Raw genomic sequence first — 115,343 nt, 5'->3', positions numbered from 1 at the left:
CGGAAGTATTGCAAACTCGCGGTTGCGACATCGTAACTGGTGGTACAGACACGCACCTAATGCTGGTTGACCTTCGTCCGAAAGGGTTGAAAGGCAATAAAGCAGAAGAAGCTCTAGAGCGTGCTGGGATCACATGTAACAAAAATGGCATCCCATTCGATACAGAGAAGCCTATGATTACATCGGGCATCCGTTTAGGAACGCCTGCGGGTACAAGCCGCGGCTTTGGCGCTGAAGAATTCAAACTCATCGGTAATTGGATTGGTGACGTACTGGACGGTTTAGTGAACAACCCTGAAGGTGACGCAGAAGTTGAAAAACGCGTTCGCAAAGAAGTAAAAGAACTTTGCAGTCGCTTTCCTCTATACCAGTAAACGATTTTTTTGAAATCATAATAATTCCTGACAAGTTATTCGGAGATTAAGCAATGGACAAAACACTGAAGTTTGCAGATAGCCACGAGTGGGTACGTGATAACGGTGACGGCACAGTAACAATTGGTATTTCTGAGCATGCACAAGAAATGCTAGGTGACGTGGTATTCGTTGACCTACCAGACGTAGAAGACGAAGTTGAAGCAGGTGAAAGCTTCTCTCTCGTTGAATCTGTAAAAGCAGCGTCAGACATCTACGCACCAATCACTGGTGAAATCGTAGAAATCAATGAAGAACTAGAAGACAGCCCAGAGCTAATTAACGAAGAGCCGTACGAAGGTGGCTGGATCGTAAAAGTGAAGATGTCTGATGTATCTGAACTAGATAACCTGAAAGACGCAGACGAATACCTAAACTCTATCGAAGAAGAGTAATTAGGATGTGACGAAAGCTGTTCCCTAGCCTGTTTAGAGAACAGCTTTTTTTCTAGGTTCGGACGTATAATTTAATTTATCAGTAACGCAAATCCGTTACCCGAACCAAGGAGTAGGTAAAGGACAATGACTGAATTACTTCAAAGCCTCAGCACACAAAACGAGTTCGTTGCTCGCCACAATGGACCAAACAAATCTGACCAACAGAAAATGTTGGAAGCGATCAACGCAGTTAGCCTAGATTCGCTTATCGACGAAACCGTACCAGCACAAATTCGCCTAGAGCAACCAATGAGCTTGGCAGAAGCGAAAAGCGAAGCAGACATGCTGGCAGCCATGCGTAAGTTCGCCGATCAGAACCAAGTTAAACGTACATTCATTGGTCAGGGTTACTACAACACCTTCACGCCGAACGTGATTCTACGCAACGTGATGGAAAACCCGGGCTGGTACACTGCTTACACCCCTTACCAACCAGAGATCTCACAAGGTCGTTTAGAAGCACTTCTAAACTACCAACAAATGGTGATGGATCTTACTGGTATGGAAATCGCGAACGCGTCATTGCTTGATGAAGCAACGGCAGCAGCAGAAGCGATGACACTTTGTAAGCGTGCGGGTAAAAGCAAGAGCAACGTATTCTTCGTTGCTGACGACGTTCACCCACAAACCATCGAAGTGGTAAAAACTCGTGCGAAATTCATCGGCTTTGAAGTCTTGGTTGGTTCTTTAGAATCACTACCAGAGCAAGACGTGTTCGGCGCACTAGTTCAATACCCAAGTACAACAGGTGAAGTTCGTGACCTAACGGACATCATCGCTAAAGCGCAAGCAAACAAAACACTAGTGACTGTAGCAACGGACCTTCTTGCTTCTACCCTGCTTAAACCTGCAGGTGAAATGGGCGCAGACGTAGCAATCGGTTCAGCACAACGTTTTGGCGTGCCGATGGGTTACGGCGGTCCACACGCTGCTTTCATGGCAACTCGTGATAAGCACAAGCGTACAATGCCTGGGCGTGTTATCGGTGTTTCTATCGATACCAACGGTAACCAAGCACTGCGTATGGCAATGCAAACGCGTGAACAGCACATCCGTCGTGAAAAAGCGACTTCAAACATCTGTACTGCTCAAGCACTGCTAGCGAACATGGCGTCTTTCTACGCGGTTTACCACGGCGCAGAAGGTCTACGCACGATTGCTCGTCGTACGCACCACATGACAGCCATCCTAGCCGCTGGCCTAACTAAAGGCGGCTTCGAGCTTGCTCACAACAGCTTCTTCGACACCATCACTATCAACACAGGCGCACAAACTGAAGACCTATACGCGAAAGCACTAACCGCAGACATCAACCTACGTAAGTTGGATACTCAGCTAGGTGTAAGCTTCGACGAAACCACAACCGTGGCAGATGTAGAAGCCCTATTCGCAGTATTCGGTGTGAAAGAAGAAGTCGCAGCACTATCAACTGAAATCGCAGGCAACGAGTTTGCAGCCATTCCAGAAGCATTGCGCCGCACAACAGAATATCTAACACACCCTGTGTTTAACACGCACCACAGCGAAACACAGATGATGCGTTACCTAAAACAGCTAGAGAACAAAGACTTCTCACTCACGCACGGCATGATCCCACTGGGCAGCTGTACGATGAAGCTGAACGCAGCAGCAGAGATGATTCCAGTAACTTGGCCTGAGTTTGGTTCGATCCACCCGTTCGCACCAGCAGAACAAGCAGCTGGTTACGCAGCACTCGCAAAAGACCTTAAAGAAAAGCTATGTGAAATCACTGGCTATGACGCATTCTCACTACAACCAAACTCTGGTGCATCGGGTGAGTACGCAGGCCTTATCGCGATTCAACGCTACCACGAAAGCCGTGGCGAAGGTCACCGCAACGTATGTTTGATCCCAAGCTCTGCGCACGGTACTAACCCTGCGACAGCATCTATGGTGTCAATGAAAGTGGTTGTGGTTAAGTGTGATGAAGAAGGCAACATCGACATCGACGACCTAGCAGCGAAAATCGAGAAACACAAAGACAACCTATCAAGCATTATGATCACTTACCCTTCGACGCACGGCGTTTACGAAGAGAAAGTGAAAGAAGTGTGTGAAATGGTTCATGCCGCCGGTGGTCAGGTTTACCTAGACGGCGCTAACATGAACGCGCAGGTTGGTCTAACATCACCAGGCTTCATCGGTTCAGACGTTTCTCACCTAAACCTACACAAAACCTTCTGCATCCCGCACGGTGGTGGCGGTCCGGGTATGGGTCCTATCGGTGTGAAATCTCACCTAGCTCCTTTCTTGCCAGGGCATATTGAAGACGGTGTAGAAGGCGCAGATTTCGCAGTATCAGCAGCAGATATGGGTAGCGCTTCTATCCTGCCTATCTCTTGGGCTTACATCGCAATGATGGGCGAAGCTGGCCTAACAGATGCTACAAAAGTAGCAATTCTGAACGCAAACTACGTGATGGAAACACTTCGCCAACACTACCCTGTTCTTTACCGTGGCAAAAATGGCCGCGTAGCGCACGAATGTATTATCGACATTCGTCCGCTGAAAGAAGAAACAGGTATCAGCGAAGAAGACATCGCGAAGCGTCTAATGGACTACGGTTTCCACGCACCAACTATGTCGTTCCCTGTAGCGGGCACGCTAATGGTTGAGCCAACGGAATCGGAAGATCTAGAAGAGCTGGACCGCTTCTGTGATGCGATGATCGCTATCCGCGAAGAAATGGAGAAAGTGAAAAACGGTGAATGGCCACTGGATAACAACCCACTTGTTAACGCGCCACACACTCAAGTTGATCTTTCAGCTGAAGATTGGGACCGCCCTTACTCTCGCGAGATTGGCTGCTTCCCGTCTAAAGCGACCAAATCTTGGAAGTACTGGCCAACGGTAAGCCGCGTAGATAACGTATACGGCGACCGTAACCTAATCTGTTCATGCCCAAGCATCGATAACTACGAAGATTAATTTTTGTAGTCTCTAAATCGACAAAGGCGAACCGTTTGGTTCGCCTTTGTTTTTGGTGTGCCGCCCTAACATTTGTTGATACATCGAGAAGGAATGATGGCTAGTTATTGTTTGCACAAAAGTGATTTAGAAATACAGTGACTTCTGAGAACCTTTGAATTAGCACTAATATCTCAGAGCCTTAAAAGCTTGTTGGAAACTCCTCATGAACACTATGTTATGCAGGTGCTATGTAGTTTCTAGTTCAGTTGCAGTAAGTCCCATTTATTACCATAGAGATCTTGGAACACCACCACTGTCCCGTATTCTTCCACACGAGGCTCTTCATTAAATACAACACCATTTTTCTTCATCAACTCGTAGTCACGCCAAAAATCATTAGTTTGCAGAAACAGGAAAACACGACCACCTGTTTGATTTCCTACTGCATGCGTTTGCTCCGGTGTACTCGCTTGAGCTAAAAGTAGGTTTGTACCATTGGAGTTTGGAGGAGAAACTTGAACCCAGCGTTTACCACCACCTAGGTTGGTATCTTCAACCAGAGTGAATTGAAGTTTTTGAGTATAGAATTCGATAGCATCGTCGTAATTTTCAACGACTAGAGCAATGTTTCCGATTTGCTGCTGAACAGTTTTGGCCATGATGATTTCCGCTGTGTCAAAACGCTAATTGTACGCTATTTTGAGACTTTTCTAGAAAGCACGTAACGCCTTGCAAATGTTTAAGGCACACAATACGAATGTTTACGCACAGCGCCTTTGCCACTAGAACCTACAAACAATATAGCTACCACAAGTGTCGAATCTTGATTGAGCAACTCATCAAAGCCTTAGCTATAACTCAAGAGCAAATCTCTAACCTAATAACGAAGGCTGCTCGTATACCACGGTATTATAGTTCTTCTAGTTTTCCCTTAGCTAAATCTTCTTGTTGCTTAAGGAACATGAAGAAGTTTGCCTCACTGATAAACGGGTTACCGCTTGTACCGAGCTTCTTCCTATTTTCAAAAAGGAAATTTTTATGTGGATGGTTCGAAAGGTTAACGTTCACAATAGGTGCCTGTAGTGAAATTTTTCTAATTTTCTCCATGCTAGTCAGGAACTGGCCAATAACTTCTGGATCATTGCTACTTACGCTATGCCCACCAACGATAAAAGCACGATATTGTTCGCCATTATCTTCAACAGTGAAGTCTAAGGAATAATCACCTTCCGTGTGGCCAGGTGTGAGATAGAACTTAAACTCATGTCCACCAATAGCCATAGAGCTATCGCTTTTTATCTCTATGTCTAAATTTGGAGGAAGGAACTTGTTCTCACCTTCGCTTTTGTTTGATTGCTGTATAGATAGTTCATGAGCGCTTTTGGTCATCACGACTTTGGAACCATACTTCTCTTGAAGTAACTGGGCGCCCCCAACGTGGTCAGAATGCCCATGAGTTACCAATATGTGCGTTATTGGCTTATCTTTTAGCCCTAGCTTCTCTAGGTTGATAGGTATCCACTCAGAGTAAGGGAAGTCAAGCGTATCAATGATAACAAGTCCGTCGTCTGTAGCAATGGCATATGATGAGACCCACTTGTCTCCTACATAATAGACATTATCAAACATCTGAAATGGTTCTACATAACCGTTCTTATCATTCATTGCTGGAACATATTGACTTAAGGAAGCAAAAGACGAAGCACTGAAAAGTAAACCTACAATAATTTTTTTCACGAAATCACACACAAATATATCCTTAATAATTTCTTATAGAACCTCGCGGATGAGAAAGCTCTAAACGATTTTCAGAGGCAAATACAACTGCAAATACTTTCTACTTAGCTTGAGTTTTAGCTGACCGAATCACTTGTAAACTCGAATCCCATTAACTGCCTATGTATTCATGATTCTTTTAGAGGTTAAATAAATGAACTCAATTGAAGCAGAGTCATGAAGCTTCACTTGAGGTTACCGGCACAGCACAATGTGATAAACCTCTTTCAAGCAAACATTTGAATGCGATTTTTCCAATTTAAGACATGTTCAATAAATGCATCAACTCTTGCAGGCCTTTTATCGCGGTCTCGATACATAATGAATACTTCTTTACCCGAGCATTGCCATTCTGGCAACAAAGGCAGCAGGTTATGTTGATCATGATTTAGCTCATGAAAGTAATAGGTTGGAATCCACGCAATTCCTAAACCATGGATGACGGCGTCTCTAACTAGCAGTACATCATTTGAAGTGAATTGAAACTTTAGCGGATGATCAAATGTTTCATTGGTGATTTGATTAACTAATTTCCATTGGCTGTCGTTGTTTACCGTAATTAGGCGATGATGAACAAGTTGTTCTGGATGGGTAATCGGTTGGTGTTGTTCTAAATAGCTTCGTGATGCACAAAGCGCAAATGGAATCGACCATAATTTCTGAGCAATCCAGTCTTGTTCAATAAGATCACCAAGACGAAAACTAACATCGACACGGTTAGATACAAGATTGATTTTTTCATTCTGTACATCTAAATCGATACATATCTTCGGATGTTGCTCTGCAAATTCATAAACGCACCGCTTTAACCACATCTGTGTCATGTTAATTGGCGCTGATATTTTGATCGTTCCGCTTAAAGACTGACGCTCAGTCGCAATTCTCGATGTCACATTATTTAAGCTAAGAAGTAACGGCTCACAGAGTTGATAATATTTTTCGCCATCAGTTGTTAACGCAAAGTGGTGTGCACTGCGGTTAAATAGTCTGCAATTTAAGTTTATTTCCAGCCTTTTTAACTTCCGGCTTAGCGTGGCTAACGGGACATTAAGACGCTCAGATGCTTGTGTTAGGCTTTGATAGCGAGCAACAGAAACGAATAACAAAAGGTCATCCAAAGAGTGACGTTCCATATTTGGGATTAACCCTCTTAAATTTGGCTATTAAAAATCAAATATGAAATATATAGCATTATCGCGTCAAGTTAATTTTTATCAGGAAGATCTATGTCTAAGCATTTATCAATTTGGTGCGGTGTTGTTGTCGCTATCTTTTTCTTTTTTTGGTCTAGTAACTTTAACGTAATAAAGGCTATTAATAGCGATGTCTCTCCTTTGGATTCAGCGACGTTACGATTTTCCGTTGCAGCTTTAATACTCTTACTGATAAGAGGAACTAAACGCTCTCCATATGGAGCCAAACTCACACGAGAAAGTATGTTGTCGTTGTTTGTTATAGCAACCGTGGGTGTAACTATCCAAAACTTCTCTATTTTCTCTGCAATGAGCTTTACTACCCCAGTTAACGCAGCGGTTGTTCAGGCAAATCTACCACTTGTCACTATCTTGTTGTCGGGCTTTATTCTCAAAACTTCCATTTCGGTTAAAACTATTTTAGGTGCACTAATCAGTTTTTGTGGAGTGGTAATCGTCATTACAGGGGGAAATATTCATTCTATTAGCAGCAATAGTAATATTGGTGATCTATACATGTTATTTGCTTTAATTAGTGGGTGTTTATACACAATTCTAGCGAAGCGTTTAACATCTCATATCCCAGTAACTCAGCAGTTACGTTGGGTGTTAAGTATTGGTGCCATTCAAATGGTCGCTATAGCGATGTACCACGGCGACTTTAGCCGTAGCTTAAATGCCATAACATTTAAAGACTTATCACTAATAGCGTACATGAGCCTGTTTGGCACTTTGATCGCTTATTACTTTTGGATGAAAGGTGCTATCGTTCTTGGTCCAGATAAAATGTCTCCATTATTTAATATTATGCCGGTATTCACTCTACTGATTTCGTTCATTTCTGGTGAGCAGGCTCAATGGGAAAATGTTTTAGGCGTCTTTATCGTTGCGGCTGGCGTGTATATAGGTAACTCAGCACCTTTTGCTCGTTTACGGAAGGTGGTGGAGTAAAAATAGACGCCAACCTTAAGTCGCATTATTTAGAGCAATACTTTGTTAATTGGCATAAGTTTTCTTGGTTTCCAATAGGTACACTTTTCGCTTTCGTCGTTCACTCTTTTATCTAACTTTATTGAGTGCATGTCGAAAATCTTCAATCTTTTGCTAAGAGCGTTTTTTACTATGTAAAAAACAGAGGAGAATGACCATGAAAAAACGACTCAACTATATTGAAGTAGCGCCAAAAGCAATAGAAATCCTATACGCTCAGGAAGCTTACTTCCATGAACAATTTAGCCAATCAGAAACTATGAACATGATCATATGGGAACTGGTTAAGTTACGCATATCGCAAATCAATCAATGTGCATTTTGTATCGACATGCATAGTAAAGATGCGCTTAAGTTAGGTGAAAAGCCGGAACGCATATGGGGGCTTAGTGCATGGAAAGATATGCCATTCTACAGCGATGCAGAACACGTTGCACTAGGTTGGGCTGAATTACTAACTGCTGGCCTACCAGTAGATGATGATAGCTATCAGCTGACCTTGAATACCTTTGGAGAAGAAGCTATGGTCAACCTAACAATTGCGATCAACGCGATCAATAGTTGGAACCGAATAGTTAAGGCATTTAAGCCAAAGGTTGGAGTCTATAAACCTCGATAATTCTATTTGACGGTTCTTACTTGTAAGCCACTGCTTATACCTCAACTTAATAGGATGAAAAGTACATGTGTATCACTTTCTCATTTAAGTTGAGGTTAAATAGGATGATTCATTTGAACTTAGAATTTGATATTTTAAAACCTCAAAAGGCTTTAGCTGGCTATGTTCAAGCCATTTGGTCAGCATCCGTCAAACCTGATACGACGCAAACCGTACGTAAACAATTACTCAGTGATGCTGGTACAGGTGTGGTATTCATTTTACAGAATGAAGTACAAATAGATGGTGAGTGGCAGACGCCGGGGGTTGTCCTACTGCCTATAAGCATTCTGGCACATCAGGTCTGCCTACCGCCAGGCGCGGTGATGACTGGCGTACGCTTTCATCCTGCTGTTGGTTATCAACTATTTGGTAAACGTCTAGAACAGCTATTGCGGATTCAAGACGACCACCCTTTGGCTTCTTCTGCACTAGCAACATTTGAGTCTCTGCAAACAGCTCGTTCGCCATATGCAAGGATTTCTACGTTATATCGCTGGGTTCAAACACTGATTGAGGAATATGAACCGCAGTATGTCGGCCACATTATTGAACAACCTACAGGGACCATCAGTCAGCGCCAGAGAGAGCGCAATTTTCAGAAATGGTTGGGGATTACTCCTAAACATTACCAACGCATTAAACGAGTGAAGCACACTTTAGAGCAACTCCGAGCGCAACCCGATCTTACTTTATCGGAATTGGCGCTGGAGCAAGGCTTTTCCGATCAAGCACACATGACTAGAGAGTGTAAGCAGATTGCGCGCATGACACCGAAGCAGTATGTCCGAAAGAGAAACCTCTAAGCCTTATTAGCTTTCTACATCAAACCCAATTGATTCAGAATCGACGATATACTTGCTACAATGTTCGATCATATATCACCTACTTTTTAGAACGCTCATTCCAGCTTGATATGAGCTGGTTAGCTCGCTTTTGATGCCGCGTGCTGCTCTACCATAAACGCGATCACTTCTTCGTTTAAGCAAGATTTGCTGATGTATTGGCGTTGTTTACCAAGGTGAAGGATAAAGCCCAAATCAGTTTGTTCGAGTTGGTCGATTTCATTCCAAGCGAGGCTGCGGTCAACTTTACCGCTTTTGTAGCGCACGCCATCTGCATTCACTTCAAACACCACTTTACTGCCGCGGCTTGAGCTGATGGTTTGACGCCACAGCCACCAAGTTCTTTTGAAGTAAACGCTGCACGCTTCAATCACACTCAATACGATCAAGAACCAACCGACGTAACCGTTAGGTAGCAGTTCAAACTCCAATAAAACCACACCAAAAATTAGAAAGAGGATCCCTTTCAAATACGCTTGCGGGAACTTAACTGGCTGGCTAGTTTGATCATAACACTCAGCAAAAAATGGCTTGTCGAGTGTGTATTCTGTAGTGAATTCGAAATCTTTAGACATGTATGGTTACTTCAAGGCTTCTGTAAATGAGTATTCTTGGTTGCACTCTTGCAACGCGAGCATTGTAGCGCTTCTCTGGCTTTATCTTTAGCCCTTTTGATGCTGTTTTGTAAATCAATGATAACGAAACATTAGAAGACCTCGGTGCACTCGCCAAGATCAAACAAGGCGAACCATTTGGCTCGCCTTGTTAATTAATGACCTATATGACTTATGAGGTTTTCTACTTTAGAGGGTCGTTGTCTGGCAATGCACTGTGTATCCAGACTGCCAGTCGGTGTTTGATGCTTGCGCCGTCTAGCTTGCTTTCCGGTAATGGGGTGATCTGTTTGGCATCAACCAAGAATAGGTAAATCGCTTTTACTCTTAGAGGTTGTGGTGACTGAGGAAGGTCAAAGCCTTGTAGCTTCGCCATCTTCCCACCAATCTCTAGTGCCTTCTTAACCAGTTTGTCTTCATTGTGAAGTTTGGAGCTTTTTGACATTGATAAATCCTCTTCTTCGCTTCAATTAAGAATACATGAAGTGTCGCGTATGGCGTGTTAGTAAGCTCGCATATTGATAAGTTTATGCCTTCTTACCGAGTAACTGATTGAAAAACGACCTTAATTCGTCATCACCAAGATTGAGCAGGTAGTCACCAATATACCATTCAACAATCGATTGATTTGGATGTGCCGTGACTTGCGGGTTACCAAACCAAATGCCCTTTTCCGTGGCAAACGTGTGTTGGAGTTCTTTCAACTCTTCGCAGCTAAATGGCAGGATAAGGTGCAACATGTTTGCTCGAGGTGCTGCCGAACGGCATTGCTGCAGACACTACATAAGGTGTTCTATTAATGATTTATTTAGAACAAAGATCCTGTTCACCGTAAACGAGCCATTTCGGCAAATATGCGGTTTCTGGAATTGTCCAGCCATACTTATCGTATGCCAATGCAGCAAGACCAATCAGTTTCAAAGAAACATTCCCTTTTGGCGAATAACGAACATCTTCATTCATGTAGAACTGGTAATGCGCCTCTAACGCATCTCTCAGTGCTTCTTGATAATGCGCCTCATCGCCATCGATAATGGCAACAAACACATTCACAAATGGAATAAACAAAGAATGTACATAGGGCACTCTGGTTGATTCTAAGTATTGCGGAGAAGATTTCTCCATCACAGTTTGCAATAACTCAGGTAACGCTGATGAATTGCTAAATACACCGTTAACGAACTCGACTAGCGCAACATCGAATGGATCTTTTAAACGCACTAACGACTCATCCATGATGGTCATCAGCTCTACGCCGCGCCAATCTCTCGCGGCCATCGTTAAACAGATTTCATCCAACCAAGCATCCATCGTTCCCCCTGCAACAGAACGGTTACCTACTTCCGAAAAATGTCGGTGCCCAACGGAGAATTCAACAACTTGCTCTGAATGATTGGCCAGTAAGTACACGTTATTCAGTAACTCAAGCGCTCTTTTTATATAAGCTGGCGAGGCATGATGTTGTCCATATTTTGAAGCAGTGAAGAATGAGTGGAGCGAATGCCAAGCATCGCCTTTCATTCTTTTGAGAGGTTGCTGATAAAAAGATTGTTTTTCATCAAGCATTTTTTCCCAAAAACTATAGAAACGTTCGTCTTCTTCACGAAAAATACGCAATTTTCTTTCTTCAGGTATCTCTAAATAGTGATTTTTCATTGGTTCCATCGTTCCCTAGCCTCGCATTATAAGTTGTTCTAATTTTTGCCGTGATGATAATCATCCTCAAAATCAAGCATTGAATGATGCCGAAGTTGTTTTATGAAATCAATTTATAATCAGTATCTTATATCGAAAAGCAATACTTAATTGAAATGAATCGAAAAGCCGCCTGTGTCCAGTTAGTTGTTTTGTAACAAGGTTTCGGCATAAGGCTACGATGATTAACTGATGTAGCCGATCAGATCGTAACTTCCTGATTTAGTTCCATCGAATTACGCAACAAAGCCCAATGATCTTGTAGATTTGTTTTGTTCGCTCAAACAGAGCCCGCAGCTGAGCCAACCTTTCATCGAACGGCATTGCTTCAGACACTGCATAAGGTGTTCTATTAATGATTTATTTAGAACAAAGATCATGCTCACCGTAAACAAGCCATTTAGGTAAATATGCGGCTTCTGGAATCGTCCAGCCATACTTATCGTATGCTAATGCAGCAAGACCAGTCAGTTTCAGAGAAACATTTCCTTTTGGCGAATAGCGAACATCTTCATTTATGTAGAACTGGTAATGCGCCTCTAACGCATCCCTCAGTGCCTCTTGATAATGTGCCTCATCGCCATCGATAATGGCAACAAACACATTCACAAATGGAATAAACAAAGAGTGTACATATGGCACTCTGGTTGATTCTAAGTATTGCGGAGAAGATTTCTCCATCACCGTTTGCAATAACTCAGGTAATGCTGATGAATTGCTAAATACACCGTTAACAAACTCGACCAGCGCAACATCGAAAGGATCTTTTAAACGCACTAACGACTCATCCATGATGGTCATCAGCTCTACGCAGCGCCAATCTCTCGCGGCCATCGCTAAACAGATTTCATCCAACCAAGCATCCATCGTTCCCCCTGCAATAGAACGGTTACCTACTTCCGAAAAATGTCGGTGCCCAACGGAGAATTCAACAACTTGCTCTGAATGATTGGCCAGTAAGTACACGTTATTCAATAACTCAAGCGCTCTTTTTATATAAGCTGGCGAGGCCTGATGTTGTCCATATTTTGAAGCAGTAAAAAATGCCTGAAGCGAATCCCAAGCATCGCCTTTCATTCTTTTAAGAGGTTGCTTATAAAAAGATTGTTTTTCATCAAGCATTCTTTCCCAGAAGCTGTAGAAATCTTCATCTTCTTCACGAAAAATACGCAATTTTCTTTCTTCAGGTATCTCTAAATAATGATTCTTCATTGGTTCCATCGTTCCCTAGCCTCGCATTATAAGTTGTTCTAATTTTTTGCTGTGATGATATTCATCCTCAAAATCAAGCCGTGAATGATGCCGAAGTTGATTTATAAAATCAATTTATAATCAGTATGTTGTATCGAAAGTTAATGCTTAATTGAAATGAATCGAAAAGCCGAAAAACATTTGAAATATAAGGCTACCGCACAAGCCGCGATGGGTAAGCCAGAACGTACCTGTCCATAAACAGTGGACGACGAACACTGACTTTGTGGAGTAAAGATAGACAGATATTCACCATTGTGTTCGCCTTTCTTTTTCTGTCGCTTTCGATAATACTCTTGCGCAATATTACTCAGCTGGAAAATTTTATGCCTCAAGCAAACTCTGTGGTCGTACTCGACTTTGAAACCACAGGTCTCTCTCCTACTTTAGGTGATCGCGCAATAGAAATTGGTGCAGTAAAGTTAGTCAATGGCGAGGTTGTCGATAGTTTTCAGCAACTCATGAATCCCAGTTTCAGAGTGAGTTCTTTCATTGAGAACTACACCGGCATTACCAACAATATGTTGCGATCGGCACCAAGCTGCGAAGAGGTAATGGCGTCATTTAGTGAGTTCATTGCTGGCGAGAACCTTATCGCTCACAACGCGTCCTTCGATAAACGATTTTTAGATGCAGAGCTTGAACGAATCAACTGTGGTTATTCGGGTGAGTTTGCTTGCTCCTTACTGGTGGCAAGACGGCTCATTCAAGATGCCCCATCACATAAGCTAAGTGAACTTGTTCGCTATAAAAATATCGACAACGACGGCGTTTTCCACCGTGCACTAGCCGATGCGCAAATGACAGCCAAGCTTTGGCTCTTAATGGTCGAAGGGATAGAAAACTCAGGCGTCGAAAAACCAAGTTTTCAGTTGATGCAAACGGTCAGTAAAACAGCCAAAGGAAAAGTCGACCTGCTACTCGCCAAAAGCCGTGCGTAACACCCTCCGAACTAAAAGCTGATTCTAGTCTCTTCGACGTTTAAGTGATTTTCGATATACATGCGATATTGGCTATATCTGTCAATATCGCAGTGCTTCTTATTCAAAACAAAGATCGCCTGGGTCACTCTATCCTCCAAAACTTCTAAAAAATCGTGAATTATGTCTCACCGATTTAGATACTCGCTATAGTCACTCGAGACAATACGCAACAATTCGAGGTGTATTCACTGACTACTGATTTGTAAGCGATGATCAACAATGTTTTTCTGTTCTTAGAACAGTTTGCAGCTTTACTCATACTCGTACTGATTTCTGTTTTTGCTGTTGGCTTTTTATTTTTTGGTAAGGAAGCTCAAGTGTTTACACCAAGCATAAAAGGACGTATTACGAAGAACGATACTCCCATAAAGAATGCAAATGTAGTACTTAACATTCGGTCAGCAAATAGTTCTTTCGAACGTAGCTTCACCACGAATACAAATGGGGAATTCAAGTTTGATCCTGTTTTCAGAAAAAGGAACAAAGTTCTAAGTATTTTCGATGGCCTATTTCAAACAATATGCAGTGTAGAAGTGACCACAACCGTTGCCAATCAAAAGGTTGTTATTTGGAAAGGAATTTTCAGGCATCATGTCATCGGTATGAAGGAAAGAGTAAATATGTCTAATTTAAACTGCGAAGCCACCACCCCCATCAGAAAGTTTGAATTTCAATCCCATGGGGATTCCGTAAGTAGTCAATGTGACTTAAGTGATTACTTAAAAGTAAACAGATAGAGTAATGTTTACTCTATCAAACTCCTCAACTTCCTGATCCGAACGCGGTAGTTCGCTGGTCTCACCAACCAAACTGGCTTACTATGCCAGGTACCTAAAACGCTTTGTGAGTCACTCATGAGCAGAAAAAATAACAAAAATCTCAGCATTCTTCTTAAACTCACCACCTTTATTGCACCTTATAAATGGCGGGTTGCGGCGGCCTTAGTTGCCCTTGTCGCGACAGCAAGTTTGACGTTATCCGTTGGCTATGGAGTACGCATACTTATCGACCAAGGCTTTGCTCAGCAATCATTGCAAGAGCTTACCAATGCGATTCAGTTTATTGTCGGTGTCACATTGTGTATTGCCATTGGGACTTTCTTTCGCTTTTACCTTGTCTCTTCCGTAGGTGAGCGCGTTAGTGCGGATATTCGCCTTGCGGTGTTTAACCATGTGATTACGCTGCATCCGAGCTATTTTGAGACCAACAGTAGTGGCGACATTATGTCGCGCCTGACTACCGATACCACATTGCTGCAAAGCATTATTGGTTCATCGTTCTCGATGGCGATGCGTAGCGCTTTGATGTGCTTTGGGGCCATCATAATGTTGTTTGCCACCAACGTTAAGCTCACGCTGATTGTGCTTGCTTCTGTGCCTTTGGTTTTGGTTCCGATTTTGTTTTATGGACGACGCGTGCGTGCGCTCTCTCGCCAAAGTCAAGACTCAATGGCCGATGTCGGCAGCTACGCAGGTGAAGCGATAGAACATATTAAAACCGTGCAAAGTTTTAGCTCAGAGTCGCATGAACGAGCGGCTTTCGCTGTCGAGGTGGAAAAAGCTTATGAAATAGGTAGACAGAGAGTAAAGCAGCGAGCGATCCTGATATCAGGCGTTATTGTGATTGTGTTCAGCGCGATTGCAGGCATGCTTTGGGTAGGCGGCAGCGATGTGATTCACGGAAAAATGTCTGCGGGTGACCTAGCCGCATTTGTGTTTTATGCCATTATGGTTGCCTCATCGACTGCAACCATTTCCGAAGTCATGGGTGAATTGCAAAGAGCCGCAGGTGCTACCGAACGGCTGATTGAGATCCTTCAAGTAGACAGTGATATTAAAGCGCCAAGCAACCATTTGCCTGTCCGTTCCGACATGCGTGCTGAGGTTAACTTTAAATCGGTGAGTTTCAACTACCCTTCTCGCCCAAATCAACCAGCTATCAAAGAGTTAAACCTAACCGCTGATCAAGGAAAAGTGTTGGCGTTGGTCGGCCCTTCTGGTGCAGGTAAAACAACACTATTCGAACTGCTGCAACGATTTTATGACCCACAGCAAGGGCAAGTGTTGTTTGGTGGTGAAGATATTCGACAGTTCGACCCAAACGAGCTTCGACGTCAAATGGCGCTCGTACCACAACAACCAGCGCTGTTTAGCCATGATGTTTTTCATAATATTCGCTACGGTAATCCTGAAGCGACGGATGAACAAGTTATCGAAGCCGCGAAAAAAGCCCATGCCCATGAGTTTATTGAGAAGCTTCCCGAAGGCTATCACAGCTTTTTAGGCGAGCGCGGCGTTAGGCTATCGGGCGGACAAAAGCAGCGCATTGCGATTGCTCGCGCGATTCTAAAAGATCCAAAAGTCTTACTGCTAGACGAAGCTACCAGCGCCCTTGATAGTGAAAGTGAACATCACGTTCAGCAAGCACTTGAAGCTCTAATGAAAGGACGCACAACGCTGATTATTGCTCATCGTCTTTCGACTATCCAACATGCGGATAAAATTGCGGTGCTCGACAATGGCGAATTAGTCGATGTTGGTAACCACCAATCATTAATGCAAAGCTGTGAGTTGTATCAGCGACTTGTGGCATTGCAATTTAAGCACTTGGAGTAACGTCTAGTTAAGCGTTCAAAAGTAAGTAAAGGCGAACAAAGTAATTTAATAACAATAGCTTAACGATGTTTTTGTATCAGTCCCGTGAGCCCTGGCGAGACTAGGGATCTGATAGCAGTGCGCTGAGTGGTTAATGAGATAATTTAGACCATGAAGAGCTAGGATAGAAGATCCCACATCATGTCCCATCGTCGCTGTACAAGGTGACGAAATACAAAAGATGCCACTCGCAGTTAAACGAGCGGCATTAAACCAAGCAGCTCGCCTTTTAACAAAGGAATTCCAGTAAGAATCCAGTAACCAGCGTATTCTCCCTTCAACTAGAAACACTCGTTCACAACTACCATATAAAACCCAATCAACTTCATTTGTAACAATTAAGGTTTCAAAAATAGGAAATCATTACTGAAAAAGTTTACCGCGTTTTGTGTTGCTATCTATGGTTACAATGTTTGAGACATCAATGCCTTCAAACCAAGCAACACAAAAGCGGCACCGATATGAACAGCGAAGCGAAACAACTATTTTCTTATCTATGTCAGCGATACGATGCGCTTTCTCAAGAGCTTGAGTCTCGCCCTTTTCCTGAATTTTCTGAGACTATTACTCATCCTCTTGGGCACTGTTTAGTCCGTTGCCCAGCAGGTAGCCAACGCTTTTCTATTGTAGCAGTCAACTTTGCACCCTCCGTTCGCGGGCAAGGCGTGCTTACTGCATTTATCGACTACATCAAAAGCAATCCTTACCACTACCAAGGTGTTGAGGTTGCAATCATTGAAAACAAGAACTTAGCTAAACGGCTTTTGTCTCTTGGCTGGAAGTACAAGTCCCTGTTTGGCAAGATTTTCTTCGCTAGCAAGCCGACCCTAGTAAAGGACTTTCAGTCTGCGTAATAGTTATTACGAAACCGCATCGACATCCAAAGTAAAACCATCACTCAAAATCCGTAAGCATGTTGAAAAAAACTTGGCGATCTTCTGCAGTACTTCCTCGATGAGCAGTGTATTCAACGTGCGCGTCTGCGCTGGCTTTTGGGGATAGATTGATGCCCCATAACGCATTAATTTGGTTTGGTACGATGGAATAACGCATATCAACAATTCGCATTTCATTATTCGGATCCGTCGCTACAAAACCGTTTGAAAACCAACGGAAACGTTCGATGTCTCTTGCTTGTTGCGATTGCGGGTTTAGCCACGGAAATTGCTCTTTTATATTTAACTTTGGAGTTGATTCGCCAGGGTAAATTTTTATTGAACGCCCCACCCTTACGGCATCTACATAGTAGCTCTCTTCCGTTTCATAAATTAGTTTCCAAACCAAAAGATTGCTGAAACTTGGTTTGGCTTTTAATTGTATAGCGTTGTGTTGTCGCTCTTTGACGATTTCCCAACCAGCTACTTCTGCTCTATCTCGTTGTATCGTTCCAAGACTTAGGTAAGCCAGGCACCATAAAAATGCAATGCGGGCATAGTTTGGGCTTCGCTTCAGTGCAACAAACAAAAGCAATATTAAAATAGGGAGTGTGAACGCGGGGTCGATTACCGAAATAGTGTTCCAAGCATAACGCGTGTTGCTTATCGGCCATAGAAGCTGTGTTCCATAACTGGTGCATGCGTCTAATAACGCATGGGTACTATAACCAAGCGCGCAGTAAAACCAACTCTGCCGGAAGCTTAGTCCTCGCTTTTTTGCGAACAATGGATACAACAACAAAGCACAAATGAAACTACCAAACGGGATAAACAAGAGCGAGTGAGTAAATTGGCGATGGTATTCCAAATACAGCAAAGGATCAGTTGAAGAACGGATTAGCACATCTAAATCCGGAGCCATCCCAGAGACCACGCCCAACACGCCAACAACTGCAAGGTTTCGCTTGTTGCTCACCGCCAGTGGCAAAGCTGCACCCAATAAACCTTGCGTTAACGGATCCATCGTTCACTTCCTTTAGATAGATGAAGCTCAGCTGGAAAGCGTACACGCTCAATAGTCGGTTCCAATTTAAAAACCAGAAGGTTCTTCGACATAAATTATCCGCATTTAAGTGGAAAATAATACACGACTTAGTCATGCATTTGCTTGTTTAGCAACAAACACCTTGATTTAGTGTAAGAAGGAATCACGCCGTTCGCTAGTGAACGAACAAATCTGAGTCTAGGCTTGTTTGGTATTTCAAACCCGAAGGTTTATCTGACGCGAAAAAACAAGGCGATCCAAATGGCTCGCCTTGTTTCTAATTTACTGAACGATAAACGACAGGTGTTTAGTCTTGAGGATTCTCTTTCGCGTTGATTTCAGCGTAAGTGTGCAGCAGCTCCGTCAATGTTTTTACCCACGCAAAAACATCCGAAGGTGCATTTTCGATTAGTTTTTCCACTAGCGCACAGTGTGTTTCTAGCGTGATGGCCTCTTCCAAACGGAATGAGATCGCGTAGAAATGCCAAAGCACCAATCGCGTCATTCGCTCGCTATTTTGCTTTGCGTTGTCTGAGTCATCAAACGCTTGTTGAATTTCACTCAGTGCGATTGCTGTCATGCGTAGCATTGCATCAAGACGTGCAGACAACATGCGGTCTTCACTATCCACTTCTTCTTGATCAAAAGTGAACAGCTCATTCATCACGTCTTCTGGCACCATTTTACTGATCATACGAGCACTAAACTCTTCCAGCTCATGGCGAGACATAGTTACAAGACAATCGAAGGTGTAATCACGAAGCATAAAATCACTCTAGGTTAGAAATCAATTTCAGCCTCGCATTCTAAATATTGAAATTTCAATTGCCAGTGTTAATTTCTATCCATCTACGAAAAACTACAAAACACCGTTGATTGCAATACCAACACCAATCCGCTGCTGATTATGATCATAGTCGATCAAGCTCTTACCATAACCCGCTGAGTATTGTGCGTACCCCTGAACTTTGCCCCAAATCGGAAATGACACACCCAGTTCTGCAAAACCCTTATGTGTTTGAAAGTTCTGGCGACCTAAAAAGGTAAACTCGTAACCATTCCACTTGTAAGCACTCGATAGCTCAAAGTGTCCCATATAGTCTTCGATATCCGGGTTATCATCACCTTTGGGATCATTAGGCGATGTCTTTTCATCTTCAGGTATACGCCACCAAGGCTGGATAGAAACCGCAAAATTGTCTTTTGCAAAGGTTAAGTTGGCATAGACACGGTTCCAACTGCGCGATAGCTCCTGTCTCTGACCGTTAGACTCATGTTCAATACCAAAACCTAACCAAGTCGAACCATCAAGTGGTTTCCAGTCTGTTGGGGTGTAGTAAAAAAGCTCTGGACGATAATTGGTTTCACGGAATGGACGAGATGCTGCACCCGTGTATACCTGCCAAAATGATTTAAGAGTCATTCCAAAAAACAGACCATCTCCATCAAACAACAAGTCATCATAGTTCATTGGTACTTTAAAACTGATTTGGAACTCCGCCTCTTCCTTACGCAGTTCATCGCCGTATTTGGTGTCGGCATACGCGCGTTTATTTACACGATCACTGTATGTAAACGGAAGAATATAGTTAACGCGATGCGCGACTAGGCTAAACGGTTCGAACGCGTTTTCTCGTTCTGATTCCAAACGCTTGTCGACCAAACTTTCCTGAAGTTCTTCAGGCTCTTCAATTTCTGGATCTGCGGGCACTGTGCTGGTTACTGTGTCAAGCTCACACTGCGCGCGAATGCTCTTTATGGTTTCTTCACCTTTGCTTTGCTTTATTTTGTCTAGCAAACATAAATCATAAGCACTGGCTGTTTCTCCCATCGCAACTGGCGCTGCCAATAAACTCAGTATTGATATCCCTGCCACTTTTGAAGCCATCTGAAACCCTTAATATTCTTTATGTCAAACCAGATAATTTTAGTTTTTCTTGGTAAACCGCTTGCCATTCTGACGTTAAGGCAATGTTAAATGTCCGCCGACTTTACGTCTTGGATAAATGCAACAGACTTTAGACATATCGGTCAACTATGATCAAAGCGCAAAAAACAACCAAGAGTTGAGCATCATAGATAAAAACCACTCGTTTGCATGATGCTCATTTTATCTATGCAAAATACTGGCTCGTAACTTTGATTGCAAACCCGGCTATGAATAAACCCAAACCATAACCCAAATGCGCCAATGTGCTAAGAAAACGGGCTTTCCAAGGTGTTGGGGTTTTACTCGCAGCAAAACCAAATCCTAGACAAGGTTGAATGACCAAAAATGGGAAGATCAACGTTACCACGCCTGTAATTAAGCTGGGCATTAGACTGGGCTCTACCAACCAATGATGACCAAAAACAGTAACGTGAGCCAAAGCGAAAGTAACGCCGATGGCATAATGCAAAAACCAGCCAAGTGACTTTTCTCCCGGCATCGCCTCTGACGCCATAATTGGCGCATGCATAAGCTTTCCTTGGGGCATGTACAAAACCCAGCGCGCAACCAACGCATAGTTTAATGAAGGAATACCAAACACTCTCCTTTGTAACCATGCCCATAAATCCATTATCAAAGTGGCACCAATCCCTATTAGCACCGCTTGCAATCCCATTAAAAGCAGCATTTTTCTCTCCTCAAGTTTTTGATTTGTTAAGGTCTTAGTTGCATGCTACAACTTAAAGCCAACTTGAAGTCAATGGGGAATAATATGGATATTGCAGAAGTGGTTAGAAAATCAGGATTGCCGACTTCAACGCTCAGGTACTACGAACAGCTGGGGTTAATTCGCTCGATAGGAAGGAATGGATTGAGACGCCAATATTCACCAGAGGTACTCAATACACTCAATTTAATTAGTTTGGGGCGTATCGCTGGAATATCGCTTAACGAAATGGCAGAAATGTTGAATCAATCAGAAGTTTCAAAGCCATATATCGATCGTGACTTACTAACGAAAAAGGCACTTGAGATTGATGAGCAAATAAAACGTTTGAAAGCGGTGCGAGACAGCCTAAACCATGTTGCCACCTGCCCTCATGAGTCACATATGGACTGTTCTTCATTTCAAAGGCTTATGAAGGTCGTAAAGCGTTATGTCCCCCAAAAGCAGAGATAAACCGCTCTCCCTACCGTCCTATTCTTGATTTACAAGGAAGTAACTCGCGGTTGTGAGTTACTTCCTTTCATATTACTTAGCTTGCGATTTTACGTACTTCTTCACTTTTTTCATCGCCATTTTTTGCTTTAACGGTGAAAGGTAATCAATGAACAAGTTACCAGATAGGTGATCAATTTCGTGCTGCATCACAATCGCCAAGAACTCATCGCTCTCGATTGTAATCGGGTTGCCATCACGGTCTAGTGCAGAAACAACAACTGACGTGTAACGCTCTACATCTGCGTAGTACTCAGGAACAGATAGGCACCCTTCTTGACCAAGTGCTTTGTTTTCTCCGCTCACCACTTCTGGGTTAACCAAGATTAAAGGATCATTGCGTTCGTCAGAGATATCGATGACAACAACCGCCTCTTTTCTGCCTACTTGGGTTGAAGCTAAACCGATACCATTGCCCGTTGCGTAAAGTGTTTCTAGCATATCGTCTATCAGCGTTTGTACTGTCGATACATCAGTGACTTTTTCTGCTTTTACTTTAAGCCTTGGGTCTGGAATGGAGAGAATTTCGAGGACTGCCATACTTACCTTTCATATCTATAAATCGTAATTCGTGGCGAATTATACACACGTTTCTCGATACATAAACCTGCTAAGCTATCTTGCGCACAAGGCATAAACCATTAACTCAAACTACAACACAATAAATGGGTTTGCCTTTTAGATAAAAATCCTACAAACAGGAAACTAAAACGCCAGCACATTATGGCTGACGTCTTGTCATGATCCTAATTGAATCGTTTGTTGTATTTTATCTACTGACTTTCCTTGGCTTTGAGTAATACTCTAATCGCCATTTTCTCACCACTTTTTAAAATTAAGTAGGCGATGCCAATCGTTATTAGCATTATGATAGCAATAAAAATACTTACCCCACCGAGCTCAGATAATAAATAAAACGGAGAAATATCTAACGACATTAAGATAAGAGAGAACACTACCAAACTTGCTAAAGTCCACAGTAAAACAGCATACCATCTTGTTTTTGATGGCATTACATCTCCAGTCTTGTAGCCGAAGTAATAACCAACACTCATGGCTGGGATTAACGTGCTAAGAAAGCCTGTACCACTCATTTCTATCCCAACAATATATTCAATGGCCAACAGCAATGCAGCCCAACAAACGGACGCCAGACACAACAGAGACGTAACAAGAAGTACCGATGGTGGCTGGTTTATTTCTGATTCTGAATAGTTATTTTTTAATTCCACTTTCATTTCCTTCCATTTATTTGAATAAAATAAGCGTTTTAGATCATGCTTCCGCTTGGACAACCTAGAGAAACAACACCACAAGAAATACAACTTGTAGCTTTTTAAATAGTTTTATTTTCATTTAACCTAGATTCCAACTAACTGTTATTTTTTAAAACTAAACCCTCTCTCTCAAATTGTATATTCAATAAGTTTACTCATATGGGCCCAGTGCAACCATGTTAATACGTTCTATGTATCAGAAACAATTCATTTATTTCCAATGACACTAGTGAGACTATGCGACGTGATTGGAATCTCACTTAAGTTTTCATGGACCTATCGCGCTGAAAATTGAATCCTCTACCTGTCATAAAATAAAAAGCCGTCAAAACCAGTGGTTCTGACGGCTTTTTATAAGCGCCCAGGGGTCATTACCTACACAATTACTGCTTGAAGCTTATCTAGTGACAGACCTAGATAGCTAATAGTCATCCTTGCTATCGGAGGACTTTATTGGCTTTTACGCGGACTTTAACTAACACATCACCATCGACCAACCTAAGGTCGAATATTGGTGAATGTCGCGGTGGCGACTCCATCACTTTGTGACGACAACGATTTTACGTCTGCGCTAAAGTAATACGGATTAAGTGGCATTTTATTCTCTGCTGGTCGCGCGTAGTAAAGCTTGGCGGGCTGTTTTGCCATTTGTTGCGCGTACAAATACCCGACCAACGCATGTTCAAACTGGTGGTAACCATTTCCCCAATGGAACGCTTTGGTTGATTTAGGACTCAGACCGACTCCTCCATATTGATGATCCACCCATACGTCCATAAAAGTGGGTAACGTGTATTGAAGCGTTTCTTTCATCGAACCATCGACAAGAGAAACTGTCATCGCCGCTTGATCGAGTTCTGCCCATTCCCAAGACGAGCTATAGTGCTTGTATGGTCTTGATTGCCAAGCAGGAATGCTCTCTTGTGCCCATTTACTCTGCCATTCTGGTGAGAAAAGTGCTTTGACTTGCTCAAAGTTTTGCTGATATTGCGCTTGCTTAAGCGTGTGTTTCATTCCTTTGAAACCAAACTCTGTCCAATTGGAATTTTCCAACAACTGACCAGTGAGATACGTCATCCAATACGCTTTGATGGTGTGTCCAAAATCATTGTGTTTCGCATCTGGCATCATTACTGCTTTGTGGTGTATCGCGCCATAAAAGCGCTGCTCTTTGTCGGAGTGGTAGTTATCCAGCATCACTTGCGTCAGCCATTGTAGATCTTGCTTCCACTTGGCTTGCGCTGGCTCTGGTAAAAGTGGCGCCGTTAACAACAAGTAGCCATTAATTTGGTCAAGTTGAGCGACTAACTCTTGCTGCTTCTCACTTTCTCCATCACCATCTTTCAAAACCCACGCCAAACCGCGATCATCGCTTCGTCGGTATTGTTTAAATATAAACGCTTGCTGGTCGATAAGTGCTTGTTCAACCTTTGGATCTTGCGTCAAGTAGTAGTACATCGCCAAGCCCACCAAGGCGTAAGCTTGGTCTTGAGAAGTTCGCTGTTGCCACTCCATCCCCGGTTTTCCACTACGCGTAAAGCTCACGAAACCGCCGTTTTTCTCATCTTGTAGATGATCAATCAGGTAATAAGTCCCTTTCTTTGCCAGCTCTAATGCTTGTTTGTCACCCGTAAGATGAAAAAGCACGCCATAAGCGTAAGTTTGACGCGATTTCATGCGTGTGTATTCGCGATCGAAGTGCGGGCTAATCCACCCTTTGTTTAATTCTTCACACGGCTTTTGTGGGTCGAGAATGACACCGTTATCACAACGAAATGTCGGAAAATTCCCCACAGGTTGCCCATGCGCACTTTCCATCATCCAATATGGAGCTAGGCCATTTGTCACATGGTTTAACCAATCATCCCCCGAAGGCAGGTCCACATCAGCAAAGCTGTTCATGCTCGTCGTTGCGAGCAATAAGGTAAGATATTTAAAAGACATAATACTCAATTAAGTTATTGAATTTTATCCAGTATAAATAACTCCCTTTACACATATTGTCGTCGTGGTCACAATCGCCTTACGCATTTGTTTGCATTATTCATCTGTCTGCCTTATTCGATGACTGAGTCGAGAATAAACGCCACTCTGTCTTCGACTGACATTTTGGGCACTTCGATCAATTGATAACCAAACTTGTGGTATGCATCGACCATCTGTTGATATGTGGCGACCGCTTCAGAAAAATCTTGCTTTCGCTCTTCATCGTTGCTGAATATCGATGCCCATGGTGGAAAAATGAATACTTGAGGATGATAACGAAGCGTCTGGCAATGCGTGATGAGCTCATGCGAAATTGGCAGTTGTTCCAACTTGCTGTAGCCATATACATCCACAATACTGCGATCAAAAAACACCTCTGCTTGGTGCACATTGAAAGCTCGGTAATTGCCCACTTCTTCTTTTGTCATTTCGTCTCGAAAGGCTTGTTTGTCATTCCAAGGTAATGCTGAACCGTGATTCGCAACCTGCGTTTGTATCACGTGACGACCTGTTTCTGGCGCGCAGATAAAGCCTTGTATTTTTAGTTGTTCGATAACCGAGGTTTTTCCTGCACCGGGACCACCAGTGAATACGATGAGTTTGTTCAAAATCTTTTCCTTATTTTTTTGTTTGAGCGAAGTAATGCGTGTACAGCCAAGAAAATTGGCATCATTTGGCGTTTGAAATTGGCATGGCATTTGGCACACCAGCGTTAAGCGAGATCGGCAATGGAAAGTTTTGGGATAGAAATGAGCAGTGAAAAATATTGATGAAATGAAAGCTTAAACGGCGTGTTCAGCGTTTATGAAAAACGGAGGAATTTTGAGCGAAGCAAACTTGCCCAAAATATTGGGTTGGGAAATGGAGAGATTGGATCAGCGGGTTAGCGCGTCAATTAGCTTTCTATATCAAGAAAATGGCACCTAAGCCTAAGAACGCAAAGAAACCGACGACATCGGTAACGGTCGTCAATACTACCGAGCCAGCCACGGCGGGGTCAATGTTAAACTTTTTCAACGTGAATGGTATCAACGTACCCGATGCCGCGGCCGCCAAACTATTGAGGAAAATGGCACAGCAAATAATAAGCGCCAATGGCAAAGAGTCAAACACCATGTAAACGACACCCGCGATCACCAATCCCATAATTAAACCATTAATGGTGGCGATTTTTAATTCCTTATTCACCAATAGCTTCAAGTTACTTTGGTGCAAGTGGTTTAGTGCGATACCTCGAATGGCCACCGCTAAGGTTTGGCTACCCGCGATACCGCCCATGCTCGCCACGACAGGCATTAAGATCGCAAGCGCAACGACTTGCTCGACCACATTATCAAAAAGCCCAATGATGGCGGAGGCTACGAAAGCGGTCAGCAAGTTAATCACCAACCAAAGTGCTCTTAGCCTTGTCGCCACGCTTAATGGTGTGAACAAATCTTCTTCGCTTCGTACGTTTTCTGCCACTACAGCTTGTAGGCTGAGTTCGCGCAACGTAATCGCGATGGTCGCCATCGACAAGACGCCCATAATTTTGCCACCAGCCATGATAGGAAACCAATGTGCTCCACCATCAATCGAGACTTGTTTGCTGACGCTTTGAATCGTTTGAATATCTTCTAGAATTGGCGTAACTACGGTCAAGTCGGTAAGTTTGATATGATTTTCGTGCAGCAACAGGGTTTGCGGCTCTATCGTACCAATCACACCACTTGCATCACGCACAATAATCAACCGCACTGGACTTTGCCCACGTTTTAGCAGCTCGGTTTTGATGCCTCCTACGCTGTTTTTAGGGTTTGCGACCAGAAAGTGAGGCTCGGCATAACGTCCAACTTTGTTGTCTTCATACGACAATGCTTGTTGGATATGCGCGACAGACTCTTCACTTTGATCAATAAGGTATTCATCTACAAATTCGGTCGGTAGAAAGTCCGCAAAGATGATCAGTTCAGAATCCGTTATGTACGCCAAGCGTTCATGTTGTAAGTCTTTATTGAGTGATTGATGAATGTGCTTGGCGGTGTCGTATCGGAGCAAATTTAGTACCGTCCAATACTTCTCAGGCGGCACTGCTTCTATGACACGCTTACGGTAAGCAATGTTGACCGATTCCAAAATGTTCGCAATCTGTGCTTCTTGATAGTCTTTCAAAAAGCTCAAGTCTTCGGTCGATTCTATCGCTTTAATGATCTCAGCAAGCAAATGTGGCACTTTGCGGTTAATTTGCAATTGGTTGGAATCTATCATTACTTTTACCTATAGCTTTCACTACCACATTCGCCGTATTGACGATATGTGCTATCCGAAGGCATGAATTCTTGATGTTAAAATTCTAGGCGATAGTTGACTTAATTGCGGAATTTATATTTCGCTCGCAGAAACAAAACGCCTCTGCATCAGTTCATGGTATAGACTTGAATGTGTGTCAGGCTCATTCGCCTTGTTTGATAATGGAGTAATCAATGGCACCTGTATTTTTTCTGACTCAGCAGGCCGCCTTACCAAGTCGTAAGGTGCTTCGTAAAGTGATTCAATTTTCGACAGCGCTGGCTCAGCCTATTGTAATTTTAGTGGAAGACCATCGCCGAAGTGAAGATCACGCATTCGCTCATTTTCTCAGTTTCAACTCTGACCATATAGAAAAAAGACAAGCTGAGTTTGAAGCTTGGACCTTAAAGTTCAACGCATTAATTGTCGAACTTTGTGAAGAAGAAGAGCTTGAAACACCAACGCTCTCTTACGAGCATTTCAAAGGGAGCCATTGGGTTGAGCAAGTTGCGAAACGACTTGTTGACCACACTGACTTACTGCTCGTGGGACACTTTAACAAACACGAGATTCAAACGATGCTCACAGAACTAGCACAACAAGATTGCGACTTGTTGCTACTGAGTGAGCGTTCATGGCCTTCTCACGCCAACATGCTTTGTGCAATCGACCCACTTCATCGAGGGGATGAAAAGTCGATAGTAGATAAAGCCATCGTCTCGCGAGGCTCAAAATTAGAACAAACCTTAAGCGGGAAAATGACGCTCGTTTACTGCCGATACGTCGCGCCATACCTCTCTCGCTATCGTGCAGAGATATTAAGCAATCAAAAAGCAGGCATTACAGATTTTATTAGTGCGCAAAAGTTAACGCGAGTTCCATTACTATTACCGGAAGGAAACCCTGAAACGGCGTTACCAAAAGCAGTTAAGCAATCACAAGCAGCGATTTTGATTATGGGGGCATGTAAACGAAGCATGTCATCTCAATTTTGGTCTGGCAGCACTGTAGACACGTTACTTGATCAACCACCTTGTGACCTACTGTTGGTCAACAGTTCCAAGGGCTGACTAGGTATTCCCTATTAACCAACCCTTTCAATACCAAGCGCAGTTATTGGCTCTTTACATCTTCTAACTGCGCGGCTTCATGCTCTGCGTTCAAGGCTTGTTTCTGCTGCTGTTTTATCTCATCCCAACTGCGTCCCGACTCAATCGCAGATACACGCTGATCGTATTTGTTGCAGGCTCTTTCGAGTACTTTCTCAGGATCTATGCCCTTTTCTCTTTCCAGCGCTTTTAATACGTTAAGATAGTTCCACAACACATCGCCTAACTCGTCTTCCAAATGACAAAGGCGATCCTCACGAATCTCTTCGCGGACTTCATCAACTTCTTTGCCAATGGCCTCCAGATAAGTCTCTACGCCTTTAAACCAAGTGTTGGTTTGGTCATATTGAGATTTTCTCGTCGCAATTGCATACAGCTCATCAAATTTCTTCATTGCCTCTCCGTAGAACACGTTTTTATTTATGCCTTTTTAGGACGAATAAACTTCCCTTTAGCCGTCACTCTAACTTCGCTATTGACCCGCAATTGAGCCACCAGTTGATATATACCGCGTCGTTCACCTTCACAGTGTGCAGTAATCGTGACTCGATCATCTAACTGAATAGGTGCATGGTAGCGCACATCCAACTGCGCCGTAAGGGCTTGAATGTCTCTAGATAACAAACAATGCGTCATTGCACCATCGAGAAGCGAACTGGCAATACCACCATGCAACAGGTCTGTGTAACCTTGATGACGCGGTAAAACGTGAAACTCTCCGACAACAGAACCATCGGCTAGGTATTGGTAGTTCACGGCCAAAGAGTTCGGATTCACATTAATTGAAGAACAAACCGCACATTGATGATGAGACTCGTGAGTGTAATGACAGTAGCTGTTTGTGGACATGATAGTTACTCGGTTTCTCAAAAGAGTAACTAGCATATGCCAATAATTAAAAAGAAACGGCGAGTAATCTTTGTTTGCATGTTGCAGGGCCAGCAACCTCGCTTTTCATAACAATAAATAATCATTTTAATAATTAACGATAATTTCCAGTTTATTTAGAGTGGCGATATGGTTTGCATAGTGATTACGCAACGTTATGAAAAGGCGACTTATGAAGTTTCTCCACACGATGATCCGTGTAGCTGACCTAGACAAATCTATCGAATTTTATACAAAAGTTCTGGGAATGAGCGTTTTGGATCGTTTTGAAAACCAAGAATACCGTTACTCACTGGTGTTTGTTGGTAACCCTGATCAACCAGATGGCGCGACCATCGAGCTAACTTATAACTGGGATACCGACAGTTACGACTTGGGTAACGCATTCGGACACATGGCACTGGGGTCTGAAGATATTTACGCCGCTTGCGAAAAAATCAAAGCGCTTGGTGGCAACGTTACTCGCGAGCCAGGTCCAATGAAAGGCGGAGAAACTCACATCGCGTTCATTAAAGATCCCGATGGTTACCAAATCGAACTCATCCAAACTCACAAATAACGAGGTTTCCTATGACAGACGCATTATTTCAACCCATTCAACTTGGCTCTCTCTCATTAAAAAACCGTATCGTTATGCCTCCGATGACGCGCTCTCGTGCTTCTCAACCAGGTAATATCGCTAACGATATGATGGCGACCTACTATGCTCAACGTGCTGAAGCGGGCCTAATCGTTGCTGAAGGCACACAAATTTCGCCAATGGGTCAAGGCTATGCATGGACACCAGGCATTTACAGCCCAGAGCAAATTGCTGGCTGGAAAAAGGTAACTAATGCGGTGCACGAGAATGGCGGCACTATCTTCGCGCAATTGTGGCACGTTGGTCGCGTGACTCACCCTGATAACATTGGCGGTGAGCAACCTATTTCTTCTTCTGCGCTAAAAGCAGAAAACGTGAAAGTATTTGTCGATAACGGCACAGACGAACCGGGTTTTGTCGATGTGGTTGAGCCACGTGAAATGACCAAACAAGACATCAAGAACGTTATTGAAGAGTACCGCCAAGCCGCACTAAACGCGATAGAAGCCGGATTCGATGGTATCGAGCTTCATGCAGCGAATGGCTACTTGGTTAACCAGTTTATCGATTCTGAAGCGAATAACCGCACCGATGAATACGGTGGTTCCATTGAAAACCGTCTGCGTTTTCTTGGTGAAGTGGTAGAGGCGATGACGCAAGCTATTGGCGCAGAGCGTGTTGGTGTTCGTCTTGCACCATTCACTTCGTTAAATGGCACCGTTGATAGTACGCCAGTAGAAACCTACACCGCCGCTGCAGCGCTGCTTGATAAACTCAATGTGGTTTACATTCACATTGCAGAAGTGGATTGGGACGACGCGCCAGACACTCCGCACGACTTTAAAACCGCAGTTCGTGAGGCGTATAAAGGCACACTGATCTATGCCGGTCGTTACAACGCAGAAAAGGCGCAACACGCGATTGAAAGTGGTTTAGCCGACATGATTGGCTTTGGCCGTCCGTTTGTTGCAAACCCAGACTTACCAAGCCGCATCAAGCATGGCTATCCACTGGCAGAACATGACCCTGCCACATTGTTCGGCGGCGGTGAAAAAGGCTTAGTGGACTACCCTGCGTACCACGCGGGTTAATTCATCTACGTAAAGCTGATTCGCAACTCGCGACAAACCAATAGCGAAACCAAAAGAACCTTGCTCTTCCCCCTGTAACGCCAAGATGCAGGGTTCTTTTTAGGCAAGCCACCAGAATTAACGTCTTTGACAAGATGTACAACCTCGACACGCAGAGCGCGTCGTTTTACTGAGCAAACTGCGTTGTACTTTACAGTAAGCATTCTTTAAAGCACGACGACCTGAAAACCAATCATCCGGTTTAGTGAGGATTAAGTAGCCGTTAAACCTCTTAACCAACTCGGTTCGATTGTTTTCGATAAATCGGCTATCAAACTCGATGTCGAAGTAATTCAAAGCCTCTTCGATACAAGTAAAGCTGGCAATTTTTTCCTGAATCGTATTCTCTGTCATCGTTTCTTTAGCGTAATCATTTTCAATGAAGTCTAAGTGCCTCGCGCTTTACGTTCTTTGATTTAGCGCTTCTTAAGATCATTCTTTATGGGGTTTCCATATTGAAATTCAATTTAGGAATTCGTTAACCCACCTAGCATTTTCATTTTGAAAATCACTTTAAGACACTGATTTAAATAAACATTATTTCTGGTTCATATTTTGCTCTACTTCATTAAACGGAATGTTGGAGCAACACGATATGACTTACAGAGCAGAAGTAGACGGATTAAGGGCGATTGCTGTCACGTTGGTGATTTTGTTTCATGCAGGAGTTGAGCAATTCGCTGGTGGCTTTATTGGCGTCGACGTGTTTTTTGTGATCAGCGGCTATTTGATCACCACCATCGTGATTAACGACTTAGAAAACCAGAAGTTCAGCCTTGGTGATTTTTATGAGCGACGCATTCGTCGCATACTCCCCCTCTTACTGGTGGTGATCGCCGTCAGCTATTTGATGTCTTGGTGGCTATTTTTGCCGCAAGCACACAAAGACGTTGGTCAGTTTGCAGTATCTTCCATTCTTTCCTCATCCAACATTCTTCTGTATTTAAAAGGCCACAATTACTTCGGTTTAGAAGATCAAGCCAACCCGCTGTTCCACACATGGAGCTTGGGCGTTGAAGAACAATACTACATTGTCATTCCTTTGCTACTCATGCTACTCGCTCGTAGTAAAAACGCGTTTTACCTGACTTTTTTTATCACGGTATTTGTGCTGAGTTTGATGACTATTGTCTACGCGAGCAACGATCCTGATTTCGCTTTTTACATGATCTTCTCTCGCGCTTGGGAGCTGGCAACCGGTTCATTACTCGCATTAGTGATGAGAAAAGTCCAAATTCAATCTAACGATACTCTAGCAACCATTGGCATCGTTTTGATATTGGCTTCCGCGCTTTTGTTTGAAAAATCGCAAGATGGCGCGGGCATTACGCTGCTGGTGCCGGTCATCGGTAGCGCGTTGGTGATTTTGTTTGCCTCTAAAGGCAATGTCTGCGGTAGATTACTGAGCCTAAAGTGGGTCGTGTTCGTCGGCTTAATCAGCTACAGCTTATACTTGTGGCACATTCCATTATTTGTCTTTTACCGCTACGTGTTGGACACAACACAAGACGTCAATATCCCGCTTTACGTTATCGCTCTTTTTGTACTGTCTTACTTCACTTGGCGCTTTATTGAAAAGCCGTTCCGTAGCCGAAAAGCCATGAGCATGCGCACTGTGTCCGCGGTTATTGTGTTGTTGACGTTGCCCTTGCTAACGCTCGGCGTTATTGGTCATCAAAACGGTGGTTTTCCAGAAAGAAGCGCATTTTTCGAGGCCATGCGCGTTAACAACGGTTATGGTTTAGATTGCAACGGCAACACCAACGTTAACGATGTGTGCTCGTCTGCGCCGCAGCCCACCATCGCTGTGTTAGGCAATAGTCACAGCATGGTTTACGTGAAGCGTCTATCTGAAGTAACACCAACTGGCGTGGTGCAACTTACTCAAGATTCCTGTGCAGTCGGTTATGTCGACATCCTAGAAGCTGCTGGCTCAATTTCTTGCCGACAGTTCTTCAATGAGGCTGTCGATACCATTCTAAGTACCCCTTCCATTCGTCGCGTTGTTATCTCTTCTAATTTCAATAAAGAGCTTTCACAAGCCGATTATGAAGCATCATTAACCAAATTATTGAATGAACTGAAAGGAAAGGAAGTGGTCGTTTTCGGTCCAACCCCTTCTGCACCGTTTGCGGTAGGAGAATGCCTTTGGAAAGCGCGTTTGTTTGGCGAGACAGAAGAGTCTACCTGCGACTTTTCTCCCAAACAACATCACCCTCAAAACGTGGCGAAGTTAGTGAACTACTTTGAGCAATTTGAGCACGTTGAGTTTGTCGACTTGACCGATGCCATTTGCAGAAATGGCGTATGTCGAATGAGAGTTGGAGCAAACAATGCGATGTATACGGATGACAGCCATTTATCTTACAAAGGTGCTGAGTTGGTGCTTGGGCATTACCACAACAGTACAAATGAAGCGCAACAGTTCACTTACGACCGACAATAACCAAGGGAATAAACTTTTATGCTTCAGCGCTTATCTCAGGTAAGCGCTGAATGCTTTAAAGCAAGACAAAGCTAGGCGTCTATTTGAAAATGCGCGGATCAAACGCGAAATCGAGCTTTTCGGCTTTCTTGATGATCTCTTTCATTTTGGGATGATTTGGATTCACCACGTAGTTTTTATCACGAGGTGAAATCGTTGAAGGCACTTGCAGCGCGGCAAACTCTGGATGAGGATCATTGAGAAACTGATCACCAATGTACTGCGTAGACTCGCTCGCCGGTATTGCTCGCCACGTCACAGGGAGATCTTCTTCATCTAAGGTGGCGATGAGGTATTCTGGCATTTCAATACGATATAAATCGTAAAGTTTGGTGATAGCAGGATCGTTGTTTACGTGAACAAATACTTCCAACGAGCAAAGGGATTCCGATTCAGAGAAGTAGAGGGCTTCGGTTCCTTTTGAATTCCATCGCCCTCCAAACAACTTTGCGCCAACGGGGCTGAATGGCGTGTCAGCGAATTTCTTTTGTGTGAGACGATAGAGCTTCATATTACGAGAATACCCCGTGCTCTAAACGGCCGATCAAATCTTTTACGATTTCAAAATCCACCGTGGTCGAGACCATATCAAGTGGACGTTTTCCACCTAAGCCATACACATTCTCTCTCATCCATTTTAACGCGCGCTCTTCGTCGTCAAACAGTTCTGTCGCGAGTTTCAATAACATCGCTAATCGATAGATTGCATCACTTTCTTGCGTATTGAAGCGTTCATCGTTTTTTAGACGACGCTTGACCGTGCTGACAGGTATCAATGTGACGTTTTGAAACTCACTCTGAGAAAGCTTCACACGCTCAACAATATTGCGATACACCTTTGGCTCAAAGCCTTTGTGAACCGCATCAGTGCGACCTGTTTCAGCGTCTTCAATACCCAACATAAACCAGAAATTGGCTTTATGAGGTTGTTTCGGTTTGAAGCTTTTTAATGCTGCAGTTGCCATATCAAGCTCCTATGGTTCATATGGTCCAGTTATTATGGTTCAAATGAGCTTAACTTTCAATCAAAGTAACAATCAAAGTAAAAAGATAGGTAAAGAAAAAGGCGAGCTTTTCGCCCGCCTCTCTTACTTATTCATCAACCCATCTACCGACGGGCATCGTTTCACTTATTGCAAGTCAAAACGATCCGCGTTCATGACTTTCGTCCATGCGGCGATGAAGTCATGGATGAATTTTTCCTGATTATCATCTTGCGCATACACTTCCGCATACGAACGCAGGATCGAGTTTGAACCAAAGACAAGATCCACTCGAGTAGCCGTCCACTTCACAGCGTCGGTTTTACGATCACGGATTTCATATTGATTAGCACTCACTGGTTTCCACGTATATGCCATGTCAGTAAGGTTCACGAAGAAATCATTCGACAAAGTGCCTACTCGGTCAGTAAATACGCCCTCTTTTCCACCGCCGTAGTTACTGCCTAGAACGCGCATACCACCGATAAGTACCGTCATTTCTGGCGCCGTTAGCCCCATAAGCTGAGCACGATCTAATAAAAGCTCTTCTGGCTTAACCGCGTAGTCTTTCTTCAACCAATTTCGGAAACCGTCAGCAACAGGCTCAAGTACTTCGAACGATTCCACATCCGTCATCTCTTGGGTGGCATCACCTCGGCCTGGCGCGAATGGTACGGAAACATTATGACCTGCGGCACGCGCAGCCAGTTCAATACCTACGTTCCCAGCAAGCACGATAGCGTCTGCAACACTACAGCCCTCTTCTGCTGCTATTTTTTCTAGCACCGCAAGAACACGGCTTAGACGTTCAGGTTCGTTCCCTTGCCAATCTTTTTGCGGAGCCAAGCGAATTCTCGCGCCATTTGCACCGCCTCGGCGGTCAGAGCCACGGTAAGTACGCGCACTATCCCACGCCGTACTTACTAACTCACTAATGGATAGGCCACTTGCTTCAATTTTTGTTTTCACTAAATCGACATCGTAGTCTGTCTTACCTGCGGGCGTTGGGTCTTGCCAAATAAGATCTTCGCTTGGCACATCAGGGCCGAAATAACATGATTTTGGTCCTAGATCGCGGTGTGTCAACTTAAACCAGGCACGAGCAAAAACGTCATCAAAGTACGCAGGGTCATTTTGGAACTTTTCTGCAATCTTACGATATTCAGGGTCCATTTTGAGCGCCATATCGGCGTCGGTCATGATTGGATTGTAGCGCTTAGAACCGTCTTCAACATCGACAGGCTTGTCTTCTTCTTCAATGTCGATTGGCTCCCATTGCCATGCACCTGCTGGGCTCTTTTTCAGTTCCCAGTCATACTTAAATAGTAGGTGGAAGTATCCGTAGTCCCATTGTGTAGGGTGTGTTGTCCAAGCACCTTCAATGCCACTCGTTACCGCGTCACGGCCAATGCCACGTGTTTTGTGGTTAATCCAGCCAAGACCTTGCTCATGAACGTCTGCTGCTTCGGGCTCTGGGCCAAGGTTTGCGGCATCACCATTACCATGACACTTACCCACCGTGTGACCACCAGCTGTGAGCGCGACGGTTTCTTCATCGTTCATTGCCATTCGCGCAAAGGTCACTCGCATGTCATGTGCTGTTTTGAGAGGATCTGGGTTACCGTCTACCCCTTCAGGGTTCACATAGATAAGACCCATCATTACCGCAGCAAGCGGGTTTTCTAAATCTCGCTCACCAGAGTAGCGGCTGTTATCAGCGTCACTTGTGGCTAACCATTCTTGCTCAGCCCCCCAGTAAGTGTCTTTTTCTGGGTGCCAAATGTCCTCTCGTCCAAACGCAAAGCCAAAGGTCTTAAAGCCCATGGATTCGTACGCCATGTTACCGGCAAGGACAATCAGGTCTGCCCAACTTAGTTTGTTGCCATATTTTTTCTTGATTGGCCATAAAAGGCGTCGAGCCTTATCGAGGTTGGCGTTATCTGGCCAAGAGTTGAGAGGAGCAAAGCGTTGGTTGCCTGTAGCAGCACCGCCACGGCCATCCGCAATACGATAACTGCCCGCTGCATGCCATGCCATTCGGATCATTAAACCACCGTAGTGTCCCCAGTCGGCAGGCCACCAGTCTTGGCTATCAGTCATTAAATCTTTTAAATCTTTTTTAAGTGCTTCGACATCTAGCTTTTTCAGTTCTTCTTTGTAATTAAAGTCCTGACCAAATGGGTTGGTTTTGGAGTCGTGTTGATGCAGGATGTCTAAGTTCAAGGCATTCGGCCACCAATCCATCACCGACTTATCTGTAGATGTTTGCCCACCATGCATAACTGGACATTTACCTACCGAACCGCCGTTTGCTTTGCTCATATAATGCTCCTTCGTGTCGTGGTTGTGGTAACCACTCTTTGTTATTCAATAAATCGAATATCCACCTCAAACAGCGTAGTTCATACACTGTTTTTTTAGTTAACGCCAAGTCAAAATTTCAAACATTTCAGCGAATAAATAATTGTTATCAAACATGTACCTATATGCAGAAAATATGGATAGAGATCAGTTTAAGTCCATACCTGAATACTTAATCCCAGACAGCCTCGCCATGTTGTGATCCCAGGTCGCTAAATCATGATGACTAAATTCACTCAGAGCGTGATGACCACAAGCCCTCGCCATGACTTTCATGAGCTCGACCGAGGATTCGAAGAAATTTTTCAGTTGCTGGGATGACTTTTCAACGTCGAGACGCTGCCTCAAATCGGCATTTTGTGTCGCAATGCCTGCAGGGCAATTATTGGTGTTGCAGATGCGAGCCGCGACACAACCGATCGATTGCATTGCACTGTTTGCTATCGCTACTCCGTCTGCTCCAAGTGCCAACGCTTTGACAAAATCCGTAGGAACTCGCAACCCACCAGTGATGATTAATGTGACGCTGTCACTTACACCTTTTTCATCTAAGTACTTACGTGCACGAGCTAATGCAGGGATGGTGGGCACACTAATATGATCACGGAACATAGTTGGCGCCGCACCCGTGCCACCACCGCGACCGTCTAAGATGATGTAATCAGCCCCAGCATCAAGCGCAAACTGAATGTCTTGCTCAATATGGTTGGCACTGAGTTTAAATCCAATTGGAATTCCGCCTGTGATGCCACGAACTCTGTCAGCAAACTTTCTGAAATCGTGAGTAGTGTGAAGATCTTTGAACGTTGGTGGTGATATCGCTGGTTGTCCCTCGGGGATGCCTCTCACCTGAGAGATCTTACCTACATTTTTATTTGCAGGCAGATGACCACCCGTGCCCGTTTTTGCTCCTTGCCCGCCTTTGAAGTGAAACGCCTGAACATTAAGAAGCTTAGATTCGTCGTAGCCAAATTGAGCACTAGCAAGCTCATAGAAATACCGTGAATTGGCGGCTTGCTCTTCCGGTAACATGCCACCCTCACCAGAGCAAATCCCAGTCCCTGCCAACTCTGCACCTTTTGCTAGTGCAATTTTCGCCTCTTCAGAAAGTGCGCCAAAACTCATGTCCGACACCAACAAAGGAATGGCGAGTCTGAGCGGCTTACGCGCGTTTGGTCCCACAATCAACTCGGTAGACACAGGAACGTCTTCCAACAACGGTTGTGTCGCCATTTGCGCCACCATGATTTGTATAGCATCCCAATGTGGTAGCAAATGCCTAGGAACCCCCATTGCAGCCATCGGACCATGATGACCGAGTTTAGAGAGTCCCTCTCTCGCTAATTGGTGGATAAACTCGAGGGTTGGTTCTTCTTGAGTAGCAGACGCCGTTGGTTTGTCTCTTTTCTCTCGCTTTTGTTCCGGTCCCTCTTTACCGACTTGCTCTGCGGTAAATCGCTTGTGTGTACCATCACAAAAAGGAGCATTGGCGGTATGCTTACATTGGCAGAGATAGGCATCTTCGTCTTTTTCCGCACTAAAGCTCATTGGCTTTAAGCCGGTTCCCGAATGAGACCCATCGCAGTAAGGTTGATTTTTAGAACGCCCACATCGGCAGAAGTAATATTCTTGCCCAGCTTTCAACTCTACTTTGATCGGCTTGTTATCAGCGATGATTGGCTTGCTCATGTTGCCCCCTATTTATTATTGTTAACCATGCTTTCTCGCTGGCTTGCAATAAGCGTAGAACAGGAGCGTAAAGAGCGTCAGTGTCGTCGAGTAAAATGCGCGATTGTCGCCCGACTAACCTATACTTTTTATGGGTCTCATACACGTGGAGGCTATATGACGATTGCAACCCGATTAGATGAATATTTGACTGAGCATAACATTCACTTTCAAACCGTGAATCACAGCCACAGTCATAGCTCGCTACAAAGTGGTGTTGCAGCAGGTGTGCCTTTAATGAATATCGCAAAAGGTGTGATTCTAGAGGATCATGAAGGGCGTCATATGATGGCGGTCTTACCTGCCAACAACAAAATCAGTTTGTCGAGATTAAACGACGAATTTAATGCCACCTTCCACTTGGTGAAAGAGCGTATGGTTTACCGACTCTTCACCGATTGTGAACACGGCGCTATTCCACCGATTGGTAGTCCTTACCACATGTCGACAGTTTGCGATGAAAGACTAGCAAACTTGGAACATGTCTACCTTGAAGCTGGCGATCATGAAACTCTGATTAAGCTGGACCGAAAGGCGTTTAAAGAACTGATGAACGACTGTAGATATCTAAGATTCAGCAGTGAAGTTCTGCATTAAACTTGCCAAGATCTCTCGACATTTCCTGAACAAGGCTCTTTCAACAAGAGCCTTTCTTTGTTTTGTTGGTAGCACGCGATGGAAGTTTCTCGGACTTTGGTGCTCAGCGTTTCAGAGCACATAGAAACAAAAAACCGCCTATTCGGGCGGTTTTTTATCAATCAAATCATAATTATTATCGAACAAAGATCTTTTGGATCGCTTTTATCGCCATAGCCCTACGGCGCATTAATACGCTCGTTCTTGGCAACCATTTCGGTGTGTGAAGAATGGTTTTCGCATGACTAAAAGTTCTGAATCCTTCCTCTCCGTGATAATGCCCAATACCCGATTCACCAACGCCACCAAAAGGCGCATCTTCAGCGCCAACATGTAAAACCGTATCATTAACGCCGACGCCACCACTGTGGGTGTTGCGTACAATATGTTTGATGGTCGATTTGTCGTCCGACATAACATACAGCGCAAGTGGTCTTTGGCGCTGATTAATGTAATCAATCGCTTCATCAACCGCATTGTAGGGCTTAACAGGTAGAAATGGCCCGAAGATCTCCTCTTGCATGATTCGCATATTCGGCGACACATCCGTGACCAAATGAGGATACAGAAGTCGTTCCTCTTGGGGCGACGCTTCAACAGTGTGAAGGTTAGCACCTTGCGCTTTTGCATCCTCAAGTAGTGCAGTCAAACGATCATATTGTCGTTGGTTGACAATATGGGTCAGCTTTTGATTCTTGTTGGATTTTAAATAGAGCTTTTCAAAACGTTTTAAGAATAGCGAAATGAACTCTTCGACACGTTCTTGCGCTACAAATGCGTAGTCAGGCGCGACACAAATCTGACCTGCATTAATGCATTTACCAAACAAGATAGCATCAACGGCTTTCTTCATGTCTGCATCTTTTGCAATGATCACCGGGGACTTTCCACCCAACTCTAACGTCACCGGGGTAAGGTTTTCCGCTGCCGCTTTTGCCACTGCGCGACCAACACTCGTAGAACCCGTGAACAAAAGGTGATCGAATGGCAGTTGGCTGAATGCTTGTGCGACGTCTGCTTCACCCTCAAAAACTTCGACATACTCAGACAACCCACGGCAAATATCGACGATGACTTTATTGGTTTTTGGCGTAAATTCGCTGAGCTTCATCATCACGCGGTTGCCAGCAGCCAATGCTGTCACTAAAGGCGCAAGGCTCAAAATCACAGGAAAGTTCCACGGTGAAATGATCCCGACGACACCTAACGGTTGATACTGAACGGTGACTTTAGAAGGTGCGAGCAATAAGCCGGATTCGCGCTTGCTGGGTTTGCACCATTTTTTTAGTCGTTTGAGGGTATAATTAATATGCGAGACCGTTGGCAAAACGTCGGTCATGGCGGTATCAAATTCTGAACGATAGCCAAAATCGTCACTTAACGCTTCAACCAAAGCTTGTTTGTTCTCAAGCAGCGATTTTTTTAACAAAACGAGGCGCTGTTTACGTTCATCCAAACTAGGATAAGGCTCGGCTGCATATGCCGCTTTTAAGCGTTCGAGGCTTTGCTGTAACAAGTTATCTACTTCAACCTCTGTGATTGCGTTCATGATGCTTCTCCTAGCCTAGTTTCTGCCAATGACGCCCCAAGTTAACACGAGCGCAACAATGTTACTATTGTAGCGCTCGTGAAGTTAGAGTTCGAACTCTGATTAAAATATTTCTGGGGTGGATACTACATCAAATGTAGTTCATAAATGCCTAGTCGTTGAGAGCGGTCAAGCATATCGAACTCATGATCAACGTATTCTTTTAATGTGGCGCCTGCACGCTCAGCAATATTGATGCTAGCGATGTTATCTTCCATACAATGGAACTGAATGAATTGTGCGTGCCCTTTCTGCTTCAAAAAAGGGATCAATACTGCGAGTACTTGATCAATCACACGATGGCCTCGCCCATTGTTGGCAAGCCAGTAGCCAATTTCAGTAACACGTGTATGTAAATCCACACCTTTAATGCCAATAACACCCGTCAGCTGCTCATCAAAATAAATCGCACACCAATGGGAATCCAGCGCGTTACTGTTCACTCGCTGGGAAATGTAGTTCACGGCCTCTCTGTGATTCGTGACAGAGTCCGTCCAAGGTAGATAACCCTCAAGGCTCTCTCGGTGAGTGTTCACAACCTCTAGTAAAGCGGACGCGTGTTTCGTGTTGAGGGGCTCAATTGAGACCCTTTGCGAGACGGAAAAACGCTTCTGTAAGTGATTTCCTTGATACGTCTCTTGGCATGTGACTTCATCCATAGATGTTATTCCTTTTTATTGTGAACGCTCAGCGCAACTCCTAACGCTTCATTTTATGAGAACAAACCTCTCTATAAAAACTAATCAAAGCCGTTGCCGTTCATTTAGCCCTTTTGATCGATCAGCGTAAATGGCGTTAGTGATGCCACATCTACATAATGTTTCCATACATGTTCATAGAGGTGATGCTGATTGGCAAACGGAGCCAGCTGCTTAGCTTCTTCAAGCGTACACCAGCGATACTCTGTATGCTCTTCGTTAAGAGCAACTGATTGGTTAGGCGGACAAAATAGCACAAAACATGGGATAACCATGATACGGTTATTTTTTGCTTCGTAGAACTGCTCTAGAAAGTCTGCTGTATGTAACTCAACTTGGTCAATTAGTGTCTCTTCTTTTAACTCTCTTAAAATGGTTTGCCACCCGGCTTCACCCGCTTCGATACCACCTGCAACATGGCACCAATAGCCACCTTTTACGCGTTTGAGTAACAGCATTTTTTCTATGCCATCAATTTTTGAAATGACAACGCCTGAAACATGCGTTGCTTTTATCGGGATCATGTAAGCTCCTTAAATATCGAGTTTTTTATTGTTACGCTGAAGAGAGGCAGATTAATTGCTACGTATTCTACTGTTTATTCATCTTGTCGACAGAAGTGTTTGAGTTGAGAGGATTTAATCGCTAACTAAGTATGCTAAAGTGAGATCTGTCGCAACAAATGAGCAGTAAAATGTCCAATTCATTCAACACTATGATTCCCATCGGTGTGCGCTTTATGGTGCTTTCCGCGTTCGGCTTTGCTCTGATGTCGGCTACAGTAAAGCACGTCGGCAACTACGGTATCCCCGTTTTTGAAATCGTTGCAGCAAGAGCGCTCGTTTCACTTATCATTAGTTATTTCGATGTAAAGCGAAAACGAATTTCTGTATGGGGCAATAATAAGCCATTACTATTTGCACGCGGTGCTGTGGGTACGATGGCTCTGATGTGTGTATATTATTCAGTGACCACCTTACCTTTGGCAGAAGCGACGATATTCCAATATATTCATCCGGTATTTACTGCACTACTCGCCGTATTTTTCTTGAAAGAGCGCATCCAGCCGTCAACTTTCCTTTGTATTGCGTTGTGCTTACTCGGCATCTATATCATGGTAAGCCCAGAAACTGGGCAAGGCTCAGATAGCGCTTTACCAATGTTTAGCGTCATGATTGCGATCTTAGGCGCATTTGGTAGCTCAATTGCCTACGTCATTGTCAGAAAACTGAGTCAGACAGAAGACAGCTCAGTGATCATTTTCTATTTCCCGTTGGTTGCTCTCCCCGCTTCACTCTTACTGATTGGCGACGATTTTGTAATGCCCGATCTATATCTGACTTTCATGTTGGTTCTAGTTGGTGTCTTTACCCAAATTGGACAATTGGGGTTAACCAAAGCGATGCAAACTCAACAAGCGGGTAAAGCCTCCGCTTATTCGTATATCCAGATCGTATTTTCTGTGTTGTTGGGCATCATTTTCTTTGGCGAGGTTCCGATCATTTGGACGTACGTCGGTGGCGGTCTGATTGTTACAGGCGCATTAATTAATGCGTTTGGTCATCACTTACGGTTACCTTTTATTAAGCGCAACGCTTGATATACCTACCCAGAACCGTAAACACGACATTTAGAAAAACAGCCAGAGTGACTCTGGCTGTTTTGTGTTTAGCCTAACGTTAAGCTGATATTTTTAACCCTGCGATACCAGCGACAATCATTAGCAAGCTTAAGGCTTTGATAAGTGTTGCTGGCTCATTGAACAGATAAATACTCACGACTGCCGTGCCTATTGCGCCAATCCCTACCCATACGCCATAAGCAATGCCTAAAGGCAAGGTTCTTAACGCAATGCCAAGCAACCAAAAGCTCAATAACATAAAGACAATAGTGAATGCCGAAGCACCGAATTTGGTAAACCCTTGTGAATATTTAAGACCGACAGCCCATGCGATTTCACACAAGCCCGCAATGAAGAGAATTCCCCAAGCCATGTCACATTTCCCAACGAGATGGGGTCGTCCCCGAGAAAAGATAGAGCGGTGAGGTCGTCCTCACTTCTGATTGACTGCTTATTATATACAGAAATTTAAACATAAAAAATAAAACACGGCGATAAACATACAACTCAAACATCTCATGTACGCTTAAATTCTACGCTTTTCTTTTTAACGGTGGCGGACTCTCTATTTCGCATCAATAACGACACCGTTTTTTAACAATTTACATATAACCTTCTGGTGTTGAAAGTGTTGCATTTATTGCACAAATCACACAAAAACTAATTGAACATGTAAATATGAAAACGTTTGTGTGACTAATATCGCTTAAAACAATGACTGATGACTTTAATATTCAGCCGAATTAATTATAAGGTATGACGTACCCATGAAAGCAATCAAAACCTCTATCGCTATCCTTGTTGGCGCCGCTCTACTATCTGGATGTAATGACGATACTGAATACGTCAATGTTCAGCCTAAAGAAGTAAAAATAGCGACTTACAACCTCTCTTTTGACCGCGCTACCTTCGAAACTTTGGTAGATGAAATGCAAATTGAACCAACGCAGCAAACTGCGTTGGTCACCTCTTATTTAGACGGTTCAATCGCAGCCGAAGACAAAACCACTGCGGAAAAAGTCATTCAAATTCGTAACGTTGCAGCAATCATTCAAAAGAATCGTCCTGATGTTCTTATGATGGCGGAATACAACAACGAGGGAACAGGCGAAAACAAAGCAGCCATTGAAGGATTCCAGAAGAACTACTTGTCTGTCGCGCAAAGCATCAATGGCGCGGGCGGTGAAGCAAACCTTGAGCCTATTGAATACCCTTATGCTGAATCTTACTCAACTAATACAGGGTTGTTGAGTGAGTTTGATCTCGACAACAACGGAACCGCAGGTCAAATGCCAGGTGATGCATGGGGCTTTGGCATGTACCATGGTCAATATGCATTTGCCCTTATGTCTAAGTATAAAATTGACACAGCAAACACACGTACATTCCAAGCATTTAAATGGAAAGATATGGAAGGTGCGAAAATTCCAACCATTACTATCTGCGATGGTTCGCAAAAGATTCCAGACGGCATGAAGTGTGGTGATGAATGGTACTCAGCGGAAGAATGGGATCAAGTGCGTCTATCTTCGAAAAACCACGTTGACGCACCAATCATCATTCCAACTCGCAACGGCGAAGAAGTTGTACACTTGTTGATGTCTCATCCTACTCCACCAGTATTCGACACCGGTAAAAACAAAGCGCAAAACGCAGCAGAAGTGGAGTTTTGGCATCATTACATTCAAGGCAAAGACTATTTTTACGACGATGCGGGTAAAACAGGTGGCTTAACGAACGGCGCTAAATTCGTAATGATGGGTGATCAAAACCTTGATCCAGTGTCTGGTGACGGTATTAGCTCTGTAATGCAAGAGCTGCACAACGATCCATTGGTTAATCAAACCGTGATGAATGGTGAGCTTTACCCAACAAGCTTTGGTGCAGCCGAACACGCTGTTGACCGCAGCTCAACTCACCCATATCCGAATCGCATCACTTCAACGTTTGGCTTAGGGGTAGACTATGCCTTGCCTTCAGCAAATTTGAATGTAATAGACTCTGGTGTGTACTGGTCAGCGTCTTATGAAGAAGGGCGTAAACTATTTAACGATGCACGTATCGGTAAGTATGGTGATGGTAAAGATGTATCTTCTGACCATCGCATGATCTGGATTAAAGCACAGTTCTAGATTGCATAAAAAAAAGCCAACCACAAGGAGTCGTGATTGGCTGTATATATTTGTGAACAAGATGGTTCACTAACAACGTCAGTTGGCTAGGTGACCCTCGGCTTAGAAAGGGTCACTCATACTAAAGCATGAGGCGTGCCAACTTTTCAGCGCACAAAAACAGGTTGTTATTTAATCACTTTCATTAAAACTTAACCAATAGCTACTGTTTGCTCACAGAATAAATTGCAATTTGCAAACTACCATTGGCATTTCGCAATAAACCTGATCTTTAGCTCTTGCTTTTATTGCTTCCTAGCTAAGTCGCGTGCAAGGATTAACGCAAGTCCGAATACTTGCAAGAAGAGTCCGATATTCTTGTACCAAGCGATCTTTTCATCCTGCTTTGCCATTACCTCATTGAGCCCTACATTCTCAATGTAGTAATTATCGATGCGGTCTCTATACGAAGCTTGTGCCTGATTTATCTTTGACATTAGTTGAGGAAGTTGATCAATTTTTATTTCATCCGACTCGTTATGAACCCAAGAAGATAAATGCCCTGCTAATACCTCTTCTAGCTCTAAAGGTATCGCTACGCTCTGACTTATGTGCACATGCAGCAGTAAAGCTTCTCTTTTCCTTTCTAGGGTTTCCACACTGTTCCATGCGAGTTGGATGGAATACAAGTTTTCTGCTGTTTGCTCTGCGAGCTGCGAGTGCTGTTTACCCAACTTATCAAGGACTAAGCTAGTAACGATGATCGCGCCAATATTCAGTACTAATCCAATCAGAACGAGTACCCAAGGTGGTGGAATGTAACGTCGCAGACTTACCATAACTTATCGTATGGCAGGTAAATCATATTTAACACAACCAATGAAAGTATCACCAGAAATGTCACCTGCATCCCTCTAATGCGTTTTTTCAAGTCTTTTTTCAATATGCCTTTAGCATGAATAACTCGACCAATTACAAAAATAATACCGGTGAGATGTATCCATGTTGGGTAAGCACTGTTAAATTCTAAAAGTGCCATTAAAATCAGGGTAATGGGGATATATTCTGTCGCATTACTCTGGGCACTACGAGCAATTTGTAGAGCCTCTACCCCACCATCGGCATAAGCAATTTGATTTAAGCGACGTTGCTTAATTACTTGAACAGCCAACCAAATAATGAGTATTGCGAGAATGTTGGCATACAGAGCAGTGATCATATGTCGTCCTTCTTGATCTGGTTTTCACTTATATAAGCGTGTCACTTGGCTATAACTATAGCGGTATCATTATGATAATGCGTCAAATAATCTCAAGTTATGATTTCTATTCGGGCAAAAAACGAAAGCCAATGCTTCATGACATTAAAAATGCCCTCGAATGGAGGGCATAAGAATAAAGAAGCTAATATGTGAGAATATTGAAACCACTATAAGGGGTGTTTGACCAGCTTTTTGCGCCGATGCCCTTTGATAATACTTTCAAAAATTGTGAACAACAGCCCTACCCAAATAAATGCAAAGGTCACCGCTTTCACTTCGTCAAACAACTCGCCAAAAAACATAACTGCCAACACAAACTGCAAGCTTGGCTCGATGTATTGCATTAGACCGACGGTTGATAAATTAGTTATACGTATTGCGATAGAATAAAATACGAGTGGCAAAAGTGTGATAGGCGCACTGCCAAAATACAAAAACAATGTTGTGGTATCTGTGCCCGAAGCCAGTTCACCAGTTGCCCATTGTTTATAGAGCAAATATGCGAGTGCAACTGGAGTCAGTAACAACGCCTCAACAAACAAGGTTGTACTCCAGTCATAATTTATCTTCTTCTTGTACAGCCCATACAAAGCAAAGAACAACCCCATCGTTAGTGCGATAACGGGCAGCTGACCATAGTGAATCACTTGATACATAACACCAATTGTTGCCAGCACGATTGCAATAAGTTTGCCTTTTGAGAGCCTATCCCCAAGAATAAATACGCCCAGCGCAACAGATACTAATGGCCCAATAAAGAAGCCTAAGCTGGCATCGATGACCCGATGATGGGTCAAAGCCCAAGTGAACGCACTCCAAGAAATACACATCAAACTGCTCGCCACAAACGTGTACCACAAGGATTTTTTATCAAGCCAGATTTCTTTCCAATTCAGCCCTCGACGGGTTATCCCAAGTACAATTAGAAACCCGACAGGTACAGACCCAATGATTCGCCATGCTAGCAACTCATCCATAGAAGCATTTGGTAAATAACGATAATAAATTGGTAGCAATCCCCAGATCACAAAGGAGAATGCTGCCATAAAAGTGCCATAACGAGTGTTATTCATAAAACTATCGCCCATCTAAACGACCAATTTGGCGTAAGTAAACAAGTCCGCCATACATAAAAAGGAATGCAATCCCGCAGTGACTTTATGATGCAGATGGCATTATTGGCTCAACGCTTGTACGACGGCGGTAAAGCCACTCACAAAACACAACATAAGTGCCCCAAACCGAATCTTTTCTTTTGGTAACGACTGGGTAGTTTTCATTGCTAGCCAGTAACCAAGCGACGCAGCAGGTAATAGAGGAATAGTAATGACCAAATGATGCAATGTGAAGAAGCCCACTGGGATTTGTACTATTAGTGAAATAATCGAACTGAAAACAAAAAAAGCCGATAAGTTGCCGCGTAACTGATTTGCTTCTTGATGCTGCAACAATAACGCCATCGGAGGACCTCCAATCGCAGAACTGGTACCAAACAACCCAGAAAAGAAACCAGCACATGTCATACGCGAAGGCGTAGGCTCAACCCGAAACGGTAAAACACTCACCACGACTGCAAACAGCACCAACAAACCAATCCAAAGCGTGAGAGTTTGTGTAGATACAAAAAAGAGTAGCAAGCCACCAGCAATTGATCCCGGCACTCGCCCAATCAACGCCATCTTTAAGCCGCCGATTTCAACACTACTGCGGTGCTTCATCGCATTCATCAACGAAATAAATAACGCGACTAAACAGATTGGCGCAGGAACATATTCTGGCGCCCAAAGAATCAGTAAAGGTGCGGCAACAATAGCCAAGCCAAAACCGATTGCGGTCTGGACATAAGAGCCAAGAAATATCAAACCTATTGCAAGGAAGTTTATCGAATCGAATTCCATTTAGATTATTCTTATATTTGAAAAATAAACACAAAACCAAAGCACATTCGCATGATGAATACCTCAGGCATACTGCGATATGAATTCCGCGTAGCATTCATCAAAGTGAATAAAAAGACAATCCATTTGTGCGGTTCGCCCTCATTTGCATTTTGTATTTCATTCCGCTGATGTACATGTTTGCTTACATCGAAGAGGATTCATGCTCGCCTGTTCACGCAGCCTTTCTTCAGCGGAATTAATGACCTCTTAAAATCTAGCCGAATTAGACCCGTGAATTCTCCATTGCATTTAATGGATTCAGTCAATTAGTGCGGCGTCGGTATAGCACTTTACAACTCACCTCTTTATACTACTGATCGATTTATCATTACCGTACTTATTTACACAATAAACAAGTGTACGGTCAGTGTTTTTCTACCTTTAACTTGCTGTGAAAATAATATGAAAAAACAAACGGGATTTACTCTAATAGAGTTAGTCGTAGTTATTGTCGTGCTCGGTATTCTTGCTGTCACTGCCGCGCCACGCTTTTTAAACCTTCAAAGCGATGCACGTGAAGCACGTTTGGAAGGAATGAAAGGCGCTATTGCGTCAGCATTAGGCGTGGGTTATGGGAAAATGGCGATTGCGGGATTGGAAAGCAAGCCTTACGTTTCAAACTTCGTAGACAGTGCTTTAATGGCAGATTTACCATTTGACGGCTGTAATATTGGTGGTTCAAAGCGCTGTGTTTTTTTATATGGATATCCTGATTCTGATAGCGAATCGATGAAGTTACTCGTGCAAGGACTGAACGAAGAAGACTCGGATTGGAAAATATTTCATCACCCGGCTGGTTCAACAACTCGCGAAATGGTCATTGCTGCAGCCGACGAAAAAAGAGCTAGCCTTACACAATGCGGAATTTTATATGGGCCACCGCAGACTCCAAACGAGAGTTACACCTTAGATATTCTTCCCTGCCCTCAATAAAAATAAGGCTGCCAATCGGCAGCCTTATTTGTTTCATCTGATCGGTTTTTTACGCAAAGTTAAACACGTATTTATCCATCATATTCACCATGCGGCCAATCTCTGGCTTGGTAATCGTATCATTTGCGCCAAGAGATAGTGCTTTCGCTCGGTTATCCTCACTCATCAATGACGAGAACATAATGATCGGCATTTCATGAAACGCTTCGGTATCGCGTAGTCTCTTCACTAAGTGCATACCATCCATTCGAGGCATTTCTACGTCCGTAACCACCGCATCTAATAGCTCTTTAACTGGCAAGTTTTCTTCTTTCGCAACCTCGATCAAGCTCATCAACTTCTCATGCGCCTCACCACCGTCTTTACATGTGATCACATTGTAGCCTGAAGAAGCTAATGTATCTTGGATCAAAGAGCGAATAAATGCTGAGTCATCCACCACCATGATCGTTTTAGCATTACGCTTACCGACCATTCTCTGGTTGAGATCCACCGACTTGTCCCCTTTCACATCGTACTTTTCCATACTCAGTTCTGGGTTGATGTCTGCGATGATTTTTTCAAAGTCGAGAATCATGATCAGGTTGCCTTCTTTACGGACAACGGCCACTACACAGTCTTGTTCGCCCGCTTCCAAAAACTGACTTGGTGATTCCACATCATTCCAAGAGATACGATGAATACGCGAAATGCTGTCAATTAAGAAGCCATTGGTCATTTTGTTGAAATCCGTAACGATTACAAACTTGCGCTCCAGATCTTGTCGTGTTGGCACACCTAACCAACCAGCTAAATCCACTAAAGGCGTCAGTACATCTCTGGATGAGAACACACCAATCATATGAGGTTGTGCGTTTGGATAATCGGTTGTTTCTGGCACGCGAATCACTTCTCGTACTTTCGCAACGTTAATGCCGTAATAACAAGTTTTTGTGCTGCCATCTGGCAATGTTTTTTCTAAATGAAACTCGATGATTTCAAGCTCATTGGTACCACTTTCTGTCAAAATGGTGCTGGTTACGTTACTCATAAAGCCAATTATCCAACCAAAAATACGCATCAGAAAAAGTTTGATGCAAACGCCATGAGAAGCCATTCTCTGGCTAAAAATCCAAAAGTCCTTTTTAGTCGTTACAACAAAATTTGTAAACCATCAAAAGGACGGCTAACGCACATTTCCATACCAAACCATGTAAAATTGTCTCATTTTTGAACACGACATTATGAGTGGCCAAAGTGCGAATTAACACCTCCACTTTTAGCGGCCGAGTCAATGAAAAGTTTAGAAATAATTTGAAGTGATGTTCAGCGTCAATAGCCAAACCTATCCAACAGATATCAGTGCAAAGTTGGCTACCGTGCTCATGCCTGGTGTAGAACAAGCTCTCTTCAAGTGGCTTGGTATAAAACTGCGCTTGCTAACACACGGGTTTAAATCGAAGCGCTAGAAACATCACAAGAAAATCTGAAGGCATAGAACACTGAAAGAATACTTTCAGTTTGTTAGTTTTCTGTCAGCGTAAGTTTTAAGTAATCATCCTATCACTAGGTATTTCAATACCTGACATCGCTATTCCCATAATCAAGACACTGATTTTCACTTTTGGAAAGAGTCATTTTCCTTCCTCTTAGCAAGGTTTTTCCTACAATCCTATTCATCCAATTGCGCTGTCGCCTGACAGCACACTAGTTGATGTATTAGGTGAGGTTAACTTTGAATAATGTTCTTATTATCGACGCTCAACCATTGTATAGCGAAGCACTTGCTTCTCTAGTTGAATCCGTAATCAACGCAGCTGAAGTGATTCAAACCACTGACAGTGCGGAAGTGATGGATCTTGTTCGAGGCCAAAAGATTGATTTGATTATTCTAGACGTAGTGCTTGGCGACCGCGATGGTATGCGTTTAGCCAAAAACATTTTAGCGACGGGATATCGTGGCCGACTGTTATTTGTTTCTTCACGCGACTACTCGAGTCTTTCTAAAGCAGCGTACGAAATGGGCGCAAACGGCTTCTTAAGCAAACATGAAACAAGAGAGACCATTATCGACGCAATTGTGAGTGTTTCACGCGGTTACTCAATGTTTAAGTCGACTCACACACCATCGTCGGGTAACGTAACACTTTCAAATCGCGAAGCCATGGTGTTCCATTATCTTGTACAAGGCTACTCAAATAAGAAGATTTCTGAACAACTTTCACTCAGCGCTAAAACAATCAGCACCTACAAAACGCGTATTCTGAAAAAGTACCATGCGGACACGTTGATTGAACTTCTGCATACTATTCCTCAGTCAGAAAACATTGAGTTTTGCCGCTAAGCGCTCATGTATTTTGCAATAGCACCGATTAACAACTGGTGCATTGCATCATGTCTTAAGCTTTGCTTCACCTGTACAACCACTTTTGGCCAGCCATCTGGGTAAAAATGCTCTGGCACTCTTATAAATTTATATCCATCAATTGGCGCCTGATATTCAAGTAGCACGGTTGCGGCGCTTTTTTGCTTAATTAGCTTCAATACGCTGCTTACGTTGTCTAGAGCCGCAATACGGTTGATGACCATACCGTGGCTTTCCATTGCACGCTTAACGAGCTGCTCTTTCTCTTTCCAACCGATAATCTCTAACATGATAAAGGGAAGTTTGGCCGCTTCTTCCAGAGTGGTAATTCCCAGCTCTTCAGGGACAACTACCACAGCAGGCGCATAGCCGATGAACTTCTGATAAACAGATTTCGGAACATCCTCGTTGAAGTAATGTAATTGCGCATCCACTTTGCCTAGGATTATCTCTTCTATCGTATACTCTGTAATCGTTGCTATCGAAATGTGCGCCTTGGGAAACAGCGCCATTAAATCCATTGCAAGTAAATGCCCAAATGAGTATTGAGCGGTTTGCGGTAAACAAATGGTGATGTCTTTTTCGTAATTTTCCGGTTCAAACTCATCTCTAATTAGACAAGTTTCAAGCTTCTCGAGTGCATCGGAAATTTTAGGTAATTGACGTTTTAAATAGTCCGTCGGTTCCATGTGGTGAGGATGCCGAATAAACAATTCATCGTTTAGCTGGAGTCGCAATCGGGCAAGGTATTTGCTAATTGACGCTTCGCTCTTCCCCATCGCTTTCGCAACGGGCTTGAGCTGACGGTGCTTATCCAGTAAGACAAGTATTTTAAGTAAGTTTAAGTCGAGATCTTTGTTCACGTGCGACACCAGATGTAAGGTCGAGAATAAATAGAGCAATCACTATTTGTTGACTGCTCTAATATAAAAGACCACTCATTCTGTTTGGTCAAATTAATCAAACAGTTATGTCATGGTTATGTTCCGTAACTTAACATTGAGTCAATACCAGACCTGCTTAATGGGACTTTTGTCTGTGTTTTTTCATCTCATAGAGATCTTCATCTGCACGTACAATAACGTCCTGAAGCGTTTCGTGTAATTCATTCGCCGCGATACCAGTACTCACACTAACCTCGATATCCAAGGTCTTTAGTCGGTTATCTTTAACGACACTACGAAGCTTCTTCGCCAATATTGAAGATTGACTGATACTGCAACCCGGCAGAATCGCAACAAACTCATCACCACCAGTTCGAACTAGATAATCACTATTTCGAAACACTTTAGACATAGCATCAGCAATAATTCCAATAACTTCGTCCCCTACATGGTGACCGTAATGGTCATTGATTCGCTTGATCCTATCGCCATCTATTGCAATGACGGAATATGGCGCGGTTTCCAAACGACGTTTGAACTCGCTATCTTGAAAAACTCTGCGGTTAAACAATCCCGTTAAATCATCTTTCGTCACGTTCGTCAGTGCTTTCGCGAGGCGAAGTTTGCTCTCTTTAGATTCATAAGCTTTGTTGTAATACGCTAAGGTTACGAAAAAGAAGATGATAAACAAGAACACGTAATCCAATACAATTTTACTGAATGGGTACATGTAAACGATAAGATTGTTGTTGTCTGCGACATATGATTGGGTGTACGCGAATGATGGAAAGGGGTAGCCAGCGAAATAAATCACCATTTGCTTGTTCCCATTCGCTATTTGAACATCTACCGCTTTCCCATCATTGTAAAGCGGCGAGAGGTACAATTGTTCCGAGAACTCCCCCACTAACTCACCTTGAAAGTAAACCGGACTCATGATGCTTATCGCCATGTCATCGGAGTATGTCGTTTTAAATGGTAGGGAAAACAATACCCGGTCCGTCAGTTGCTCTTTCCACGCAGCTAACACACAAGAATAATTACTTTTACACCAATCAACATCAAATGTGGCTTTCACTCCCTCTAACGCTTCAATCGGTCTCTCTAAGATGAGTTTGTTTCCAGTATAAGAACGAAAATACATAACGGCATTTTGTCGATTGAACGCATTTGATAAATACGCTTCAGCCTGATGAAGCGATTTCCGTGCAACAGCTTCAACGTAATTAAGTTTTTCATAACGTGACAGGGAGTAAATCGCATCTTGAAAGCTCAGCTCTGTTTGCGCTTCTACTTCACTCACGCTCATACCTTTGTATTGCTCGAGCTGCGCTTCCGTCAATAGCCCCATGAGAATTACTTTTTGTTTTATTTTGGCTAAATTATTCGCGTAAGTGTTGAACTGCTTTACTTCATAAGAAATTAACACCGCACCAATCATTGTGACAGAAGTGACGAATAGTAATGTTGCGATGAAAAGAGACAACGCGATACTTTTAAGTGTCATGATGCGGTCTTACGCCCCCGCCACTCTTGTTAGCTCAACAATGTTCTTTACGTTAAATTTATCCAATAGACGACGTTTATATGTGCTGACTGTTTTGTCACTTATTGATAGCACTGAAGCGATTTCTCGATTGGACTTTCCTTGTAATAAATACTTCATTACTGCGCTTTCTCTGCTTGAAAGTTGTGGCATTTCTCGAACGCTGTTAACAACTTGCTTAAATTTGAAGAAGGTATACCCCTTCTCTACCGCTTCTATCGCGTCTTTAAGAATGTCGTGATTTTCCGATTTACACACATAGCCATCAGCGCCAGAACGAAAAGCCATTTGGCTGTACATTTGGCTAGTTTCAGCGGAGAAGAAAATGACTTTGCCTTCATAACCATGGGATTTGATACGTTTGTAGAAATCAAACCCATCGCAATCTGCCAAGTTCACATCTAAGATCAACAGTTGAATTTCTTCCTTTTTCAATATTTGTAATGCCATCTTCGCTGATGTTGCAGTAAATGCCCCATTTGTTTTACCTAACTCTTCCAACAACGACTTGATTGCAACACAAACGAGAGGATGATCGTCAAAGATCAAGTAATTCAATTTATTCATATCTTTCATTTAGTATGGTTATGGCTTCTAGTGGCATGGGTTTATCAATGTAGAAGCCTTGGCAAAGATCAATGCCATACTCACGTATCGCTTGCAATGTGACTTCGTCTTCAATACCTTCCGCGACCAGTCGTATATTCAAACTTTTCGCTAACGCGCAAATAGCAACAACGATGTTGCGTTTTTTGATGTCGCATTCGACACCTTGTACAAACGAACGATCGATTTTTAACTCGTTGAATGGCAGTTGAGCCAGTTTTTCAAACGTCGATGACCCCGTGCCAAAATCATCTATTGAGACAGTGACACCGTTCATCCTCAACTTGAGTAAATTCTTGTACAGGGACGCGCTAGTCTGAAATGTATCTCGCTCTGTAATTTCAATGGTGATTTGTGATGGGTCAATCTCGCTCTCTAAACATTGCTGTAAAAAGTAATGAGAGAACGCCGTATCTTCTAAATTTTCATGGTCTACATTGATGGATACGTTTTGCGTCAATCCGCGGTGTTTCATGTCATAGATAACATTACTCAATACAGCTTGAAACAACTCTCCAGAAAGGCGGCAACGCTCTACAATTGGCAAAAAATAATGAGGGGGTAACACACCATAAATAGGATGATTCCAACGCGCGAGCGCTTCATACCCAAGCACTTCCCCACTTTGCACATCGACTAAAGGCTGGTAATAATTTTTCACTCGCCCTTCAGCCAGAGCAAACAGGAATTCTTGATCTTCCACTTCAATAGGTTGAGCAAAGCTGACTTGTTTCGCTTTTTCATCTTTTATTTTACCCAACAAATCAACGACTTCATTTTCATCGTATGGCTTAGGCAGCTTCCCTAATACTTCAAAGCTAAATCCCTCGCACATGGCTCTTACCGCAGAAATAATGGTCAACTCCATTGCACTGACCAGTACAACTTGCCCCTGGTACTGGACTTTATCGAGCATTTCCATCATATCGATGCCGTCTTTTCCGGGCATTTGGATATCACAAAAAATTACGTCAAAATGTTGTTCCTGCACACTCTGAATAGCGGCATCCACACAGTTAAAAGGGATGACTTGCGCGCAATAGCGATCCAATATTTGCGTAAGTATTGTGGTTTGTAGCGGATGGTCATCAATCACCATCACATTAAATTGTGTATTCATTTGTCTCTACCCAATAGTTTATGTTTTCGATCTCCTGCTCGATTCGTAAAATTAGCTCCGCTGTTCGCCTGTCAAACTCCGCAGCAGTAACTCGTTCTGCCTCAATGCAAAGCTCAGTCAGCATGCTTACCCCTATCGCCCCAACCGCTCCTTTGATGCCATGAATGACCCGTTTTTTGTCTCGCTCAGTCGATGCGGCGTTTAAGTTTTTTATATCTGTAGACATTGATTGACTAAACACGCGCGCAATCTCTTTTGCGTCCTGTGCTTTGAACCGTTTAATCCAGCCGGGCAGCCTACCCCTCTCTTTTTCGCCAATAAATGGAATCAAAACGGTTTTTAATTGATTAAGGTCATAGGGCTTGTAGAGCACATCATCAATGCCGATATCCTGTGTGCGCTCAATGGCAAGACGAGCATCTTCTGCTGTCACACCGATGATTGGAATTGCTTTAAATTCGGAGTTTTTCACGTGCCTAACAAGCTCATAGCCATCCATTTCTGGCATATGAAAATCGGTCAGCAGCAACACAACGTTTTCATCTTGGCTGATGTATTCCCATGCTTCGCGGCCGTTATTCACAATGACAGGTTCGATTCCAAGTTCATGAAGCTGCATTGCTATCACACTTTGGTTAATGGGATTATCTTCTGCGACCAGTACCGTGCCGAGAACCCAAGAAACCACTTCTTGATTTGCGTCACTAAGCTTGGTTTCTTGCTGCGTTTGGCTGAGCAAATTGAACAATGTATCTGGATATTGAATCTCTCTTAGCGTAAGACTGCCAAGTACCCTTTGTTCGTCACGCAGCATTAGGCCATTAAAACTGGCATCGCTGTCGTGTATAGGGTGAAGGTTCGCCACCATTGTTTTTAACGTCGCTGGACGCATTTTCCACGCGTCACACCACTGGCGAATATTAAGTGGTAAGCTCTCGCTATACGTCCAGTTCAAACAAACGTCTGGCTCAGAGTCGCAATGCTCAATTGGCAGTTTGACGGTAATCGTCGTGCCTAAGCCAAATTGTGAATCGATGCAGAGCACGCCGCCCATGCAGTCGATCAATCGGTCAACAATGCTCAGCCCCAATCCAGTGCCGCCATATTTACGCGTAATAGTGTCATCCGCTTGAACAAAAGGATTGAGAATACCTTCGAGTTGGTCATCCGTCATGCCGATACCTGAATCCGCCACTTTCAAAATAAGCTGCTTTTCATGAAGAATGACACTGATTCCAACCTCGCCTTCCGCAGTGAATTTCACCGCATTGGAGAGTAGATTGGTGGTAATTTGCACCAATCGCAGCGCGTCGATTTCAATGAAAGCATTCGAAAATGGTTTGATTGTCACTTTGTAATCCAAACCTTTCGCGAGCGCTCGTGGTTCAAAGCTTCGAAACACATCGCACAAGGTTTTAAGCAAGTCGGTCTTAACTGGGGCGACGGTTAAGTGCCCTGCCTCTAACTTTGAATAATCCAGTACTTCGTCTACTAGCGTATTCAAATGATTGAGCGAGCGTATGGCTTGGGCAATTAACTCGCGATTTGAATCTGCCGTCACTTGGCGATTTAGCAAATCGAGGATGCCGTGTGCTGCCGACAATGGCGTTCTTAATTCGTGACTCATGGTTGCCAAAAAGTTTTCGCGCGCACGTACCGCGGTTTGCGCTTCTTTTTGCGCATCGATTAACGCCTGTTCACGTTCTTTTTGCTGGGTAATATCTTGAATCACAGTCAGTACAAACTTGTTCTTACCGCTAGGAGAAGCGATGACTTTGCGTTCTCGATATACATGTTTAATATCAAGTTCACAGCCCGACGAGGCAACCTCTTCTGAAATACGCTTTCCAGCAATAACAGTGGTCAGTTCATCAAAATTATTCACCAGAGGAACGTGCGCAGAATCACTTTTCAAACTACATTGTTGGCACTGTTTACTGTTGTAGTTCGCACAATTGCTCATCTCCATATGGTTATTTTCACTATGGATAAAAACCAAGCTATTGATCTCTTTGATGATGTCCATCAGCCATTGCTTTTCCGCTTCCTCATTGTCAGCATTAAATTCGGCTAACCTCACTTTAAGTCGCATGTGAGATAAGATGAAATACGCCGCAATCAACATGAGACAGAATATGAATGAACCAGCAACAACAAATGTAGCGATCTGCTCCGCGTCATAGCCATAAGTCAGTTTGAAGCTTCGGTGAGAACGCAGCAGTTTTTCGATCTCGTTAGAATCAATGGTTTCGATGATGCTGTTCAACATGTGTTGCAGTTGTGTATTGTGGTTTGCAACCGCAAATGCATTAGAGAACGTCAAAACGTCCTCCGCATTGATCACCAAGCCATCGACTTGATCTTGTGCAATCATGTTGTGAACGATGTCGTCAGGAATATAAGCCACATCCAAAACGCCCGATTTCAAATCGGTAAGCAGCTTCTTCAAATCATTATAATGATCAACTTGGCCTTGCTGCAAAGTGCCCAAATGAACTAACCCTTGCTTTTTCAAAGTGAGCAGAATACCCGCTTCTTTCAGTGCAGATTTATCGCGCTTGCTCTGCTCCGCTTGGATAGCCACGTAATTACTGTGCATGAATGGTTTAGTGAACAACCAATCTGACTTAGGTAGCTCACCCACATAAGAAACGGGGACTATATCGGCATCAAATGCCGTTAATCCATTAGAAAGGCTCGACGTCGGCTTCACATACTTAAAGCTCAAGCCAGTACGAGACTGCAATAAGTCGACAAAATCTGGAAAGAAACCGTCTAACTCGCCCGTTTGCGAATCTCGGTAGAGAAACGGATAAGCTTCGTCACTGCTGCTGTAAGTTATCACTAGTTTGTTTTGATGATTACGTCGGTAATCTACCAATAACTTATCACTGATATGGTAAGGATTTTTCGAGGCGACGGAGCGAATGTTTTTTCCATTTTGCTCCCAGTGAAGGATTTTGTTGATGTCATCGATCAGACTCTGTTTGTCCAACGAAGCGATAAAACTCACCTCTTCGTCTTTCAACCAACTGGGAATATCGACAACCCCTTTTACAATGTCATTTAAATCCAAATATTGGGTAATACCAACATAAGTGTAAATCAGCGCGTTCGCTTTACCTCGCTTAACTTCATTAAACGCCTCTAAACGTGTTTTAACATAATGTATCTTATCGATACCACGTTCAGTGAGGTTGTCACAATACACACTGCCCTCAACACACACCCATTTAAGATCACGCGCATCACTATCTCGGTAAGTGGCATTCCGATACCAAACAGCGATAGTGCTCGAAAAGAAAGGCATCGAAAACAAGAAACGCTTTTCTCTTGCTGCTGTTTTACTAAATCCAACCGCACCATCAATCTTCTTGCTTTCGACATCCGCAAGTAAAGACGGAATATGCTTGTAAGTCCGAAGTTCTAACTCATAATCCAAAGCTTTAGTAATGTTAGACAAATACTCAAGACTAATTCCGTACGAAGGACCAACGCTACCGTCAAACGAGTCTTTAGCTTCGTCTTGCGCAATAACACCAACGATGACCTTCGGTTTAGGACTCTGTTTGGCAGTTGAGCAAAAAGAACTCGCTAAAAAAATTAAGGCGACGGACGATACCGTAATACTTCTAAGAATACTGAGCATGACTGCTTCCTCTGAATGGAAGCTCAGACTAGTTTTTGTCAGATAAAAGTCAAACTTCGCTCAATAGCGAAATAAAAATAAAGCTTTGATATAAAATCAAAAAACCAAAATCCGTCAGAACAATCTGACAACACAATCCACCTTTGACTACACAGCGTTTGCGTTCGGTCTCTCACCCAGACGGATATTCACTGCGAGTCGGTATATATAAGAGATGTGTGCTTTTAGGTTTGCACGCCATAGCTTTTTACTTTCATCTTGAATGATTCATCATCATTCCATGATAAACTGACGTATTAACATGAAAGAAAGCTCAACTCCGCGGTTTCGAGCAGCTTGAAGTAAACACAGTTTTAGAAAATGCATTCTAGTATTGTATTACTCAAGACTCACATTGCTACTTTTACAACCGCTGGAGCATTAGAAAAATTAAGGTATTAAATTCAAATGGTTAATAACTCAATCCAGTGGTTTCCTGGCCACATGCACAAAGCACGTAAAGAGATCGAAGAAGCAATCCCTCAAGTGGATGTGATCATCGAAGTACTGGATGCTCGTATTCCTTTCAGTAGTGAAAACCCTTTGATTTCTCAAATCCGTGGTGACAAACCTGTCGTTAAAGTTTTGAACAAACGTGATTTGGCCGATCCAGAGTTAACTCAACTGTGGATTGAGCACTTGGAGCAAGAGCAACATGTAAAAGCAATGGCGATCACGACTTCTGAACCACAAGAAGTGCATCGAATCATGGAGCTTTGCCGCAAACTTGCCCCACACCGAGAAGAGATTGGTAAAAACATTCGCACCATGATCATGGGCATCCCAAACGTTGGAAAGTCGACGATCATTAACACCCTCGCAGGTCGAACAATCGCTGTAACAGGTAACCAACCCGCGGTTACACGTCGTCAACAACGTATCAACCTGCAAAATGGCATCGTATTATCTGATACTCCAGGGATTTTATGGCCAAAAGTGGAAAATCCACACAGTGGCTTCCGCCTTGCGGCTACTGGCGCGGTAAAAGATACAGCGATGGAATATGACGAAGTCGCATTCTATACCATTGAATACCTAGCAGCTCATTATGCAGACAAGCTTAAAGAGCGTTATCAAATTGAAGAGCTTCCAGAATCAGATATCGAGATCATGGAAGAAATTGGTCGTCGCCGCGGTGCACTACGTGCAGGTGGACGTGTTGACTTGCACAAAGTATCAGAGATCTTATTGCACGAACTTCGTCAAGGCACTTTGGGCCAAATTACATTAGAACGCCCAGAAATGATCACTCAAGAGCTGATTGAAGTCGAGATTGAGACCGCCCGTAAAGAAGAAGAAAAAGCGAAGCGTAAAGAAGAGCGTCGTAAGCGCTATTTACGTAATAAGCGATAAGCTTGTCTCTTATCTACTCATGTTTCAAGGCGCGATTTTCGCGCCTTTTTTGTTATCTAATGCGCCCATTTTTTTCACTTTTCAAACTTTATATTCCTCATCCAAAGCCCCAGATATGAAGCACGAAAAAACACCGCAAAATCGCCGTATAAACTTTAATCACAAACTAGTTTAGACCCCGGGCCCCTATAGAGTTACAGCCACCATCCAACCCTCAAATGTCGAGTTTGCAAGGGTCTGCAAACTTATGCAACCTGGTTAGTGACACTCTCCCCAAAATCCGCAATATGAATAAGTGTCAGCGCTGGCGTTTTTCCATATGAAGAAGAGATTTATTATGAGTGAAACTATACAAAGCAAACCACTTCCCTCCTTTATCGAGGAACGCCTAGATTTTTATATTCAAGATCTAATCGAACCGAATGAGAACAAAAAACACCTTGTTCTTGGTAAACGCCCACCGTGTAATGCCGTTGTCCTGCAAAGCAATGATTACCTTGCACTGTCTCATAACAAGGAGATTCAAAACGCGCATCGTGATGCGATTTCCCAGCACGATGACAACGTCGTGATGTCCGCGATTTTCTTACAAGATGATGAATCGAAACCTGCATTTGAAACGCAACTAGCCAGTTTCGTTGGTATGCCTAGTTGTCTACTTTCTCAATCTGGTTGGGCTGCGAATGTCGGTTTATTGCAGACTATTTGTGCACCGAACATACCTGTGTACATTGATTTCTTTGCACATATGTCTTTGTGGGAAGGCGCACGTATTGCCGGAGCACAAATTCATCCGTTCATGCATAACAACACCAGTCACCTAAGAAAACAAATTTCACGTCACGGTTCAGGGATCATTGTTGTGGATTCGGTTTACAGCACTATCGGGACCATCGCTCCTCTACGTGATATCTACGAAATAGCACAGGAGTTTGACTGCGGCCTGGTTGTAGATGAATCACACTCTTTAGGTACACACGGTCCACAAGGTGCGGGGATACTGCAGGGTCTTGGCTTAACTCATAATGTAGATTTTATTACCGTTAGTCTTGCCAAGACATTTGCTTATCGTGCTGGCGCGATTTTAGGCCCAGAAAAACTGGCGAAGACGCTTCCGTTTGTGGCGTACCCTGCAATATTTAGTTCTACCGTATTACCGCAAGAGATCATTCGGCTAGAGAAAACACTGGACGTCATAAGAAAATCAGATGATAAGCGAGATATTCTGTTTGAAAGAGCCAAGTCTTTAGCCGTTGGTTTAAAACGCATTGGATTTACTATTCGCAGTGAATCACAAATTATCGCATTAGAATGCGGCAACGAGAGAAACACTGAGCGAGTCCGCGATTTTCTCGAAGAGCGAAATGTTTACGGCGCAGTGTTTTGCCGCCCTGCAACTGGAAGGAACAAAAACATCATCCGTTTTTCAGTCAATGCCGACATGACAGCTGCTGAAGTTGATCATGTACTCACTGTCTGCCAACAAGCATTTGCACACCCTGACTTAGAGTTTGTGTAAGTTAGTGTGTAGATAAAACTAAAGAGCTCAACAGTTTTGCTGAGCTCTTTATTCGTGTTATTCGTTGTGAGCAACTCGCCTCAAGAAAACAAGCCGCGAATGATTAGATCCAGTTTGCGATTTTATCGAACAAGCGATTTTTATCCGCCGGTTTTACGATGAAGTCAGACATACCCGAAGACCCAATTTTGTCCAACGTGACAGGTGAACTATCCCCTGTATGTGCAATAATAGGTACCGACGCATAGTTTTTATCCGAGCTTCTAATTCGCCTAGACGCTTCTACACCATCCATAATTGGCATTTCGATATCCATCAGAATGAGATCAACATCTTCTTGCTCTAGTGTATCCAGAGCCTGCTGCCCGTCTTCTTTCTGAATCACTTCAAAGCCTTGCTTTTCAAGTAACATTGCCGTGAATTTACGCAAAGATTCATTATCATCCACGACCATAATTGTACGCTTATTTGAATTATCTAACGTCACCGAGGCCGTTGGTGTCGATACATAGCTTGAATCATATAAGAGACGCTCAATAGTTGGTTTAGTATTCAATAACCAGGCTTGCGTTTCGATCCAAATAGGTTCATATGCAGCCTTACGTGCTCTCTGAGTCGGATGATGCTCAAAAAGATAAACGATGCGTGCTTCAGTGAAAGACAAGAGAGATTCTAATCTATCCAATTGGTTTGCTCTTGGATCTAAGCTCTCAAGATCGATAAAAATCAGATCGAATTCGAACTCGTACTCTTTCTTTTTGAGTACTTGGTTGGCATCTAAAATCGTCGAGTCAAAGCCCATAAAACGGCTAATATCTGTTACTTTAGACACCAAGATATCTTGGCTAGTCACCGTTAGAATGGTTTTGAGTTTAGTCAGATCGTTTTTGATTTCATTAACGGTATCAGATGTCGTTAGTGGGAAAGTTAATGTAAATTGAGACCACTCCCCTAACTGAGATTGACACTCAATGTTCCCCCCAAATGAACGCATGACTTTTTTACAAAACGGTAGACCCAAACCATAACTTCCTGATTTGCCAGTGGTGTAAAAGTCTTGAAAGATATTGCGTAGAACATCAGGAGCAATGCCAGCACCATTATCGGTTACAACAATTTGATTAAAGCGTTCTGAACTTATCATGGATACATGTATGTGAAAATCTTCAGATTTACGGTGATGGAAGGCATTCTTGAAGAGGTTATACATAACGTATTTAAGTAACGTATCACTACCTAGAAACTCAAACTCACTTCTCGCATCCAGCGATATGGCAAATCGATCAGTGGCACGTTTATAACTGAAGCTTTCAATTGCCTGTTCAACGACCGAGTGAACTGAATATTTTTTGAAGCTAGAACGAGAAACTCGATTTTCATCAATCGAAGTTAGCAATAAATCGATGGTTTCATTACCCGATTGGATAATGTTCATTGCATCCTGACTCACTTCACGTAATAAGGTGACATCCTCTACACTCATGACGTACTGCTCTTTTCCTGCCTCTTTCATGTTGGGCAAGATCGACTGGATAACATCTATTGAAGTGCAAAGCCCACTCAACGGGTTACGCATTTCATGTGCAATCCCTGCCCCGAATGATTTTGCCAGCGAGACTTTCGCTTCATGTTCAACTTGGTTACGAAAATAGAACAAATTACCGAAGACATAAATAAACAGAAAGATTGGCACATGAGTCCAATCCATGGTCAAGTCAAGATGGAACCCTTTTGCAACCCAAGCGAAGAATGTTGCTAAACCTATCCCAGCAAAGGTTTGAGCAAACATGACCCTAGTAACATGAACCAGTAAAATGTGTAAGAAAATTGCAGACATAAACGACATAACCCATACATTGGACCAGTCATTCATCAGTAACATATAAAAAAAGAAAAACGGTAAGCACAGCGTTATCGTCACTTGGTAGTAAATAGGAACATAATCTCTCCAAGTCGATGATAAGCGGTTTCTAAAAATGATGCCGAAAAACAATAACGAGCAAAACAATCTAAGAGGTAAATTTTCATAAGCCTGTGGAAAGGCAAACTCCCAGACAAAGTAGTACAGCGGAAAGCCAAGAAACCCCATCCAGCCAACGAGAGTTAGGTTTGGTTCTGCATATTGATAAACCTTACGTATCGAGTCCATATAATCTGTTTTGCTTACTCCGCCTGACGCACAACAATGTGATTTTGATTCACTTTTATCATTTTATTATTAACTAATTATATATTAATCATCATTTATAAGCAGCGCGAAATGACGTAAATAGCTCGCAATACTTATCTTTAGTTTCAATCTTTTAAGACAGCTGCACTTGATTTACAACCAAATAAACAAAGTTGCATATAGTTTAGTGTAATTTTGCGATAATCGCTCTGTATCCAATTGGATGTTAATCTCATTTTGTTCTAGAAACTTAAGTCGCGCCTTTGGCACGGCTTTCCAACGATTTAAAAACAGCACTCACCGCATATACCGCGGTGACAAACAATTGGCTTGGGGTGTGTCATGAATTCTTTCCAGATAAAAAATGTCATTTTTGATGTAGGTAATGTATTGGTACGCTGGTCTCCAGTAGAAATCGTTCGCTTAACATTTGGTGGTTCCGTAGAGTCAGAGAAAATGGCTCAGATGCTATTTTCATCACAAATCTGGAAAGATTTAAATAAAGGGACGATCTCCGAAAGGGAAGCAAAACAGCGTTATCAACGTGAACACCAAGTAACGACGGAAGAAATGGACCGCTTCTTTTATTATGTAAAACACACTCAAATACTACTTTACGGCAGTATAGAGCTGTTAAAACGAGTAAAAAGTGCCGGATATGGCGTATATGCGCTCACAGACAACATCAACGAAATTGTGGAACATCTTCGTACTACCTATGAGTTTTGGCCACTGTTTGATGGAGCAATCATCTCTTCTGAAGTTCAATTACTAAAACCACAAGCGGAGATCTACCAAACTCTACTTTCAAAGTATCAGCTTAACCCCGAAGAGACAGTATTTATTGATGACATGCCTTACAATGTTGAAGGTGCCCGAGCAGTTGGCATGGCTGCTATTCAGTTTGAAAATGCTCAGCAATGTGAGCTCGAACTAAAAGCCATGGGGGTTAACTTCTAGAAAGCTTGTAATAAAACATAACGTTAGGGTGCATAAACAAAAAAGAGCAGTGTTGAGACTGCTCTTATCTAATGTTTTAGAACGCTAGGTTAGGAGTAAATCACGTTTTCCTCAATACCACTAACTAATGACTGGGCGTTCTTCCAACGGAATACTTTTTCTAACACCTCTTTGCCATCAGGTGCGCGCCAAGTTCGCTCTTGATCCTCTTGTCCACCAATGTGGCGATAGAATTCAATCGCAGAAATGTTTTGCGACACAACTTCTAAATAAAGACCTGTGTCTTTAAAGTACTGCTGTTGCCATTCTGCGACAGCAAGTAATAGCTGCTTACCAATCCCACGACCACGGTAACTGTCATCAACATGCAATGCGTCAATAAAGGTTCCACGCTCGAAATCATGGTTGCCGAACACACAAACAAAGCCAAGTAGCAAACCTCCCTCCTCCGCCAAGACAATGTGCTGATTGAATGGTGGGTTGGTCAAACGGGTTTGCCAAATCAGTAGTTTGTCGTCAATCGCTTCTTTCTCAAGATAGTTATCACTAAGAATGCCACGGTAATGACGCTTCCAGCTATCCGCATGAAGATGCGCAATGCGCTCGTAGTCCTTATATTCCGCTAATCGTAAATCCATTACGTATTCCTATTTTCTTACATTTTTGCTTCTTTATAGAGTCTCGGTATATTCCACCTTTATAACACTTGTTTCTTGGCAGATTTTATACACCTTAAGCCAGAGCTCATTTTTTAATACTACTCATTATTCAATTAAAAGCAAAATATCCCATCAAGTTCCTTAATCTACACCCAAAGGAATCATCACATTTGTCTAACTTTAATTTGACTTACATGTGTACGCTGATATTCTGGCGAACACTTGTTAGCTCAAAGTTAGGGATACACCTGTGACTCAAAACAAACCACCTGTTATCTGGTTGAATACATTAATATTTTCTGCCAGTTTTGTTCTAACTTTTATTGTAATGCCTTGGTATGCATATCATTTTGGACTGGGTTGGGAACATCTAATTTGGGGAGTGATTGCATTTAGTTTTACTAACCTTTCTATTACAGCAGGCTATCATCGTCTCTGGAGCCACAAAACATACGAAGCTCATCCTATTTTGCGCGCCATTTTTGCGATTGGAGGAGCATTTTCTTTGCAAAATAGTGCATTACATTGGTCTTCTGATCATCGTGTGCATCACAAACATGTCGACAATAACGATAAAGATCCGTACTCAGCCAAGCGGGGTTTTTGGTATTCTCACATTGGGTGGATGTTACGTGATTACAATAAATCAAAGGAAAACGAATATACAAACTGCCGTGACCTAAAGCGCGACAAAATCGTCATGTGGCAGCATAAGTATTATGTTCCACTTGCCCTACTGACTAATATTGGTTTCCCAGTCATGCTCGGACTGATCTACGGTGATATCTGGGGGATGTTATTGGTCGTTGGTGCGGCTCGACTCTTTATGAGTCACCATACGACTTTTTTCATTAACTCCCTCGCACATATTTGGGGTAAGCAAACTTTCACAGACAAAAACACTGCTCGCGATAATGGTGTACTCGCCTTTTTCACATTTGGAGAGGGTTACCATAATTTCCATCATATTTTCGAGAATGACTATCGCAATGGCGTGTATTGGTGGCATTACGACCCAACGAAGTGGTTGATAAAGTCATGTTCTTGGCTAGGACTCACATCTAAGTTGCGCACAACGCCTACATTTAGAATTGAAAAGGCCCGTGCGAGTCAACTTTTGAAGAAAGCAAGAGAAAAGCTAGAATCGAAACCGAACACGCAAACGATCCTCGATCAGCTACAGCACGAGTTTGATACTCTAGTTCATCACATGCAGGAATACTACGAGATGCGCAAAGAAGTACTCGGTGCCAAAACTGCCAGTGTGGTAAAGAAATACGAATGTTCTGTAACGAAAATGAAGTACCAGCAAATTAAAGCAGAGTTCGAACGGCAGCAACGTAGTTGGAACCTTATGGTTCGTCGATACGCATAGTTTATCCTCATTCTTACGATTACTTAGCTTCGCTTCGGCGAAGCTTTTTTGTTGTGAAGAGTGTTTTCCAATAATTGCTTATTGAGTAAAGTCTTTTTCCTATTGTGAATCAATTCACTCATTATTCATTCACTTTCCTAGTCATATTTTCCTTCCTATAAATAGCTTCAAACCAGCACATAACACTTAGAAAACCAAATTCCAACAATACAATCTAACGAAATTATTTATTAAATTATTATTTGTCTCAGATCATGCAAGCCCCATATTTGTCTCGTGCCACAGCTAAGAATTCTGTAAATTCCTTGTCATAAACTGAAACAGTTTCTTTCTTTTTTACATAACATTCGGAGATCCCTATGTTAGAGCTCTTAATTGGCTTAGTGGTTACCATTGCGGTGGGTTACTTTATTGTCAAAGGCTATAAAGCTGCGGGCGTGTTACTGACCGCTGGTATTGCTTTACTTCTTATGACTGGCGTTTTGGGGCACGACGTGCTGCCGTCAAAAATCACCTCAACTGGTAACATGGTGACAGATGCGCTTGAATACGTGAAATACATGCTTCAATACCGCGGTGGCGGTCTTGGTATGCAAATCATGCTGCTTTGTGGTTTTGCGTCATACATGACTCATATCGGCGCGAACAACGTGGTAGTGAAACAGTTCTCTAAACCGCTTTCTGTCATCAAGTCTCCTTACGTCCTTTTGGTAGCGGCTTACATTGTGGCGTGTTTAATGTCTCTTGCGGTAAGTTCTGCAACAGGCCTTGGCGTACTATTAATGGCGACATTATTCCCAATGATGGTCGCGATGGGCATTTCTCGTCCAGCAGCCGTTGCAGTGTGTGCCTCTCCAGCGGCAATCATCCTTTCTCCTACTTCTGGTGATGTTGTTATCGCAGCAGAAAAGTCTGGTTTAGAGCTTGATGTGTTTGCGGTACAAACTGTGTTGCCTGTTTCTATTTGCGCAATCATCGTCATGGCAGCGGCAGCGTTCTTCTGGAACAAATACTTAGATAAGAAAGAAAATACACCAATGGAAAAAATTGATGTATCAGAGATCAAAGCTGACGCACCAGCGTTTTATGCAGCTCTTCCATTTCTACCTATCATCGGCGTTTTCCTATTCAACGGTCGTACCATTCCAGGACTTAGTCTAGACATCTACACTATTGTGGTTGGTTCGATTTTCCTTGGAGCTCTGATCCATTATGTTGTAAATAAGTTCGATGGTAAAAAATCACTAGAAGATTTAGATTCTTGCTACGCAGGCATGGCTGACGCGTTCAAAGGCGTTGTGATGCTTTTGGTTGCCGCAGGGGTTTTTGCACAAGGTCTGATGTCTATCGGTGCTATCGATAACCTACTTCATCTAGCAGATAATGCTGGTGCAGGCGGCGTTGCTTTAATGCTTATTCTAACTGCATTGACAGTTGCAGCAGCAATTGCAACGGGTTCGGGTAACGCGCCTTTCTATGCGTTCGTGGAGTTAGCACCATCTTTGGCTGCTAAAATGGGATTAAACCCTGCTTTCCTAATTATCCCGATGCTTCAAGCATCAAACCTAGGCCGTACTATCTCACCAGTATCTGGCGTAATCGTTGCGACATCAGGTATGGCAAACATCAGCCCGTTTGAGGTTGTAAAACGCACATCCGTTCCAGTTCTAGCAGGCCTTATCACGGTGATTATTGGTACTATGGTGCTTGTTCCAATGAGTGCCTAACGGTATTGCCACGATCAAACTAAAAGCAATATCCGAACAAAATTACGTTTAATTAAAAACGCCAGCAAATGTGCTGGCGTTTTTTTTATTCTAATGTGTTGATTTACGCTGACTTAAATCGGTCAGGAATCTTAGTGATGCTCTCTCTGTAGCTAAACCATAAGTAGGTAACGGCAAGCGAAAAGAATAAATATGAAAGTGCGAATACGATTGGAGACGTGATTAATTCCGCGGACATTCCCCACATCACACCGACTACGGTTATCGTCAACTTAGAAAGCATACCGCAAATGAGTAGGAATAAAGCAAGCTGTGGAAAGCGCGAGCTGCGAAATGCGAAGAAATAACAGCTACCTACCGCTAAAGAAGCAATAGATAAGCCCAACATAAATGAATGGATGTGGTCTGCTGATGCGATACCAGCGGATACCGAAGCCATGAGTAATAGGAACAGTTTCATAAGTCACCTCACAACAAATCTAAAAAGCATCCCTTCATAAATGAAAACTCATTTTTCACTATATTCTGCGCCTAAAATCAGCAATTACAAGTTACTTTTTTGCTCACTTAATGAACATAAAAGCTAATCAGCTTCAATTATTACAAAAGGTTAACAATGAAAAATTAAGAAACCCTTTGCATCTGATACTTACGACAGTTAGATGATAAATTCGCCATTTTTGTTACAGATGGTTAACATGGAAACATTTTGAAATTTTTTATTTGAAATGTGAACTGTGCACTCAACAGCGTAAAACCTCTCTGTCTTGACTCATCATTCGTTATTAGCGAACAAAAAATATCACTTTTTTACAACGTTCTTACTACATACAAAACCATGAATTCACATCCACTTTTAATGTTGCAAATTATTTTATCAGTAACCGTAAAAAGAGATTCCAATCACATATTTATTGGTTATAATCCGCGCTCATTGCGTTAAACGTTGAAAAACGCAAACTAATTTTGAGAAAAAACATCTTTAAACCAACCTTCTTTGCGGCATTGCCAATAAGAGGAAAAACTGAGAATAAAAATGAGCAAGATTGATAAAGCTATGCGCATCCTGTTAGCAGGGTTCTGTATCAACCTTTGTCTTGGCATCCTGTATGCTTGGAGTGTATTCAACAAGGCACTGGTAACTGAATCAGGCTGGAGTGCTGCAGAAGCTTCTGCACCTTACGCAACTGCAACCATCACTTTCTCTATCTGTCTTCTTATTGCAGGTATTCTTCAAGACCGCATGGGCCCTCGAATGATCCTTATCCTAGGTACTGTTCTTACAGGTCTGGGCATGATCGCGTCTGGCTTTGTTGACACTCCACTCATGCTGAACATTACCTTCGGTGTGATCACAGGTGCAGGTATCGGTTTTGGTTACGCATGCCTATCACCTTCTGCGATGAAGTGGTTCCACGCTTCGAAGAAAGGTATGGTTAACGGCATTATTGCGGCAGGTTTTGGTCTAGCGGCTATTTACCTTGCGCCAGTAACTTCTGCGCTAATAGACAGCATGGGCATTCAAACTAGCTTTATGGTTCTTGGTGTTGGTATCCTAGCGATTGCGGTTCCTCTTGCAGCAACCATCAACAACCCACCAGCAGACTACACACCTGCGGAGCCTAAAGTAAAAGAAGGCCAAGCACCTAAAGCGGTGAAAAAGTCAGATGACTTAACTTGGAAAGCAATGTTGAAAACGCCACAGTTCTACTCTCTATGGATCATGTACGCGTTTGCAGCTTCTGTTGGTCTAATGATCATTGGTAACATCACGACAATCGCAAGCGTTCAAGCAAACTTGCCAAACGCGGTTTACCTAGCGTCTATTCTTGCTGTATTTAACTCTGGCGGTCGTGTTGCCGCGGGTATGCTTGCAGATAAAATCGGCGGTGTTCGTACGCTTCTACTCGCGTTCGTTCTACAAGGCGTAAACATGGTGCTGTTCGCGACGTTCGACTCTGAGTTTACACTGATCATCGGTACAGCAATCGCAGCGGTAGGTTACGGCACACTTCTAGCGGTATTCCCTACTCTAACGGCTGAGTTCTACGGTCTGAAAAACTACGGCACTAACTACGGTGTGCTTTACACAGCATGGGGTATCGGTGGTGCAATCGGCGCAGCGGTTGTTGGTTTCTCGATGACAAATGGCGACGGCTACACCTTGGCTTACACAATTTCTTCGGCAATGATGGCAGTATGTATCGTACTTGCGTTCATCACTAAGCCATTGTCTGATGCGAAAGTAGCACAGCTAAAAAACGCATAATTGCGAATTGATTTGATAGCAAAAAGGCTTAACCTATGGGTTAAGCCTTTTTTGTTATCGGTCGTTTATGGAAAGCCCTATCGAACTTGCACCAGACTACTATCTAGAGAACTTCTTTAAGCTGACTCATCACGCAGTAACTTGGTACAGCGATTTACTGACCAAGGAAGAACACGCATGGCTTTGCTCGTTTGATTCTTTGAGCAAACACGCCCAGTGCCTTTTGGTACGTTTATACAGCCGAAAGGGATGTTGGTTTCGAAGTGATAAACTGAGTTATCAAGAAATACCTTCTATCAATGAAGCGCTGGCGGAATTGAGTCAACATGAGTTTGTAGCCCTTTCCCCACCCCTTTCTCATCAAGAGTTAGCGGCCAATTTACTGACCAAACCAGAAATCTCTGCGCTTTATCCCGAACTGCCGAAATCACTCAAGAAAGACGCCCTTGTCGAACGTTTGAGTAATGCGGAATTTGATCGTATAGAGAAGCTTGAGTTTACGATCGTCAAACTCAATTCAGCTCATATGATCGACGTGTTGCTCACTCTGTTTTTTGCCAACACCCATCAAGACTTAAGTCAGTTTGTGCTTGATGACTTAGGTTTGCATCAGTTCGAGCAATATCAATTGAGTAAAGTGCGCCGTTTCTTTGATTCACGTGAGCAAATAGACCGTTTAATTGAACTGAGCCAGTTGGCCAACCTGTACTGGCAATTTGACCGAAAAGACAAAGCCAATCTCGACTTATTAATTGAGGCAATGCCTCAGCCCGTTAAACACCGTTACGTAGATCGTAAACGCGAGCACATGTTGAATGACATAGCACGTGATTACGAACGGCTTAATGATCTAGAGACCGCCCTGTCTCTATTTGGCCAAACTCAACTCACACCGAGCCGAGAACGACGCGCACGTATCTATGACAAATTAAACCATGATGATTTATTTGGTGACATTGTCACAGATATGCTTAACTCACCGATCGATGTGTCTGAGCTCGAAGTTGCACAAAAACTTGAGCAACGGTTAAAACGAAAACAAGGCGAGAAAGTGCCAAGAGTGACGAAGCCAACCTGTACGGAATACCGCCTTGAACTGGATTTATCTCAACAGAGAGTCGAACTCGCCAGCAAAGCGTATTTTGAGTCCTTAGGCTGGACTGTATTTTACGCCGAAAATGCACTGCTTAATGCATTACTTGGTCTCACTTTTTGGGATGCGATTTTCGCTCCCATCGAAGGCGCATTCATCAATGCCTATCAACATCGTCCTCTGGATTTGTACCATTCTGATTTTGTTACCAAACGCCAAGCTTTGATAGATGCGACGTTTGATATGTTGGAAACGGGCAATACTTATACGTTGTTAACTAGATACGATGAGAAGTTTGGTATCAGCAATCCATTTGTGCATTGGAGCTTAATAAGTAAAGAGCTACTCGAAATGGCACTCGATACAATCCCAACTAACATGTTGATGGCGCTATTTAAAATACAATTGAGTGACCTAAAGCTTTACCGCAATGGGATGCCTGATCTGATTGCTTTTAAAGGAAACGAGTTCGAATGGATTGAAGTAAAAGGGCCAGGCGATAAACTCCAGGATAACCAATGGCGTTGGATCAAAGAGTTTACTCGCCTTAATGTCCCGTTTGCGGTGTGTTACGTCGCAGCAACTTAACTTACTCTATATAAAGAGCTTGGTGTTTGTTCACTCAAACCGCCCCTCGGTTATCGCCCCTTGCTCTTTTTTCTAAACATTTTTTCGTTTCTTCACGATCGCTTCACGCTTCTTCACACAAAATGCGCTTCTACTCACTAAGTTGATTTGAAGAGGCAAAATAAAATGAACAAAACACTTCTTGCGTTACTTGTTACCTGCTCAGTTTCGGTATCTGCGGCTCCTTATGTAGGTCTGGAATATGGACTAGGCACCACTGACCATGATTTGGAACCTCACTTTTCAACTGACAACGTAACACTCAACCCTGAGCTTGAAGACGGTATTTTCTCAGGCTTTGTCGGTTACGCATTTAATGACAACTGGGCATTGGAACTGGGTTACAGCCAGTTTGACCTTGATGATAGTCGTTCAAAAAACCTAGGTATCAAGTCAATCGATGGCAAAGATTACCATCATGAAATGGATTGGGATGCGTCAATCAAAGCCAAGCAAGTGTCGTTGGCTCCTGTGTTTAACTATGCATTAAATGATAAATGGACAACAAAATTCAAAGCGGGTCTAACGTACACGGAATACAACGCCAAGGTTTCTAAACATCAAGAATACGAACTTGTCACGAACGACGATGTGGAAATGACCAACACGCTTTTCCATAGCGCGGAGAAAAACAACGAGCTAGGCGCAATGTTCTCAGTGGGTGCGGAATACAGAATTTTCCCGCAGCTCACCATAGGTGTAAACGCAAAATATCAACTAGACCGATACGCGAACACTGCATCCTTTAACGTAGGCACAACTTATTACTTCTAATATAAGGAGATGATAATGAAAAGAGTATTGTTAACATCCATGCTTGCCCTACTTTCAAGCTCGGTTTTCGCCGCGTTTAATGGTCCAGAAGTCAGTGCAATCAATACGGTGAAAGAGGCGCGCAACGCAACCGACGACAGCGCTGTAGTGCTAACCGGGCATATTGTTCAATCATTTGGTAACGAGACTTACTTGTTCAAAGACAACACTGGTGAGATCGAAGTAGAGATCGACAACGAAGATTGGATGGGTCAAGAAGTGACACCAAAAGATACCGTAATGATTCGAGGAGAGGTTGATTCAGATTGGACAACTACGCAAATAGACGTTGAGACCATTCAAAAACGTTAAGAAGTTGACTAATACCTCAACACAAATAACACAGCCACATTTTAGTGGCTGTGTTACGCAATAATCATGGAAAACGCTCGTTTAGCTAGTCAAGCAAGGGCAATCTTGCGGTACGACTAATCGTATACTCTTAGGCTGAACATCAAATCTAATGGTTCTCGAATGATAAGGTTCTCCATCTAAATTAAGAGGCAATGGATTCGGAAAATCTATCTCCAACCAGCTTGCTTTAGTGTACTTCACAAACTCTCCTTTCTCACTCGGGTTATTGATCTCGTCGATTACTTTAGGCAGCTCATGAGGTAAAAATGGGCGCACCAATGTTAGATCCATCATCCCATCATTAATCATCGCTTTTGGAGCTAACTCTTGCCCACCTCCAGCAAGGCGCCCATTACAAAACGCACCGAGCAACATTTCTCCCTGATACGCGCCACCTTCAATCTTTATTGTTCCGTCATATGGTTTAAAGCCAAGTGCTTTTATAACACCAGTTAACGTGTAAGCTCCGCCGCCAAGAAAGTTTTTGAGTTCAACAGGCGTTTCTGCTGTAACTTCTGCACCAAACCCTGCTGTTGCCACGTTAATAAAGCAGCGATCGTTCGCTTTGACGCAATCGACCAAAGCGGACTGCCCCTCAACAGCAAGAGATAAAGACGCCTTAATGGAATTAGGTACTTGAATAGCGGTAGCAAAGTCATTGGCGGTACCAAGGGGAATAATGGCTAACTCAGGGCGTTTTTCTTTGTCAATTTGAATAATCGCAGAAGCCGCCTCATTGACGGTCCCATCGCCACCAGCGACAACAATACGTTCAATGCCTTCATCAACCGCTTCTTTAACTAGCCGCGGCATGTCTTGAGATTCCCACGTCACACGCACCTGTACGTCGATGCCTTTTTCTCTCATTTTCATGATTGCATCTCTTAACTCTGGATTCCCAGCTTTTTTTCCGTTAAGGATGGCACGTATTGTCTTTTTCATTGCACTTCCTATTGGTTGATGACTTTTCCTGCTTGCTTAATCTGTGAACGTAACCACTGATGGGCGCTGTCGTTTGTGCGACTAGGATGCCAGATTGTACAAAGCTCATACATTTGTTCATCAAATGGCATTGATAAAGATTTAACATGATAGGTGTTATTGAACAAGTTGATCATCGACTCTGGCATTAAACCAATGTATTCACTACCACAAATAATTGGGAGCATTTCTAGTACGCCTGAGGCTCGATACTTAATCTTTCTCTTATCCAAGTCGACAATGTCATCGGCGTTTAACAAGCTCTTACGACTCTGCCACTGCGAAACCACTACGTGTTCTTCTTCAAAAAATTGTTCAGCCGTAATCTCGTCATTCAGGCGTGGATGCGCTTCGCTACATACCACCACCAAACGCTCCGTAAGTACAGTTTCCAGTTTTAACACCGTTCTTGCTCTTGGTGTGATATCAATGATCAAATCGTATCGTTGTAACCGCAGATCACTTTCAAAATCTTCCGTAAAAAGCGGATGTACTTCTAATGCAACATTTGGCGCCGACACACGGATTTGTTTCATGACTTGAGGTAGCAACTCAAAGCTTGCAACGGACACACAGGCAATAGAAAACACTCTATTCGACACTTTAGGGTCAAACTCACTAGAGGCCGATAATGTCGAAGTGAAATTTTGTACTGAAGCTAGAAGAGCAGGATAAATATCCATCGCAAACGAGGTAGGCTCGACACCTTTAACGCAACGATGAAACAATGGGTCATCGTAGATATCACGTAGCCTTGCTAGCGCTTTACTCACCGCAGGCTGGGTGATGTTTAAACGCGCCGCCGCCCGAGACAAGTTACGCTCTTCATAGATGGCAGTGAAAATGGGAATAAGATTAAGGTCGGTCGGTTTCATGCTATTAAATTTTTCAAAAGTCACTTTCTCTATTTTAATCTAACAGCATGATCCTTCACGTAGCCAAGTGCAATAAATGGGCGGTATCGCTTGTTTTAATGAGTTTTAACTCAATTTTGACGCACTTCATTCACCACATAAACTGGCACCATAGTGCAACGTAAAGCTTGACTTAGGCTTTGCCTAGGTAAGGGGTAAGAAACTCGCTGACTTCCTCGCCGCACAAACCCGTTTCTACCTCTATACCTGCTTGTTTTAGAATCTCGATACCTCGACCACTGTTGCGCGGGTCGGGGTCCAATATGGCTACGACGACTTTGCTTATGCCGGATTTGACTAATGTCACCGCGCAAGCTGGCGTGCGACCAACAAACGAACACGGTTCCAGCGTAACGTATGCCGTCACCGATTCTAACGAGCCTTGATACGCATTCAGCGCTTCCACTTCCGCGTGATTGCCACCAATCGCTTGAGTATGACCTTCAGAAACGATTTGATTGTCTTTCACTAACACGCAGCCAACCGGCGGGTTGGGTTGACATTCAGGAAGCGCATTTTTGGACACTTCCAATGCGCGGCGCATAAACTCTTGGCTCATTTGAACTCTATTCTCTAATAAAAACGAGGCGCTATATTAGCGCCCCGTTTTATTCATTGCCATCTCTTCCAATGACTTTGTCCAGTTCTGGTAACGCTCGCGGAATACGGAATTTAAAGCGTTTTTGTTTGGTCTGGACTTTGCGCCACATCGACTTCAGTAAATGAGCGCTATTTTCACCATTTTGCATTCGCGACGCACTTTTTTGCCACGATTCACTCGTATCGGCTTTGGTCATTTCTAGCTCGGCCGTATTTAAACGCAATTGTTTGTACAATATGGTCCTTGCTTCAGACCAACGTTTAGCCTTTAACAAACGGTGGAACGTCAGCCATGCTGGTGTCGGTCTGTTGCGGTAGTAACGTTTAATGGCTACCAATGAAATAATCACAAAACCCAGAAATACAAGCGTGGATACAATCCATGCAAAGTACGTTTTGATGAAGGATTTCAACGTGTGCTTCGCAGCAAATGTTTTGCCCTCTAACACCACCGTTTCCACTTGTTGAGTCTTACTATTCCACCAACGGAACTCATAATCTGGCAGGGTTAATTCACCACCTTGTTGAATCACGTACACACTCTCTTCTGTGCGTGTTGACTGGTAGTCACCACGTGTTTGCGTATCTGTCAAACGGTGCGGTTGAGGATACGCTTGGTAACGGGTTGTTGATTCTCCTTTCAACAAGTCTGGTAGCAACACAGATAGCGAATCATGAGCCAAAATGGTGATTTTACGCGTGATTGCATCCCCAACTTTGAGTGACTCAGTGGAGGTTTCCCACTCTTGTTTTACGTCTACGTGCGTTGCAGAAAACCAAGGCGTATCACCGCTCAACAATCCCGATGGCAAGACAGTTTTGAACTTAATCGGCTGCGTATAAAGTGTGCCTGACACCTTCTCGCCATCCGGCGCCGACACCTGAACGCCCACAGCGACAGGTGGAATCACAAAATCACCAGATGCTTGTGGATACAAAGTCACTTCCCAGCGTTGACGCGACCAAGTTTGTCCCTCTTTTTGCTCAGTAAAGTTGGTTGCTAGTTGATTACGCTGTTTGGCGATAACATTGGGTATTTCAATATTGCCAATTCTCGTACCACCCGTAAACCAACGCGGCGTTGCCACTTCGATGGTTAAAATAACTTGCTCATTGACGCTAAAACTTGGTGTTTTACGCTTCTCTCCAGCCGTTGGTTGTTTACCAACCCACGCTTGTAACTCAACACCATGCTCTCGTTGAACGTCACGAATATCTTGAGCCAACACACTACTGCTCAGGAGGAAACCGAAACAGATAACTAACCACAAGGGTAAAGCAAAGGGCGTAAAACGGTGGCTTTTCATCATTGCACCGCCTCCTCTGTATTTTCGTTCGCAGTAGAAGTTGATTCTCCGGTTTCTATTGAACGCAATTGAATCTGAAACTTCGCATTTAAGAAGTATTTAGGATCCGCTTCGACTCGCTTTAACCATTTGTCGGCTAATTCTTGGCTACCTAAGATGTCGTCTGCACTTAACGTCTCTTTAATCATCAACTCCGCTGACGTTTTTTCATCCGCCCCTTCTGCGGTTTGAGGGTTATCGCCTAGCTCGGTTGATGCTTCTTGCTCCGTTCCTGCCTGACTCTCACTCATCCGGTTGATGTCCTCTACAATACCACCAATCACTTTCAAGTTATGCTCAACATCCGGTCTTAGCCTCTCGCTTAATGTTGGCTTGTTGGCTAGGGATTTTAACAAGTCACGTGCAGCCAAATATTCACGCTGACGCGCCAATGCACTCGCCGCATTATAAAGACCGTAATCTCGAACCTCTTCGGACGGGTCGTTTTGCATTTCCAAAAACGCACTGTGGGCGAGTTCAAACTCGCTAGCGTAGTAGTACGCCGTCCCTTTGCGTAATGGATCGACAAAGTGTTTCGCGGCTTCTAAATACGCTTGTTGGTTGAACAAACGCTGTCCTTGTTGATCTGGCGTTAGCCACAAATCCCACCACCATTGCGTCACCTTGTCGAAAGCCGTCACTTTTTGCACAACTTGTGGCTGCTCGGCTTTAACTGAAATGTTCTCGGCCAATGCACTTGTTGGCATCAATAACGTGCCGCTCACCATTACAATCACGCACCACTGCACTAACCACCCTTTTCTAAACCACAGCATCATGATCAGCGCGATTGGGAACAGAAGTTGATACCCCATGTCTTTCCAAGGCATTGAAGATTCGCCATTAAGCTGCATATTGCGCTCAACGTATCGATTCAGTTGCTCGATATCACTATTATCGACGGTCACTTCCACCAATCGACCGTTAGTCTGACTAGCCAGTTTTTGTAGAGAATCCAAATCCATTGGGTTGTTACTCACAATGTCAGCATTCCCTGCCGCAAGAATTAACAGTTGATAAGGTTTGCCCGAGAAATACGCTTGGTATTGCTCAATCGTGGCTGGATTAACGCCATCACTCACCAACAGAACAGTGGAGCCTGGTTGACCTTGCAATTGTTGGTCAATTAACGGCAATGCTTTTTCGGCAAGCTTACCTTGCACGGGCATAATTTCTGGCGTAATGGCCGCCAAAAACGGGTCAAATACTTTGCTGTCTTGAGTTATAGGCATCGCGACATGAGCACTGCCCGCGAACACGACTAAACCCGTTTTTCCGCCTTTTCGCGCGGCTAGCAAATCGCGTATTTTCTGTTTGGAACGCTCAAGGCGGCTTGGTGGGAGATCTTTTTGCAGCATCGATTCGCTGTTATCAAGCACCACCAGCAGAGAGGCTTTATCTTCGCCAAAGGGGGAAGATTCACGTTGCCACGTTGGGCCTGCACAAATCACAATGGCGATGAACACAATCAGCATCAAGAGCTTAAGCGGCAGTTGCTTACGCCAACCTCGCTCACCTATCGTCAAAGCATTGCGTAAATGTTCGGGCAGAATATCCTTCCAGCTTGGCTTGCTTTCTTCTCGCCAGCGTAACCACACCAAGAAAAACATGGGGACCAAAGCCAGTAACCACAGTGGTCGAATAAAATGAAACTGCGTAAAGAATTGCGTCCAACTAAGAGAATCAAACATCGCTCTCTCCTAATGATGATCGTGTAACAGCCCTTCTTTTGAGTGTTGCGACGCTGAACGCGAGCAAATGCATGATGACCACTAACGCCATCAAGTAATGATGAAGGCTTTGTTTTGGGCGGTATGTAGTGCTTTCGTAAAGTTGAGGTTCCAGTTTGCCAATTTCGTCGTAGGCAGCCGATAGTTCATCACGGTTGAGTGCTTCAAACGCTTCACCGCCGGATTCTTTCGCAATGCGATGAATTGTGTCCATATCCAACGCGGTTTCACCTATCGTTTCCGGATCACCCATCGCAATCACGTGCACTCTCACGCCTTTGGCTTTCGCAACTTTCGCCGCATCAATCGGTTCAACAAAACTGCCCGTGTCGTTACCATCGGTTAATACAATCGCGACTTTTTCACGGTTTTGGTCTTGTTCTAAAGCACCACGCGACTTATCGCTTTGCTCAAAAACTTTAATCGCTAAGCCAATCGCATCACCAAGATGGGTACTCTGCCCTGCCATTGCCACATCGGTTTGGTTAAGCAGTTCGAGCCACACTTTTTGGTCTGCGGTAAATGGCGTTTGCACGAAAGCAGCATCACCAAAAAGCACCAAGCCTAATCGGTCACCTTTACGAGACTGAACAAACTCCGACAGCACTTCTTTTGCCGCATCAAGACGAGAAATTTTTTCGCCTGTACGTGAGGTGAAATCTGGCTCGGCCATGGAGCCCGAAAGATCCACCACCACCATCACATCGCGACCTAAACTCTCGCGAACTTGAGGCTCGCCTAACACGGTGGGTTTTGCCATCGCACACACCACCAAAAGCCATGAGAGAATTAACGTTGCTCGTTGCCACCAACTCGGGGTCAACTGGCTTGCACCTTCTGATGGCGTCTCGCCAATCGCTTCCACCAGCTGACTAAAAAACGGCACTTTGATCGCCATTTGCTTAGTGCGATATGCAGGCACCAAGTAGTACACCACCAACGGCAAGGGCAAAACCAGAAACCACATTGGGTGAGCAAATTCAAAACCAGACAAACCAGTTATCGATGCAAGAAGATCATTCATGTTGACCTCCCTGATGTGATTTGCGTTTCAATCGTGGTGATTTCTTTGCCGCGCTTTTTTGAGCATCACCACGGTGTTCACTCACCCAGTTTTTCGCACGAGCAATTAGCGTTACACGATCTTCGTTGGTTAGCATAACGCTTGGGTCGACAATACTTTGTAGCCAGCGCTTTGAAAGCTCATCGTTAAAGACCACAAGCGAGTTTGCTTGAGAATCTTCGGTTTGCGGATACAGCGCATCGAGCTTGCGCAGAAAGGCGGTATCAAACAATTTCGCGTTGCGGCTATCAATATGAATCAGCACTACTTTAAGCACAGAGAACAATACTTTTGGCATGTCTTTGTCGCTCGATTTGATTTGCGAAATCGCCAGTAGAGCTTCTTTTCGGTAACGATTATGCCACCATTGCCGAGCCAATCGATATACGACATACACCAATGCAATGAGCACAACCGCCGCTAAAATTTTCCAGCCAATAGTTTGCGGGTACCAACTCACGCTGGGTGGTACAGCCACATCATGCAGCTCTCTGAGTATGTAGGTACTCGGAGGCGTAGGAAGATCACTCATTTAACGCCCTCCTACCAGTTTTTGGAATTGTTTAATGTGCTCACCTGTCGTATCGAGTTCGATGTGCGGAAGGTGTTTCATCGCCATAAGTTGAGAGAGTGATTGACGCTGTAAGCTAGTTCGAGCCTCAAGCTTTGCGCTCGCAGCTTCTACCTTTGCTTTGCTGTCTAAATTGAGTTGATACTGCCCATCACCAACCACCCATTTCGATTTTGCCAAATCGTCTGGTAACGTTTGTTCTAATGGGTCACTAACCATCACTGCGAGAACATCATTGTGCTGTTGCAGCTGTTTAAGGTGATCAAGATGGTGCTCCTCGCAGTCGCTCCAGTCGCTGATAAAAATCAAAGTGGATTGCTTGAGCTTCATGCGTTTAATAAGCTCAATCCATTGACTGAACGTTACTTTTTCGGAATTGCGGGAGTCCACATTGAGCGATTGATTGGCTTTAGCGAGACGTTTAAGTTGCGCCAGAAGATCGTTTTGCGAACGCTGTGCCTTGCTGTGAAACAACGCCTGCTGGGATGCGATGACAAAACCGACTCGGTCGCCATCTTTTAATACTCGCCACCCACACATCGCTGCGATCTCTGCCGCGACAACTGATTTCATTACTTGCGTCGAAGCAAAAAACATTGTGCTTCTCTGGTCGACACACACGATTACGTTGCGATCTTTTTCTTCTGTATAGCTGCGCACGTGCGGCTGACCTGTACGCATCGTAACTTTCCAATCAAGGTTACGAATATCGTCACCCAATTGGTAATGGCGCAGCTCTTCGAAGTTCAATCCACGACCGCGAAACAACGAATTGTGTCGGCCAGAGAGTACGCTACCCGCTTTTAGATGAGGAAGTAAACTGAACGATTCTGCTTGTGCTTGCAGACATACTAAACGAGCATAATCGCAGTACAAACGGGGATCCATCCCCTGTGATGTTGGCGCAAGAGTTGGCTTAGCCATAATGCCTCCCACTTACCCAATTTCTACACAATCTAGCAGCTCTTGTACGACTCGTTGATGATCGACCCCATCTGCCAGTGCATCGTAGGTCAAAGAAAAACGGTGGCCCAATACAGACGGAACCATGGCACGCACATCGTCAGGAGTAACGTGGTCACGTCCTTGCATCCACGCATACGCACGAGCGCATTTGTCGAGTGCGATGGAAGCACGAGGACTAGAGCCAATCTCAATCCATTTTGCTAAGTTTGAATCGGCATAACGCTCTGGCTTACGAGTCGCCATCACTAACGCAACGATGTAGTTTTCCACTAGGTCTGATACCACGATGTTTGGTAACTGACGACGCGCTTCTAGCACCACGTCTGGCTCGATGTGTTTTGGCGTAATAATTTCGCTGCTGGTTTCCGCCCCCAATTCTTCACTGCGCACCAAACGAATGATGTCACGTTCGGCGTCATCTTCTGGATAATCGACGGTAACCTTCATGATAAAGCGGTCCATTTGCGCTTCTGGCAGCGGGTACGTGCCCTCTTGCTCTACAGGGTTTTGCGTTGCAAGCACCATAAATAAGTCTGGCAATACGTGAGTTTTATCGCCTACCGTGATTGTGCCTTCGGCCATGGCTTCAAGCAGTGCCGCTTGTACTTTGGCTGGTGCACGGTTGACCTCATCAGCAAGTACAATGCTGTTAAAAATTGGCCCTGGCTGAAAGTGTAGTTGCGGCTTGCCATCCAGCTCTTGATAAACCTCAGTGCCCGTCACATCAGATGGTAAAAGATCCGGCGTAAACTGGATTCGACCAAAACTGGTGTTTAACAAGTTCGCCAACGATTTTACGGAACGTGTTTTTGCCGTTCCCGGTAAACCTTCTAGCAGAATATGCCCATTTGTTAATAACCCGATGACTAAAGCTCGAACCACGTGGCTTTGTCCAATGACGCTTTTTTCTGTTTGTTCGATGAGTTCTTTTATCGCTTGTTGTGCGTGGTTCATAGGATACCTTTTCAATGGTTTAAGCCGTCTTTTTGATAGTTAAGTATAAGAACAAATGAAATAACTTAAGGTTATATTCACTATGTTATCTTTGCGGTTCTTGAGATTGGAGAAGTTGTGCAAGACCAACCAACATCGGTAACGCATAATCAAAGAACATTTTGACTCCCGAACACAAATAGTTTAGACCACTCTCACCATTCGGCGTTTTGATCAAACGGTTTTTTGGGCACTCACCCCAACAATAAGGCAAGTAAGGGCATTGCTTACAATACGTCGGCAATGAATCGCGTTTTGCCATGCCAAAAGTATATTGTCTTGTAGAGAAGGCCATTTCATTCAGTGAGTGTTCATGAATGTTGGCGAGTTTGTATTCTGGATACACATAGTGGTCGCAACTGAACACGTCGCCATTGTGCTCAATCGCCAACCCTTTGCCACAAAACTCCGCCGTCACGCAAAGCTGAGACGGTTTCCCCATTACTTGCGCCACCGCGGTTTCAAACAGATTAACCAGCACACGGCCAAGATCGTTATTCACCCACTCTTCAAAGGTCGCCATTAAAAAGCGTCCCCAGTCTTCAGGATCGACTGACCAATCCGTTACAATCGACATTGGATGCCCCGGTTTAGCCAGATCACTGCCTTTGGTTGGGATCATCTGTTCGTTCCAAAACTGCGGCGCGGTTGTTTGGAAGTTGTTGGCTTCTACCACCGGCGCAAACTGAATATAAGTCACACCCAATTCTTGGGTTAAAAATCGATATACTTCGAGCGGGTATTTCGCATTGTGACGATTCACCGTGACCAACGCGTTGAATTTCACGCCATGCGCTTTGAGCTTATCTACCGCTTTCATCACGAGATCAAACGTTGGCTTACCGCTGCGGGTTTTGCGATATTTGTCGTGCAGCTCTCGTGGTCCATCAATCGACAAGCCAACTAGGAAGTTGTGCTCTTTTAAAAACGCACACCACTCATCGTTTAGCAAAATGCCGTTGGTCTGAAGGTCGTTTTCAATGCGAACGCCTTTCGGCTGATATTTCTTTTGCAAAGCTACGACATTGCGGAAATAGTCCAACCCAAGCAGCGTCGGCTCCCCGCCCTGCCATGAGAATACAATTTCTTCGCCATCCTGACTTTCGATATAGCTTTTCACGAACGCTTCCAGTGTTGCGTCGTCCATTTTTGGCTGCTTTTCTTGGTGCAGTAGATTTTCTTTATGCAGATAAAAGCAGTACTGACAATCGATGTTGCACTTTGCTCCACCTGGCTTTGCCATCACATGGAATCGACGGTCATACGCGCCCAGAACAGGCGCTTTAGACGCCGTTTTAAGAGGAACAATAGGCATAGTAGTAGAATGGCGAGGGGAAATCTTACTCATACGTTTCTCACTATTACATATACCCAAATAACCTCGTGAGCGCTGTACAGCAAAAGTGAAGCTATTTGGGTATATAGCGCTCCAAAAAGCGCTATATAATCTTAATTTACTTAGAAGACTTAGGTACGAACGAACCTGCTTCCATACGAGGCGGGAATTCTTTGAATGTACCCATCACCTCTTTCACTGTATCCATTGCTGGCATCATTAAGAATGAACGCTCGTACATCCAACGAGAATAACCCATGCCTTGATCGCCTCGTTCAAATGGATCAATGCTCAAGTCAAAGATCAGTGGCACACGAAGTTTAGTGAACGGCTTACGCCATACATCCATACCCGTTTCATTCTCTTGAATCATAAAGTGGAACTTGTACTTTCCTTGGCGCAATGCCACAAGATCGCCGTCGTCGCTCCAGTAAACGAACTCATTTCGTGCGGATTTGTCTGACTTACCCGTTAAATATGGCAGTTGGTTGTAACCGTCTAGGTGAACTTTGTAGTCCATATCGCCAACTTTTTTGCCTTTTAGCAGTTCGTCTTTAACTTTGGTATCACCTGCCGCAGCAACTAGTGTCGGGAAAAAGTCCTCTAATGACATCATGCCGTTGAATGTTTTACCTGCCTCAATTTTTCCAGGCCATTTAATCAACATTGGCACACGGAAACTCCCTTCCCAGCCAGTGTTTTTCTCTGAGCGGAACGGTGTCATCCCTGCATCCGGCCACAAATCAACCATAGGGCCGTTGTCAGTGGTGTAAACAATGATTGTATTGTCATCCACACCTAACTCTTTGATCTTGTTAAGTAGCTGACCGATTTGGTCATCGTGCTGCTTAACACCATCCGCGTAGAAACCGGCACCTGTTTTACCTTGGTATTCTTCAGGAACATGTGTGAAGTTGTGCATGCGAGTGGTGTTAAACCAAGTAAAGAACGGCTTGTCCGCTTTTACTTGCTTTTCTATGAAGCTCTCTGCGGCATCAAGAAACTCACCATCAACATTTTCCATACGCTTACGCGTTAGTGGACCGGTATCTTCGATTTTGCCGTCAGCGTAAGAATGGATAACGCCACGAGGGCCAAATTTCTTCTTGAACTCCGGATCTTTAGGGTAATCCACGTTCTCTGGCTCTTCTTCTGCGTTCAAGTGGTATAGGTTGCCGAAGAATTCATCAAAACCGTGGTTGGTAGGAAGATGCTCGTCTCGGTCACCTAAATGGTTCTTACCAAATTGTCCGGTTGCGTAACCCATTTGTTTAAGCACGGTTGCAATCGTCGGATCTTTTTCCGAGATACCTTCCGGAGCGCCTGGTAAGCCCACTTTTGATAGACCTGTACGTTTTGGCATTTGACCAGTGATGAATGCAGAACGGCCTGCTGTCGAGCTTTGCTGTGCGTAGAAGTTAGTGAACTTCGCACCTTCTTTAGCAATGCTATCGATGTTTGGCGTGTTGTACGCCATCATGCCTTGGTTATAGGTACTAAGGTTCCAGTAACCAACATCATCACCAAAGATGACAAGAATGTTGGGTTTGTCCGCTGCATGTGCAACTGCAGATGCAGCGCCCAAAGCTAACGTACATGCGTTAAGTACGAGTTTTTTACTGCTCGTTTTGGTCGCATTTTTCATATTATCTCCAAGAGTTCGCTAGTGCGTAAAAAACGGTATTCGCTTTTCAATACCATTGTTGATATAAGATAAAGCACTAATTTCAGGCGATAAATGCAGTCAAAATTAGTTAACCTATAAATTAAATTTATGAGTGATGTTATGGACTTGAATTTGATCCAAACTTTTCTTGTTGTTGCGGAGTTTCAATCTTATACAAAAGCCGCGGAACAATTAGGGCTTACACAACCTGCTGTGAGCGCTGCAATAAAGCGTTTAGAGCAAGTCGTAGATAAGCAATTATTCGTTAAAAAAGGACGAGGTATCGCACTAACCTCCACCGCTTATCAATTACTGCCGCAATTCCAGCAAGCGGTTAGTATTATTGACAATGCGATATCTGATAGAAATCATTTTGAAGTGTGTTGTTCGGAAATTTTGTTGCACATTATGGACCCGATAAAGAACACTATTTTTTATGAATCACCACCCGAAAAATTCCTATTATTTGAGCTGTTAAGACAACAAAAAGTCGATCTAGTAATCGATACGGTGATCACGAAAGATGCAGCGTTTATTATTGAAGATGCCTATGAGGAAGAAGCCGTGGTTATCTGTCGTGAGAACCATCCCCGTGTACACGGCACGCTCACAAAAGAGCAATTTTATGAGGAAACTCACTGTTTATTTTCAGGAAAATGGAACAACATGTCGGGGTTCGAGCAACTAGCAAAGGAAACAATTCAAGAAAGAAAAGTCGACTTGATCACATCTTCGCTAGCGGGCATGGCGCTGTATGTCGCCCAAAGAGACAGTTTAGGGATCGTTTCTCAATCTTTTGCAAACAAGTGGAGCAAAGCGCTCAAACTTCAAATTTTGCCCTGCCCCATTTCGATACGCTCTATCCCTTACAAGTTCGTTTACCATAAGCGAGAGGTAAACAACCCAGCCCACATCGCTCTACGTGAAAAAATCAAAGCCAACTTAACGGCAGCCCACTACGAACCAATTTGTTTATAACTCTTGTCAATTGAAGCGTTAGGCGTTTTCGTCATCAAGCTTTCTACAAACCTGAATAGATAGAATTTTACAGATAAAAAAGAGGCTCACGTTAATGAGCCTCTCTCTATATGTGATACTTCACTTAGCTTTTCCTACTTATTTGGGTTCTCTTTTAGTTTCTCCATCACTTGATCGAGCGAGAAGCTTGCTGCTTTTTGCCTTGGTGGGAACTCTTTAAACGTTTCAAGGAATCTGCCTACGTAAGCTTGCGCAGGAACAAGCATGTAAGCACGGTCTAGCATCCAATCGTAGTAAGTGTTAGAAGTGATATCAGCCACTTCGTAAGGATCCATACGCAAGTTGAAGATCTTAGGAACACGAAGTGTGGTGAATGGTTCAGCCCAAATACGCAACGTGCCTTTTGCTCGTTGCTCCATAAAGACCAGCTTCCATTTGTTATAGCGAAGTGCAGTTAAGTCTCCATCATCTGAGAAGTAAAAAATTTCTTCTCGTGGGGCCTTATCCTCTTTACCAGTCAAATATGGTAGGAAGTTATAGCCGTCTAGGTGAACTTTGAATTTCTTACCATTCGCACTATAACCTTTGAGCAATTTCTCTTTGATATTGTCATCACCCGCGGCAGCAACAAACGTTGGCATCCAGTCCATGTGATGCATGATATCATTCGAAACAGAGCCAGCTTTAATTTTACCTGGCCAACGTACCATCGCAGGAACTCGGTACGCACCTTCCCAGTTGGTATTTTTCTCTCCACGGAATGGCGTTGTACCTGCATCTGGCCACGAGTTCATGTGTGGGCCATTATCGGTGGAGTAAAAGACGATTGTGTTGTCTTTAATACCCAAATCATCCACTTTTTTCAGTAGCTGACCTACATGGTTATCATGCTCGACCATACCATCTGCATACTCGCTGATACCTGTTTTTCCAGAGTTCTCTTCTTTCACATGAGTACGGAAGTGCATACGAGTTGCGTTCCACCAGACAAAGAAAGGTTTTTCAGCCTTGACGGCACGATCCATAAAGTCGAGTGCCGCATCTAACGTCTCTTCATCCACGGTTTCCATGCGCTTGCGAGTTAGAGGCCCTGTATCTTCAATTTTGCCATCAGCGTACGAACGGATAACGCCGCGCGGACCGAACTTTTTACGAAACTCAGGATCTTTAGGATAATCGACGTTTTCTGGCTCCTCCTCGGCGTTCAAGTGATAAAGGTTGCCAAAAAATTCATCGAAGCCGTGATTAGTAGGAAGGTGCTCATCTTTATCACCTAAGTGGTTTTTACCAAATTGCCCTGTCATATAGCCCATCGGCTTCAGCATTTCGGCAATGGTTGCGTCCTCTTCCTTCAAGCCAAGATCAGCACCTGGAAGCCCCACTTTACTCAAACCTGTTCTAAGAACGGTTTGGCCCGTAATGAAAGTAGAACGGCCCGCTGTACAAGATTGCTCACCGTAATAGTCAGTGAACATCATGCCTTCTTTGGCGATACTGTCTATATTTGGTGTTTTGTACCCCATCAAGCCAAACGTGTAAGCACTGAGATTGGACTGGCCAATATCATCACCCCAAATGACGAGAATATTTGGTTTCTCTGCTGCGATACTGCTACTTGTCGCACCGATTAAAGCGGCGGCAAGAATCGCTAATCGGCGTTTAACGCCATATTTCGCTGTCATATAAACCTCTGTGTGTATTAGAAAAGTGCTTCCTGCAACAGAATGTATAGTTCACAAATAGCGGATAAGCGAATTTACTAAATGAGAATTCTTTCTATCTTTGCCTAACATTACACCGTTATTTGTAGCTAATACGCACTCCAATAGCACTTTAGTTCAGAGCGCCATCGCACCATTCATCACTACTGTTAATCTCAAGTATTAAGATTGTCTACGCATATCACAGTGCTCATAAAGTACCTGATTGCTTTTACATAAATATTAATGATAATACGTTTTACTACTATTAATAATTAAGGTATCCGTGTGCTTGACTCCAAGGTTTCAAATGGAAAAACTTCCCAATGCCAACACAACGGCGTTCACCATAATGATGAAGAGCTATTACTAGATAAGCGCACTCACTCTGTGGTACTCAATTACTTGCCAAACAAGAAATCTGTTCAGTTAACAAGCATTCAATTTAAGCTGCTGCAAACTCTCACTCACCATCAAGATCAAGTACTTAGTAAGCATTTTCTTTACGAAACAGTACTAAAACGTGAATTTACTGAACATGATCGAGCACTCGATATGCACATGAGCAGAATGAGAAAGCGTCTAGTTCACGAAGGCGTTCCAACAGACAGAATTCAGACAGTCCACCGCCAGGGTTACATTTTCAAGCGCTCAGACAATCAACAGAAAAATTAACGCTAATTGACCCAACTTTTGGTAATTGACCGCTTATTTTGCTTTAATTAATGCAAATTCTAATCACGTAAAATAACTCAATGAATTTGCGCTTAATTTTTACACTTTGCATTGCTACTTTGTTTGCCGGCTGTGCAACCTATGCTGGTCTTAACTATGACCAACTGTTTGGTCCACAGCTCGTGCGTGAACGCACAGTTGACGTGGAAACCCCTCAAGCAAACTTCTTCCAAAGCGAAGTTAAACCCATTATGGATAACCGCTGTGTCGTCTGCCACGCGTGCTACGATGCACCATGTCAACTTAAGCTCTCTTCTGTTGAGGGCATTGACCGTGGTGCGAGTAAAGCACTGGTATATGAAGGAACAAGACTCACAGCCGCAGCACCAACACGCTTATTCGAAGATGCAGAAACAACCCAAGAGTGGCGCGATGCGGGTTTTCATCCGGTTCTCAACGAACGTGATCAAAGCATGGCAGCCAACATTGATGCAGGCCTTATCGCACGTTTGCTACAACAAAAAGAGCGCCACCCATTGCCTGACCAAGTCCAGTTAGAAGGCTTTGACTTTTCGATAGACCGAGAGCAAACCTGTCCGACGATTGAAGAATACGAGCAATACGAAAAGGATAACCCGACCTGGGGAATGCCTTTTGGTATGCCAAACCTATCAAACAGTGAATACCACACACTCATGACTTGGTTGGAAAACGGCGCAATAATGAACGTTCACCGACCTGTTAGTGAGAAAGAGCAAGCGCAAATAGATAAGTACGAAGCATTACTTAACCACTCTGATTTGAAAAATCAGCTGATGGCTAGGTATATATATGAGCATTTGTTTTTATCTCATCTCTACTTTTCGGAACTCGATGAAGATCCCCGATTCTTCACGCTCGTCCGCTCTGCTACACCACCAGGACAGCCCGTCAAACGTATTTCAACGCGTCGCCCGTACGATGATCCAGGGGTTGAACGTGTGTTTTATCGAATTATTCCAGAGCAAGGGACCATAGTAGATAAAACTCACATGCCATTCGCGTTAAACAAGCAACGCATAGAGAACTGGAAAACTTGGTTTATTGATGCTGATTACATGGTTAGTCAGCTACCGAGTTATGAACCAGAAGTTGCTGCAAACCCGATGACATCATTCATCGACCTTCCAGTGAAGTCGCGCTTTAAGTTCATGCTAGATAATGCACAAAATACAATAATGGCATACATCAAAGGCCCAGTTTGTCGTGGCCAACTGGCATTGAATGTTATCAATGATCGCTTTTGGGTGTTTTTCCTTGATCCAGATAAAGCAGACATCCCAGAAGTAAATGAGTTTTACCGATCTCAGGCTGATAATCTAAAACTACCGGCAGAGCAAGAAAGTAACACGCTACCTGTTACCAACTGGGTCAAGTACGCGCGTCAACAAGCTCGCTACCTAGAGGCTAAATCTGAGTTCACTAATAACTGGTTTAAAGAAGGTGAAAACCTATCCACCGAAGTAATTTGGGATGGTAATGGCACCAACCATAATGCGGCATTAACGATATTCCGCCATTTTGATAGTGCTTCTGTTGTTCAAGGGTTAGTTGGTGAACAGCCTAAAACAGTGTGGATTCTTGACTACGCGTTACTAGAGCGTATCCACTATTTGCTTGTTGCTGGGTTTGACGTTTACGGTAACTTCGGCCACCAGCTCATGACACGAATGTTTATGGACTTCTTGCGTCTAGAAGGCGAAAGTAACTTTATCTCGTTGTTACCCGCCGATATGCGCCATGAACTTCAATCTAGCTGGTATAAAGATCAAAGCCCGCAGTTGAGTGACTTTTTACAACGAAATGTGAAGCCGTTTAACCAACCAACCAGCGTTCAGTATAAGAGTGACGATCCAAAAACGGAGTTGGTGGAGTTGTTGAGAGAACATGTCTCAGATGTGCTTCTGCCTCGCTACGAAATTCAAGACACGGCTCTTTCTGCGAGTAGTGAAAAGCAACTAAAACGTATTGACCACGTTCGTGGTGAAGGCCTGAAAACCGTTCCGCAAATCACTATGCTTATGGTGAGAAGTAAATCAGGGGAAGATGAATTGTTCACCTTACTTCACAACAATGCACACACAAACATCTCTAGCTTGTTTGATGAAGAAAGTAACCGTGACTTTGCTAACGATGACATGACCATTGTACGCGGCGTTGTGGGAAGCTACCCTGCGGCATTTTTCTCGATCAACGAAAACCAAGTAAAAGATTTTGTCGATCAATTTAGTGCCATCCAAAACGAGTCCGATTACGTTAAGTTATTGGATAATTTTGCGATTCGTAGAAGCTCAGAAAAATTCTGGTCATTTAGCGATCGTTTACACAATTGGTACCGTACAAAACAACCGATCGAATTTGGATTACTTGACTATAATCGTTTTGAGAATCGATGATGATTTAAGGGGGTTCTCATGGGTATCCGAGATAACATTGCCGCTCTTGAACAACAGATTTACGTTGCTTGTTCTGAGGGAGACTACGAAACGGTCAATATGCTTGAGCATCAACTCGAATACTTGCGTGGCAAAGTGGAACATCCTTTTGATGATGACCCTTATGCCCTAGACACTCGATTCGAGTGGGAAGATGACATGACCGAATAGAAAAAACCTCCGGAAAGCCGGAGGTTTTTTTATTTTCAATGCTCGATGGATTACTTCGCCATTAACTCATCCAGAGCTTGAATTGATGCAGACACTTGAGAAACTAAATCATCTTTAGTCGCATTATAGGTATCTAAAGGTTGAGCCGCGGCTTCAATTGCTTGGCAAGCGTTCATTAATGCAGTTAGTCCTAAACTTCCCGCGCTGCCCTTTAATTTATGGGCAAGGTTCTTTACTTCTTTACTATCATTGTCCTCAGCAGACGCTTGCAGTTTGCTTAATACATCAGTGCTGGTGGATCTAAACAGATTAATAATGTGCAACATCTTATCTCTGCCCAAGATTTTCATATCGGACTCAATCACGCTCGGATTAATGATAACCACATCGGGTTCCTTTTTTTGGGGTGCTTGAACGACCTTTGATTGTAGCTCTTGTTCTTGAGGCGAAATTTGATCAAACGGGGTACAGTCGGCATTTTGTGGCAACAACAACGGCTTTCCGTCTAGCGCATCCTGAATCAATGCCGCGAGTGCCTCTTTTGCCAATGGCTTAGGCAAGTATCCGTCAAAACCAGCGGCTAGATAGCGCTCAACTTCTTCCGCAAAAACGTGCGCAGACACTGCAATCATTGGCGTGACGGCAAGCGCTTTATTGGCCGGCTTATCACACTCAATCCGCTTTAAGCGTTGGATCAACTCAGTTCCATCACAATCAGGGAGGTTGATGTCGACCAAAGCGATATCAAAATCTTGTGTGCTGATCAGTTGCTCTGCTTGTGAGCCGTTTTCTGCCATCACGACTTGATGCCCCATGCTTTCTAGAAAACCTTCCGCGACCACTCGGTTGACTTCATTATCTTCTACCAGCAAGACCTTTGCTTTCACTTTGCAACGTGCGGTTGCCACGGTTCCTGTTTCAACAGGTTCGCTTTCCTCTAACGGAATAGAGAACCAGAATCGGCTACCATTTCCCTCTTCGGAATCGACTTCTAAAACACCGCCCATCGCTTCAATGATTCGCTTACTGATGGCAAGTCCAAGCCCCGTGCCTCCAGTTTGGCTCATCCCACCTTCAGCTTGCGTGAAGGCATCAAACAACGTTCTCTGGTATTTTTTGGCAATTCCTATTCCAGTGTCTGATACTTCAAACAGGACTTGCGACTCGTCCTCAGGGTTCAGGCTAACGTAGATATCAATTTCTCCTTCGTCAGTGAACTTAATCGCGTTACCAACGAGATTGTTCAGCACCTGACTGATTCTGGTGACATCCCCTTTCCAGTAGCGACTAACATCACTTTCAATATGGTAGGAGAACAGCAGCTTCTTCTCTTGTGCTCGACTGTTCATTAACTGGAAAGTGTCCTCCACCATTTGGTGTAAATCGAAGCCCATGTGACGAATTTCTAAATGCCCCGCTTCAATCTTGGAGTAATCCAGTACATCATTAAGGATCGCGAGCAGCGTTTTACCACTACGATTAATGATTTCTGCATAACGCTTTTGAATTGGGTTGAGGCCTGAGTCAATCAGCAAGCGTGCTGTCCCCAACACTCCGTTCATTGGCGTTCTTATCTCATGGCTCATCGTCGCCAAGAATGCCGATTTTGCTCGGCTCGCTTGCTCTGCTTGCTTGCGAGCTTTAGCGTGATTCAAAACCTCTTCATTCAAACGGCGGTTTGCTCGTTTTAACTGCGAAGTGCGTTGCTCAACAAGCTCTTCTAAATGTTCTTTATGCTCCTCAAGCTCTCGCTTGGCTTGAGCTTCACCCTCTGCTACCACTTTTAGTGCTTGCGCGGTATTACGAGCCGTGATGATGGCCTGCCCCATATGCGCCAACTCATCTTTGCCTTTCACTTCCAACTCAACCGCTAAGTTACCCTGTGCCACAGACAGCAACGCAGCGGAATATTCCGCTAACCGCTTCACAACAGAAAGGTACACCACACGCCATAAAATCAGCACCAATACAATCAAACCAACAATTGAAATAACGGTTAGAGACCACTGAGCGAATTTCAGTGTGCTGGTCAATTGGTCTACAGCGACGGTAGTGGTTTTGTTTGAATCATCAACCAATTTGTTGACCGTGCCATTAAGCTCTGAGAACAACTCTAATGTCTTTTGCATCAGTTGTTGTGACTGTTCGTTATTCTCGTATTGCTGCATCAGTATAGAAAATACGACCTGACGCTTACCAAGCTCTATGAGCAGTTGGCTCATTTGCTTAGAGCGCGTAGGATCTTCCACAGCGAGTACACGGCGTTGCATGATTTTGAGGTTGCTATCGAAATCACTTTGAACCTGTTGAATTCGCTCAATATTCGTTAATGTCCGAGCCTCTTCAATCTGATTCAACATTTTAAAGGCCAACAAGTGCAGTTCATGCAATCGCTCAGTCAGATCAAGATCGACCTCCACCAGTGCATCTAGCGCCTGATAAACTTGCGATTTTTTATTCGATTCTAATAAGTCATAAATATGCGTGACGTTAGCAACAGCAATGGTGCTTGTATTCTGAACTTGCGTACGAGTTAGTTGTTCTAGCTCTTCACTGAGCAGACGCATTTCTTCAACACGAGTATCTATCTCTTTTGCAAGCCACAGCTTTTTTTCAACCGAAACACCGAGTTCTGCCAAATTGTCGATAACGTTCTGGACGTTATTCTCTAAAGCTTCTAACAATTGAGAATCGAACGACTCACTCCCGAGCTCCTTGATGTGAGTGAGTAAAGACTCGAGCTGTTCGAACAGCACTCGCCCTGACTCCTTTCTTTCCTGCTCGTTTCTTGCGTTCGACAACATTTGTACAGACGAAATAATACGAGTACTCAACTCAGAGACTTGTCTCGCCTCAATCATGGCGGGAATCGCAGAATCCACGACATTTCTTTCGGTTTTGGCAACCAAAGAAAATCCAGACACACCAATAAGTGCCGATAACATGACCAGTATTGCCATCGCAATGAAAGACAACAAAAGTTTACGACCGATGCTTGCAGTTGCTAGCAGCATATTTTCATGACCTTAATGTTCGTGTTCAGCGACATATTACGTTATATTTTGCAGTGTTTACTTAATCTATGCCAACGAACTTCATTTCATGGTTAAAAATCAACACGCATTTCGCACATTTTTCAAACATTCTGCAGCCACTTTAACCCTCGTTGCTTCTTTGCCAGCGGTTGCCGCAGAGAAAATATGTGCAATATACCCTCACCTAAAGGATTCATACTGGTTGTCAGTAAACTATGGAATGGTGTCCGAAGCGAAAAGAGAAGGTGTCGAGCTACGAGTTCTTGAAGCGGGCGGCTACCCAAACAAAACCCGTCAAGAACAACAACTCGCACTGTGTAACCAATGGGGAGCAGATGCAGTTATCCTTGGGACCGTGGACCCACAGGCTTACGAGCATTCACTTAAAAATTGGGTAGGGAATACTCCCGTTTTTGCTACTGTGAACCAACTCGACTTGGATGAAGAACAAAGTGAGTTGCTAAAAGGGACTGTCGGTGTTGACTGGCATTGGATGGGATACGAAGCGGGTCAATATTTGGCAGCTCGTCATCCAAAGGGGTCAGGAAAGACCAACATTGCCTTACTTTTGGGGCCGCGAACTCGTGGTGGTACGAAACCCGTTACTGCCGGATTTTATGAAGCGATACAAGGAAGTGATATCAACATTGTTGACTCATTTTGGGCAGACAACGACAAGGAGTTACAACGTAACCTAGTTCAACGTGTGATCGATATGGGAAATATAGATTACATTGTTGGCAGTGCAGTGGCGATTGAAGCGGCCATCAGTGAGCTGCGCAGTGCCGGCAAAGCTGAGGAGATCGGTTTAGTTTCTGTGTACTTAAGTCATGGTGTATATCGAGGCCTGTTACGTAACAAAGTGCTCTTCGCACCAACAGATAAAATGGTGCAGCAAGGTCGGCTTTCCGTGATGAAAGCAACGCATTACTTAAGGGGTGAAGCTTATGACAAACATGCCTCACCAACCATCAAACCACTGACTCCGAAGACGCTTCATGACGACACGATCGAAGAATCGTTATCTCCGTCAGAATATAGGCCGACATTCCGTGTTAAGGCTGTTGATTGAAAGACCAAAAACGTGTTCTATTGAGTCACAACAATTTTAAAATCATACAAACGGAAACATCTTGATGCAAAAAACCATTCGTACCATGCCAACCCATAAACATGTGGCTTTGGTCGCTCACGACAACTGCAAACCTGAGCTACTTCGCTGGGTAAAAGAAAACAAAGAAAAGCTACAGAGTCACTTCCTTTACGCAACTGGCACGACAGGACACATGCTGAGTAAAGAAACTGGACTTGCGATCAAGAGCATGATCAGTGGTCCGATGGGCGGTGATCAACAACTAGGCGCTCTCATTTCAGAAGGCAAAATCGACGTTCTCGTTTTCTTTTGGGATCCACTGAATGCCGTACCTCACGACCCAGATGTTAAAGCGCTTCTTCGTATTGCTAGTGTTTGGAATATTCCTGTAGCAACGAACCGAGCCACCGCTAAGTTCCTGTTTAACTCCCCTCTTCTTGAGCAAGAAGTAGACATCGAAGTACCGGATTACGAAGCCTATCTTGCTGAGCGCATGTAAGCTTTGATGCCAACCAAATAAAGCAAGGGCGATACCAAGTATCGCCCTTGCTGTTTTTAACATTCTAAACGTTGCATTTAACGGGAAGTCACTATGGGATAGTCACCATTAACGAGCTCTTGAACGAATGCAGATCCCGCGCCAGTATGCGTGATCCAAACCTTCTCTTTCGCACGTGTAATAGCCACGTAAAATAGCCTGCGCTCTTCTGCGTAAGGGAATTTGTCTTTGGACTCCGTCAACGCACCATCAATGTGAATTTGCTTCTTCTTAGCGGGGAATTGCCCCTCATCCACAGAAAGAATAATCACAAAGTCAGCTTCGCGTCCTTTACTCGCATGGCAAGTCATAAAGCGAATATCGAGATTAGGGAAACGTCGCAACCAATCGTCGAACAAATCGGGCTTATGATAATGGTTACGTCCTAGCAATAAAACTGACTTGGTTTGCTTGGCTTGTTGATTCAAGTGATCCAAGATCTTTTCCACTTGATTGCTCGGCGCGGTATGTACGCTCTTCTGCTTGCGTTGTATGTGGCTGTTTAGTGTTTTCGGCAACTGCGATGGGTTTTGCTGCACGAATGTATTCGCTACATCACCAATCTGATTGTTGAAACGATAAGTTGTATCTAAGTGATGAACGGTTGAGTGAGCAAAGCGTTCTTTAAAACCAGTGATAAGATCGACATCCGCTCCTGCAAACTGATAGATAGCTTGCCAATCGTCGCCAACAGCAAATAACGTCGCACCTGCTTGTTTCTGAGTGGATTCACACAGTGCTTCAATCAATGCCAGACGGTCTGGAGAGATATCTTGATACTCATCGACCATAATAAAGCGCCATGGCGAGACAAACTTTCCTTTATTCACATAATCTGTCGCACGACTGATCATGGTTGGGAAATCCACTTGGTTGCTTTCTTTAAGCATTTTCTGCCACGCTGTAAAACATGGCCAGCATAAGGCGAGTTCACTATTTAAACGCGTATAGTCTTGGTGGTTTACGAGCTTTTCTTGTACTTGCTTTTTGGTCAACCCTACCGACGCTAAATGAGACAGCTGCGAATCTAGCCAAGCGATCAGTTTTGGATTTTCTGAATGGCTTCCTAACTCATCATCCCCTTTTAGGTACGCAATCGGCCATTTGTCTAAATGTTTTTGCCAACGTTTAAAGTTGGTGGGTGTCATCCAATGTTTTTTCAACCAGTCTACACACCATGCTGTTCGTTGATTTTCGTCCAACGCTAAAGGACTAATTTCGACAGGTTGCTCTTCGACTTGTTTAAGAATATACAAACCCAACTGATGGAATGTGTTTACGCGCACACCGTCTGCCGCCATGCCCACTTTATCTACTAAGCGTTCTTTCATTTCAGTCGCCGCATCACGACCGAACGCTAACATGAGAAGCTCTTCTGCTTGAGCTTGATGGCTTTGCAACAAATAGGCAACTCGTGCGGTTAAAACGCTGGTTTTGCCCGAGCCGGCCCCAGCAAGAACTAAGTTGTGGTCGTCGTTGAGCAATACCGCATATTGCTGGGATAAATTCAAAGGAGAGGATTCAATTTGATTAAACAGCACTTCCCAATTTGGACGTTCTGCTTCTAGCCAATCGCGATTACGCTCACCAAGCGCCTCAGAGGTATCAATGAGCCAAGGCTCTATTTGCGACATACGATTCGGCATTCGCATTTTGGCTTCTTCTAGGGTGGTTTTCATCTCGCTTAACTCTTGGTTAAGGCTTTCAACCCAGGAGACCACTTGAGAATGCGATAAGTAAGCAGGTAAGTGCTTTAGTTTGTAAAGCTCTTCTTCCCACTTAGGTAGATACTCAGCCAGTTTTCGGCACTGAGTGTTGTGCCACTCTTGATATTGACGAACGGCCTCAAGCGCGAACTTTCGGCATTGTGGCCACGGTAAACCTTGGACTAGCCAGCTTTGTTGTTTGCCTTCGTGTTCATGAGCAAAAAACTGTAAAGAGCTCCATAATAACCCACGCTTTACGCTAACTTTGCCATTCCAGATCGTAAAAGGAATATGTTCTTCACTGCCTATCGAGCTTAATAAAACACTGTTCTCTTTTATTTCGACGTGATGGTACTCATTTTGAATAAAAAACTGTGCTTTGCTAGTGGCAGTAAGCTGCATGAAACGTGCGCCTTTTAGTTTAGAAGTTGTCGATTTATATCATTTTAAGGCGCTAAATTGTAGCAACGGCGAGCTCCTAAGTAAGCTTCTTCTTCTATTCTTTAATAAAATTCACATTACTGTCGATTTAATAACCTAAAGCTGAGGTTATTTGAAGCTGGCTTTACAATCCTCAATACATGACCTGGCAGCTTTAATATAAGTCAATGACATCCCTGCTGATTTTATCAGCAACCACGAATTTTTCTTAAAGTAAATCATAAACGCGCTATAGTGGGTCTGGTAGTATTCCCCCTGTTCTTCATCGGAAACATAAGGCGCATTGTGCAAGCAACTTCTAAATTTCGGCTATATTGGGCAAACAAGACGATAAATTACAGCGTTCTTATCCTCATTACCTTACTGGGTGTGGTTATCCCAACTTGGTACTTCGAGCAAAACACGCTGATAACGCCATTAATATTAGGCGTTATAGCTGCTGCTTTGGCTGAAAGTGATGACAGTTTCACTGGACGCATCAAGGCTCTGATTCTCACCTTTCTCTGTTTTGCGCTTGCTGCTTTTTCAATTGAAATCTTGTTCGATACCCCTTGGGCTTTTGCGTTGGGATTATTTATCTCAACCTTCGGCTTCATCATTCTTGGGGCGATAGGTCCTAAGTACGCGAGTATTGCTTTTGGTTCGTTGCTGATCGCTATTTATACTATGCTTGGCGCACATGAAAGCACCAACATTTGGTTTCAGCCACTACTGCTTTTAACTGGTGCCGCCTGGTATTACTTCATGTCCATGATTTGGCAGATATTTTGGCCCCTTCAACCTGTGCAACAAAGCCTAGCCAATGTGTTCTTCCAAATGGCGAATTATCTTGATGCGAAAGCCAAGCTTTTTCATCCTGTGACCAACTTGACGCCACAACCACTACGGATTGAAGCTGCAAAATGCAATGCTGCCACGGTTACGGCACTAAACGCTTGTAAAACCACATTACTTAACCGATCGAAACGGGGTCACATTGATGGGCCTAGTGACCGATTTTTAAATATTTATTTCATCGCTCAAGACATTCACGAACGCGTCAGTTCTAGCCATTACCGCTATCAGGATTTAGCGACCGAATTTGAACGTTCTGATGTGCTGTTTCGTTTTAAATATCTTTTGGAGTCTCAAGCCCAAGCGTGTCGTGATATTGCACTAGCCATTCAGCTAGGAAATGAATACTCCCATACCGATCAATCTATTCTGGCATTAGCTGAAGTACAAAACTCTCTTGCTTATCTAGAAGAACAAAAGCAAGGGCACTGGAAACGTCTGCTGATGCAGTTAACATATTTATTCAATAACTTAGCGACGGTAGAAAAACAACTTAATAACATTAACAACCCAGATGTTGAAGGCCTCGAAGAAGATACCCTCGCCGATACCAACCCACACACGCTAAAGGCGATGTGGCAGCGTATATCAGCAAATTTACACAAAGATTCGATGCTGTTTCGGCATGCATTACGTATGTCAATTGCCTTAACGATTGGCTATGGAATCATTCAAATATTCAACATCGACCGAGGTTACTGGATACTCTTAACCACTTTATTCGTATGCCAACCGAACTACAGTGCCACTCGCCAAAAATTGACGGCGCGAGTAATAGGTACATTAGCTGGTTTGTTGATTGGTGTACCACTGCTGACTTTTTTCCCTTCTCAAGAAAGCCAGTTAGTATTTATCGTTATCTCTGGTGTGATGTTTTTCGCCTTCCGGATGAACAACTATGGGTACGCGACTGGTTTTATTACACTGCTCGTCCTCTTCTTATTTAATCAACTAGGTGAAGGTTACGCAGTTGTCCTTCCTCGACTAGCAGATACCCTCATCGGGTGTGTGCTTGCAGTAGGAGCTGTATTAGTTATTTTGCCCGACTGGCAGTCGAGAAGGCTTCACAAAGTTATGTCGGATGCGATAGAGGCGAACAAGCAGTATCTCGATCAGATCATTGGTCAGTATAGAATCGGCAAGAAAGACAATTTGAGCTACCGTATCGCTCGCCGCCAGGCCCATAATAATGATGCCTCACTCTCTTCTGCGATTAGTACGATGCTGGCGGAGCCTGGCAAATATCGCGCAGCTGTTGATGAAAGTTTTCGCTTCCTAACGTTAAATCACGCAATGTTGAACTATATTTCTGCATTAGGCGCGCACAGAACTCGCATCGAAGATGAGTCAATTCATAAACTCGTTTTAGATGCTCACCGTTGTATTCATCAGCATCTGGATGTACTTCATAAACAGCTTCACCAGCATTGTGAGGAGTGTGACCTATCTAATATTGATGATGCTGGACTCGAGCAACGCTTAAATGAATGGCGCGATGAAGACGACAGCTCTGCCCGCATGGTATTGCAGCAACTTCATCTTATCTATCGCATGCTCCCAGAGCTTCATTCACTTGCTAGTAAGTTTGCCGTCAGGGTAAGTTAGTAACATTCAAACCATATGTAAGAGGGAAGCGCTATATCGCTTCCCTTTTTCTTTTTACGCTTCCATCTACCCCAAAGTGGGTAATTATGTACCTTCTTAGGAAAAATCTGACGTATCACTTAACACACCTTGACAATATTCGGACAAAAAGCAATCGATCAAATTCTAATCTATTTTGGTTGAATAAATATGTTGTATCCAAAGGATGAAGAATTTCGGGCAACGACGGATAAACCGAATCACGACGAAGGTATTGAGATGAACGCACAACAATTTAATGAACTTAAACAAAAGCTCAGTGATTTAACGGCAAGTCAGTTAAAGTCATTACAAGGTGAGATCAGCGTGAAACTAAATAAAGCGCAAAAACCGGTTCTATCTGGTGAAGAAAGAGAAATGCTTGCCAAACTGTTTGCCTAATCAAGTCATTGATATAAAACACTTGAACGTTTTATAAACTCCACCTATGCTCTCACTATCATAATGTTGGGAGTAGTGATATGCCTGTATCGGGAATTCAATCTGGACACCACATCGTTCAGATGTCACAACAAATGGCCGAGAAAGCTGCACATGGCATTAGCAATAATGTAAGTAAGGTAAAAGAAGAGCTTTCTGATCACAGCATCGATTTAGCTGCGGTTGCGGATGTCGCAATAACAGCCTCAACACCTAGCCTTCCCTCTCAAAAAGTTGAATCTCTCATCAACCTCGCACAAGCCGCTGGTTATAACCGAGTTGGCGCGTCTGTCATAGAGAAAAACAATGAAATCATTGGCAGCTTGCTAGACATCCACGTTTAGGCGATTTAACGTCAAATTATCGCTATTTTAATTTCCAACTATCACTATAACGTCGTAACAAGATACCCCCTTTGCTTCGTTCTTGCTTTCTATTTCGATTCAAATATCTCCTGTTTAAAATCAAGCGTTCCCGAAAAAAATGGGCGGCTTATCAGAGCCGCCCATTTTTGTGTTGTATACAGGTTTATCCGTTATCAATAACACCGTTGTTGAGCAATGACTCTACAATCTCGTTGGAGCTGAGACCGTTGAAGTCGATTGAAGTACCTAAGTTTTCCACGACAATAGTCTGTTGAACATTTGCATCCGTCGTAATGTTCAGAGAAACACTTTCCGTCGATGCATCGTAGTCTGCCGAAATGTGACCAAGCAGATCATCCATGTCGATCATTGAGTTATTGAGATCAGAGATAACTTCACGTAAATCGATACTGTCTTCGTTAACAGTGAAGTCAGTAATGGTATCCACTGCCCCTTCATCAACGGAGTCTACCGTCCACTTGAAGATATCGCTGCCGTCTCCACCCGTTAAGATATCTGAACCTAAGCCACCGATAAGCACGTCATCGCCATCGCCACCCAGAATAACGTCGTCACCGTCGCCACCAATCAAGTTGATACCTGTGTCTCCACCGACTAAATAGCTGTCGTCCACTGCGGTTGACTGGTCAATATCGTCGCTATCACTACTCACATCCAAACTAATTTGGACAGGTGAAGACTGCGCTTCATCGCCATTAGATTCCGTTGATATCGCCGTAAGCGAAATATCGTAAGAACCGACATCAATACCACTGTTAGTATCTGTTGCGACAATTTCTAGCGTATCAATTTCATCGCTTGGTACTGTCCAAGTGGTACCATCGAAGCTAATACCTGATGGAGAAACGCCACTTGTTACCTCAGCACTAGCTGGTACGCCCGTTAGCTCCAAAGACAGCACCTCGTCAATATCAGTAAGCGCCGCCATGATTCCGACAATCGCTAAACCTTGACTGCTCGCGGTTTGGCTAGCCGCAATTTGACGAATGTAATTAAACTGAGGATTGATACTCAATGTAGGTGCATCAGCTACAGGTGTCACATTGATAGTGAAATCTTGATTCGCCTCCAATGCGGAACCCGATGCATTTTCGAAGTACACACCGTTGTCTTCGACTTTCACCGATAAAGTGATTGAAGCTGCGTTGACATCTCCTGCATCCACAAATACACCCTCAGAAGCGTCTGTTGCTCCAAGAACGGAGTTAATATTATCTGGTGTGCCCATTAGGGTTATTTCACCAGCCATCCCCGCCCCAACAGTCACACCACTACCTGCTGGCGGCTCGACACGAAGGTCGCCCTCGGTAACTGTAAGAGTCACCGTCATGATTTCATTCGCCTGCGCACCAGTGAAGTCGATGTCACTTACACTAATACCCGTTATTTTCTGGCCATCGGCTTCGTTGATCGTATCCGTTACCGATGCTGCAGTGATTTCAGGTGCGTCATTGGTCGCTTCAACATTCAACACTGCTGTGCCCGCGATTGTAATTGGGTCTGGAGCGCCGTTAGTGGTTCCGTCATCTGTGATTTCATAAGTGAAATTAACGTCACCAAAGAAATCTGCTGCGGGTTCAAACGTCCACTCTGTCGCACTCACTTGAGTCAGCGTGCCGGAAGCTGGGTCCACTAACGCAACATTATCGACGGTCAAGTTGTCTGACTCAGGATCACTTGCGTTGCTCAGCAACTCAGTAGCCGTAATAGTTACCGAACCACCATCTTCTTCGGTACTACTCACCGTTACCTCTGATGTTACCGGTGCATCGTTCACCTCAGTGACTTCGAAGGTCGCCGTTCCTGACACCGTTTGAGGATCTGAAACACCGTTCGTTGTACCGTTGTCGGTAATGTCGTAGGTCAGATCGACCTTGCCGTTGTAGCCAGGCGCAGGAGTAAATGACCATGTACCTGTTACGTTGTCGAAATCCAATGTGCCGCTGCTTGGATCAACCAACTGGACATTGCTCACCATCAAGGGGTCGTTTTCAATATCAGACGCATTCGCCAACAAATCAGCTTGGGTAATATCAACCGCCGTACTGTCTTCTGCGATATCAGAAAGTGTCACTTCAGACGTCGTTGGAGCATCATTGACTTCCGTTACGTTGAACGATGCGCTGCCGTTAACCGATTTAGGATCGGACGCACCATTTGTCGTGCCATCATCTGTAATGGTGTACGTGATTTCAACTGGACCGTTGTAATCTGGTGCTGGGGTAAATTCCCACTCTCCCGTGCCACTGTTGAAAGTAATGCTGCCCGAATTCGGATCCGTTAACTGAACATTGCTAACCGTGAGATTATCGTTCTCTACGTCTGTCGCATTCGCAATAAGGTCCGCTTCAGAGATGGAGAACACACCACTGTCTTCTTCAATATCCGGTAGCGTCACTGGCGTAGTTTCTGGGGTATCATTCACCGCTGTCACTTCAATATTGAAGCTGCTGCTGTTGGTATTTAGGGTGTCATCTACCCCACCAATTACGATACCTTCATTACCTTGGTCATCGACTGTCACGTCCACCTGAACGTCACCAAAGAAGTTCAGGTCTGGATTAAACTCAATCAGACCGTCTGCAATGGCATTGTTTAGATCGGCCACTGTGCCTTTCAGTTCAACGGAGCCCGTACCATCACCGCTCACGGTTAGGTTGTAAGTAGTGATGAGCGTTGGATTAAGCTTCAAGATACCGCTGTCGACGTTCACATTGAGTACGTATTCAGCATTCGGATCATCGAGTACAGCATCAATATCGGTAATGCTGAAACCATCAAGCAGCAATGGCGTATCTTCTGGTGTTTCCACATCCACGGTGTTGACGAACTCTGGACGATCGTTCACTGCTTCAACATCAACAGTGACATCAAACTCCTCTGCGGAGCCCAAGCTTTGACTGCCATCGAGCCCAGTATCAACGGCTTGCACTTTGAAATGCAGCGAACCATCCCATGAGTTATCGTTGCGATCCCCAGAATTAAACACCACTTGATCCAAGTCTTGAGCATTGATTTCTAAGACAAAAATGCCGCCGCCTTGGTCAGTAAACACGGCCCCATCAGGTAATGAAACACTCGCCCCATCAGGGACATTGGAGACCTCAACTCTCAGCGTCTCTGGATCATTTTCCTGGTAGTTCGCACCATCTCCGATGGACTCTTTGTTATCAACCACTAACGCATTTACATTAATAACAATGTCTTCGCCCTCATTACCTGCAGCCGAAGTATCGGGATTCACATCAACATCATCACCAATAGGATTAACAATCAGCGTAAAGTTGTTGTTTCGTTCCGTTGGAACTTGTAGCAACTCCTCTTGAATGAAGACCGTAATACCTATCTCAGCCTCGCCACTAAAGTGTTTTGGCGGTTTAATTTGGATGTCACTCAGGTCAATGGACGTCTGAGTGAGATCTTTTAGTTGAATACTCCATTCGCCCCCACCGTTGTTCTTAACAACATAATCAGAGGAATTGGATTTAACGATAAAGTCATCAGGAAGTCCCGTTAACTTGAGTGAAACGAAACTCTCAGAACCGTCATTATCGTTCAGGCTGATCGAAACACCAGAGCCCGATTGATTCAGCGAAATTAAAGTATCTTCGTCACCAATCACCGTGATTGGCTGCGTCGGATCGGCACCTGTAATGGTAATGTCATCAACGACTGGCGTAACTTCAAATGTGACATCGTCAGTGAAGGTTCTTACATCTATATTATCGCCAGAGTTATTCAAGATAGACTGATCAAACACAGCTTCATCAGTAATTTCTCCCTCGATATTAATCTTGACGGTATTTTGGCCACCACCTACGGGGTAATTTTCTTTTGGCTTAAACAGAACATTGTCAAGCGCACCAGCTAAAATCTCAGCTTCATTAAACTCAATACTGGTTCCTAAGCTGTTACCATTGGCATCAACAAACTCACCTAATGTTGTGTCATCAAGCTCTAACTTGATGTTCGTTAGTGTTTCTCGACCACCTTGAGTGTTGTTAAATTGATCGGCAAAATCAACACTCAAGTTAAGTTGGATTAAGCCATCTTCGTAACCAACACCATCCGCCGTGGGAACGTCGTTATTTAGATCAGTCACAGGTTGTTTGTTTGCATCCAAGCCGAAAGTACCGACGATATCTACTCTTACATTTGGTGTGACATCGCTATCCAACGGCTGATCCCCGGCTGAACTCGGAACGTCTGCAACCGGTAAAACCTGAACTGGAAACTGAACATTATTTTCTTTTTCATCACCGGACTCAGTGTCTTTAGTGACGAACCGAATTGGTAATTCGAAATCACCTGCGTAATCTTCTGCCAAGTGCATCGTCAAACCATCAAGGCCAGTAATATTTCCACTCGCATCGATATGGGCTTGGAACACGTATTTACCATTGACAAAGTCGATATCCGTCCCCGTGATCACCAAGCCAGGAGGAATACCAGGAGCTGAAGGATCGACGATAATAGTCAAGACATCCTCCACGCCATCTGCATTAATCGCATCAACTTTCGACGTTAACTGAGCACCAAGGTTGATAGAATTATCTTCCAACGCTTGAATTTGGACATCATCAGCCACCTGAATCTCTGCCGCTACACTCATTTGCGGTGTGAGAACGGTAGGAAATTCAAGTGTCACATCCGTTTGGCGCATGACCGTCGCATCTTTTTCGTTGCCCAAATCTTCGCCCAAATCATTCACTTCTGCGTAAATGGTTAAGCCAATTTGAGAGAGACCACCGTTATCGCCATCGTCACTGTCATCGTTTGGTGTTAAATCAAGTCCAGACGGCGCTTTAATTGAGAAGTTGTCTTCATTAGTTACTGTCCAACGACCTCCACCTTCATTTAGTGCACCGACGATAACCAATTGGTTGAGGATCTCAGGGTCCACATTGTGAAATTGAACAACAAGTTGAGTCACCACTTCATCTGAAGACGCATCAAACTCTTGGTATTTAATGATATGAGCGCCAGATTCGCCCCCCATAGAAGTGTTGATCGTAAAGTCAATGTTACCTTGATCATCTGACTTCACGATATCGGTAGCACCACCACCACTTTCAGTGACAAGCAGACGGGTTTGGTCGTCTATTGCCCCCGTCTTATCCTCTGGCTCAACGATTGGATTAACTTGGACATTCACCGTACCATTGATGGTTTTCTCAGCGATACCTTCACCGGGATTCAAAGCGTCAACATATTCATGGTCAATCTCTTTCACAGTGACGGTTGTGGTCAAGTCAAAGTCAGTACTTGAGTCCTGTTCCAACTGAACTTGAACATAGCCACTTTGAGAGATTTTAGCGGAAAAATCTTGCTCTGATTCACCGGCTTGCGGTGAAAGCGTTAGTGTTCCAGAAACAAGCGTTTGTGCCACACCATCTACATAGACCGTGCTGCCTGGAGGAAATCCAGAGATGGTTACATCACTAAAGAATTCATCGGTATCAGGGCTTTGTACGAGCGTCGGTTTCCAATCGATGTCAAAGCGCGTATCTTCATCTCCCTCCGATCGAACAACGTAGTTATCTTGAGCGTCAATAACGGGTTCGACCTTGATCCTTACCTCTCTTTCAATCACACGACTATGACCATCATTCTCGGTAACAATGATCGTCCCTGTAATCGCAATGTTTTCAGTTGAAGAGGCTTCCGGAATAATTTGAATACCGGAATTAAAATTCAGCCCAGTGATGTTTGCTTCGTAAATCGGTTGACCGTTACCATCATAGCCAACAAAGGTGAGGTCAACGCTTGAACCGTCTGAATCTACGACACGAACACCGTCGGGGATGTTGGACAGGATAACAGTAATGGCTTCTGAATCATCCTGTGGTCTATCGGCAACTTCACCAGATACAACCGAGAAGTTAAGGTTTACAACACCATTCTCTTCGATAGTCGTCTCTATCCCGGCCACATCTCCGTCTACGAATCGGTTCCAAACGTTCCCCGCGTCAATTAATACCGTGTCTGGTATGTCAGCAACACCTTTTACACCAACGATGACGGTCTTACTGCCCAGTGACAACACATCTTCTGTCGTACCGGTAGACAATGATGCTGTGTCTTTCACAATGCCTTCGACATTGAAAGTAAAGTCATCATTGCTGTGCAACGGAGGAAGAACTTCGACGTTCGCTAATTCAGACTCTGGCACTTCGTAATAAAGTACATTGCCGCCTGAATCGGTCACTTCTACTATCTGACTTGGGTTTGCTGAGTCCAGCCACACCAAAGTAACCCCATCAATTGAGAAGTTAGAAATGCGCACAAATAACGCTTCAGAACCATCTAAGTCCGCTGATGGTTTCATGGTGATCACTTCACTTAATTGGAGTGGGTCGTGATCAGTGACAGGGTCTACCGTATTTTGAGTTCGAGCATTATCCTCAAACACATTAATTCGGTTTACAGTAAAACTACTTTTATCCGCAACTGGGTTTACATCAATAATGATGGTTTCGGTTTCTGAGCGAGCGGTATCTTTCCCAAGCAGTGGATTGTTGTTTTCCGTCGTAATAGCGGTGACATCAATTCTGATTTCGCCCGAGAAGTTATCTATCGGATCAACTTGAACTTCATCAATTCGGCTTGCATCCACCAGATAAACACCACCGGATTTTGGTATCGCACTACCATCTGAATAGACTAACTCTGCATTACCTTCTCCTTGTGTAAAGACAAGCTCGTACACAATGCCTTCAGGGTTACTAGTGTCTTGGGTTTCAGCCGTGATGTTAAGTGCGACATTGTTTCCATCTTCATCAACCGAGTAGTTAAATTCGCTGCTTGCCGTCCACGTTGCAATATCTGCGACGGCAGCAACTTCAATGTCTAAACGACCATTAATCGTATGATCTGGCGTACCATTGTTAAGAATTTCCACGCGGATACGAGGATCGATACCAGAAGCATCGGTTGATGTATGACGATCTGGTACGAAGTACAAGTTATCTAACGAGACAAGCTCACCATTGAATGACTGCTCAACATTTGATGCGTCGAGAACAACCGTATTGCCCACAGATGTTAATTCAATGTAGTTGCCACTGCCGTCTCTGTAGTAGAACGTACCGTTGTGAGTATCAGCATCTCGAATAGTGATGTCACCTAAGCTCTCGTTACGGTCGATATCATGTAAATTGATAACCAGGTCGACTTTCGCAGGGCTAACATCCAGCGTCGACAAGTTGTCCTGAGTATTTGCAGAGTCAACGCCCACAACGACACCATCACGCCCTTGGTCTTCGAACGCAGTAACGGTAGACGTGTCAATTTGCGCATTGCGGTCTCTTATCGAGATATCCACATCGGCATCTGCGATATCGCCATCACCATCGGTTGCAACAACGTTGATGGTGAAATCAATCGAGTCGGTTTCGGTATGGTCAAGATCGTCATTCGGACGGAATGACACACTGCCATCGGTTCGAACAACCAAACGACCGATTTCAGTATCCACTCCGTCAAGAACCTTGTGAACAAATACGACTTGGTCGCTGCCGTTCAAATCGACAGAATCAGAATCAACACCGTTTTGCTTAAAGTAAATGCCTGAATCATCAGCCGAGAATGAAGTCACTTGTGCGCCGTCAGCACCAAGGTCATCATCCCCCTCTACAGGGTCTCGGAATAAACGAACCGTGCGGCTGCCTTGTCCCTCAACACGCGAAATAGATGCATCGTGCAAGGTTGGAACATCATCGGTAATCGTCACTGGTAAGTTAATACCGGCCGTATCGCCATCGACATCGGTCGCAAAGACTGGGAGATCAAGTATGAGTGTATCTTCGCCTTGAGTTGAGTGATCTAGCGCACCCTCAAGCGTAAACTTGTAAGAGCCGTCAGCGTTCAAAACTAGCGTGAATACTGAGTTACCATCAGGTGTTTGACCTTGATAAGTAAAGTTGTTGTTGCTTACCGCGGTTTGAACTAACGTCACCGCAAGACCACCTGAAGTGACTCCTGATATCGGGTTAGAAGTAAGATCCAGCTGATAAGAGACAACGGTATCTGCCCCTTCCACCGTATCGAAATTGCCCGTCGCTTCTAGGCTGTCTTTGTTGGTTGCCTGAGAGCCGTTGGCAAGGTCATCCTCATCAACAGCCAAAGCATCTGCTGATTTAATTTCGGGAATGTCATCAACTACGGTAATTGGAAGATTCAGTGATGATGACGTGTCACCATCAAAGTCTGTTACTGTAATTGGAATATCAATGACAAGGTTGTTTTCACCTTGAACAGCGTCATGGTCGATTGGTCCCAACAGCTCAAATTGGTAGCTGTCATTATTCGCATCAAGAGACAGCGTGAAGATCTTAGTTGATGTGCCAGTAATAACCGCTTCGTAACTGGTTACTCCACCATTCGTGCCTACTAGATTCAACTCGATGCTGCTGCCGTTCGACGTTAAGCCAGACACGACTGCATCGAGGTCTGAAACTTGGTAGCTGACAATCTTGTCTGCACCAGCAACGACCTCAAATCCGCCGTTCAATACCGTAGAATCATTACTTGTCGTGTCAGATCCACCGGCAAGATCATCTTCATCAACGGTTTGTTGGCTAGAGTCTGTCACTTTCACAATCGCTGGAACATCGTCCACCACGGTGATCGGCAAGGTGATGTTATTGGACACATCGCCATCAAAATCAGTCGCGTTGACTGGGAAGTTAATGACCAACGAGTTTTCATCGTTACCCGCAGGATGATCAAGTGCACCCAACAGTTCAAATTCATAACTGTCTGCTGAACCATTTAGCGTCAGTTTAAAGACGGTGTCCGTCGTACCTTGTACATAAGCTCGGTACTCAATCACACCGTTTGAATTTGAAAACTCAACCAACTCAAGCGGTTGACTACCTGAGGTAAGTCCAGAAACAGGCGACGTTAAGCTATCCAACTGGAAGCTAACGATAGAGTCGGCACCATCAGTAACGTCAAAGTTGCCACCAATGATATTGGATTCTGGCGTGTCGTCCGAACCTTGGCTTGGAATATCATCCTCATCCACAGACAAGGTACTACCAGAGCTAATAGCATCAATGGTTGGCTTGTCATCTACGATGGTCACTGGCAAGGTCGCAGTGATGATATCGTTGTCGCCATCCGTGATCTTCACAGGTAGATTCAACAAAATCTCATCAGAGTTAACCGCGTGATCTAACTGACCAGATAACTCAAAGTCGTATTTACCATCTTGATGAAGTGTCAACGTGAAGACAGTCACTCCACCCGGAGTTTGTCCCACGTAAACAAGCGCGTCAGCAGTTGAAGCACCAACGTCTTGAGAAAGTGTTACCTCTTCTCCACCCGATTTCAGATTCGGGATAGGATTTGAGCTCAGATCCAATTCGAAAGCATCAATACCATCTGCGCTAGTGACTTCGAATTCACCTGATACCGTTAACGGCTCTTTAGTGCCACCAGAACCAAGAGGTAAGTCATCTTCGTCGACACGTAGACTTTCAATATTGGTAACAACTGGAACATCGTCCACAACGGTAATTGGCAATGTGAAGGCTGGTGAAGTATCACCATCATTATCTGTCGCCGTCACAGGGAGGTTAATAACAATCTCGTTTTGCTGATTACCATCTGGATGATCAAGCGGCTTCTGTAAATCGAACTCGTAGGTGTTGTTCGTTGCATCCAACGTCAGTTCGAACACCACTTCAGTAGGATTGCCAGCGACACCTTGGTATACGTTCACGCCGTTTGCGCTAGAAGACAGAACTAAGGTGATAGCTTCACCATCTGAAGTCAGTGACGCAACAGGCGTGGTCAGGTCACTCAGCTGAATAGAAGCAACTTGGTCAGCACCTTCGGTGATATCAAAAGTACCTGAAATAACAGTATCTTCTGCACTTGCAGCATCCGTACCTGCTGGTAGGTCATCTTCATCAACGGTTTGTTCGCTGCCTGCTAGCAAACCATCAATGGTCGGAACATCATCCACAACCGTAATTGGTAAGGTGATGTTGTTCGACACATCTCCATCAAAGTCCGTCGCGTTTATCGGCAAATTGATGATTAGTTCATTTTGGCCATCAGCATTTGGATGATCTAGAGGAGCGAGCAAATCGAACGTGTAGCTGTCATCAGAGGCATCGAGGGTTACACGGAATACTGGTGTCGTCGTGCCATCAATACGAGCTTCGTAAACTGAAACGCCACCTGCGTTTGATACTTCAACCATAACCAGAGATTGACCACCAGAGGTCAGGCCTTGTACTGGCGTCGTTAGGTCAGAAACGCTGTACTCGACAATGCCATCAGAACCATCAGTCGCGATGAAGTTACCGGCAATGCTGTTCGACTGTGTACCATCAGATCCGACTGTTGGGATATCATCCTCATCAACCGTTTGCACACTTGTTGCTTCGATTCCACCAAGTGTCGGCTTGTCATCAACGATCTTGACAGGAATTGTCTCAGCAGAGGTATCGCCATCAAAGTCTGTTGCGATGATTGGGAAGTTCAGTGTCAACTCATCACTATCTACTGCGTGGTCGATTGGACCTTCAAGCGTGAAGTTGTAACTACCATCAGTATTCACTATCAGAGTAAAGACCGCTTCAGTACCCGCTGTCGCCTCGTAAGTAAAGCTGCCATCACCGTTTGCGGTTTCCGTCAGTGTGACTGCCACGCCTTGTGATGTAAGGCCAGCCACTGGTGTTGCAGACGCGTCAAGCTGATAACTTACCACTCGGTCCGAGCCTTGTGTGGTAGTGAAGTTGCCATCGATTGAAATCGGGTCAGTCTGATCTGAGCCAATCGTACCTAAATCATCTTCATCAACGGTAATTGCATCGACATCGGTAATGGTCGGCTTATCATCCACAATGGTGACTGGGATCGTTTCTGTGGTGGTATCACCATCAAAATCCGTTGCGATGATTGGGAAGTTCAGTGTCAGCTCATCACTACCCGTCGCATGGTCGATTGGACCTTGCAGCGTAAAGTTGTATGAACCATCCGTATTAACGGTCAGCGTAAATACTGCTTCAGTTCCTGCTGTCGCTTCATAAGTGTAGCTACCATCACCGTTTGCAGTTTCAGTCAGGGTCACTGCCACACCTTGTGATGTTAGGCCATCAACTGGCGTTGCAGCCGCATCCAATTGGTAGCTTACTACCCCATCAGAGCCTTGCGTTGTAGTGAAGTTGCCATCGATTGAAATTGGATCTGCGCCGTCAGAGCCAATCGTCGCTAAGTCATCTTCATCCACACGGATCGCGTCTACGTCAGTGATGGTTGGTTTATCGTCAACGATGGTAACAGGCAGTGTTTCTTTCGACGTATCGCCATCAAAGTCTGTTGCGATAATCGGGAAGTCGATTTGCAGGCTGTCGCTATTCACCGCATGGTCTAGTGGACCCTGCAAAGTAAAGGTGTAGCTGCCGTCTGGCTTCACCACCAATTCAAATACGTCATTGCCATTTGCTGTGGCAGTGTAAGTAAAGCTGCCATCACCATTTGCTGTCTCTGCAAGCACGACAGGCTCACCATGAGAGGTCAACCCTGCTACTGGATCTGCCGTTGCATCAAGCTGGTATTTAACAACGCTGTCTGAGCCTTCAGTTGTGCTGAAAGACCCCGACATAAACGCATCATCGTTTTGGTCTGAGCCAATTGAGGCGAGATCATCTTCGTCTACTGTTAGTGGAACAACGTTGTCAATGGTTGGAACGTCATCAGTAATCGTGACGGGAATGGTCGCGGTCGTCGTATCGCCATCAAAATCTGTTGCAATGATTGGGAAGTTCAGTACTAATTCATCGCTGTTTAACGCGTGATCGACCGGCCCTTCCAGACGGAAGTTGTATGTGCCATCAGCATTCACGTTCATGGTGAAGACAGGATTGCCATCCGCGGTAGCCACGTAAGTAAAGCTGCCATCGACATTCGCAGTCTCTACCAAAGTAACAGGCTCACCTTGGGAGGTTAATCCCGAAACAGGATCAGAAGTTGAATCAAGTTGGTAGCTCACCACTCGGTCTGAGCCTTGAGTAGTAGTGAACACGCCTTCAACAAACACAGCGTCAGTTTGGTCTGAGCCAATGCCTGATAAATCATCTTCATCAACAGCCAGAGGCACAACATTATCGATGATTGGCGCATCATCCGTGATCGTGACTGGAATGGTCGCCGAAGTCGTATCACCATCAAAGTCGGTGGCAATAATTGGGAAATCAATCGTCAGGCTATCGCTGTTGGCGGCATGGTCAATCGGGCCTTGCAGCGTAAAGTCGTACGTACCATCTGTTGCGACATTCAACGTGAAGACAGGATTGCCGTCAGCGGTGGCCACATAGGTAAAACTGCCGTCACCATTCGCGGTTTCCACCAAGGTAATCGCCTCACCTTGAGATGTCAGCCCCGCAACAGGATCTGCTGTTGAATCCAGTTGGTAGCTCACCACTCGGTCAGAGCCTTGTGTGGTCGTAAACGCGCCTTCAACGAACAGATCGCCGCCTGGGTCTGAGCCCACACCGCTAAGATCGTCTTCATCGACACTCAACGCATCCACCGCTGTAATGGTCGGTACATCATCAACAATCGTGACTGGAATGGTTTCAGTAACGGTGTCGCCATCAAAGTCGGTTGCGATAATTGGGAAGTTCAGTGTCAGCTCATCACTATCAACAGCGTGATCAATTGGCCCTTCAAGTGTGAAGTTGTAAGAGCCATCAGTATCTACTGTCAGAGTAAATACTGGGTTTCCACCCGCAGTCGCTTCATAAGTGAAACTACCATCACCATTTGCGGTTTCTGTCAGTGTGACAGCAGCGCCTTGCGATGTTAAACCGTCCACTGGTGTTGCTGAAGCATCGAGTTGGTAGCTCACCACTCGGTCAGAGCCTTG

93 protein-coding genes and 2 pseudogenes (1 of these 95 running past the window's edge) are annotated in these 115,343 nt (G+C 44.0%); 38 read left to right on the top strand and 57 right to left on the bottom strand.

From position 1 onward, the window contains the following. The 3 genes from R7Q38_RS11620 to gcvP form a co-directional block, all read left to right on the top strand. Positions 1 to 374 carry the 3' end of a serine hydroxymethyltransferase gene (locus R7Q38_RS11620; RefSeq protein ID WP_005376430.1) on the top strand. 922 nt of this gene lie to the left of the window's left edge, so 374 of the gene's 1,296 nt are visible here — the last part of the coding sequence; its start codon lies beyond the left edge, outside the window; the stop codon is at positions 372 to 374. A gap of 53 nt (positions 375 to 427) precedes the next feature. Further along, complete coding sequence (gene gcvH, locus R7Q38_RS11615) at positions 428 to 808, top strand: glycine cleavage system protein GcvH (RefSeq protein WP_005376432.1); 381 nt, start codon at positions 428 to 430, stop codon at positions 806 to 808. A gap of 126 nt (positions 809 to 934) precedes the next feature. Then, the gene (gene gcvP / locus R7Q38_RS11610; RefSeq protein ID WP_318114232.1) at positions 935 to 3,799 is read left to right on the top strand and encodes an aminomethyl-transferring glycine dehydrogenase; all 2,865 of its coding nucleotides are present in this window, start codon (positions 935 to 937) and stop codon (positions 3,797 to 3,799) included. A gap of 239 nt (positions 3,800 to 4,038) precedes the next feature. On the opposite strand, the gene R7Q38_RS11605 is transcribed toward gcvP, so the two are convergent. From R7Q38_RS11605 to R7Q38_RS11595, 3 genes are all read right to left on the bottom strand, one after another. After that, complete coding sequence (locus R7Q38_RS11605; RefSeq protein ID WP_005388788.1) at positions 4,039 to 4,440, bottom strand: VOC family protein; 402 nt, start codon at positions 4,438 to 4,440, stop codon at positions 4,039 to 4,041. Between the two features lie 250 nt (positions 4,441 to 4,690). After that, on the bottom strand, positions 4,691 to 5,518 hold the full coding sequence (locus tag R7Q38_RS11600; RefSeq protein WP_225452537.1) for an MBL fold metallo-hydrolase: 828 nt from the start codon (positions 5,516 to 5,518) through the stop codon (positions 4,691 to 4,693). A gap of 266 nt (positions 5,519 to 5,784) precedes the next feature. Next, positions 5,785 to 6,690: a LysR family transcriptional regulator gene (locus tag R7Q38_RS11595; protein ID WP_033906526.1), complete on the bottom strand. Its 906-nt coding sequence runs from the start codon at positions 6,688 to 6,690 to the stop codon at positions 5,785 to 5,787. Positions 6,691 to 6,783: 93 nt separating this feature from the next. On the opposite strand from R7Q38_RS11595, the gene R7Q38_RS11590 reads away from it, so the two are divergent. From R7Q38_RS11590 to R7Q38_RS11580, 3 genes are all read left to right on the top strand, one after another. Continuing rightward, positions 6,784 to 7,701, top strand: coding sequence for a DMT family transporter (locus R7Q38_RS11590; RefSeq protein ID WP_318114231.1), 918 nt, complete (start codon positions 6,784 to 6,786; stop codon positions 7,699 to 7,701). Between the two features lie 196 nt (positions 7,702 to 7,897). Then, a complete protein-coding gene (locus tag R7Q38_RS11585; protein WP_047104117.1) occupies positions 7,898 to 8,359 on the top strand; it encodes a carboxymuconolactone decarboxylase family protein in 462 nt (153 codons plus the stop codon). Positions 8,360 to 8,463: 104 nt separating this feature from the next. Continuing rightward, a complete protein-coding gene (locus R7Q38_RS11580) occupies positions 8,464 to 9,204 on the top strand; it encodes a helix-turn-helix domain-containing protein (RefSeq protein WP_196363361.1) in 741 nt (246 codons plus the stop codon). Positions 9,205 to 9,323: 119 nt separating this feature from the next. Here the strand turns inward: R7Q38_RS11580 and R7Q38_RS11575 are convergent, their stop codons facing one another. The 6 genes and pseudogenes from R7Q38_RS11575 to R7Q38_RS11550 all read right to left on the bottom strand — a co-directional run bounded on the left by R7Q38_RS11575 (position 9,324) and on the right by R7Q38_RS11550 (position 12,773). After that, positions 9,324 to 9,818, bottom strand: coding sequence for a YcxB family protein (locus R7Q38_RS11575; protein WP_318114230.1), 495 nt, complete (start codon positions 9,816 to 9,818; stop codon positions 9,324 to 9,326). 223 nt (positions 9,819 to 10,041) lie between these two features. Beyond that, positions 10,042 to 10,302, bottom strand: a complete 261-nt coding sequence (locus R7Q38_RS11570) for a DUF5062 family protein (protein ID WP_005376453.1) — start codon at positions 10,300 to 10,302, stop codon at positions 10,042 to 10,044. Positions 10,303 to 10,384: 82 nt separating this feature from the next. Further along, positions 10,385 to 10,609: pseudogene (locus tag R7Q38_RS11565) on the bottom strand (Low-specificity L-threonine aldolase); the annotation flags it as partial. Positions 10,610 to 10,661: 52 nt separating this feature from the next. Continuing rightward, on the bottom strand, positions 10,662 to 11,522 hold the full coding sequence (locus R7Q38_RS11560; RefSeq protein ID WP_222712558.1) for an immunity 49 family protein: 861 nt from the start codon (positions 11,520 to 11,522) through the stop codon (positions 10,662 to 10,664). Between the two features lie 282 nt (positions 11,523 to 11,804). Beyond that, positions 11,805 to 11,912, bottom strand: a pseudogene (locus R7Q38_RS11555) (threonine aldolase); the annotation flags it as partial. Continuing rightward, a complete protein-coding gene (locus R7Q38_RS11550) occupies positions 11,913 to 12,773 on the bottom strand; it encodes an immunity 49 family protein (RefSeq protein ID WP_054577849.1) in 861 nt (286 codons plus the stop codon). It abuts the pseudogene before it with no gap. Between the two features lie 356 nt (positions 12,774 to 13,129). Here R7Q38_RS11550 and R7Q38_RS11545 point away from each other — a divergent pair, with 356 nt between their 5' ends. From R7Q38_RS11545 to R7Q38_RS11530, 4 genes are all read left to right on the top strand, one after another. After that, positions 13,130 to 13,744, top strand: coding sequence for a PolC-type DNA polymerase III (locus tag R7Q38_RS11545; protein WP_171053569.1), 615 nt, complete (start codon positions 13,130 to 13,132; stop codon positions 13,742 to 13,744). A 251-nt stretch (positions 13,745 to 13,995) separates the two neighbouring features. Continuing rightward, positions 13,996 to 14,523: a DUF6795 domain-containing protein gene (locus R7Q38_RS11540; protein WP_213866366.1), complete on the top strand. Its 528-nt coding sequence runs from the start codon at positions 13,996 to 13,998 to the stop codon at positions 14,521 to 14,523. Between the two features lie 117 nt (positions 14,524 to 14,640). Beyond that, positions 14,641 to 16,401: an ABC transporter ATP-binding protein/permease gene (locus R7Q38_RS11535; RefSeq protein ID WP_213877294.1), complete on the top strand. Its 1,761-nt coding sequence runs from the start codon at positions 14,641 to 14,643 to the stop codon at positions 16,399 to 16,401. A 500-nt stretch (positions 16,402 to 16,901) separates the two neighbouring features. After that, positions 16,902 to 17,294 (top strand): hypothetical protein, encoded by a 393-nt coding sequence (locus R7Q38_RS11530; RefSeq protein ID WP_005376463.1) that lies wholly within the window; start codon positions 16,902 to 16,904, stop codon positions 17,292 to 17,294. Positions 17,295 to 17,334: 40 nt separating this feature from the next. Here R7Q38_RS11530 and R7Q38_RS11525 read toward each other — a convergent pair whose 3' ends face one another. The 4 genes from R7Q38_RS11525 to R7Q38_RS11510 form a co-directional block, all read right to left on the bottom strand. After that, complete coding sequence (locus tag R7Q38_RS11525) at positions 17,335 to 18,339, bottom strand: metal-dependent hydrolase (RefSeq protein WP_017820976.1); 1,005 nt, start codon at positions 18,337 to 18,339, stop codon at positions 17,335 to 17,337. Positions 18,340 to 18,667: 328 nt separating this feature from the next. Next, positions 18,668 to 19,126 (bottom strand): exoribonuclease R, encoded by a 459-nt coding sequence (locus R7Q38_RS11520; protein WP_239938392.1) that lies wholly within the window; start codon positions 19,124 to 19,126, stop codon positions 18,668 to 18,670. A gap of 93 nt (positions 19,127 to 19,219) precedes the next feature. Continuing rightward, positions 19,220 to 20,248: a phospholipase A gene (locus tag R7Q38_RS11515; protein ID WP_017820977.1), complete on the bottom strand. Its 1,029-nt coding sequence runs from the start codon at positions 20,246 to 20,248 to the stop codon at positions 19,220 to 19,222. A gap of 226 nt (positions 20,249 to 20,474) precedes the next feature. Continuing rightward, complete coding sequence (locus tag R7Q38_RS11510; RefSeq protein WP_005376471.1) at positions 20,475 to 20,978, bottom strand: DUF2938 domain-containing protein; 504 nt, start codon at positions 20,976 to 20,978, stop codon at positions 20,475 to 20,477. A gap of 84 nt (positions 20,979 to 21,062) precedes the next feature. Between R7Q38_RS11510 and R7Q38_RS11505 the strand changes: the two genes are divergently transcribed. After that, entirely contained in the window at positions 21,063 to 21,470 is a 408-nt protein-coding gene (locus tag R7Q38_RS11505; RefSeq protein ID WP_021707542.1) for a helix-turn-helix domain-containing protein, read from the top strand. A gap of 72 nt (positions 21,471 to 21,542) precedes the next feature. On the opposite strand, the gene def is transcribed toward R7Q38_RS11505, so the two are convergent. The 5 genes from def to R7Q38_RS11480 all read right to left on the bottom strand — a co-directional run bounded on the left by def (position 21,543) and on the right by R7Q38_RS11480 (position 27,019). Continuing rightward, complete coding sequence (gene def / locus R7Q38_RS11500; RefSeq protein ID WP_005388756.1) at positions 21,543 to 22,049, bottom strand: peptide deformylase; 507 nt, start codon at positions 22,047 to 22,049, stop codon at positions 21,543 to 21,545. A 233-nt stretch (positions 22,050 to 22,282) separates the two neighbouring features. Further along, positions 22,283 to 22,747 (bottom strand): ABZJ_00895 family protein, encoded by a 465-nt coding sequence (locus tag R7Q38_RS11495; RefSeq protein ID WP_017635325.1) that lies wholly within the window; start codon positions 22,745 to 22,747, stop codon positions 22,283 to 22,285. A 537-nt stretch (positions 22,748 to 23,284) separates the two neighbouring features. After that, positions 23,285 to 24,730, bottom strand: coding sequence for an N-acylglucosamine 2-epimerase (locus R7Q38_RS11490; protein ID WP_318114229.1), 1,446 nt, complete (start codon positions 24,728 to 24,730; stop codon positions 23,285 to 23,287). A 113-nt stretch (positions 24,731 to 24,843) separates the two neighbouring features. Then, the gene (locus tag R7Q38_RS11485) at positions 24,844 to 25,380 is read right to left on the bottom strand and encodes an AAA family ATPase (protein WP_065275623.1); all 537 of its coding nucleotides are present in this window, start codon (positions 25,378 to 25,380) and stop codon (positions 24,844 to 24,846) included. A 295-nt stretch (positions 25,381 to 25,675) separates the two neighbouring features. Then, on the bottom strand, positions 25,676 to 27,019 hold the full coding sequence (locus R7Q38_RS11480) for a magnesium transporter (protein WP_017635328.1): 1,344 nt from the start codon (positions 27,017 to 27,019) through the stop codon (positions 25,676 to 25,678). 215 nt (positions 27,020 to 27,234) lie between these two features. Between R7Q38_RS11480 and R7Q38_RS11475 the strand changes: the two genes are divergently transcribed. Further along, complete coding sequence (locus tag R7Q38_RS11475) at positions 27,235 to 28,110, top strand: universal stress protein (RefSeq protein WP_318114228.1); 876 nt, start codon at positions 27,235 to 27,237, stop codon at positions 28,108 to 28,110. Between the two features lie 43 nt (positions 28,111 to 28,153). Here the strand turns inward: R7Q38_RS11475 and R7Q38_RS11470 are convergent, their stop codons facing one another. Together R7Q38_RS11470 and R7Q38_RS11465 are read right to left on the bottom strand one after the other, a co-directional pair. Further along, a complete protein-coding gene (locus R7Q38_RS11470) occupies positions 28,154 to 28,543 on the bottom strand; it encodes a MazG nucleotide pyrophosphohydrolase domain-containing protein (protein ID WP_005376487.1) in 390 nt (129 codons plus the stop codon). Positions 28,544 to 28,569: 26 nt separating this feature from the next. After that, positions 28,570 to 28,998, bottom strand: a complete 429-nt coding sequence (locus R7Q38_RS11465) for a PaaI family thioesterase (RefSeq protein ID WP_017820983.1) — start codon at positions 28,996 to 28,998, stop codon at positions 28,570 to 28,572. A gap of 211 nt (positions 28,999 to 29,209) precedes the next feature. On the opposite strand from R7Q38_RS11465, the gene gloA reads away from it, so the two are divergent. Then, on the top strand, positions 29,210 to 29,596 hold the full coding sequence (gloA, locus tag R7Q38_RS11460) for a lactoylglutathione lyase (RefSeq protein WP_053303545.1): 387 nt from the start codon (positions 29,210 to 29,212) through the stop codon (positions 29,594 to 29,596). A gap of 11 nt (positions 29,597 to 29,607) precedes the next feature. After that, positions 29,608 to 30,708 (top strand): alkene reductase, encoded by a 1,101-nt coding sequence (locus R7Q38_RS11455; RefSeq protein ID WP_017820984.1) that lies wholly within the window; start codon positions 29,608 to 29,610, stop codon positions 30,706 to 30,708. Between the two features lie 117 nt (positions 30,709 to 30,825). On the opposite strand, the gene R7Q38_RS11450 is transcribed toward R7Q38_RS11455, so the two are convergent. Continuing rightward, the gene (locus tag R7Q38_RS11450) at positions 30,826 to 31,101 is read right to left on the bottom strand and encodes a nitrogenase-stabilizing/protective protein NifW (RefSeq protein ID WP_053349151.1); all 276 of its coding nucleotides are present in this window, start codon (positions 31,099 to 31,101) and stop codon (positions 30,826 to 30,828) included. Between the two features lie 241 nt (positions 31,102 to 31,342). On the opposite strand from R7Q38_RS11450, the gene R7Q38_RS11445 reads away from it, so the two are divergent. Further along, positions 31,343 to 33,193, top strand: a complete 1,851-nt coding sequence (locus R7Q38_RS11445; RefSeq protein ID WP_318114227.1) for an acyltransferase family protein — start codon at positions 31,343 to 31,345, stop codon at positions 33,191 to 33,193. A gap of 79 nt (positions 33,194 to 33,272) precedes the next feature. Here R7Q38_RS11445 and R7Q38_RS11440 read toward each other — a convergent pair whose 3' ends face one another. The 4 genes from R7Q38_RS11440 to R7Q38_RS11425 form a co-directional block, all read right to left on the bottom strand. Then, on the bottom strand, positions 33,273 to 33,743 hold the full coding sequence (locus R7Q38_RS11440) for an RES family NAD+ phosphorylase (protein ID WP_005376497.1): 471 nt from the start codon (positions 33,741 to 33,743) through the stop codon (positions 33,273 to 33,275). Position 33,744: 1 nt separating this feature from the next. After that, complete coding sequence (locus R7Q38_RS11435) at positions 33,745 to 34,197, bottom strand: antitoxin Xre/MbcA/ParS toxin-binding domain-containing protein (RefSeq protein ID WP_005376498.1); 453 nt, start codon at positions 34,195 to 34,197, stop codon at positions 33,745 to 33,747. Positions 34,198 to 34,362: 165 nt separating this feature from the next. Further along, the gene (gene katG, locus R7Q38_RS11430) at positions 34,363 to 36,537 is read right to left on the bottom strand and encodes a catalase/peroxidase HPI (RefSeq protein ID WP_318114226.1); all 2,175 of its coding nucleotides are present in this window, start codon (positions 36,535 to 36,537) and stop codon (positions 34,363 to 34,365) included. A 186-nt stretch (positions 36,538 to 36,723) separates the two neighbouring features. Then, positions 36,724 to 38,265: a glutamate synthase-related protein gene (locus tag R7Q38_RS11425; RefSeq protein WP_025767832.1), complete on the bottom strand. Its 1,542-nt coding sequence runs from the start codon at positions 38,263 to 38,265 to the stop codon at positions 36,724 to 36,726. A 156-nt stretch (positions 38,266 to 38,421) separates the two neighbouring features. Between R7Q38_RS11425 and R7Q38_RS11420 the strand changes: the two genes are divergently transcribed. After that, positions 38,422 to 38,901 (top strand): aminoacyl-tRNA deacylase, encoded by a 480-nt coding sequence (locus tag R7Q38_RS11420; protein WP_005376501.1) that lies wholly within the window; start codon positions 38,422 to 38,424, stop codon positions 38,899 to 38,901. Between the two features lie 175 nt (positions 38,902 to 39,076). Here R7Q38_RS11420 and R7Q38_RS11415 read toward each other — a convergent pair whose 3' ends face one another. From R7Q38_RS11415 to R7Q38_RS11405, 3 genes are all read right to left on the bottom strand, one after another. Next, a complete protein-coding gene (locus R7Q38_RS11415; RefSeq protein ID WP_213866375.1) occupies positions 39,077 to 40,489 on the bottom strand; it encodes a coniferyl aldehyde dehydrogenase in 1,413 nt (470 codons plus the stop codon). Positions 40,490 to 40,614: 125 nt separating this feature from the next. Next, complete coding sequence (locus R7Q38_RS11410) at positions 40,615 to 41,187, bottom strand: GNAT family N-acetyltransferase (RefSeq protein WP_213866376.1); 573 nt, start codon at positions 41,185 to 41,187, stop codon at positions 40,615 to 40,617. A gap of 104 nt (positions 41,188 to 41,291) precedes the next feature. Continuing rightward, positions 41,292 to 41,750, bottom strand: coding sequence for an NUDIX hydrolase (locus tag R7Q38_RS11405; protein ID WP_213866377.1), 459 nt, complete (start codon positions 41,748 to 41,750; stop codon positions 41,292 to 41,294). Between the two features lie 170 nt (positions 41,751 to 41,920). On the opposite strand from R7Q38_RS11405, the gene R7Q38_RS11400 reads away from it, so the two are divergent. Further along, positions 41,921 to 42,826: a DMT family transporter gene (locus tag R7Q38_RS11400; protein ID WP_005376505.1), complete on the top strand. Its 906-nt coding sequence runs from the start codon at positions 41,921 to 41,923 to the stop codon at positions 42,824 to 42,826. Between the two features lie 79 nt (positions 42,827 to 42,905). On the opposite strand, the gene R7Q38_RS11395 is transcribed toward R7Q38_RS11400, so the two are convergent. Beyond that, complete coding sequence (locus R7Q38_RS11395) at positions 42,906 to 43,220, bottom strand: DMT family transporter (protein ID WP_005376506.1); 315 nt, start codon at positions 43,218 to 43,220, stop codon at positions 42,906 to 42,908. A gap of 394 nt (positions 43,221 to 43,614) precedes the next feature. Between R7Q38_RS11395 and R7Q38_RS11390 the strand changes: the two genes are divergently transcribed. Next, a complete protein-coding gene (locus tag R7Q38_RS11390) occupies positions 43,615 to 44,979 on the top strand; it encodes an endonuclease/exonuclease/phosphatase family protein (protein WP_005376507.1) in 1,365 nt (454 codons plus the stop codon). Between the two features lie 284 nt (positions 44,980 to 45,263). Here the strand turns inward: R7Q38_RS11390 and R7Q38_RS11385 are convergent, their stop codons facing one another. The 4 genes from R7Q38_RS11385 to R7Q38_RS11370 form a co-directional block, all read right to left on the bottom strand. Beyond that, on the bottom strand, positions 45,264 to 45,797 hold the full coding sequence (locus R7Q38_RS11385; RefSeq protein ID WP_064354731.1) for a hypothetical protein: 534 nt from the start codon (positions 45,795 to 45,797) through the stop codon (positions 45,264 to 45,266). Continuing rightward, positions 45,791 to 46,177: an MAPEG family protein gene (locus R7Q38_RS11380; protein WP_005376510.1), complete on the bottom strand. Its 387-nt coding sequence runs from the start codon at positions 46,175 to 46,177 to the stop codon at positions 45,791 to 45,793. Before R7Q38_RS11380 ends, R7Q38_RS11385 begins: the two co-directional genes overlap by 7 nt. 209 nt (positions 46,178 to 46,386) lie before the next feature. Then, entirely contained in the window at positions 46,387 to 47,292 is a 906-nt protein-coding gene (rarD, locus tag R7Q38_RS11375; RefSeq protein WP_239938393.1) for an EamA family transporter RarD, read from the bottom strand. Between the two features lie 102 nt (positions 47,293 to 47,394). Further along, positions 47,395 to 48,117 carry a sulfite exporter TauE/SafE family protein gene (locus R7Q38_RS11370; RefSeq protein WP_206957724.1) on the bottom strand — a complete coding sequence of 241 codons (723 nt, stop codon included), beginning with the start codon at positions 48,115 to 48,117 and terminating at the stop codon, positions 47,395 to 47,397. Positions 48,118 to 48,561: 444 nt separating this feature from the next. On the opposite strand from R7Q38_RS11370, the gene R7Q38_RS11365 reads away from it, so the two are divergent. Next, complete coding sequence (locus R7Q38_RS11365; RefSeq protein WP_213866378.1) at positions 48,562 to 49,092, top strand: prepilin-type N-terminal cleavage/methylation domain-containing protein; 531 nt, start codon at positions 48,562 to 48,564, stop codon at positions 49,090 to 49,092. A gap of 49 nt (positions 49,093 to 49,141) precedes the next feature. Here R7Q38_RS11365 and R7Q38_RS11360 read toward each other — a convergent pair whose 3' ends face one another. Next, positions 49,142 to 50,122: a chemotaxis protein gene (locus R7Q38_RS11360; RefSeq protein WP_025998672.1), complete on the bottom strand. Its 981-nt coding sequence runs from the start codon at positions 50,120 to 50,122 to the stop codon at positions 49,142 to 49,144. A gap of 684 nt (positions 50,123 to 50,806) precedes the next feature. Between R7Q38_RS11360 and R7Q38_RS11355 the strand changes: the two genes are divergently transcribed. Continuing rightward, positions 50,807 to 51,415, top strand: a complete 609-nt coding sequence (locus R7Q38_RS11355) for a response regulator transcription factor (protein ID WP_017821556.1) — start codon at positions 50,807 to 50,809, stop codon at positions 51,413 to 51,415. Here R7Q38_RS11355 and R7Q38_RS11350 read toward each other — a convergent pair. From R7Q38_RS11350 to R7Q38_RS11330, 5 genes are all read right to left on the bottom strand, one after another. Further along, the gene (locus R7Q38_RS11350) at positions 51,412 to 52,299 is read right to left on the bottom strand and encodes a LysR family transcriptional regulator (RefSeq protein ID WP_017635345.1); all 888 of its coding nucleotides are present in this window, start codon (positions 52,297 to 52,299) and stop codon (positions 51,412 to 51,414) included. The two genes, R7Q38_RS11355 and R7Q38_RS11350, sit on opposite strands and share 4 nt — an antisense overlap. Before the next feature lie 157 nt (positions 52,300 to 52,456). After that, complete coding sequence (locus R7Q38_RS11345; RefSeq protein WP_017635346.1) at positions 52,457 to 53,827, bottom strand: GGDEF domain-containing protein; 1,371 nt, start codon at positions 53,825 to 53,827, stop codon at positions 52,457 to 52,459. A gap of 9 nt (positions 53,828 to 53,836) precedes the next feature. Then, positions 53,837 to 54,433, bottom strand: a complete 597-nt coding sequence (locus R7Q38_RS11340) for a response regulator (protein ID WP_239938394.1) — start codon at positions 54,431 to 54,433, stop codon at positions 53,837 to 53,839. Continuing rightward, complete coding sequence (locus R7Q38_RS11335; protein WP_017821555.1) at positions 54,426 to 55,592, bottom strand: EAL domain-containing protein; 1,167 nt, start codon at positions 55,590 to 55,592, stop codon at positions 54,426 to 54,428. Before R7Q38_RS11335 ends, R7Q38_RS11340 begins: the two co-directional genes overlap by 8 nt. Next, positions 55,576 to 59,241 carry an ATP-binding protein gene (locus R7Q38_RS11330; protein ID WP_318114225.1) on the bottom strand — a complete coding sequence of 1,222 codons (3,666 nt, stop codon included), beginning with the start codon at positions 59,239 to 59,241 and terminating at the stop codon, positions 55,576 to 55,578. The genes R7Q38_RS11335 and R7Q38_RS11330 overlap by 17 nt, the downstream gene beginning before the upstream one ends. A 447-nt stretch (positions 59,242 to 59,688) precedes the next feature. Here R7Q38_RS11330 and ylqF point away from each other — a divergent pair, with 447 nt between their 5' ends. Next, positions 59,689 to 60,633, top strand: coding sequence for a ribosome biogenesis GTPase YlqF (ylqF, locus tag R7Q38_RS11325; protein ID WP_005376521.1), 945 nt, complete (start codon positions 59,689 to 59,691; stop codon positions 60,631 to 60,633). 337 nt (positions 60,634 to 60,970) lie between these two features. Then, positions 60,971 to 62,152 (top strand): alpha-hydroxyketone-type quorum-sensing autoinducer synthase, encoded by a 1,182-nt coding sequence (cqsA, locus tag R7Q38_RS11320; protein WP_213866383.1) that lies wholly within the window; start codon positions 60,971 to 60,973, stop codon positions 62,150 to 62,152. A gap of 103 nt (positions 62,153 to 62,255) precedes the next feature. On the opposite strand, the gene R7Q38_RS11315 is transcribed toward cqsA, so the two are convergent. Continuing rightward, positions 62,256 to 64,301: a response regulator gene (locus R7Q38_RS11315; protein WP_064369289.1), complete on the bottom strand. Its 2,046-nt coding sequence runs from the start codon at positions 64,299 to 64,301 to the stop codon at positions 62,256 to 62,258. Positions 64,302 to 64,664: 363 nt separating this feature from the next. Between R7Q38_RS11315 and R7Q38_RS11310 the strand changes: the two genes are divergently transcribed. After that, entirely contained in the window at positions 64,665 to 65,282 is a 618-nt protein-coding gene (locus tag R7Q38_RS11310; RefSeq protein ID WP_104976141.1) for an HAD family hydrolase, read from the top strand. An 89-nt stretch (positions 65,283 to 65,371) separates the two neighbouring features. On the opposite strand, the gene R7Q38_RS11305 is transcribed toward R7Q38_RS11310, so the two are convergent. Next, entirely contained in the window at positions 65,372 to 65,920 is a 549-nt protein-coding gene (locus tag R7Q38_RS11305; protein ID WP_005376525.1) for a GNAT family N-acetyltransferase, read from the bottom strand. A 271-nt stretch (positions 65,921 to 66,191) separates the two neighbouring features. Between R7Q38_RS11305 and R7Q38_RS11300 the strand changes: the two genes are divergently transcribed. Both R7Q38_RS11300 and dcuC read left to right on the top strand, forming a co-directional pair. Then, a complete protein-coding gene (locus R7Q38_RS11300) occupies positions 66,192 to 67,316 on the top strand; it encodes an acyl-CoA desaturase (RefSeq protein WP_017821552.1) in 1,125 nt (374 codons plus the stop codon). 359 nt (positions 67,317 to 67,675) lie between these two features. Next, positions 67,676 to 69,043, top strand: coding sequence for an anaerobic C4-dicarboxylate transporter DcuC (gene dcuC / locus R7Q38_RS11295; protein WP_005376528.1), 1,368 nt, complete (start codon positions 67,676 to 67,678; stop codon positions 69,041 to 69,043). A gap of 103 nt (positions 69,044 to 69,146) precedes the next feature. Here dcuC and R7Q38_RS11290 read toward each other — a convergent pair whose 3' ends face one another. Continuing rightward, entirely contained in the window at positions 69,147 to 69,503 is a 357-nt protein-coding gene (locus tag R7Q38_RS11290) for a hypothetical protein (protein ID WP_005376535.1), read from the bottom strand. A gap of 576 nt (positions 69,504 to 70,079) precedes the next feature. On the opposite strand from R7Q38_RS11290, the gene R7Q38_RS11285 reads away from it, so the two are divergent. The 4 genes from R7Q38_RS11285 to R7Q38_RS11270 all read left to right on the top strand — a co-directional run bounded on the left by R7Q38_RS11285 (position 70,080) and on the right by R7Q38_RS11270 (position 74,157). Further along, positions 70,080 to 71,312, top strand: coding sequence for an OFA family MFS transporter (locus R7Q38_RS11285; RefSeq protein ID WP_053303514.1), 1,233 nt, complete (start codon positions 70,080 to 70,082; stop codon positions 71,310 to 71,312). A gap of 67 nt (positions 71,313 to 71,379) precedes the next feature. Then, positions 71,380 to 72,993, top strand: a complete 1,614-nt coding sequence (locus R7Q38_RS11280) for a VRR-NUC domain-containing protein (RefSeq protein ID WP_115386607.1) — start codon at positions 71,380 to 71,382, stop codon at positions 72,991 to 72,993. 165 nt (positions 72,994 to 73,158) lie between these two features. Beyond that, a complete protein-coding gene (locus R7Q38_RS11275) occupies positions 73,159 to 73,806 on the top strand; it encodes an AcfA family outer membrane beta-barrel protein (protein WP_005376538.1) in 648 nt (215 codons plus the stop codon). A 15-nt stretch (positions 73,807 to 73,821) separates the two neighbouring features. Further along, a complete protein-coding gene (locus R7Q38_RS11270) occupies positions 73,822 to 74,157 on the top strand; it encodes a YgiW/YdeI family stress tolerance OB fold protein (RefSeq protein ID WP_005376539.1) in 336 nt (111 codons plus the stop codon). A gap of 81 nt (positions 74,158 to 74,238) precedes the next feature. Here R7Q38_RS11270 and yegS read toward each other — a convergent pair whose 3' ends face one another. The 11 genes from yegS to R7Q38_RS11215 form a co-directional block, all read right to left on the bottom strand. Then, on the bottom strand, positions 74,239 to 75,141 hold the full coding sequence (yegS, locus tag R7Q38_RS11265; protein ID WP_005376540.1) for a lipid kinase YegS: 903 nt from the start codon (positions 75,139 to 75,141) through the stop codon (positions 74,239 to 74,241). An 8-nt stretch (positions 75,142 to 75,149) separates the two neighbouring features. Further along, entirely contained in the window at positions 75,150 to 76,055 is a 906-nt protein-coding gene (locus R7Q38_RS11260) for a LysR family transcriptional regulator (RefSeq protein WP_005376541.1), read from the bottom strand. A gap of 172 nt (positions 76,056 to 76,227) precedes the next feature. After that, positions 76,228 to 76,653, bottom strand: coding sequence for a bifunctional diaminohydroxyphosphoribosylaminopyrimidine deaminase/5-amino-6-(5-phosphoribosylamino)uracil reductase RibD (locus R7Q38_RS11255; RefSeq protein ID WP_005376542.1), 426 nt, complete (start codon positions 76,651 to 76,653; stop codon positions 76,228 to 76,230). 49 nt (positions 76,654 to 76,702) lie between these two features. Continuing rightward, positions 76,703 to 78,004, bottom strand: coding sequence for a BatD family protein (locus R7Q38_RS11250; protein ID WP_025767853.1), 1,302 nt, complete (start codon positions 78,002 to 78,004; stop codon positions 76,703 to 76,705). Beyond that, complete coding sequence (locus tag R7Q38_RS11245) at positions 78,001 to 79,731, bottom strand: vWA domain-containing protein (RefSeq protein WP_213904456.1); 1,731 nt, start codon at positions 79,729 to 79,731, stop codon at positions 78,001 to 78,003. Before R7Q38_RS11245 ends, R7Q38_RS11250 begins: the two co-directional genes overlap by 4 nt. After that, the gene (locus R7Q38_RS11240) at positions 79,724 to 80,794 is read right to left on the bottom strand and encodes a vWA domain-containing protein (protein WP_025767855.1); all 1,071 of its coding nucleotides are present in this window, start codon (positions 80,792 to 80,794) and stop codon (positions 79,724 to 79,726) included. Before R7Q38_RS11240 ends, R7Q38_RS11245 begins: the two co-directional genes overlap by 8 nt. After that, a complete protein-coding gene (locus R7Q38_RS11235; protein WP_025767856.1) occupies positions 80,787 to 81,365 on the bottom strand; it encodes a DUF4381 domain-containing protein in 579 nt (192 codons plus the stop codon). Before R7Q38_RS11235 ends, R7Q38_RS11240 begins: the two co-directional genes overlap by 8 nt. Next, entirely contained in the window at positions 81,366 to 82,328 is a 963-nt protein-coding gene (locus R7Q38_RS11230; protein WP_239938717.1) for a DUF58 domain-containing protein, read from the bottom strand. It abuts the gene before it with no gap. Positions 82,329 to 82,340: 12 nt separating this feature from the next. Next, complete coding sequence (locus R7Q38_RS11225; protein WP_005376549.1) at positions 82,341 to 83,324, bottom strand: AAA family ATPase; 984 nt, start codon at positions 83,322 to 83,324, stop codon at positions 82,341 to 82,343. Positions 83,325 to 83,409: 85 nt separating this feature from the next. Then, complete coding sequence (locus tag R7Q38_RS11220) at positions 83,410 to 84,711, bottom strand: anaerobic sulfatase maturase (protein ID WP_025767858.1); 1,302 nt, start codon at positions 84,709 to 84,711, stop codon at positions 83,410 to 83,412. Between the two features lie 106 nt (positions 84,712 to 84,817). Next, positions 84,818 to 86,344: an arylsulfatase gene (locus tag R7Q38_RS11215; RefSeq protein WP_017635363.1), complete on the bottom strand. Its 1,527-nt coding sequence runs from the start codon at positions 86,342 to 86,344 to the stop codon at positions 84,818 to 84,820. 141 nt (positions 86,345 to 86,485) lie between these two features. On the opposite strand from R7Q38_RS11215, the gene R7Q38_RS11210 reads away from it, so the two are divergent. Then, a complete protein-coding gene (locus R7Q38_RS11210) occupies positions 86,486 to 87,343 on the top strand; it encodes a LysR family transcriptional regulator (protein ID WP_005376559.1) in 858 nt (285 codons plus the stop codon). A 134-nt stretch (positions 87,344 to 87,477) separates the two neighbouring features. Here R7Q38_RS11210 and R7Q38_RS11205 read toward each other — a convergent pair whose 3' ends face one another. Continuing rightward, positions 87,478 to 89,025 carry an arylsulfatase gene (locus R7Q38_RS11205; RefSeq protein WP_005376560.1) on the bottom strand — a complete coding sequence of 516 codons (1,548 nt, stop codon included), beginning with the start codon at positions 89,023 to 89,025 and terminating at the stop codon, positions 87,478 to 87,480. Between the two features lie 306 nt (positions 89,026 to 89,331). Between R7Q38_RS11205 and R7Q38_RS11200 the strand changes: the two genes are divergently transcribed. From R7Q38_RS11200 to R7Q38_RS11190, 3 genes are all read left to right on the top strand, one after another. Further along, positions 89,332 to 89,718 (top strand): winged helix-turn-helix domain-containing protein, encoded by a 387-nt coding sequence (locus tag R7Q38_RS11200; protein ID WP_005376561.1) that lies wholly within the window; start codon positions 89,332 to 89,334, stop codon positions 89,716 to 89,718. 80 nt (positions 89,719 to 89,798) lie between these two features. Continuing rightward, positions 89,799 to 92,153 carry a fatty acid cis/trans isomerase gene (locus R7Q38_RS11195; RefSeq protein ID WP_191115928.1) on the top strand — a complete coding sequence of 785 codons (2,355 nt, stop codon included), beginning with the start codon at positions 89,799 to 89,801 and terminating at the stop codon, positions 92,151 to 92,153. Positions 92,154 to 92,171: 18 nt separating this feature from the next. Further along, entirely contained in the window at positions 92,172 to 92,363 is a 192-nt protein-coding gene (locus tag R7Q38_RS11190; protein ID WP_005376565.1) for a hypothetical protein, read from the top strand. A gap of 50 nt (positions 92,364 to 92,413) precedes the next feature. Here R7Q38_RS11190 and torS read toward each other — a convergent pair whose 3' ends face one another. Next, complete coding sequence (torS, locus tag R7Q38_RS11185; protein ID WP_262638389.1) at positions 92,414 to 95,377, bottom strand: TMAO reductase system sensor histidine kinase/response regulator TorS; 2,964 nt, start codon at positions 95,375 to 95,377, stop codon at positions 92,414 to 92,416. 43 nt (positions 95,378 to 95,420) lie between these two features. Between torS and torT the strand changes: the two genes are divergently transcribed. Continuing rightward, a complete protein-coding gene (gene torT, locus R7Q38_RS11180; RefSeq protein WP_318114242.1) occupies positions 95,421 to 96,470 on the top strand; it encodes a TMAO reductase system periplasmic protein TorT in 1,050 nt (349 codons plus the stop codon). Between the two features lie 64 nt (positions 96,471 to 96,534). Beyond that, entirely contained in the window at positions 96,535 to 96,990 is a 456-nt protein-coding gene (locus R7Q38_RS11175) for a methylglyoxal synthase (RefSeq protein WP_005376571.1), read from the top strand. A 77-nt stretch (positions 96,991 to 97,067) separates the two neighbouring features. Here R7Q38_RS11175 and helD read toward each other — a convergent pair whose 3' ends face one another. Then, positions 97,068 to 99,137, bottom strand: coding sequence for a DNA helicase IV (gene helD / locus R7Q38_RS11170; RefSeq protein WP_053349176.1), 2,070 nt, complete (start codon positions 99,135 to 99,137; stop codon positions 97,068 to 97,070). A 324-nt stretch (positions 99,138 to 99,461) separates the two neighbouring features. On the opposite strand from helD, the gene yccS reads away from it, so the two are divergent. From yccS to R7Q38_RS11155, 3 genes are all read left to right on the top strand, one after another. Continuing rightward, a complete protein-coding gene (gene yccS / locus R7Q38_RS11165) occupies positions 99,462 to 101,615 on the top strand; it encodes a YccS family putative transporter (protein WP_005376573.1) in 2,154 nt (717 codons plus the stop codon). A gap of 189 nt (positions 101,616 to 101,804) precedes the next feature. Beyond that, the gene (locus R7Q38_RS11160) at positions 101,805 to 102,035 is read left to right on the top strand and encodes a hypothetical protein (protein ID WP_005376575.1); all 231 of its coding nucleotides are present in this window, start codon (positions 101,805 to 101,807) and stop codon (positions 102,033 to 102,035) included. Between the two features lie 80 nt (positions 102,036 to 102,115). Continuing rightward, positions 102,116 to 102,418, top strand: a complete 303-nt coding sequence (locus tag R7Q38_RS11155; RefSeq protein ID WP_213874266.1) for a hypothetical protein — start codon at positions 102,116 to 102,118, stop codon at positions 102,416 to 102,418. Between the two features lie 184 nt (positions 102,419 to 102,602). Here the strand turns inward: R7Q38_RS11155 and R7Q38_RS11150 are convergent. Continuing rightward, positions 102,603 to 115,343, bottom strand: a 12,741-nt coding sequence (locus tag R7Q38_RS11150; protein ID WP_318114224.1) for a DUF5801 repeats-in-toxin domain-containing protein, incomplete at its 5' end; no start/stop codon positions are given.

Source organism: Vibrio sp. Vb0598 (assembly GCF_033338935.1).
Classification (GTDB): Bacteria; Pseudomonadota; Gammaproteobacteria; order Enterobacterales; family Vibrionaceae; genus Vibrio; species Vibrio alginolyticus.
The sequence above is the reverse complement of the archived record's forward strand: the minus strand, read 5'-3'. Positions and strand labels throughout refer to the sequence as shown.

Excerpts from the sequence above, each read along its gene's own strand:
- gcvH (WP_005376432.1), top strand. The coding sequence starts at position 428 with ATGGACAAAACACTGAAGTTTGCAGATAGCCACGAGTGGGTACGTGAT.
- gcvP (WP_318114232.1), top strand. The coding sequence starts at position 935 with ATGACTGAATTACTTCAAAGCCTCAGCACACAAAACGAGTTCGTTGCT.
- R7Q38_RS11605 (WP_005388788.1), bottom strand. The coding sequence starts at position 4,440 with ATGGCCAAAACTGTTCAGCAGCAAATCGGAAACATTGCTCTAGTCGTT.
- R7Q38_RS11595 (WP_033906526.1), bottom strand. The coding sequence starts at position 6,690 with ATGGAACGTCACTCTTTGGATGACCTTTTGTTATTCGTTTCTGTTGCT.
- R7Q38_RS11590 (WP_318114231.1), top strand. The coding sequence starts at position 6,784 with ATGTCTAAGCATTTATCAATTTGGTGCGGTGTTGTTGTCGCTATCTTT.
- R7Q38_RS11585 (WP_047104117.1), top strand. The coding sequence starts at position 7,898 with ATGAAAAAACGACTCAACTATATTGAAGTAGCGCCAAAAGCAATAGAA.
- R7Q38_RS11580 (WP_196363361.1), top strand. The coding sequence starts at position 8,464 with ATGATTCATTTGAACTTAGAATTTGATATTTTAAAACCTCAAAAGGCT.
- R7Q38_RS11575 (WP_318114230.1), bottom strand. The coding sequence starts at position 9,818 with ATGTCTAAAGATTTCGAATTCACTACAGAATACACACTCGACAAGCCA.
- R7Q38_RS11570 (WP_005376453.1), bottom strand. The coding sequence starts at position 10,302 with ATGTCAAAAAGCTCCAAACTTCACAATGAAGACAAACTGGTTAAGAAG.
- R7Q38_RS11560 (WP_222712558.1), bottom strand. The coding sequence starts at position 11,522 with ATGGAACCAATGAAAAATCACTATTTAGAGATACCTGAAGAAAGAAAA.
- R7Q38_RS11550 (WP_054577849.1), bottom strand. The coding sequence starts at position 12,773 with ATGGAACCAATGAAGAATCATTATTTAGAGATACCTGAAGAAAGAAAA.
- R7Q38_RS11545 (WP_171053569.1), top strand. The coding sequence starts at position 13,130 with ATGCCTCAAGCAAACTCTGTGGTCGTACTCGACTTTGAAACCACAGGT.
- R7Q38_RS11540 (WP_213866366.1), top strand. The coding sequence starts at position 13,996 with ATGATCAACAATGTTTTTCTGTTCTTAGAACAGTTTGCAGCTTTACTC.
- R7Q38_RS11535 (WP_213877294.1), top strand. The coding sequence starts at position 14,641 with ATGAGCAGAAAAAATAACAAAAATCTCAGCATTCTTCTTAAACTCACC.
- R7Q38_RS11530 (WP_005376463.1), top strand. The coding sequence starts at position 16,902 with ATGAACAGCGAAGCGAAACAACTATTTTCTTATCTATGTCAGCGATAC.
- R7Q38_RS11525 (WP_017820976.1), bottom strand. The coding sequence starts at position 18,339 with ATGGATCCGTTAACGCAAGGTTTATTGGGTGCAGCTTTGCCACTGGCG.
- R7Q38_RS11520 (WP_239938392.1), bottom strand. The coding sequence starts at position 19,126 with ATGCTTCGTGATTACACCTTCGATTGTCTTGTAACTATGTCTCGCCAT.
- R7Q38_RS11515 (WP_017820977.1), bottom strand. The coding sequence starts at position 20,248 with ATGGCTTCAAAAGTGGCAGGGATATCAATACTGAGTTTATTGGCAGCG.
- R7Q38_RS11510 (WP_005376471.1), bottom strand. The coding sequence starts at position 20,978 with ATGCTGCTTTTAATGGGATTGCAAGCGGTGCTAATAGGGATTGGTGCC.
- R7Q38_RS11505 (WP_021707542.1), top strand. The coding sequence starts at position 21,063 with ATGGATATTGCAGAAGTGGTTAGAAAATCAGGATTGCCGACTTCAACG.
- def (WP_005388756.1), bottom strand. The coding sequence starts at position 22,049 with ATGGCAGTCCTCGAAATTCTCTCCATTCCAGACCCAAGGCTTAAAGTA.
- R7Q38_RS11495 (WP_017635325.1), bottom strand. The coding sequence starts at position 22,747 with ATGAAAGTGGAATTAAAAAATAACTATTCAGAATCAGAAATAAACCAG.
- R7Q38_RS11490 (WP_318114229.1), bottom strand. The coding sequence starts at position 24,730 with ATGTCTTTTAAATATCTTACCTTATTGCTCGCAACGACGAGCATGAAC.
- R7Q38_RS11480 (WP_017635328.1), bottom strand. The coding sequence starts at position 27,019 with ATGATAGATTCCAACCAATTGCAAATTAACCGCAAAGTGCCACATTTG.
- R7Q38_RS11475 (WP_318114228.1), top strand. The coding sequence starts at position 27,235 with ATGGCACCTGTATTTTTTCTGACTCAGCAGGCCGCCTTACCAAGTCGT.
- R7Q38_RS11470 (WP_005376487.1), bottom strand. The coding sequence starts at position 28,543 with ATGAAGAAATTTGATGAGCTGTATGCAATTGCGACGAGAAAATCTCAA.
- R7Q38_RS11465 (WP_017820983.1), bottom strand. The coding sequence starts at position 28,998 with ATGTCCACAAACAGCTACTGTCATTACACTCACGAGTCTCATCATCAA.
- gloA (WP_053303545.1), top strand. The coding sequence starts at position 29,210 with ATGAAGTTTCTCCACACGATGATCCGTGTAGCTGACCTAGACAAATCT.
- R7Q38_RS11455 (WP_017820984.1), top strand. The coding sequence starts at position 29,608 with ATGACAGACGCATTATTTCAACCCATTCAACTTGGCTCTCTCTCATTA.
- R7Q38_RS11450 (WP_053349151.1), bottom strand. The coding sequence starts at position 31,101 with ATGACAGAGAATACGATTCAGGAAAAAATTGCCAGCTTTACTTGTATC.
- R7Q38_RS11445 (WP_318114227.1), top strand. The coding sequence starts at position 31,343 with ATGACTTACAGAGCAGAAGTAGACGGATTAAGGGCGATTGCTGTCACG.
- R7Q38_RS11440 (WP_005376497.1), bottom strand. The coding sequence starts at position 33,743 with ATGAAGCTCTATCGTCTCACACAAAAGAAATTCGCTGACACGCCATTC.
- R7Q38_RS11435 (WP_005376498.1), bottom strand. The coding sequence starts at position 34,197 with ATGGCAACTGCAGCATTAAAAAGCTTCAAACCGAAACAACCTCATAAA.
- katG (WP_318114226.1), bottom strand. The coding sequence starts at position 36,537 with ATGAGCAAAGCAAACGGCGGTTCGGTAGGTAAATGTCCAGTTATGCAT.
- R7Q38_RS11425 (WP_025767832.1), bottom strand. The coding sequence starts at position 38,265 with ATGAGCAAGCCAATCATCGCTGATAACAAGCCGATCAAAGTAGAGTTG.
- R7Q38_RS11420 (WP_005376501.1), top strand. The coding sequence starts at position 38,422 with ATGACGATTGCAACCCGATTAGATGAATATTTGACTGAGCATAACATT.
- R7Q38_RS11415 (WP_213866375.1), bottom strand. The coding sequence starts at position 40,489 with ATGAACGCAATCACAGAGGTTGAAGTAGATAACTTGTTACAGCAAAGC.
- R7Q38_RS11410 (WP_213866376.1), bottom strand. The coding sequence starts at position 41,187 with ATGGATGAAGTCACATGCCAAGAGACGTATCAAGGAAATCACTTACAG.
- R7Q38_RS11405 (WP_213866377.1), bottom strand. The coding sequence starts at position 41,750 with ATGATCCCGATAAAAGCAACGCATGTTTCAGGCGTTGTCATTTCAAAA.
- R7Q38_RS11400 (WP_005376505.1), top strand. The coding sequence starts at position 41,921 with ATGTCCAATTCATTCAACACTATGATTCCCATCGGTGTGCGCTTTATG.
- R7Q38_RS11395 (WP_005376506.1), bottom strand. The coding sequence starts at position 43,220 with ATGGCTTGGGGAATTCTCTTCATTGCGGGCTTGTGTGAAATCGCATGG.
- R7Q38_RS11390 (WP_005376507.1), top strand. The coding sequence starts at position 43,615 with ATGAAAGCAATCAAAACCTCTATCGCTATCCTTGTTGGCGCCGCTCTA.
- R7Q38_RS11385 (WP_064354731.1), bottom strand. The coding sequence starts at position 45,797 with ATGGTAAGTCTGCGACGTTACATTCCACCACCTTGGGTACTCGTTCTG.
- R7Q38_RS11380 (WP_005376510.1), bottom strand. The coding sequence starts at position 46,177 with ATGATCACTGCTCTGTATGCCAACATTCTCGCAATACTCATTATTTGG.
- rarD (WP_239938393.1), bottom strand. The coding sequence starts at position 47,292 with ATGAATAACACTCGTTATGGCACTTTTATGGCAGCATTCTCCTTTGTG.
- R7Q38_RS11370 (WP_206957724.1), bottom strand. The coding sequence starts at position 48,117 with ATGGAATTCGATTCGATAAACTTCCTTGCAATAGGTTTGATATTTCTT.
- R7Q38_RS11365 (WP_213866378.1), top strand. The coding sequence starts at position 48,562 with ATGAAAAAACAAACGGGATTTACTCTAATAGAGTTAGTCGTAGTTATT.
- R7Q38_RS11360 (WP_025998672.1), bottom strand. The coding sequence starts at position 50,122 with ATGAGTAACGTAACCAGCACCATTTTGACAGAAAGTGGTACCAATGAG.
- R7Q38_RS11345 (WP_017635346.1), bottom strand. The coding sequence starts at position 53,827 with ATGACACTTAAAAGTATCGCGTTGTCTCTTTTCATCGCAACATTACTA.
- R7Q38_RS11340 (WP_239938394.1), bottom strand. The coding sequence starts at position 54,433 with ATGAATAAATTGAATTACTTGATCTTTGACGATCATCCTCTCGTTTGT.
- R7Q38_RS11335 (WP_017821555.1), bottom strand. The coding sequence starts at position 55,592 with ATGAATACACAATTTAATGTGATGGTGATTGATGACCATCCGCTACAA.
- R7Q38_RS11330 (WP_318114225.1), bottom strand. The coding sequence starts at position 59,241 with ATGCTCAGTATTCTTAGAAGTATTACGGTATCGTCCGTCGCCTTAATT.
- ylqF (WP_005376521.1), top strand. The coding sequence starts at position 59,689 with ATGGTTAATAACTCAATCCAGTGGTTTCCTGGCCACATGCACAAAGCA.
- cqsA (WP_213866383.1), top strand. The coding sequence starts at position 60,971 with ATGAGTGAAACTATACAAAGCAAACCACTTCCCTCCTTTATCGAGGAA.
- R7Q38_RS11315 (WP_064369289.1), bottom strand. The coding sequence starts at position 64,301 with ATGGACTCGATACGTAAGGTTTATCAATATGCAGAACCAAACCTAACT.
- R7Q38_RS11310 (WP_104976141.1), top strand. The coding sequence starts at position 64,665 with ATGAATTCTTTCCAGATAAAAAATGTCATTTTTGATGTAGGTAATGTA.
- R7Q38_RS11305 (WP_005376525.1), bottom strand. The coding sequence starts at position 65,920 with ATGGATTTACGATTAGCGGAATATAAGGACTACGAGCGCATTGCGCAT.
- dcuC (WP_005376528.1), top strand. The coding sequence starts at position 67,676 with ATGTTAGAGCTCTTAATTGGCTTAGTGGTTACCATTGCGGTGGGTTAC.
- R7Q38_RS11290 (WP_005376535.1), bottom strand. The coding sequence starts at position 69,503 with ATGAAACTGTTCCTATTACTCATGGCTTCGGTATCCGCTGGTATCGCA.
- R7Q38_RS11285 (WP_053303514.1), top strand. The coding sequence starts at position 70,080 with ATGAGCAAGATTGATAAAGCTATGCGCATCCTGTTAGCAGGGTTCTGT.
- R7Q38_RS11280 (WP_115386607.1), top strand. The coding sequence starts at position 71,380 with ATGGAAAGCCCTATCGAACTTGCACCAGACTACTATCTAGAGAACTTC.
- R7Q38_RS11275 (WP_005376538.1), top strand. The coding sequence starts at position 73,159 with ATGAACAAAACACTTCTTGCGTTACTTGTTACCTGCTCAGTTTCGGTA.
- R7Q38_RS11270 (WP_005376539.1), top strand. The coding sequence starts at position 73,822 with ATGAAAAGAGTATTGTTAACATCCATGCTTGCCCTACTTTCAAGCTCG.
- yegS (WP_005376540.1), bottom strand. The coding sequence starts at position 75,141 with ATGAAAAAGACAATACGTGCCATCCTTAACGGAAAAAAAGCTGGGAAT.
- R7Q38_RS11260 (WP_005376541.1), bottom strand. The coding sequence starts at position 76,055 with ATGAAACCGACCGACCTTAATCTTATTCCCATTTTCACTGCCATCTAT.
- R7Q38_RS11255 (WP_005376542.1), bottom strand. The coding sequence starts at position 76,653 with ATGAGCCAAGAGTTTATGCGCCGCGCATTGGAAGTGTCCAAAAATGCG.
- R7Q38_RS11250 (WP_025767853.1), bottom strand. The coding sequence starts at position 78,004 with ATGATGAAAAGCCACCGTTTTACGCCCTTTGCTTTACCCTTGTGGTTA.
- R7Q38_RS11245 (WP_213904456.1), bottom strand. The coding sequence starts at position 79,731 with ATGTTTGATTCTCTTAGTTGGACGCAATTCTTTACGCAGTTTCATTTT.
- R7Q38_RS11240 (WP_025767855.1), bottom strand. The coding sequence starts at position 80,794 with ATGAATGATCTTCTTGCATCGATAACTGGTTTGTCTGGTTTTGAATTT.
- R7Q38_RS11235 (WP_025767856.1), bottom strand. The coding sequence starts at position 81,365 with ATGAGTGATCTTCCTACGCCTCCGAGTACCTACATACTCAGAGAGCTG.
- R7Q38_RS11230 (WP_239938717.1), bottom strand. The coding sequence starts at position 82,328 with ATGGCTAAGCCAACTCTTGCGCCAACATCACAGGGGATGGATCCCCGT.
- R7Q38_RS11225 (WP_005376549.1), bottom strand. The coding sequence starts at position 83,324 with ATGAACCACGCACAACAAGCGATAAAAGAACTCATCGAACAAACAGAA.
- R7Q38_RS11220 (WP_025767858.1), bottom strand. The coding sequence starts at position 84,711 with ATGAGTAAGATTTCCCCTCGCCATTCTACTACTATGCCTATTGTTCCT.
- R7Q38_RS11215 (WP_017635363.1), bottom strand. The coding sequence starts at position 86,344 with ATGAAAAATGCGACCAAAACGAGCAGTAAAAAACTCGTACTTAACGCA.
- R7Q38_RS11210 (WP_005376559.1), top strand. The coding sequence starts at position 86,486 with ATGGACTTGAATTTGATCCAAACTTTTCTTGTTGTTGCGGAGTTTCAA.
- R7Q38_RS11205 (WP_005376560.1), bottom strand. The coding sequence starts at position 89,025 with ATGACAGCGAAATATGGCGTTAAACGCCGATTAGCGATTCTTGCCGCC.
- R7Q38_RS11195 (WP_191115928.1), top strand. The coding sequence starts at position 89,799 with ATGAATTTGCGCTTAATTTTTACACTTTGCATTGCTACTTTGTTTGCC.
- R7Q38_RS11190 (WP_005376565.1), top strand. The coding sequence starts at position 92,172 with ATGGGTATCCGAGATAACATTGCCGCTCTTGAACAACAGATTTACGTT.
- torS (WP_262638389.1), bottom strand. The coding sequence starts at position 95,377 with ATGCTGCTAGCAACTGCAAGCATCGGTCGTAAACTTTTGTTGTCTTTC.
- R7Q38_RS11175 (WP_005376571.1), top strand. The coding sequence starts at position 96,535 with ATGCAAAAAACCATTCGTACCATGCCAACCCATAAACATGTGGCTTTG.
- helD (WP_053349176.1), bottom strand. The coding sequence starts at position 99,137 with ATGCAGCTTACTGCCACTAGCAAAGCACAGTTTTTTATTCAAAATGAG.
- R7Q38_RS11160 (WP_005376575.1), top strand. The coding sequence starts at position 101,805 with ATGTTGTATCCAAAGGATGAAGAATTTCGGGCAACGACGGATAAACCG.
- R7Q38_RS11155 (WP_213874266.1), top strand. The coding sequence starts at position 102,116 with ATGCCTGTATCGGGAATTCAATCTGGACACCACATCGTTCAGATGTCA.